Origin of the sequence: Halomonas sp. YLB-10, assembly GCF_003856855.1 — a bacterium.
Lineage (GTDB): Bacteria > Pseudomonadota > Gammaproteobacteria > Pseudomonadales > Halomonadaceae > Halomonas > Halomonas litopenaei.
Genome location: NZ_RRCU01000003.1, coordinates 451,798 through 560,878, shown reverse-complemented (window position 1 = coordinate 560,878; position 109,081 = coordinate 451,798). Strand labels below are relative to the sequence as shown.

87 protein-coding genes, 2 tRNA genes and 1 pseudogene (1 of these 90 cut by a window edge) are annotated in these 109,081 nt (G+C 64.0%); 45 read left to right on the top strand and 45 right to left on the bottom strand.

Features of this window, described 5'->3' with window-relative positions:
- The first annotated feature begins 816 nt into the window (after positions 1-816).
- From EBB56_RS09970 to rlmM, 3 genes are all read left to right on the top strand, one after another.
- The gene (locus EBB56_RS09970; protein ID WP_124804209.1) at positions 817-2,376 is read left to right on the top strand and encodes a BCCT family transporter; all 1,560 of its coding nucleotides are present in this window, start codon (positions 817-819) and stop codon (positions 2,374-2,376) included.
- Between the two features lie 309 nt (positions 2,377-2,685).
- Positions 2,686-3,123 carry a DUF2721 domain-containing protein gene (locus EBB56_RS09965; protein WP_108449027.1) on the top strand — a complete coding sequence of 146 codons (438 nt, stop codon included), beginning with the start codon at positions 2,686-2,688 and terminating at the stop codon, positions 3,121-3,123.
- On the top strand, positions 3,113-4,186 hold the full coding sequence (gene rlmM, locus EBB56_RS09960) for a 23S rRNA (cytidine(2498)-2'-O)-methyltransferase RlmM (RefSeq protein WP_124804207.1): 1,074 nt from the start codon (positions 3,113-3,115) through the stop codon (positions 4,184-4,186). Before EBB56_RS09965 ends, rlmM begins: the two co-directional genes overlap by 11 nt.
- Before the next feature lie 31 nt (positions 4,187-4,217).
- On the opposite strand, the gene EBB56_RS09955 is transcribed toward rlmM, so the two are convergent.
- Entirely contained in the window at positions 4,218-4,505 is a 288-nt protein-coding gene (locus EBB56_RS09955) for an antibiotic biosynthesis monooxygenase (protein ID WP_045992977.1), read from the bottom strand.
- Positions 4,506-4,531: 26 nt separating this feature from the next.
- On the opposite strand from EBB56_RS09955, the gene tusA reads away from it, so the two are divergent.
- Positions 4,532-4,786, top strand: coding sequence for a sulfurtransferase TusA (gene tusA / locus EBB56_RS09950; RefSeq protein WP_045992976.1), 255 nt, complete (start codon positions 4,532-4,534; stop codon positions 4,784-4,786).
- Positions 4,787-4,897: 111 nt separating this feature from the next.
- Here the strand turns inward: tusA and EBB56_RS09945 are convergent, their stop codons facing one another.
- From EBB56_RS09945 to EBB56_RS09935, 3 genes are all read right to left on the bottom strand, one after another.
- Positions 4,898-5,611 (bottom strand): hypothetical protein, encoded by a 714-nt coding sequence (locus EBB56_RS09945; RefSeq protein ID WP_045992975.1) that lies wholly within the window; start codon positions 5,609-5,611, stop codon positions 4,898-4,900.
- Positions 5,612-5,713: 102 nt separating this feature from the next.
- A complete protein-coding gene (locus EBB56_RS09940; protein WP_260425326.1) occupies positions 5,714-6,784 on the bottom strand; it encodes a DUF3080 domain-containing protein in 1,071 nt (356 codons plus the stop codon).
- 2 nt (positions 6,785-6,786) lie between these two features.
- Complete coding sequence (locus tag EBB56_RS09935; protein ID WP_231498674.1) at positions 6,787-8,226, bottom strand: MATE family efflux transporter; 1,440 nt, start codon at positions 8,224-8,226, stop codon at positions 6,787-6,789.
- A gap of 449 nt (positions 8,227-8,675) precedes the next feature.
- Here EBB56_RS09935 and EBB56_RS09930 point away from each other — a divergent pair, with 449 nt between their 5' ends.
- Complete coding sequence (locus EBB56_RS09930) at positions 8,676-9,230, top strand: elongation factor P hydroxylase (protein WP_124804205.1); 555 nt, start codon at positions 8,676-8,678, stop codon at positions 9,228-9,230.
- A gap of 9 nt (positions 9,231-9,239) precedes the next feature.
- On the opposite strand, the gene EBB56_RS09925 is transcribed toward EBB56_RS09930, so the two are convergent.
- The 3 genes from EBB56_RS09925 to EBB56_RS09915 all read right to left on the bottom strand — a co-directional run bounded on the left by EBB56_RS09925 (position 9,240) and on the right by EBB56_RS09915 (position 11,928).
- A complete protein-coding gene (locus tag EBB56_RS09925; RefSeq protein WP_124804203.1) occupies positions 9,240-10,250 on the bottom strand; it encodes an MBL fold metallo-hydrolase in 1,011 nt (336 codons plus the stop codon).
- Positions 10,251-10,577: 327 nt separating this feature from the next.
- Entirely contained in the window at positions 10,578-11,057 is a 480-nt protein-coding gene (locus EBB56_RS09920; protein WP_108133207.1) for a hypothetical protein, read from the bottom strand.
- Between the two features lies 1 nt (position 11,058).
- Entirely contained in the window at positions 11,059-11,928 is an 870-nt protein-coding gene (locus tag EBB56_RS09915) for a TatD family hydrolase (RefSeq protein WP_231498675.1), read from the bottom strand.
- Positions 11,929-12,128: 200 nt separating this feature from the next.
- Here EBB56_RS09915 and EBB56_RS09910 point away from each other — a divergent pair, with 200 nt between their 5' ends.
- Positions 12,129-14,072: an ATP-binding cassette domain-containing protein gene (locus tag EBB56_RS09910; RefSeq protein ID WP_045992969.1), complete on the top strand. Its 1,944-nt coding sequence runs from the start codon at positions 12,129-12,131 to the stop codon at positions 14,070-14,072.
- 178 nt (positions 14,073-14,250) lie between these two features.
- Here EBB56_RS09910 and EBB56_RS09905 read toward each other — a convergent pair whose 3' ends face one another.
- Positions 14,251-14,697 carry a universal stress protein gene (locus EBB56_RS09905; protein ID WP_045992968.1) on the bottom strand — a complete coding sequence of 149 codons (447 nt, stop codon included), beginning with the start codon at positions 14,695-14,697 and terminating at the stop codon, positions 14,251-14,253.
- 111 nt (positions 14,698-14,808) lie between these two features.
- On the opposite strand from EBB56_RS09905, the gene EBB56_RS09900 reads away from it, so the two are divergent.
- Positions 14,809-15,339 carry a hypothetical protein gene (locus EBB56_RS09900; RefSeq protein WP_045992967.1) on the top strand — a complete coding sequence of 177 codons (531 nt, stop codon included), beginning with the start codon at positions 14,809-14,811 and terminating at the stop codon, positions 15,337-15,339.
- 145 nt (positions 15,340-15,484) lie between these two features.
- Here EBB56_RS09900 and slyA read toward each other — a convergent pair whose 3' ends face one another.
- Together slyA and EBB56_RS09890 are read right to left on the bottom strand one after the other, a co-directional pair.
- Positions 15,485-15,931 (bottom strand): transcriptional regulator SlyA, encoded by a 447-nt coding sequence (gene slyA / locus EBB56_RS09895; protein WP_045992966.1) that lies wholly within the window; start codon positions 15,929-15,931, stop codon positions 15,485-15,487.
- Between the two features lie 148 nt (positions 15,932-16,079).
- Positions 16,080-17,471, bottom strand: coding sequence for a DUF5924 family protein (locus EBB56_RS09890; protein WP_124804201.1), 1,392 nt, complete (start codon positions 17,469-17,471; stop codon positions 16,080-16,082).
- Positions 17,472-17,703: 232 nt separating this feature from the next.
- On the opposite strand from EBB56_RS09890, the gene fadB reads away from it, so the two are divergent.
- A complete protein-coding gene (gene fadB / locus EBB56_RS09885) occupies positions 17,704-19,863 on the top strand; it encodes a fatty acid oxidation complex subunit alpha FadB (RefSeq protein ID WP_124804199.1) in 2,160 nt (719 codons plus the stop codon).
- A gap of 23 nt (positions 19,864-19,886) precedes the next feature.
- Positions 19,887-21,065, top strand: a complete 1,179-nt coding sequence (gene fadA / locus EBB56_RS09880) for an acetyl-CoA C-acyltransferase FadA (protein WP_124804197.1) — start codon at positions 19,887-19,889, stop codon at positions 21,063-21,065.
- Positions 21,066-21,162: 97 nt separating this feature from the next.
- Here fadA and EBB56_RS09875 read toward each other — a convergent pair whose 3' ends face one another.
- Together EBB56_RS09875 and EBB56_RS09870 are read right to left on the bottom strand one after the other, a co-directional pair.
- Positions 21,163-21,693: a hypothetical protein gene (locus EBB56_RS09875; protein ID WP_124804195.1), complete on the bottom strand. Its 531-nt coding sequence runs from the start codon at positions 21,691-21,693 to the stop codon at positions 21,163-21,165.
- A 474-nt stretch (positions 21,694-22,167) separates the two neighbouring features.
- Entirely contained in the window at positions 22,168-22,629 is a 462-nt protein-coding gene (locus EBB56_RS09870) for a flavodoxin family protein (protein WP_124804193.1), read from the bottom strand.
- A 257-nt stretch (positions 22,630-22,886) separates the two neighbouring features.
- Here EBB56_RS09870 and EBB56_RS09865 point away from each other — a divergent pair, with 257 nt between their 5' ends.
- The 3 genes from EBB56_RS09865 (at position 22,887) to EBB56_RS09855 (ending at position 24,574) form a co-directional block, all read left to right on the top strand.
- Positions 22,887-23,366: a YbhB/YbcL family Raf kinase inhibitor-like protein gene (locus EBB56_RS09865; RefSeq protein ID WP_124804191.1), complete on the top strand. Its 480-nt coding sequence runs from the start codon at positions 22,887-22,889 to the stop codon at positions 23,364-23,366.
- A gap of 75 nt (positions 23,367-23,441) precedes the next feature.
- Positions 23,442-24,131: a hypothetical protein gene (locus EBB56_RS09860; protein WP_124804189.1), complete on the top strand. Its 690-nt coding sequence runs from the start codon at positions 23,442-23,444 to the stop codon at positions 24,129-24,131.
- A 107-nt stretch (positions 24,132-24,238) separates the two neighbouring features.
- A complete protein-coding gene (locus EBB56_RS09855) occupies positions 24,239-24,574 on the top strand; it encodes a zinc ribbon domain-containing protein YjdM (RefSeq protein ID WP_108133227.1) in 336 nt (111 codons plus the stop codon).
- A 103-nt stretch (positions 24,575-24,677) separates the two neighbouring features.
- Here EBB56_RS09855 and EBB56_RS09850 read toward each other — a convergent pair whose 3' ends face one another.
- From EBB56_RS09850 to EBB56_RS09840, 3 genes are all read right to left on the bottom strand, one after another.
- Complete coding sequence (locus EBB56_RS09850; RefSeq protein WP_124804187.1) at positions 24,678-26,162, bottom strand: YfcC family protein; 1,485 nt, start codon at positions 26,160-26,162, stop codon at positions 24,678-24,680.
- 461 nt (positions 26,163-26,623) lie between these two features.
- A complete protein-coding gene (locus EBB56_RS09845; RefSeq protein WP_124804185.1) occupies positions 26,624-28,384 on the bottom strand; it encodes a ShlB/FhaC/HecB family hemolysin secretion/activation protein in 1,761 nt (586 codons plus the stop codon).
- 153 nt (positions 28,385-28,537) lie between these two features.
- Positions 28,538-30,850: a collagen-like triple helix repeat-containing protein gene (locus EBB56_RS09840; protein ID WP_124804183.1), complete on the bottom strand. Its 2,313-nt coding sequence runs from the start codon at positions 30,848-30,850 to the stop codon at positions 28,538-28,540.
- A 291-nt stretch (positions 30,851-31,141) separates the two neighbouring features.
- Between EBB56_RS09840 and EBB56_RS21885 the strand changes: the two genes are divergently transcribed.
- On the top strand, positions 31,142-31,765 hold the full coding sequence (locus EBB56_RS21885) for a hypothetical protein (RefSeq protein ID WP_185696411.1): 624 nt from the start codon (positions 31,142-31,144) through the stop codon (positions 31,763-31,765).
- A 703-nt stretch (positions 31,766-32,468) separates the two neighbouring features.
- On the opposite strand, the gene EBB56_RS09830 is transcribed toward EBB56_RS21885, so the two are convergent.
- Together EBB56_RS09830 and EBB56_RS09825 are read right to left on the bottom strand one after the other, a co-directional pair.
- A complete protein-coding gene (locus EBB56_RS09830) occupies positions 32,469-33,059 on the bottom strand; it encodes a helix-turn-helix domain-containing protein (RefSeq protein ID WP_162816469.1) in 591 nt (196 codons plus the stop codon).
- A gap of 103 nt (positions 33,060-33,162) precedes the next feature.
- Positions 33,163-33,915 carry an SDR family NAD(P)-dependent oxidoreductase gene (locus EBB56_RS09825; protein ID WP_124804181.1) on the bottom strand — a complete coding sequence of 251 codons (753 nt, stop codon included), beginning with the start codon at positions 33,913-33,915 and terminating at the stop codon, positions 33,163-33,165.
- 166 nt (positions 33,916-34,081) lie between these two features.
- Between EBB56_RS09825 and gltX the strand changes: the two genes are divergently transcribed.
- The 3 genes from gltX to EBB56_RS09810 all read left to right on the top strand — a co-directional run bounded on the left by gltX (position 34,082) and on the right by EBB56_RS09810 (position 36,255).
- A complete protein-coding gene (gltX, locus tag EBB56_RS09820) occupies positions 34,082-35,569 on the top strand; it encodes a glutamate--tRNA ligase (RefSeq protein WP_124804179.1) in 1,488 nt (495 codons plus the stop codon).
- A 517-nt stretch (positions 35,570-36,086) separates the two neighbouring features.
- Positions 36,087-36,162: transfer RNA gene (locus tag EBB56_RS09815), tRNA-Ala, on the top strand.
- A gap of 17 nt (positions 36,163-36,179) precedes the next feature.
- A tRNA-Glu gene (locus EBB56_RS09810) sits at positions 36,180-36,255 on the top strand.
- Between the two features lie 511 nt (positions 36,256-36,766).
- Here EBB56_RS09810 and EBB56_RS09805 read toward each other — a convergent pair.
- Together EBB56_RS09805 and gltA are read right to left on the bottom strand one after the other, a co-directional pair.
- Positions 36,767-37,663, bottom strand: a complete 897-nt coding sequence (locus tag EBB56_RS09805; protein ID WP_124804177.1) for an NAD(P)-dependent oxidoreductase — start codon at positions 37,661-37,663, stop codon at positions 36,767-36,769.
- Positions 37,664-37,878: 215 nt separating this feature from the next.
- A complete protein-coding gene (gltA, locus tag EBB56_RS09800) occupies positions 37,879-39,165 on the bottom strand; it encodes a citrate synthase (protein WP_045992953.1) in 1,287 nt (428 codons plus the stop codon).
- A gap of 477 nt (positions 39,166-39,642) precedes the next feature.
- Here gltA and sdhC point away from each other — a divergent pair, with 477 nt between their 5' ends.
- The 9 genes from sdhC to sucD all read left to right on the top strand — a co-directional run bounded on the left by sdhC (position 39,643) and on the right by sucD (position 51,351).
- Positions 39,643-40,020, top strand: a complete 378-nt coding sequence (gene sdhC / locus EBB56_RS09795; protein WP_045992952.1) for a succinate dehydrogenase, cytochrome b556 subunit — start codon at positions 39,643-39,645, stop codon at positions 40,018-40,020.
- A complete protein-coding gene (gene sdhD / locus EBB56_RS09790; RefSeq protein WP_045992951.1) occupies positions 40,014-40,361 on the top strand; it encodes a succinate dehydrogenase, hydrophobic membrane anchor protein in 348 nt (115 codons plus the stop codon). The genes sdhC and sdhD overlap by 7 nt, the downstream gene beginning before the upstream one ends.
- Before the next feature lie 3 nt (positions 40,362-40,364).
- Positions 40,365-42,137, top strand: coding sequence for a succinate dehydrogenase flavoprotein subunit (gene sdhA / locus EBB56_RS09785; RefSeq protein WP_124804175.1), 1,773 nt, complete (start codon positions 40,365-40,367; stop codon positions 42,135-42,137).
- Between the two features lie 12 nt (positions 42,138-42,149).
- Entirely contained in the window at positions 42,150-42,860 is a 711-nt protein-coding gene (locus tag EBB56_RS09780; RefSeq protein WP_045992949.1) for a succinate dehydrogenase iron-sulfur subunit, read from the top strand.
- A 300-nt stretch (positions 42,861-43,160) separates the two neighbouring features.
- Positions 43,161-45,998 (top strand): 2-oxoglutarate dehydrogenase E1 component, encoded by a 2,838-nt coding sequence (locus EBB56_RS09775; RefSeq protein WP_045992948.1) that lies wholly within the window; start codon positions 43,161-43,163, stop codon positions 45,996-45,998.
- Positions 45,999-46,037: 39 nt separating this feature from the next.
- A complete protein-coding gene (odhB, locus tag EBB56_RS09770) occupies positions 46,038-47,624 on the top strand; it encodes a 2-oxoglutarate dehydrogenase complex dihydrolipoyllysine-residue succinyltransferase (protein WP_108449047.1) in 1,587 nt (528 codons plus the stop codon).
- Between the two features lie 66 nt (positions 47,625-47,690).
- Positions 47,691-49,127, top strand: a complete 1,437-nt coding sequence (lpdA, locus tag EBB56_RS09765) for a dihydrolipoyl dehydrogenase (protein WP_124804173.1) — start codon at positions 47,691-47,693, stop codon at positions 49,125-49,127.
- A gap of 185 nt (positions 49,128-49,312) precedes the next feature.
- Positions 49,313-50,479 carry an ADP-forming succinate--CoA ligase subunit beta gene (gene sucC / locus EBB56_RS09760; protein WP_045992945.1) on the top strand — a complete coding sequence of 389 codons (1,167 nt, stop codon included), beginning with the start codon at positions 49,313-49,315 and terminating at the stop codon, positions 50,477-50,479.
- Positions 50,479-51,351, top strand: coding sequence for a succinate--CoA ligase subunit alpha (sucD, locus tag EBB56_RS09755; RefSeq protein WP_045992944.1), 873 nt, complete (start codon positions 50,479-50,481; stop codon positions 51,349-51,351). The genes sucC and sucD overlap by 1 nt, the downstream gene beginning before the upstream one ends.
- Before the next feature lie 121 nt (positions 51,352-51,472).
- Here the strand turns inward: sucD and EBB56_RS09750 are convergent, their stop codons facing one another.
- Positions 51,473-52,534: a lysylphosphatidylglycerol synthase transmembrane domain-containing protein gene (locus EBB56_RS09750; protein ID WP_260425325.1), complete on the bottom strand. Its 1,062-nt coding sequence runs from the start codon at positions 52,532-52,534 to the stop codon at positions 51,473-51,475.
- The gene (locus EBB56_RS09745) at positions 52,527-53,642 is read right to left on the bottom strand and encodes a glycosyltransferase (RefSeq protein WP_108133238.1); all 1,116 of its coding nucleotides are present in this window, start codon (positions 53,640-53,642) and stop codon (positions 52,527-52,529) included. The genes EBB56_RS09750 and EBB56_RS09745 overlap by 8 nt, the downstream gene beginning before the upstream one ends.
- A gap of 347 nt (positions 53,643-53,989) precedes the next feature.
- Between EBB56_RS09745 and EBB56_RS09740 the strand changes: the two genes are divergently transcribed.
- Together EBB56_RS09740 and EBB56_RS09735 are read left to right on the top strand one after the other, a co-directional pair.
- Positions 53,990-56,665, top strand: coding sequence for a T6SS effector BTH_I2691 family protein (locus tag EBB56_RS09740; protein ID WP_124804171.1), 2,676 nt, complete (start codon positions 53,990-53,992; stop codon positions 56,663-56,665).
- A 12-nt stretch (positions 56,666-56,677) separates the two neighbouring features.
- On the top strand, positions 56,678-57,613 hold the full coding sequence (locus EBB56_RS09735; RefSeq protein ID WP_124804169.1) for a DUF6708 domain-containing protein: 936 nt from the start codon (positions 56,678-56,680) through the stop codon (positions 57,611-57,613).
- 161 nt (positions 57,614-57,774) lie between these two features.
- Here the strand turns inward: EBB56_RS09735 and EBB56_RS09730 are convergent, their stop codons facing one another.
- The gene (locus EBB56_RS09730) at positions 57,775-59,715 is read right to left on the bottom strand and encodes an exoribonuclease II (RefSeq protein ID WP_108449052.1); all 1,941 of its coding nucleotides are present in this window, start codon (positions 59,713-59,715) and stop codon (positions 57,775-57,777) included.
- A gap of 317 nt (positions 59,716-60,032) precedes the next feature.
- Between EBB56_RS09730 and EBB56_RS09725 the strand changes: the two genes are divergently transcribed.
- The 7 genes from EBB56_RS09725 (at position 60,033) to EBB56_RS09695 (ending at position 69,511) form a co-directional block, all read left to right on the top strand.
- Positions 60,033-60,767, top strand: coding sequence for a GntR family transcriptional regulator (locus EBB56_RS09725; protein ID WP_108133240.1), 735 nt, complete (start codon positions 60,033-60,035; stop codon positions 60,765-60,767).
- 9 nt (positions 60,768-60,776) lie between these two features.
- Positions 60,777-61,913 (top strand): N-acetylglucosamine-6-phosphate deacetylase, encoded by a 1,137-nt coding sequence (locus tag EBB56_RS09720; RefSeq protein ID WP_124804167.1) that lies wholly within the window; start codon positions 60,777-60,779, stop codon positions 61,911-61,913.
- Positions 61,897-62,916: an SIS domain-containing protein gene (locus tag EBB56_RS09715; RefSeq protein WP_124804165.1), complete on the top strand. Its 1,020-nt coding sequence runs from the start codon at positions 61,897-61,899 to the stop codon at positions 62,914-62,916. The genes EBB56_RS09720 and EBB56_RS09715 overlap by 17 nt, the downstream gene beginning before the upstream one ends.
- Before the next feature lie 28 nt (positions 62,917-62,944).
- Positions 62,945-65,518, top strand: a complete 2,574-nt coding sequence (gene ptsP / locus EBB56_RS09710) for a phosphoenolpyruvate--protein phosphotransferase (RefSeq protein ID WP_124804163.1) — start codon at positions 62,945-62,947, stop codon at positions 65,516-65,518.
- Positions 65,515-67,227: an N-acetylglucosamine-specific PTS transporter subunit IIBC gene (gene nagE / locus EBB56_RS09705; RefSeq protein ID WP_124804161.1), complete on the top strand. Its 1,713-nt coding sequence runs from the start codon at positions 65,515-65,517 to the stop codon at positions 67,225-67,227. The genes ptsP and nagE overlap by 4 nt, the downstream gene beginning before the upstream one ends.
- Before the next feature lie 181 nt (positions 67,228-67,408).
- Positions 67,409-68,212 (top strand): Cof-type HAD-IIB family hydrolase, encoded by an 804-nt coding sequence (locus tag EBB56_RS09700; RefSeq protein WP_124804159.1) that lies wholly within the window; start codon positions 67,409-67,411, stop codon positions 68,210-68,212.
- A 117-nt stretch (positions 68,213-68,329) separates the two neighbouring features.
- A complete protein-coding gene (locus tag EBB56_RS09695) occupies positions 68,330-69,511 on the top strand; it encodes an AGE family epimerase/isomerase (protein WP_108449058.1) in 1,182 nt (393 codons plus the stop codon).
- Between the two features lie 63 nt (positions 69,512-69,574).
- Here the strand turns inward: EBB56_RS09695 and EBB56_RS09690 are convergent, their stop codons facing one another.
- The 6 genes from EBB56_RS09690 to EBB56_RS09665 form a co-directional block, all read right to left on the bottom strand.
- Positions 69,575-70,645 (bottom strand): YcjF family protein, encoded by a 1,071-nt coding sequence (locus tag EBB56_RS09690; RefSeq protein ID WP_124804157.1) that lies wholly within the window; start codon positions 70,643-70,645, stop codon positions 69,575-69,577.
- Complete coding sequence (locus EBB56_RS09685) at positions 70,642-72,033, bottom strand: YcjX family protein (RefSeq protein ID WP_124804155.1); 1,392 nt, start codon at positions 72,031-72,033, stop codon at positions 70,642-70,644. Before EBB56_RS09685 ends, EBB56_RS09690 begins: the two co-directional genes overlap by 4 nt.
- A gap of 20 nt (positions 72,034-72,053) precedes the next feature.
- Entirely contained in the window at positions 72,054-73,256 is a 1,203-nt protein-coding gene (locus EBB56_RS09680) for an MFS transporter (RefSeq protein ID WP_124804153.1), read from the bottom strand.
- A 52-nt stretch (positions 73,257-73,308) separates the two neighbouring features.
- On the bottom strand, positions 73,309-74,328 hold the full coding sequence (locus EBB56_RS09675) for a GlxA family transcriptional regulator (RefSeq protein ID WP_260425324.1): 1,020 nt from the start codon (positions 74,326-74,328) through the stop codon (positions 73,309-73,311).
- Positions 74,329-74,545: 217 nt separating this feature from the next.
- A complete protein-coding gene (locus EBB56_RS09670; RefSeq protein ID WP_045992933.1) occupies positions 74,546-76,141 on the bottom strand; it encodes a solute:sodium symporter family transporter in 1,596 nt (531 codons plus the stop codon).
- A 379-nt stretch (positions 76,142-76,520) separates the two neighbouring features.
- On the bottom strand, positions 76,521-76,739 hold the full coding sequence (locus EBB56_RS09665; RefSeq protein ID WP_045992932.1) for a hypothetical protein: 219 nt from the start codon (positions 76,737-76,739) through the stop codon (positions 76,521-76,523).
- Between the two features lie 102 nt (positions 76,740-76,841).
- Between EBB56_RS09665 and EBB56_RS09660 the strand changes: the two are divergent.
- Together EBB56_RS09660 and EBB56_RS09655 are read left to right on the top strand one after the other, a co-directional pair.
- A pseudogene (locus EBB56_RS09660) lies at positions 76,842-77,397 on the top strand (DUF924 family protein).
- A 244-nt stretch (positions 77,398-77,641) separates the two neighbouring features.
- On the top strand, positions 77,642-77,881 hold the full coding sequence (locus EBB56_RS09655) for a GlsB/YeaQ/YmgE family stress response membrane protein (RefSeq protein ID WP_045992930.1): 240 nt from the start codon (positions 77,642-77,644) through the stop codon (positions 77,879-77,881).
- 112 nt (positions 77,882-77,993) lie between these two features.
- Here EBB56_RS09655 and EBB56_RS09650 read toward each other — a convergent pair whose 3' ends face one another.
- The 3 genes from EBB56_RS09650 to EBB56_RS09640 form a co-directional block, all read right to left on the bottom strand.
- Positions 77,994-79,412 carry an amidase gene (locus EBB56_RS09650; protein WP_124804151.1) on the bottom strand — a complete coding sequence of 473 codons (1,419 nt, stop codon included), beginning with the start codon at positions 79,410-79,412 and terminating at the stop codon, positions 77,994-77,996.
- Positions 79,413-79,552: 140 nt separating this feature from the next.
- Positions 79,553-80,845 carry a 4-aminobutyrate--2-oxoglutarate transaminase gene (gene gabT / locus EBB56_RS09645; protein WP_108133251.1) on the bottom strand — a complete coding sequence of 431 codons (1,293 nt, stop codon included), beginning with the start codon at positions 80,843-80,845 and terminating at the stop codon, positions 79,553-79,555.
- An 89-nt stretch (positions 80,846-80,934) separates the two neighbouring features.
- Positions 80,935-82,374 carry an NAD-dependent succinate-semialdehyde dehydrogenase gene (locus EBB56_RS09640; RefSeq protein WP_124804149.1) on the bottom strand — a complete coding sequence of 480 codons (1,440 nt, stop codon included), beginning with the start codon at positions 82,372-82,374 and terminating at the stop codon, positions 80,935-80,937.
- A 310-nt stretch (positions 82,375-82,684) separates the two neighbouring features.
- Between EBB56_RS09640 and EBB56_RS09635 the strand changes: the two genes are divergently transcribed.
- Positions 82,685-85,141 (top strand): DUF1266 domain-containing protein, encoded by a 2,457-nt coding sequence (locus EBB56_RS09635; protein WP_124804147.1) that lies wholly within the window; start codon positions 82,685-82,687, stop codon positions 85,139-85,141.
- A gap of 240 nt (positions 85,142-85,381) precedes the next feature.
- Positions 85,382-86,008, top strand: a complete 627-nt coding sequence (locus tag EBB56_RS09630) for a C40 family peptidase (RefSeq protein WP_231498679.1) — start codon at positions 85,382-85,384, stop codon at positions 86,006-86,008.
- 139 nt (positions 86,009-86,147) lie between these two features.
- Here the strand turns inward: EBB56_RS09630 and EBB56_RS09625 are convergent, their stop codons facing one another.
- Positions 86,148-87,035: a LysR family transcriptional regulator gene (locus tag EBB56_RS09625; protein ID WP_124804145.1), complete on the bottom strand. Its 888-nt coding sequence runs from the start codon at positions 87,033-87,035 to the stop codon at positions 86,148-86,150.
- 88 nt (positions 87,036-87,123) lie between these two features.
- On the opposite strand from EBB56_RS09625, the gene EBB56_RS09620 reads away from it, so the two are divergent.
- The gene (locus tag EBB56_RS09620) at positions 87,124-88,344 is read left to right on the top strand and encodes an MFS transporter (protein ID WP_045992994.1); all 1,221 of its coding nucleotides are present in this window, start codon (positions 87,124-87,126) and stop codon (positions 88,342-88,344) included.
- Positions 88,345-88,459: 115 nt separating this feature from the next.
- On the opposite strand, the gene msrA is transcribed toward EBB56_RS09620, so the two are convergent.
- Entirely contained in the window at positions 88,460-89,101 is a 642-nt protein-coding gene (gene msrA / locus EBB56_RS09615; protein WP_045992924.1) for a peptide-methionine (S)-S-oxide reductase MsrA, read from the bottom strand.
- A gap of 330 nt (positions 89,102-89,431) precedes the next feature.
- Between msrA and EBB56_RS09610 the strand changes: the two genes are divergently transcribed.
- Both EBB56_RS09610 and EBB56_RS09605 read left to right on the top strand, forming a co-directional pair.
- A complete protein-coding gene (locus EBB56_RS09610; protein WP_124804143.1) occupies positions 89,432-91,690 on the top strand; it encodes an FAD-dependent oxidoreductase in 2,259 nt (752 codons plus the stop codon).
- A 110-nt stretch (positions 91,691-91,800) separates the two neighbouring features.
- Entirely contained in the window at positions 91,801-92,445 is a 645-nt protein-coding gene (locus tag EBB56_RS09605) for a CDP-alcohol phosphatidyltransferase family protein (protein ID WP_124804141.1), read from the top strand.
- A 195-nt stretch (positions 92,446-92,640) separates the two neighbouring features.
- Here the strand turns inward: EBB56_RS09605 and EBB56_RS09600 are convergent, their stop codons facing one another.
- Positions 92,641-93,123, bottom strand: a complete 483-nt coding sequence (locus tag EBB56_RS09600; protein WP_045992921.1) for a peptidylprolyl isomerase — start codon at positions 93,121-93,123, stop codon at positions 92,641-92,643.
- Positions 93,124-93,343: 220 nt separating this feature from the next.
- Between EBB56_RS09600 and EBB56_RS09595 the strand changes: the two genes are divergently transcribed.
- On the top strand, positions 93,344-93,619 hold the full coding sequence (locus EBB56_RS09595) for a hypothetical protein (protein ID WP_045992920.1): 276 nt from the start codon (positions 93,344-93,346) through the stop codon (positions 93,617-93,619).
- Between the two features lie 186 nt (positions 93,620-93,805).
- Here the strand turns inward: EBB56_RS09595 and EBB56_RS09590 are convergent, their stop codons facing one another.
- From EBB56_RS09590 to EBB56_RS09550, 9 genes are all read right to left on the bottom strand, one after another.
- Entirely contained in the window at positions 93,806-94,276 is a 471-nt protein-coding gene (locus EBB56_RS09590; RefSeq protein WP_045992919.1) for a glycine zipper 2TM domain-containing protein, read from the bottom strand.
- A gap of 505 nt (positions 94,277-94,781) precedes the next feature.
- Positions 94,782-96,377 carry an isocitrate lyase gene (locus tag EBB56_RS09585; RefSeq protein ID WP_124804139.1) on the bottom strand — a complete coding sequence of 532 codons (1,596 nt, stop codon included), beginning with the start codon at positions 96,375-96,377 and terminating at the stop codon, positions 94,782-94,784.
- Between the two features lie 460 nt (positions 96,378-96,837).
- On the bottom strand, positions 96,838-97,266 hold the full coding sequence (locus tag EBB56_RS09580; protein WP_124804137.1) for a GNAT family N-acetyltransferase: 429 nt from the start codon (positions 97,264-97,266) through the stop codon (positions 96,838-96,840).
- A complete protein-coding gene (locus EBB56_RS09575; protein ID WP_124804135.1) occupies positions 97,259-98,446 on the bottom strand; it encodes a cupin domain-containing protein in 1,188 nt (395 codons plus the stop codon). The genes EBB56_RS09580 and EBB56_RS09575 overlap by 8 nt, the downstream gene beginning before the upstream one ends.
- 126 nt (positions 98,447-98,572) lie before the next feature.
- Positions 98,573-99,946, bottom strand: coding sequence for an adenylosuccinate lyase (gene purB, locus EBB56_RS09570; protein WP_124804133.1), 1,374 nt, complete (start codon positions 99,944-99,946; stop codon positions 98,573-98,575).
- Positions 99,947-99,986: 40 nt separating this feature from the next.
- Entirely contained in the window at positions 99,987-100,625 is a 639-nt protein-coding gene (gene hflD / locus EBB56_RS09565) for a high frequency lysogenization protein HflD (protein WP_045992914.1), read from the bottom strand.
- Positions 100,622-101,734 (bottom strand): tRNA 2-thiouridine(34) synthase MnmA, encoded by a 1,113-nt coding sequence (gene mnmA, locus EBB56_RS09560; protein WP_045992913.1) that lies wholly within the window; start codon positions 101,732-101,734, stop codon positions 100,622-100,624. The genes hflD and mnmA overlap by 4 nt, the downstream gene beginning before the upstream one ends.
- Positions 101,735-101,802: 68 nt before the next feature.
- Positions 101,803-102,252, bottom strand: a complete 450-nt coding sequence (locus EBB56_RS09555) for an NUDIX domain-containing protein (protein ID WP_045992993.1) — start codon at positions 102,250-102,252, stop codon at positions 101,803-101,805.
- Positions 102,249-102,839, bottom strand: a complete 591-nt coding sequence (locus EBB56_RS09550) for a pseudouridine synthase (RefSeq protein WP_108133262.1) — start codon at positions 102,837-102,839, stop codon at positions 102,249-102,251. Before EBB56_RS09550 ends, EBB56_RS09555 begins: the two co-directional genes overlap by 4 nt.
- A gap of 145 nt (positions 102,840-102,984) precedes the next feature.
- Here EBB56_RS09550 and icd point away from each other — a divergent pair, with 145 nt between their 5' ends.
- From icd to clpA, 3 genes are all read left to right on the top strand, one after another.
- The gene (gene icd / locus EBB56_RS09545; protein ID WP_045992911.1) at positions 102,985-104,241 is read left to right on the top strand and encodes an NADP-dependent isocitrate dehydrogenase; all 1,257 of its coding nucleotides are present in this window, start codon (positions 102,985-102,987) and stop codon (positions 104,239-104,241) included.
- Between the two features lie 249 nt (positions 104,242-104,490).
- The gene (gene clpS, locus EBB56_RS09540) at positions 104,491-104,877 is read left to right on the top strand and encodes an ATP-dependent Clp protease adapter ClpS (RefSeq protein ID WP_083970414.1); all 387 of its coding nucleotides are present in this window, start codon (positions 104,491-104,493) and stop codon (positions 104,875-104,877) included.
- 204 nt (positions 104,878-105,081) lie between these two features.
- Positions 105,082-107,358, top strand: a complete 2,277-nt coding sequence (gene clpA, locus EBB56_RS09535; RefSeq protein ID WP_124804131.1) for an ATP-dependent Clp protease ATP-binding subunit ClpA — start codon at positions 105,082-105,084, stop codon at positions 107,356-107,358.
- A 380-nt stretch (positions 107,359-107,738) separates the two neighbouring features.
- Here clpA and infA read toward each other — a convergent pair whose 3' ends face one another.
- The gene (infA, locus tag EBB56_RS09530) at positions 107,739-107,957 is read right to left on the bottom strand and encodes a translation initiation factor IF-1 (RefSeq protein ID WP_013332816.1); all 219 of its coding nucleotides are present in this window, start codon (positions 107,955-107,957) and stop codon (positions 107,739-107,741) included.
- A gap of 528 nt (positions 107,958-108,485) precedes the next feature.
- A protein-coding gene (locus EBB56_RS09525) for an arginyltransferase (RefSeq protein WP_045992908.1) crosses the window boundary here: on the bottom strand, positions 108,486-109,081 show its 3' portion. The gene runs 151 nt beyond the window's last position; the window shows 596 of its 747 coding nt (coding positions 152-747); the start codon falls outside the window, past its right edge — the gene reads right to left on this strand; its stop codon occupies positions 108,486-108,488.

The following is a 109,081-nucleotide window of genomic DNA, read 5'->3' as shown; positions in this document are numbered from 1 at the left end:
GAACTCAGAAGTGAAACCGCTCAGCGCCGATGGTAGTGTGGGGTCTCCCCATGCGAGAGTAGGTCATCGTCAGGCATTTATTCAGAAGAAGCCCAATTCCGAGAGGAGTTGGGCTTTTTCGTACGCATGGGGAAGCCCCCTCTCTTTATATGTGGGGCCGCGCCGATAACCCCCTCGGCGCGGTCCGGCCGCTCGCAAGCTCGCGTCGTTCGTCACCCCTTGCAGCTTCGCTGCAAAAGCTCGGGGTGACTCACCCCCATGCGAGAGATAAGCTGCCTTGTTTCTAGTACAACTCCGGATACCGGAATTTCCACAAGGTTAAGCTCGCTTTCTATAAGCGGGCGCGGGACGATAACCCCCTCGGCGCGGTCCGGCCTGGCTCTTCTCAAGGAGAAGCTCGCGTCGTTCGTCACCCCTTGCAGCTTCGCAGCAGCCCTTGTAAAGAGCTTCGGGGTGACTCACCCCCATGCGAGGGCGCTGGTGTTTGTGTGACGCCCGGAGGTCGTATACCCCTCCAGTGGCATGCTGGCATGACCGGAAAAAGACTCAAGCGTTGAACCATCGCGCTGTTCAGGGGGTGGTCACGCGGCGTCGACATTGTCATGCTTTTTTTACGATAAGCCTGGAACGGGTTCCAGGCGCGTCGCCGGGTTCGATTCGCGCATGAGGCGCGGTGAATCCTTTCCCTTCAGCCACAGAGCTGTCATGAAATCGCGGAATCCTCCGTGCTTCCTTCATGCCCATCAGGGCGCCATTCATCTTTCCCAAAAGGAGAGTCCGACAGCCTGACCCTAGTCTGCTGTCGCTACCCACCACATGAGTCATACCACCGCTTCCTCCGACTCGCGGGCTTCTTCGGCCGGTTCTCGACTGGGTGATCCCATCGTGCTCATCTTGAGCATCGGCTTCATCATGGGCTTCGTCGCCCTGTCTGTGTACGACATCGAGATGGTTGCCAACGGCATCTCGGCAGGCTTCGCCTGGACCGCCAAGACCCTGGGCAGCTATTTCCAGCTGTTGTTGCTGGCGACCTTCTTCATCGCCATGGGCATCGCCGTGTCTCCCAGCGCCAAGGCGCGTATCGGCAATCTCGAGACGCCAGAGATCAGTACCTTCAAGTGGCTGTCGATGATCATGTGCACGCTGCTCGCGGGCGGCGGTGTGTTCTTCGCCGCCGGTGAGCCGGTCTATCACTTCGTGGTGACGCCGCCGGCCTTCAACAGCGAAGCCGGGACGGCCGAGGCCATTTCAGGGGCTCTGGCCCAGTCGTTCATGCACTGGGGGCTGCTGGCCTGGGCCGTGCTGGGTACGCTGGCGTCGGTGGTGCTGGCTCATGCCCACTACGTCAAGGGACAGCCGCTGCAGCCGCGGACCCTGCTGTATCCGGTGCTGGGCGAAAAGGTCATGAAGGGGCCCTTCGGTGGCCTGGTCGACGCTCTGTGCGTGATCGCCGTGGTGGCGGGTACCGTCGGCCCCATCGGTTTCCTGGCGACTCAGGTCAGCTTCGGTTTTCATGAGCTGTTCGGTGTCAGTGAAGGCTACAGCACCCAATTGATGGTGCTTGCTGCTCTGGGGGTGGTGTACGTGACCTCGGCGGTCACCGGAATCCACAAGGGGATCCAGATCCTCAGCCGCTTCAACGTGTTTCTGGCTCTGGCGATCGCTGCCACGATCTTTATCCTGGGACCGACGCTGTTTCTGACCGATGCCTTTACCCAGGGGGCGGGCGCCTATCTGAGCTCGTTCTTCGAGATGGCGACCATGACCACCCAGACCGCACCGGACTGGTGGATGCAGTGGTGGACGGTGTTCTTCTTTGCCTGGTTTATCGGTTACGGCCCGCTGATGGCGATCTTCGTCGCTCGGATTTCTCGTGGACGCTCCATCCGGCAGATGATTCTGGCGGTGGCGGTGATGGCGCCTGTGGCTACCATGATCTGGTTCACCCTGCTGGGCGGTTCCGGCATCTACTATCAACTGAGTGGTGCCATCGATCTGACCGAGGCGCTGAACAACTTCCAGTTTGATGTCGCGACCCTGACCGTGGCCCAGGCGCTGCCCGGCGGAAGCCTGATGGCCATGGCCATCCTGCTGTTGACCACCATCTTCGTGGCGACGACCGGTGACTCCATGAGCTACGCCATTTCCGTGGTCGGTGCCGGTCACGACGAGCCCAATGCTCTGGTTCGTGCCTTCTGGGGCATCGCCATGGCGCTGATGGCCGCCATTCTGCTGAGAATGGGTGCAGGCCAGATCAGTGCCCTGCAGCAGTTTATCGTGATCACCGCCATCCCGGTGTCGCTGGTGCTGCTGCCGACATTGTGGACGGCCCCTCGGGCGGCTCGTCAGATGGCCAAGGAGCAGGGCATCCTGTAATCGGGACATCGCCTCTGTTGGCCGCGGCCTGATGGCTCTGCAGGTTGAGTCCTGATTGCGGCCTCCGCTCCATTGTCTGCCCCCGACGCTTGCGTCGGGGGCAGTTTCGTATAAGGCACAGCGGTCCGGCGGTCGCTACCGGATCGGCAAGTTGTGCGTCTTCCTGCGCGAGCTTGGCTCAGCGTACCGGGTGTGTCGCACCCGGTGCGTCAAGCTGACCTCCGAGGCCGGGGAAGGGCCGCGCGACTCGTCGCCAGGCGCCGTGACTGCTACCATGATCGACTTTCGTCGATCCTCTGGAGTGCCCCCGTGAACTTGACCACGCCGGCCCTGCTGTTTCCCGCCATTTCATTGCTGTTGCTGGCCTATACCAATCGCTTCCTGACCCTGGCCGGACTGATCCGCAAGCTGGCGGAGCAGGTAAAGGAGGGGGAAGAGGATCACGTCACCCAGATCCGACTATTGCGACGGCGCATCTCGCTGACCAAGCGAATGCAGATCGCCGGGGTTTTCGCTTTTCTGCTGTGTACCCTGTCGATGTTTGCGCTGTTCCTGTCATGGACACCGCTGGGTATGCTGCTGTTCGGCATCAGCCTGGCATCGCTGTCGATATCCCTGGTGTTTTCGCTGTGGGAGGTGGTGATCTCCACCAACGCCCTGAACGTTCAGTTGAAGGATATCGAACTGACCGCCGAGGGACGCGCCGGACTCGACTGGAGAAAGAGAACCTTTACCCATGACGCCTGATCAAATCCTTCTGTTCTGTCGCCGGGGGTTCGAGCCGGACCTGGCCGCCGAGCTGACCGACCGCCTGCACGCTGAGTTCCTGGCCGAAGGCGAGGGCGCCAGCGTCGAGCCCCTGATGGAGGAGGGGCTGGTCAGGGTCAGCATGGACGGCGAGCACCCGGCCAATGACTTGCATCGTCGCCTGCGTCTCGACGAGCTGGTATTTGCCCGCCAGTCGTTGCTGGCCCTGCCGGAGCTCTCGCTGTCCCGGGACGATCGACTCTCGCCCATCTTCGAGCAGCTCAAGGCCTGTGGCTGGAGCTTCGAGTCGATCTGGCAGGAGACCCCGGATACCAACGAGGCCAAGGCGCTGAGTAGCCTGTTGAAGGCGTTGGAACGCCCGCTCAATTCCCAGCTCAAGAAGCGTGGTGCCTTGCGCCGCAAGGCGGGAGGACGACGGCTGCACCTGGTCTGGCGTGACGGTGACCGGGTCCAGCTGGCGATGAGCTTTCCCGGCAATCGCAGTGAATTCCCCGGCGGCATTCGACGTCTGCGCTTCCCCCACGCCGCGCCAAGCCGCTCGACCTTGAAGCTCGAGGAGGCCTGGCATGAATTCGTGCCACGTGACGAGTGGGACGAGCGGCTCGGGGAGGGCATGCAGGCCGCGGATCTTGGCGCGGCTCCGGGGGGCTGGACCTGGCAGCTGGTGCAGCGGGGGATGCAGGTCTACGCCATCGACAATGGCCCCATGGACAAGGCCCTGATGGCCAGCGGCATGGTCGAGCACCTGCGTGAGGATGGCTTCGTGTGGGAGCCGCCGATGCGCCTGGACTGGCTGGTCTGCGACATCGTCGACAAGCCCTCGCGCGTCATCACCATGATGGAGCGTTGGCTGTTGCAGCGCTGGTGTCGCGAGGCGGTGTTCAACCTGAAGCTGCCGATGAAGAAGCGCTGGGAGGAGGTATCGCTGTGTCTTTCCGGCCTCGCGTCACGCTTGCAGGAGGCCGGGGTTCGGGCTGAGATACGCTGTCGTCACCTCTATCACGACAGAGAAGAGGTCACCGTGCACGTTCGCCTCGATTGAGGCGGCGACACGGGCAGCAGATCGGCGTGGGTCAGTAGGCCGGTTCGAAGATCCGGACGTTTTCGGCCTCGGTCAGCAACGGCTGGACGTGCTGCATCACTCTTTCTCGGGCCTCGCTGTTGTACCATGCCTTCCAGGCGCGCAGATCGCGCCACTTGGTGATCATCAGACGGCGGTCGGAGCGTCCTTGTTCGACCAGGCTCTCGCCGCCGAAGAAGCCATCGGCGCCCAGCGACTGGCGCATGGCCTCTCGTGCGGCCTGCTCGTATTCTTCTTCCAGGCCCGGCATGATGCGGCGCTCGATGATGATCTTGATCATGCTTTCACTCCAACTCCGAGGTATTGATGGTGGATTCTTCCGATGCGCTGCCCGCAAGCGACAAGGAACTGGATACCAGCGGTCTGTTCTGCCCTGAACCGATCATGATGATGCACAACGCGGTGCGGGACATGAGTCCTGGCCAGGTGCTCAAGGTCACGGCGACAGATCCGGCGACCACCCGAGATGTGCCCAAATTCTGCCAGTTTCTCGGGCACGAGCTGGTGGAGCATCGCAGTCTTGAAGATGGCTCGCACTTCTACTTTATCCGGCTGGGATGATATTGCCGAGGGAGGGGACTCAACGCTTGAGCCCCCTCCCTGGTGGTGACGCTGATCCTGACGCTCCTTCCGACGCTCCTTCTGACGCTCCTTCCGACGCTCCTTCTTACGTTATGGCGCGGCTTCCTCATCGTCGTCAGGCATGACCATCATGGCCAGGGCTTCCAGCGTCGCCGGGTCTTCCTGGCGAATACGATTGGCGATCTGGCGCTGGAAGAAGTACACCACCCGGTGTCGGCTGTGGCCCGGGTAGAGGCAGGCGTCGCCGGGCAGTACCGGGACGGTTTCGATCAGGTTCTCGTCGGCCAGCAGGGACTCGATGGTGCCATCGCTGTACAGGCGCCAGCCGAAGACCTGCTTGAGCTGCCAGGGCGCGCCTTCCTCGTCCATGCACAGGGCGTGGGTACCCTGATGATCCGGCAGGCTCTGGATCAGGGTGGTTTCGCGGGTATCCTCGTATTCGAAGTAGGCCGCCGCGTGGGCCAGTTCCATTTCCTTGTGTTCCGGGGGCTGGTCGAACAGCTCCTCGGTTTCCGGATCACGGTAGCCGACGAAGTGACCGTGGTCCGGATCGTCGAGCTGCTCGCATGGCGTCAGCGACTCCATCCACGGGACCAGCCCGACAATATCGCCGTTCTCACGCATCCCCCAGGCCAGTATCGGCATGCCGTACAGGGTATCCGGGTGCGCGTCGAGTCGGTACACCATCTCCAGTCCATCGAGCTCCGGGGCCAGGCGAACCAGGCGTCTGCGGGCCAGTTGGCGTTGGCGCATGCTCTCCAGGTCGATGACCCGAGCGGGGCGGGGTGACAGTGGAATGCCCATGATCTCCCTCCAGCGGCTGCTTGCTTACGGCATCGCATCTCGGCCCGGGGCCGGACGCTGCGCTCTACGTCCCTGTTCTCATCAATAGCACAGACTCATCAACTAGCGTAAGTCCTCGTGGGTATCACAGCGTTGATGCCATTGCTGACGCAACCACAGGTGATCGTCTCGTACGCGCACGAAACTTGCCAGTGGCGTGGTTTCGCTGTCCAGGTCGAGCCATTGCCGGCGGTAGTCCTTAAAGGCCTGGCTGCCCGCCACATGGGCGTCCAGCAGTCGGTCCATGCCAGCGAACCAGCGTAGCGCCTGCGTCTCGAGGCGCTCAAGTGACGCTAGGGTGTCGCCTTCCTCGGGCAGCGTCGTCGCCTGTGAACATGCCGCATCAGCGCCGGTCCGGTCGTTGTCTGGGCCATGGCGGGAGGCGAGGGCGCGCTCAAGCAGTCGACTGGCTTCCTCGAGGCGTTGGCTTGCCAGCATCAGGGCGCGCATCAGCTCGGCACTCAGTGGACGATCCCGCAGGGTGGCAAGCGCCTGTTCCAGTGGCCCGGACTCTGGCGTCCACTGGCGGTCGAACTGGTGGATGACCGCTTCGTTCAGATAGCCAAGCGCCGCAAGCTGCTCGTCGACCGCCGAGAGTTCGTCGAGAGGCAGGGGAGAGCTTGCCCGCGAGAAGCTGCCGGTCCACTCCTCGGAGGAGACCAGGGCGTTGTAGCTGGCCAGCGGCAGCTGGCGTGTCTTGATGTCGGTCAGGCGAGCCAGGCGCTGGCGGTCACCCTCGGCCAGGGCGTCGGCGGCCTCGGCGTTCCAGCAGGCGCTGAGGCGGCGCCACAGACGCAGCTCGTAGAGCCAGCGTTGGCTGGGGGCGGCGGTCTTGCCAAGCTGGTTGTTGCGCTCGGCGACCAGGTTGGCGATATGGCAGCCGCGCAGGGCAAAGACGTCGAGCATGCCTTCCCTGATCGGCGGGATCTCGAGCGTCAACTGACGGCGTTCGGGGAAGTCGCCGATGTTGGCCACCGGCGCGGGCTCCGGTGGTGGCTGGTCGAGTGCCTCGGCTAGCCGCTGTTGATAGGCCAGCAGATCACGTTCCAGCGCCGAGTCGCCACAGCCCACCAGCAGCGACAGGCAGGAGGCGAGCAGCAGCGGTCGCCACCGGCCAGGACGAAAGCCGTTCATGCTCAGCCGTCCTCCGCACGCCTGGCAACGCTTCGGGCCTTGCGCCGGAAGCGCTCACCGAGCAGCAGCGCGGCGACGGTCAGCCCCGCGATCAGCCCGATCCAGTAGCCGTGTACCCCCATCGGCTCGATCCAGTCGCCAACCCCGTAGCGTCCCAGCAGGTGGCCGCCGCCGAGGCCGACCAGCCAGTACGCCAGCAGGGTGATGAACATGATCACCCGGGTATCCTTGTAGCCGCGCAGGGCGCCGGCGAGGGCCACCTGCAGGGAATCCGATACCTGATAGAGCATCGCCAGCCCCACCAGCGACAGGGTCAGTGCCTGGACCTCGACGTTATGGGTGTAGAGTCCGACGATGGTCTCCGCCGTCAGCCACAGCAGCAGGCTGTTGAACAGCGCCACCAACAGCGCGATCAGGATACCGTTCCAGGCCACCAGTCGCGCCAGCCGAGGGTCGCCACCGCCGAGTGTGTTGCCGACCCGCACCGTCAAGGCCATACCCAATGACAGCGGCAGCATGAACAGTACCGAGGTGTAGTTGAGCGCCACCTGGTGAGCGGCCACCACGATCTCGCCGAGGCTTGCGATAAACAGCGCGATCAGGGTGAACAGGGTGACCTCGACAAAGATCGCCACACCGATGGGAACGCCCACGTAGAGCAGTTCGGCGATCATCCGCGGGTTCGGACGGGTGGGCGAGTGCCACAGCTCGATACTGCCATAGGCGCGGCTCTTCTGGGTGTAACGGACCATCGCCAGGGTCATCACCCACATGGCGATGGCGGTGGCGATGCCGCAGCCATAGGCGCCCAGTGCCGGCAGGTCGGCCAACCAGCCGGGGGTGGCGTCGCCCAGCAGGCGAGTAAAACCGTCGCCACCGTAGATCAGCACATAGTTGCTGGGAATATTCACGGCAAGCCCGATCAGGCTGATCCACAGCGCCGGTCGGGTATGATTGACCCCGTCGGAGAACGCTCGCAGTGCCAGAAAGATGGCGACGCCGGGCATTCCGAAGGCCACTGCGCCAACATAGTCACGCGCGCGTTCGGCCACCTCCGGCGGCACCTCCATCCAGGCGAATACCGGCGCTACCGCCAGGCGCAGCAACAGCGCCGAGACCAGCCCCAGCACCAGGCCCACCCACAGCGCCTGGTGCACGTTGGGGCGAATGCCCGCCTGGCGCCCGCCCCCCAGCAGCTGGGCGACGATCGGCGTCAGCCCCATCAGGGTACCGGTCATGAACAGCATCAAGGGCATCCACAGACTTGCACCGACGGAGACCGCGGCGAGGTCGGTGGCGCTCTGGCGGCCAGTCATCATGATATCGACGACGCTCATGCCGGCCTGGGCCAGCTGGGCGCCACAGATGGGCAATGCCAGACGGATCAAGGGCCAGCTCTCGCGGCGGCTGGTGGCGCCGAGGCCGGTGGGGAAAGGACGCACGTTCGTGGGCTCCATGCAGAGAATACGGGCTTCTTGCCCTGGTGCCTTGAGTCAGCGGGCCGCTGTCGGGACAGACGGCCAAGAGGTGATCGCCGGGCAAGCGCGGACTCGGGGCACGGGGTACCGTGAGAGTGTACCAGCGATGCACCATCTTGGCGCCGCGCGGCCAGTTGCCAGTGCGCCAAGGCGGAGCGCCGTCATCGGTGTCTGGTCAATCAAACCAGCGATGTCGCCAGAATCGAACGCTTCGAGAGTTTGGCTGTGCGCCAAGCCTTGGTATCCTTGCCGGCTCGCGCCAACCGGCATCGGCCACTGTTCTCGCCAGGCGGGTTCGGCCATCGTTGTCGGCAGGCGCCCTTGGCAAGCGCCCTCGCCAACATCGCTCGGTAGTGGCGTTGGTCAACAACCCGCCGCCGCTTTAGACAAACGCCCGACGTGAAGGAGCCCTCGTGGAGCACCGCCTGGAAGACGTGATCGAACTGTTCGATGGGCTGTTTCTGGGCCCCTGCAATACCCGTCTGGTGCGTGGCGGTGATGAGCCCCTGTATCTGCCCGCCGACGATCAGGTGCCCTGGCATCGGGTGATCTTCGCACGGGGCTTTTTTGCCAGCGTTCTGCACGAGGTCAGCCACTGGTGTATCGCCGGGTCGCGCCGGCGACTGCTGGAAGACTACGGCTACTGGTACGAGCCTGACGGTCGCAGCGAGATGCAGCAGCAGGCCTTCGAGAAGGTCGAGGTGGCGCCCCAGGCGCTGGAGCGCATCTTCAGCGAGGCGGCCGGGCTGACCTTTCACGTCAGCGTCGACAACCTCGGCGAGGTGGAGGTCGATCGCGAAGGCTTCGCCCGACGGGTGGCCGAGCGTGCCCGCCGTTACCGTGACGAAGGATTGCCGCGCCGTGCGGCAGCCTTCGAAGCGGCGCTGCGCGGCTTCTATCGGCAAGGGCTGGCGTTGAGCGAGGCGATCGAGCTCGGACGAGAGCAGCTCGAGCCTGCCATTGCCTGATGGTGTCGGTCACTCGATGACGTCAAGATCATCGGGTAGCAGCACCCTGCCATCATAGTCGGCGCGAACCTCGTCAAGCACGCTCTCCCGCGGGGCCGAGTAGTGCAGAACATGGGTCAGCACCAGGGTGCCGGGACGCGCTTCCCGGGCCAACTCTGCCAGTTCATCGCTCAGCGTGTGGGCGTATTGATGGTAGGCCTGCCACTGCGGTGACAGTTGTTCCCACCCCTGACGGCTGATCACCTCGTGGATCAGTACGTCTGCGCCGCTTGCCTGGCGACGCACTTCCTCGGAAAGCGACGTGTCGCCAGAGATCACCAGGGTCAGGTCATCGGTGACGACCTTGTAGCCGTAGGCCTGCTCCCAGTCTCCATGAGTTACCCCGAAGGCGTGGATGCTGATGCCGGGTGACTCGTGGACCAGCCCCTCCTTCTCGATTTCGGTCACCAGGGCCCTGGCCGCCGCTGGATTGGTGACAGGGCTCTTGTCGGCCAGGCGCGTATTGGTGTCCTCGGCCAGCATGGTGTAGACCCCTTGGCTCATGGCCTCGGTACCCACCGGGCCGACCACCGAGATGGGCTGTTCGCGGCGCCACCAGTAGGTGCCGAGCAGTTCCGGGTAATCCAGTACATGGTCGCTGTGGAGGTGGGTCAGAAACAGCCGCTCGATGTTCACCGGGGCAAGCGCTTCGAAGCCCATTCGCTCCTGAGCCTGGCTGGCGCGCTCGACGACGCCGGGGCCAACATCGAAGAGATAGGCCTCGCCATCATGGATGACCGCGACCCCCGAACCGGCCCGCTCCCCGTCGGGTACCGGGGTGCCGGTGCCCAGCATCACGATACTGGTGTCGGCCTGGGCGGAGGTGGACAGGGTTGCGCTGAAAAGGGCTGCGCTGGCCAGGGCAAGGAAGGTGGCGATGGCGCGGGGGGCAGGTCGGGGGCTGGCAAGACGACGGGGCTGGGCAAAAGACGTGGCAATGGTCGTCGTAATGGTCGTGGCAATGTTCGTGGCAATGGGCATGGGCTCACTCTCTCGAAGCTTGTTGTTCGTATGGCGCACTTAAGTTCGATTTTTTGGGAAGAACAAGCCTGGCCCGAGAGGAGGGAGGAGACCAGTCGACCAAGGTATACCGCGACCACCACGCGGGGGTGACGCCAGCCGCTGCTTTGCTTCGCGCCGGGAGGGGCGGTACTGCTTCGTGACCAAGCGATAGTTCGCGAGAACGCCTGAAGCCCTGGTAACAGGGTATGGAGCTATGGGAGGTCTGGCGGGAGGGCTGACGGGAGGACTGGCGGGAGGGCTGACGGTCCGAGTCGCACCGTCAGCGGTTGCATTTCGTTTGCGGACTCAGTCGCTGTCGCTGAGTCGCTTGTGCAGATGCAACATTACCTCTACCTCCTGCTCCGGACGCATGGGCTCGAGGCCCAGTTCGGCAAACAGCTCGTTGCGGGCGCGCGCCCACTCGCCAGGATCCAGGTCGGGATAGAGGGATTCTGCCGGGGCCAGCTCGACGAAGGGGTCGAGACCGTAGGTGTCGAACAGCCGTGAGATGGCCGCCTCGTCGTCGAATACGCCGGCGGTCAGCAGGGTGGCATTGAAGTGATCGGTTTCCAGTTCACGGATCACGTCCAGCGGACTCACGCCGATGCTGGCCAGTTCCTCGCGGCTGTAGTCGCCGAGGGACACCGTCTCGGCATCGAGCCAGTCCTCGTCGGGCTGGATCAGGGTGTGCTTGATGCGGCCATCGTCGAGGCTCCAGGCGATGGCCAGGGGCAGATCGCCGTCGCCGCCGGTCTCCACGGCGATAAAGGCAGGCATGTCGCCCATGTCAGGACTCCTTGATATCGAAGAAGGCGCGGGCCGTCGCGGTGCTGCTGGCGGCAAGCTCAGCTTCGCTTTCGCCGCGCCAGTGGGCGATCTCTCGCACGATCCAGGGCAGCAGCGCCGGCTCGTGGCGGCGGCCCTTGAGCTTGGCCGGCAGATTACGCGGCAACAGGTAGGGACAGTCGGTCTCCACCATCAGTCGATTGGCGGCGATGTCGCCTACCAGATCACGTAGATGATGGCCCCTGCGCTCGTCGCAGATCCAGCCGGTCAGGCCAATGTGCAGGTCAAGATCCAGGTAGCCGTGGAGCGTCTCGCGATCCGCGGTGAAGCAATGTATCACCGCCCGTGAAATATCATCTCGCCAGGCGCCGAGGATGTCACGCATTCGGGCACCGGCGTCGCGCTCGTGCAGGAACAATGGCAGCCCCGACTCGGCAGCCAGGGCGAGTTGCGCCTCGAAGGCGCGTTCCTGTTCGGCCGGGGTCGAGAAGTTGCGATTGAAGTCGAGGCCACATTCTCCCACCGCGACCACTTGGGGCTTTTGGTGTAGCTCGGCCATGGCGGCTTCGAGCTCCGGACCCCATTCGCTGGCCTGGTGCGGGTGAATGCCGGCGGTGGCGTAAAGGCCTTCGTGGGCCTGGCACAGGGCCACCGCCTGTTCGGCATGCTCACGATCGGTACCGGTGAGAATCAGCGTCTCGACGCCGGCCGCGCGGGCACGGGCGAGGGTGGCATCGATATCGTGGGTAAAGCTCTCGTGGGTCAGGTTGGCGCCGATGTCGACCAGAGGGGCAGGCGAGTGAAAGCGCAGCGGCTCCGGCAGCGGGTTCGGCAGCGTCTCGTCTGGGGCTGGCTTGTCTGGGACGGACAACGCGGTCTCCTTGGGGCGGCTATATCGATGGAGGCGCATTGTACCTGTGTGTCGGCGGCACAACCACGTGGTGCGGTGCTCGAGGTGGCCGTGTCGCTGATCGCGTGGTCTCTGATTTTGACTCTCAGGTGGGATCGGTCATGCCAGCAGGAGGGGGGCATGAGGTACACTGTCGCGATGATCAAGCGAAGAGGTGAAGCGTGACCCTGCTACGATTGGAGCAGTTGCAACTGGCCTATGGCCACCATGTGTTGCTCGACGGTGCCGACCTGGTGCTCGAGCGGGGAGAGCGGCTGGCGCTGGTGGGCCGCAATGGCACCGGCAAGTCCACGCTGCTGAGACTGGTGGCGGGCGAGAATCAGGCCGACAGCGGCACCATCTGGCGCGCCCCAGGGCTCAAGATCGGGGTGCTCGAGCAGGACCTGCCGGAGGCCAGCGGCGAGACCATCTTTGATGTGGTGGCCCAGGGCCTGCCCGAGGCCGGCGATCTGCTGTCCGAGTATCACCATCTGGTGCAGTCCGAGGATCCGGACATGAACCGCATGGCGACGCTGCAGACGCGGCTGGAGGCCATCGACGGCTGGTCGTTCCACCAGCGGATCGATGTGGTGCTGACCCGCCTGGGGCTGCCCGAAGACGCCGAGATGTCGTCGCTGTCGGGCGGCTGGCGCCGGCGGGTGGCGCTGGCTCGGGCGCTGGTCGCCGAACCTGATCTGCTGCTGCTCGATGAGCCGACCAACCACCTGGACCTGGACACCATCGCCTGGCTCGAGGAACAGCTTGCCGCCTTTGCCGGCGCGGTGCTGTTCATCACCCACGACCGCGCCTTTCTGTCGCGTCTGGCTACCGGCATCCTCGAGCTGGATCGTGGCAAGCTCGGGCGCTATCCCGGTGACTACGCCACCTACCAGGCCCAGAAGCAGCACGAGCTTGAGGTCGAGGCCCGGGAGAACGCCGAGTTCGACAAGAAACTGGCCCAGGAAGAAGCCTGGATTCGTCAGGGGATCAAGGCCCGGCGTACGCGCAACGAAGGACGGGTGAGGGCGCTCGAGCAGTTGCGCCGCGAACGCAGCCAGCGGCGCGAGCGCCAGGGCAATGCTTCGCTGACGGTAGATACCGGCGAACGCAGCGGCAAGCGGGTGGTGGAGCTGTCTCACGTCACCCAGCACTTCGAGGACGCGACGGTCATCCGTGACCTGAATATCGAGATTCAGCGTGGGGATCGTATCGGCCTGATCGGGCGCAATGGCGCCGGCAAGACCACCCTGTTGAAGATCCTGCTGGGCGAACTCGAGCCGAGCGAAGGCACGGTGCGGCTGGGGACAAAGCTTCAGGTCGCCTACTTCGACCAGCTCCGGGCCGGGCTTGAGCCTGAGCGCACCGTCTACGACAACGTGGCCCAGGGCAGTGATCGGGTCACGGTGGGTGGCAAGGACCGCCACGTGATGAGCTACCTGCAGGACTTTCTGTTCTCGCCGGAGCGTGCGCGTCAGCCGGTCAAGGCACTGTCCGGGGGCGAGTCCAACCGCCTGCTGCTGGCCAAGCTGTTCACCCAGCCGGCCAACGTGCTGGTGCTCGATGAGCCGACCAATGACCTGGACGTCGAGACACTGGAGCTGCTCGAGGAATTGTTGCTCAACTTCGACGGCACCCTGTTGCTGGTATCACACGACCGCGCCTTCATGGACAACGTGGTGACCAGCGTGCTGGCCTTCGAAGGCAGGGGGCAGGTACGCGAGTACGTCGGTGGCTACAGCGACTGGGTCCGCCAGGGCGGCAAGTTGCCGCCGGCGCCCTGGGAGGGTGCGGCGCGCCAGCGGGTGGAGCCGACCGCGGATGACGCGGCACCGGCGCCGGCATCCAGCAAGACGGATACGGTGGACACGGCCGCAGCGCCAGCCAAGGCCAAGCCGGTCAAGCTATCCTACAAGCTGCAGCGCGAGCTCGATGGCCTTCCGGCGGAGATCGAGCGGCTGGAGTCTGAGGTGGCCGAGCTCGAGGCGGAGGCGGGCAAGCCCGACTTCTACCAGCAGCCATCTGGTGTGGTCACCGAGCGTCTGGCGTTGCTGCAGGAGACTCAGGAACGCCTCGACGCGGTCATGGAGCGCTGGATGGAACTCGAGGCCATGGCCGCCGGCGAGTAGACCCGGACGCGCTCTGGCCCCTTTGCGTGGTACCGAGGAGTCGCTCGATAGGCGCCTTGCGAAAGGAGCCTCGCCCGTCCACCGCTTGGGTGGACGGGCGAGGGCAAGCTCCCGGGAATGAACGGGGCAGCGGGCGCGATGCGGTTGCCGCGAGGTGCGATCCGGTCAACCGCTGGGGTTACTCTTCGCTTTCCTTGCCGACGCGCACGGCCAGTACGTCGCACTGAGCACCATGGAGCACGCCGGTGGAGGTGGAGCCGAGCAGCAGGGCGAAGCCATGACGGCCGTGGGAGCCGACCACAATCAGGTCGACGTCGTGCTCATCGGCGAAGCGATGGATCTCGGTATCGGGCATGCCGACGACCACGTGCTGGTCGTCGCGCGCCACGTGGGCATCGGCGATCTCGGCCAGGCGCTGCTTGGCATGGTCGTCCAACTGGTCCTGGATGCTGGTCAGGTCCATGGGGATGTCGCCCCCGTAGGCAAAGCCGAGGGGCTCCAGCGTATGCATGATCGACAGCTTCGCGTGGTTGCGATCGGCGATCTGCAGGGCGCGTTCGAGGATCTTGTGGGAGTCCTTGGTGAGGTCCACGGCCACCAGCACATGACGATATTCATTGCTCACGGGACTACGCCTCCAGCGGCGGTCGGTTGAGAAAAGGTCTGTGCTTCCACTCTAGGCCGCCAGTCCCGTCAAAACAATGCTGATGATCAACGATTTTTCTGAGGAAACCGTATGTTGTGGCTGCTGATCCTGGGGGTGGTAGGAATGGTCTTTGCCCCGGCCATGTGGCTGCGCCCCACCGCCCGAGAGCGTCGTCAGGGGTCGCTGCGCCAGGTGGCGATCGAGGCGGGGGCCAGCGTCAAGCTGGAGACGCCACCGCTGCACGGCGAGACCGACAAGATGGCGGCCTATCGCTGGGTCTATCCGAGCCAGCGGCCTGGCCCACGTTTTGTGCTGGTACGCACAGAACGTGCCAGCGAGGCGCTCAAGTCGTTCGACTACGACAATGGCTGGCGCTGGCGGATTCAGCCGCTGGAGCCGTTGCCATCGGTGATCAATGCGCGACTGTCGCGTCTGCTGACCCAGTTGCCCGAGGACGCCTGCGTGGTCGAATCCAGCGACAAGGCCTTGACGCTGTGGTGGGAAGAGTCGCTGGAGGCCGACGCCTTCGGCAGCCTGGCGGCGCCTGCGACGGCGCTACGCGACGCCCTGCAGGGACGTCCGGATCGTCCCGCCGCCAATTTGCCGAACTCGCCGCCCTGATATTGGCGGCTCTAACTTGGACGATGGCGATCGACCACCCAGGATCGAACAGGGCTGCGGCATGCTGGGTATCCGGCCCAGGTGTCAGGGCGGGCTTTGAAGGCGATCTCGGCGAGGCTCTTGCTGGGCTCTTCGAGCTCAGGTGTCAGCGCTGGCAATCATCCGGCGTCAGCAAGGCCTGACCGTTGGCCTCGATGCGGCTGAGCATGTCGCTGAGTCTTTCCTGTTCCTGCTCGTCCAGCCCCTTGAGCATCTCTTCCCTGGCCTGTTGCACGATGGCATCGATCTTCTCGAGCAGAGGCGTCGCCTGCTTGGTCAGGTGCACGCGTTTGGTGCGGCGATCCTGGTCACACGGACAGCGCTCGACCAGGCCCTGCTCGCAAAGCTGATCCAGCGTCCTGACCAGCGACGGCGCCTCGACGCCGATGGCCCGCGCCAGGTCGCACTGGGGCTGCCCGTCCGGCATGCGCCACAGGTGATAGAGCGTCACCCACCGCGTCTGGGTCAGTCCCAACGGTGCGAGGCGCTGATCGAGCACCGCACGCCAGATGCGTGGTGCCCGAGACAGTTGAAATCCGATGTTCTCGTTCATAGTGATCAAGATCGCAAGGCTGCAAATGATTTGATTGTCCGAACGCAGCGGCGGTAATGCAAGCCAACTCCCTCCTTTGCTTCGAAACTGCGCCTATTCTTCACCCTTCGGGGGTACAGCCGCTCCCTGGCTGTCGCTTGTTCGCGACTCACGACTCACGCCCTGTCTCACCGTTGTCGTGTTCCCCTTCATCGTCTGCTTGCGACGCTTGCTCCTCCTTGCCCTCGCGATCACCTTTCTGTTCAGCCGGCTGCTCGCCTGCCGAATCGCTCTCCCTCGTCTCGCCGCTTTGTCCCGTGTCATCTTTCGGCTCACCCGCATCCTCTTCAGCAGGGGCTGGCTCCTCGTGATTCGGCGGCTCTTGCTGGCGTGCCTTGTCGGATGCCATGTCCGGTGTCTCCTGCTGTCCCTCGGGACGGGCGGTCAACCAGCGCAGCCTGAGGCCGGGAATGCCCGCCTGGGTATCGATGCTGGCGTCGGCGGTGGTCGCCGCCCCAGGGTCTTCGGCAACCTCGAAGCGCAGTACGCCGATACGTTGGCCGCCGGCGGTCATCACATCGATGCGCCAGCTGCCGCTGCTGGCCTCGGGGAAGTTCTGCTTGCGGGTCCAGGCGCGATAGCCCTCGGCGCGTCCGCCGTAGATATTCAGCGCGATGCGGTCGACGAGTTCTCCCTCGTGGCGCCACTCGTGTACCACCTCTTCCTTCAAGCCGCGTGGCGCATGGATTGCGGTGTAGGCATAGAGCCCTCGGGACGACAGCGCCTCCGGTGTCAGCGCCATGGAGCCCTGCGGCGTGCGTGCGGCCTCGTCGAAGGCCGGCGACAGGGCGCTGCCGGACAACCACAGGGTCGCCGGCGGCACCCACACCCGGCCCAGCCAGGCGACCCCGGCCAATAGCGGTAGCAGCGCGAACATCGCCAGCCAGCGGGCGGGACTCATGGGGCGCAGCAGATGCAACAGACTCGGCAGGCTGAATACCACCATGGCCACGGCGGCCGCCAGCATGCTCTGACCGGTACTCAGGTGCAGTACCAGCGGCAGGGTCACCAGCACCACCAGGAACACGCACTGGGCGTGGAACACAAAGTAGAGCCAGCGCTTGCGTTCGGCCAGTCGGTAGTAGAGCGGATCAACGATGGACAGCACCGCCATGCCAAGCATGAACAGGGTGAACAGCGCCTGACCGCTGCTCCACACCGTGGTGGCGACCAGAAAGGGCAAGGCGAAGAACAGCGTCTCCTGGTGGATCATCTGGGCGATGAAGGTGGTGACGCCACGGGGCAGGGCAGGATAGCCGCGGCGCACCATCAGACGTCCGATCAGACTCTCCGACAGCAGCAGGGTCCAGGCCAGCAACATGCCCCCGGCCAGCAGCACGCCGAGCCACTGCTGGCGCTCGACCAGAAAGAAGCTGGCGACGCCGGCAGCAAAGGCCAGCGGTGGCCACAGCCAGTGCCAGGGCCGCAGACGCGCTACCCAGGTCTCGATGAATCGCTGCGTCGCGTTGAGGGTGGTGCGCTGAGGGGGCGAGGAGGGCATGGCGTGGTCCGCGGCGGCTGGGAGGAGCATGCTATCAGTATGCTTAAACGCTGGCGAAGCGCCGCTGCATGCTTCAACGCCTCGCAAGCCCTCTAAGGTATTGGTAGGGGTTGACGGAAGTGAATCTTTGCACCAAGCTGGCGAAATCAAACGGGCGTATGAATGTCGCCTGGCCCTTCGATTGTCGGGCCCTTTCCGGATGACACGGCATGACTTCAGTGGAGATGCGTGGATGATCTATCAAGGCAATGCCATTTCGGTGGCTCGCAATGGCGACGATATCGCCACTCTGACCTTCGACTTGAAGGATGAATCGGTCAACAAGCTCTCTGGCGCGGTGATCAAGGAGCTGGGCGAAGCGCTGGACGCGGTACGCGGCGAGAGCGGCGTCAAGGGCCTGATGCTGAAAAGTGCCAAGGACGCCTTCATCGTCGGTGCCGACATCACCGAGTTTCACGCCATGTTCGGCAAGGACGAGGCGGAGATCCAGGGTATGCTCGAGCAGGTCCACGGCATCTTCAATGGCCTCGAGGACCTGCCCTTCCCGACGGTCAGCGCGATCAACGGTCTGGCCCTCGGTGGCGGCTGTGAGGTGGTGCTGTCCACCGACTTCCGCGTGATGACGCCTGACGCCAAGATCGGCCTGCCCGAGACCAAGCTCGGTATCGTCCCCGGCTGGGGCGGCTGCGTGCGTCTGCCCAGGGTGATCGGCGCCGACAACGCCATCGAGTGGATCGCCGGCGGCACCGAGAACCGTGCCGACGCCTGCCTCAAGGTCGGCGCCGTGGATGCGGTGGTGCCCGCCGATGACCTCGAGGCAGCGGCGCTCGACATGCTGGCGCGAGCCAACGCCGGCGAACTCGACTTCAAGGCCCGGCGCGAGGAAAAGAACAGCGCGCTGAACCTCAATCCGGTCGAGCAGATGATGGTGTTCGAGACCTCCAAGGGATATGTCGCCGGCAAGGCCGGGCCGCACTATCCGGCGCCGGTGGAAGCGATCAAGGTGATCCAGAAGGGCGCCGGTGAAGGTCGTGCGCGGGCCCAGGCGATCGAAGCCAAGGCCTTCTGCAAGATGGCCAAGACCGACGTCTGCTACAACCTGGTCGGGCTGTTCCTCAACGACCAGGTGGTCAAGAAGAAGGGCGGCAAGTACGCCAGCAAGGCGCAACCGGTGCGCCAGGCGGCGGTGCTCGGTGCCGGCATCATGGGCGGCGGAATCGCCTACCAGAGCGCCTCCAAGGGCACCCCGATCCTGATGAAGGATATCAAGGAAGACGCCATCGAGCTGGGCCTCAAGGAGGCGCGCAAGCTGTTCGGCAAGCAGGCCTCCCGCGGCAAGCTGTCCGTCGAAGGCGTGGCCGAGAAGCTCGCCAACATTCGTCCGACGCTGTCCTACGGTGATTTCGACAATGTCGACCTGGTGGTCGAGGCGGTGGTCGAGAACCCCAAGGTCAAGGGTGCGGTGCTCAGCGAGGTCGAGCAGCAGGTAGGCGATAACACCATCCTGGCGTCCAACACCTCGACCATCTCGATCACCCGGCTGGCCGAGAACCTGAAGCGTCCCGAGAACTTCTGCGGCATGCACTTCTTCAACCCGGTGCACCGCATGCCGCTGGTCGAGGTCATCCGTGGCGAGAAGACCAGCGACGCAGCCGTGGCCGCCACCGTGGCCTACGCCAAGGCCATGGGCAAGACGCCGATCGTGGTCAACGACTGCCCGGGCTTCCTGGTCAATCGCGTGCTGTTCCCCTATTTCGGTGGTTTCAGCCTGCTGGTCGAGAAGGGTGCCGACTACCAGCGCGTCGACAAGGTGATGGAGAAGTTCGGCTGGCCGATGGGCCCGGCCTATCTGCTCGACGTGGTCGGCATGGATACCGCGGTGCACGCCAATGCGGTGATGGCCGAGGGCTTCCCCGACCGCATGGCGCGTGACGCCAAGACCGCCATTCAGGTGATGTTCGACAACGATCGCCTGGGGCAGAAGAACGCCAAGGGCTTCTACGCCTACGAAGAGGATCGCAAGGGCAAGCCCAGGAAGGTCAGCGACGAGGCCGCCATCGAGCTGGTCAAGCAGGTGGTCAGCGAGAACCGAGAGTTCTCCGACGAAGAGATCATCGCGCGGATGATGGTGCCGCTGTGCATGGAGACCGTGCGCTGTCTCGAAGATGACATCGTCGGCACCCCGGCCGAGGCCGACATGGCGCTGATCTACGGCATCGGCTTCCCTCCCTTCCGAGGTGGTGCACTGCGCTATATCGATGCCATGGGCGTGGCCGAATTCGTCGCCCTGGCCGACAGCCTGGCCGAGGAGCTCGGGCCGCTTTATGCGCCCACCGATGGCCTGCGTGAGATGGCCAACAGTGGCAAGACCTTCTACGCCGACGCCAAGTGACCCCACCAGACAGGAGAAGACAGATGAGCTTGAACCCGAGAGATGTGGTGGTGGTCGATGGTGCCCGTACCGCCATGGCCAAGGCCAAGAACGGTGGCTTCCGCCACGTGCGTGCCGAGAACCTGTCGGCGGCGGTGATGAATGCGCTGCTCGAGCGCAACGCCGCCGTTGATCCCGGCGAGGTGGATGACGTCATCTGGGGCTGCGTCAACCAGACCCTGGAGCAGGGCTTCAACGTCGCACGCAACGCCCAGATCATGACCGCCATGCCGCGCAGCGTGCCGGCCCAGACGGTCAACCGCCTGTGTGGCTCGTCGATGAGCGCACTGCACATCGCCACCGCCAACATCAAGGCCGGCATGGGTGACGTCTACCTGGTCGGTGGCGTCGAGCATATGGAGCACATCCCGCTGACCCACGGCATCGACGTCAACCCCAGCGCCAGCAAGCACGCCGCCAAGGCAGCGATGATGATGGGCATGACCGCCGAATTGCTGGGCAAGCTGCACAGCATCTCCCGCGAGCAGCAGGACAGCTTCGGCGTACGCTCCCATCAGCGTGCCTACGAGGCCCAGCAGAGCGGCGCCTTTGACCGCGAGATCATCGGTGTGGAAGGCCATGACGCCGACGGCCGCCGGATTCTGGTCAAGCGTGACGAGGTGATTCGTCCCGAGGCCAGCCTGGACAGCATGGCGGGCCTCAAGCCGGTGTTCGATCCGCGTGGCGGTACCGTCACCGCCGGCACCTCCTCGGCACTGTCGGTGGGCTCAAGTGGCATGCTGGTGATGAGCTACGAACGCGCCCAGGCCCTTGGTCTTTCGCCGATTGCTCGGGTGCTTTCCACCGGAGTGTCCGGCTGCGACGCCTCGATCATGGGCTATGGCCCGGTACCGGCGTCCCAGAAGGCGCTCAAGGCGGCGGGACTGAGCATCGATGACATCGACACGGTGGAGCTCAACGAAGCCTTTGCCGCCCAGGCGTTGCCGGTACTCAAGGACCTGGGGCTGCTCGACGTGATGGACGAGAAGGTCAACCTGCACGGCGGCGCCATCGCCCTGGGTCACCCGCTGGGCTGCTCCGGCACCCGTATCAGCAACAGCCTGCTGAACGTGATGCGGCGCCAGGACACCCGCCTGGGTCTCGCCACCATGTGTATCGGCATGGGGCAGGGCGTGGCGACCGTGTTCGAACGCCTCGACTGAACTCTTGCCGCCTTCGGGCGGAGCAGAGCGGAAAACGCCGGCACTGTCTGACAGTGCCGGCGTTGTTGCGAGAGTGCAGTGTACACGCGCAAGTCATTCAACCGCTTGATGCTGCCGTGGCCATCATCTGATCGTGGCAGATGCGCACCATGGCGCCTCCTCGTCCCAGTGGCACGATCTGACCGACGTTGTCCGGCGGGTTCTGCTGGTCCGATGGTTCGACCACTTCCTCGAGTTCCACCCTGTAGCGATGTCCGGCGAGGTGGGTCAACACGAACCGATGACCCTCGGGCATCTCGGCGGAGGCCGGGAGGAGCCGGCGTACACGATCCAAGACCTCCTCTGACAATACCTCATCCTGCTTTTTGACCAACATCCAGCCAAGCTGCGTCACGATCCCCGCGACGGTAGCGATGGGGCCCGGGTAGAGCTGCCAGAACTGGGTGAAGGTGGGGCCGCGGGCGATCGATACGCTGACGTACTCGGGGCCGAACATGATGATGAGAACAGCGATGATCAAGACAATCAGCGACACCGCAATGACTAGATAGCCAAAGACGGTATCACCGGTGTAGGAGGGACCTTCGAATTCGATCGGTAGGTCCTCCAGCGTCTGCTGTGCATCCATGCGCATCTCCTGTGGCTCCGTTGGCCGGAGCCGTTGTACTTCCCTGTAGACCCCGACCTCGCCGTGATTTACCGCATCCCTTGAACGGACGAGTATCGAGTGAGTGACGCACAGTCCGGGCGACATCAGGCATCTTGCCAAAGGCCCATCTGTACGTTGGTGAGAGTGTCTCCAGAGGGACCGTGGCCTGGCAATGCCGAGGCTTTATGCGACCTATCTAATACGCTATTGGCGATTTGATGGTGCATAGTTGTGAGGTCTTGGCGACATCTCCGTTCGCTGCGGCAAGCAAGGGGGCGGCGAGTCGATCGCGACGTCAGGCCTATTCGAACGTCTCCTCCGGCAGAGCATAGCGCCAAGGCGCTGACCAGACGGCGGCTCGGTAGCGGGGCTTCTCGGCTCTGGGTGGTGATACACGCTACCTGAACTAGCGCTGCTTCTGGAGATGGAAGCTTCATGCTTCCCGCCCGCGGATTACACGATCCCCGCATCAAGTCCCGCCGCCAGGGTCATGGCGAGCTCCTCCACCTGGTCGGTGAAGTCATCCTGCCATTCACCCCGCAGCACCAGTGGCGTCTGGACCCATTTCCAGCGCAGACCGGTGACGATGCCTTCCACCGCCCGCTGCGTGCCGGTGCCGTCGTGACCCGCGCGGATGTACAGTACGCAGGGCAACCCCTGGGTGTGTTCCAGCACGGGGTAGTAGCTACGATCGAAGAAGTCCTTGAGGGCACCGCTCATGTAGCCGAGGTTCTCGGTGGTGCCAAGCAGGATGGCGTCGGCTTTCCTGACATCCTCGGGGCCAGCATCAAGCGGCGCCAGTACCTGGACGTCCACGCCGTCGATGTCCGGATGGCGGGCGCCACGCTCGGCCGCTTCCCTTAGTGCCAGGGTGTTGGGCGAGGGTGCATGGGCGACGATCAGCAGACGTTTCATGCGGGGCTCCGGCAAGGCTGGTGCGAGGATGGTGGCTAGAGCGGCGAGCGACGGTTCGGTGCGTCGATCTTCCGGCTGCCCCCTTGAAGCCATGGGGGATCATCATCATGTCAAAGACATGCGGGTTTGACAGCCCGGGGCGACTCGTCAAGGCTGGACATGGCTGCCGCGGTGAAATATCGCCTAGCGGTTGCATGAACATCACGCAGACGCCCTTTGCAGATTGTGAACCATTTCGATCCAGGGAGGATATCACCATGCCCTTTGCGCTTTCTTCGCTAAGAGTGACCAGCACCGCCTTCGACAATGATGGCGCCATCCCCGCACGGCACTCCCAGGAGGCAGAAGATCTGTCTCCGGCGCTGGCCTGGGACGGCCTGCCCGAGGGTACCAAGTCGGTGGCGGTCATCTGTCACGACCCCGACGCGCCGCTGGTCCAGAAGGGATGCTACGGCTTTGTTCACTGGCTGCTCTACAACCTGCCGGCGTCCCTCTCCTCGCTGGAGGAGGCCACCGATGAAGGCACCCGAGGAATCAACGACGCCGGCAACCTCGGTTTCAATGGTCCGATGCCGCCGGAAGGGCATGGCGTGCACCGCTACTACTTCTGGGTACTGGCGCTGGACACCGAGACGAACCTGCCGGAGGGCCTCGGCATGAATGAACTGCTGTCCGAGGTCGAGCCGCACCTGCTCGGCATGAATCGGCTGGTGGGGAGCTATCAGCGCGACGCCTGAGGCGCCTCGGCCACCATCAGAACATGACGTACTGAAGCCCGTTTTTAACGGGCTTCTCGTTCAAGGATGACGCCCATGTACGAATGGATTTCTGCCCACAAGGACGTATTGCAGACGCTGGCCAGCGTAGGCTCCTTCATGATCTGGCTGATCTACGCGCAGCTTCTGTACTTTGGCTTTCGCCGCCAGCGTCGACCCCGGCTGATCATCAATCGCGGCAAGCGAAAGAATCTGGATGCGCTGTGTGTGATCAGCAACATGAGCGCCGAACCCATCTACTTGCAACATATCATGATGACGCTGGAGACCTCGGAAGGGGACTGGACGCTGGATGTCAGTGACCACGAGGCGGATCTTGACGATGATGAAGACCAGCAGGAAGCGGGCCACAACGCCAGTCATTGTACCCACCAGGGTCCGCTGGACAGCGGTGGCTTCGTTCATATCGGTTCGTTCAATGCCTTGAAGGAACGTATCACCACCATCGCCGACATCGACGAGTCACGGGATGGGCTGGTATTCAAGGCCGTCTGTGTACGGGTGATCGGCACCTACTGTTCGGAGAACCTGCCGATCGGTGCCGAGCGGCGTTTCGTGTTTCACCAGAGCGAGGATTCCTGCACCCTGGTGCCCGAAACCTGGGACACTCTGCAGTTCAGTACACGCCGTCAGCGGCGGGCCCTGAAGGCCGATATCAAGCGCATTCACGAGCGCCAGGCCCAAGGCGAGGGCGAAAAGGCGGAAAAGGAAGATAGGGAGGAATAGGGAGCAATAGGAAGACAGCGCCTGACAAGGCTCTCCTTCCATTGGACGACTGGCAATCCGGCGGGGGGCGGAGTACCGTCTTCGCTTTTCCCACCTGCGAGAGTGTCATGAGCGACCTGCCCCCCTGTCCCGCCTGTGAGTCCCCATACGGCTACGAGGATGGCCATTCCCTGGTCTGTCCCGAGTGCGGCCACGAATGGTCGTTGAACGCCGAGCCCGATGAGAGCGGTGACCAGGTGCGGGACGCCCACGGCAATGTGCTGAGCGACGGCGACAGCGTCACCGTGATCAAGGATCTGAAGGTCAAGGGCTCTTCTTCGGTGGTCAAGGTCGGCACCAAGGTGAAGAACATCCGCCTGGTCGATGGTGACCATGACATCGACTGCAAGATCGATGGCATCGGCGCCATGAAGCTCAAGTCGATGTACGTCAAGAAGGCCTGAATGCGGCCCTTGAGGCGTCATGCAAGGGCAAACGCCAGCGCTTGGAAAGCGCTGGCGTTTTTTTATGCTCGACTTGCGTTGGTTGCCCTGACGCGACCTGTGCTCAGGTGAGGCTGGCGCCCACGAACAATGTCACGGTGGTGACTCCCAGGGTCATCAGGATATAAGGCAGCGCCCACTTGACGAAGCGCTCGTAGGGTATCTTGGCAAGCGCCAGTCCGGCGACCAGATGGGCGGCGGTGGGAGCGAACATGTTGATCCAGCCGCTGGCGGACTGGAAGGCGGTGACCACCAGTTCGCGATCCACGCCCGAGAAGTCGGCCAGTGGCGCCATCAGCGGCATGGACACCGTGGCCAGCCCTGAAGTCGATGGGATGAAGAAGCTCAGCACGATGTGGACCACGTAGGCCACCACCACGAACAGGCCCGAGGACAGGCCGGCTACCGCGCCTTCGGCCCAATTGAGGATGGTGTCGATGATCACGCCGTTGTCCATCACCACATAGATGCCGCGTGCCACGGCCACCACCAGGGCCACGCCGATCAGGTCCTTGGCACCATCGAGGAAGGTCTCGATGAAGTCGGATTCGGACTGTCGATTGATCAGGGCGATCAGGATGGCAGCGCTCAGGAACAGGGTGGAGAGTTCATCGAACCACCACCACAGGGTCGGAAAAGCCGTGATGCCCATGTCTTCCCAGGGCACGACGCCGTAGACCATGATCCCGAAGGTCATGAAAAACACCGTCATGGTCAGCTTGTGGCGCAGGGTAAACGCCTGGGTCGAGGCGGCCTCCTTGGCCTGAGGGTCGGCTGTCAGCTGCAGGTCCGCCAGCACCGAGCGCTGCGGGTCGCGCTTGATCCGCGCGGCGTAGCGCATCACGAACCAGATAGCCAGTGACACCAGGATCACGAACTGCACCAGCCTGAGCGTGATACCGGCGCCGATCGGCAGGCCGGCGAAGCCCGAGGCGATGCCGGTGGCGAAGGGGTTGACGGTGGAGGCCAGCACTCCGGTGCCGGAGCCGAGCAGGATGATGCCTGCGGCCACCATGCGGTCGTAGCCGGCGGCGGTGATCACCGGCAGGATGATGGCCCAGAAGGCGACCGTTTCCTCGGCCATGCCGTAGGTGGACCCGCCGAGGGCAAACAGCACCATCAGTACGGGAATCAGGTACTGCTCGCGCCCGCCAAAGCGCTCGACCACCGCGCCGATCCCGGCATCCAGGGCGCCCGAGCGCATCGTCACCGCCAGAAAGCCGCCGATGACCAGCACGAACAGGGCAACGTCCACGGCCTTGTGGAATCCCTGGATCGGGGCCACCAGCACATCCAAAGGCCCTTGGGGGGAGCTTTCCAGCACCTGGTAGGTGCCGGGAATCGGCAACAGGCGGCCGTCACCCTGATAGTCGAGCACGTCGCTGGCAGCAATGACCTGATCGCTGCCTTCCACATGGTAGTCGTACTTGCCGGCGGGCATGACCCAGGTCAGCACCGCCACTAGCGCGGTGATCACAAAGAGCAGGGTATAGACCGTGGGCATGCGCAGGCCGGAGCGCCGTTTGGAGGAGGTCGCTTGCGTTTCCATCTCGGTTTCCTCGTTTCAGAAGGTCATGGTGTAGGCTCTTTTGTTGTCGGTGTGATCAGGGACAGACGGCCCTTGTGTGACCGCCTGTCTTCGAGTCTACGGGCCTCGACAGTCTGTCGGGACTTGGGTCGGCACAATGCTTGATCCGCTGCAAGGACGGCGACGATGCGGCGAGATGAGAGATAAATTTGCTGGCCTGGCTCAAGAAATGAGGCGACGCCAATGTTTCACCACACGCGGTCTCGCTGCACGACGAGACACGCGCAGGGTTGTCGTGTGCAGGGCAATAGGAAGTGGCGCTGGGGGCGGCTGACAGGGCGGCTGAAAGGGCGGCTGAAAGGGCGGCCGGGAGGCCGACTGAGCGAGCGGCCGGCCCTGCCGCAAATGAGGGCCTTGGGTCAGGTGATATGGCCAGGGGCCCGGTGTGGCGGCCCCTGGCGAGTTCATCCATAGCCCAGAGATCAGCCTTCGAAGTTCCAGGTCAGGCGGGCGTTGATGCGACCCTCGCGGCTATCGGTCTCGAGGTCACGATCGCCGATGGGCTCAGCGTATTCCAGGGTGAGGCCGTACAGACGTCCTTTGCCCAGGCTGACGCCGGCCGCCGCCGAAGCCAGGTGGCTATCCGCGTCGCGCTCCTGAAACTCGGTGCGGGCGCCATCCAGCACCAGGTAGGGCTCGACGCGCGAAAGCCAGGCGCTATTCACAGGCTGCAGATAGCGTAGTTCCAGCGCCCCGGCGAAACCGTAGTCGCCCTCCGCCTGGCCGGCGTCATAGCCGCGCCCGAAGCGTTGGCCACCGTAGTTGCCGCGCTCGGGTTCCGGCAGCGCATCGTCGGAGTAGAAACCGTTGGCGCTGGCGGTAAGGCGCCAGTGATCGCCATACAGGCGTCTGTACTGGGCGTCCAGCTGCCAGCGGGTGAAGTGCAGATCTCCGTTGTCGGCAAGCGGTGTACCGTTGAGCCGACGCTGCTGCTCGTTGGCCCCCAGATCCATGCCCTGGCGCAGGGCCAGCGAGGCCAGCCAGAACTGCCGTCCACGCTGGGTGCGATAGTTCAGGTCCAGATCGGCGGCCGAATACTCGGACTCCTCGACCAGTTGGTTGAGGGTCTGTTCCTCGAAGCTGAGTGATGTGGTCTTGGTCTCGTCGTGATGACGCAAGGCACCGCCCAGGGTCAGGCTCGAGGAGCGTGACAGCAGCAAGGGGTAGGACAGCCCCAGGCGATAGCGTCTACGGTCGGTATCCTGATCCTGGCGCAGATCGAAGCGCTGTCCGTCGAGCAGGTAGATCAGATTCTCCTCGTCCTCACCGTCATAGCTGTCGGCGGAGGCGGTCAGGGTCAGGCCGTCGTTGCCGATATCGGTACGATAGTCCAACGCGTAGAGCTCGTTGTCGTTGTCGATGGGCCACAGCCAGGAGAAGCCCAGGCTGTCGCCCCAGGTAGTCAGGCTCTGGGTCGAGACCCGGTTGATGAAGACGGCGTCCTGCTCATCGCCGCCGCTGAGGTTGCCCGAATAGTCAAAATGATCGATACGACGTTCTTCGACACGCAGGGTAGTGGCACCGCTGGGTGTGCGCGGCACCGGTGCCTTCAGGGTCAGGCTGGCACCGGGAATTCGCTCGATCAGCCCGCTGACACGCTCAAAGGTGCTGCGCGTCAGAGGGCGTTCTTCCAGCAATGGCTGGACCAGTTTCTCCACTCGGCCCGCCACGGGGTCATCGTCCACCACGATCTCGGTACGGGCGATATGCCCCTCCACCAGTACGATGCGCACGTTGCCGTCACGAAAGTTGTTGGTTGGCAGGTAGGCGAAGGACAGCGGATAGCCGCCGTCCTGGTAGGCGTCGGTGATCGCCTGGACTTCGGCCTCGATGGCCTCTCGGCTCACACTCTGCCCGATCATGGCCTGAAGTCCCTGACTTAATTCGGCCAGATCCAGCACGCTGTCGCCGATGAAGCGCACGTGACGCACGGTGACGCGGGCAGGGATGCCGGCGCTGGCGTCGCTGGGCAGGTCAACCTCGGTTTCCACGCTGCGCTGTTGTGGCGCCAGCCGGCGATTTTCGATGATGTCGTCGACGGTCTCCAGCGTCTGCTGGGCCTGGAGGGGGGACACGGCCAGCAGGCTGCCGGCGGCCATCACTAGTGGAAGGGGACTGTATCGCGAACGTGGCGGGGTAGGCGGCTTGGTGTAGGGCGTTGGTTGCGGCGTAGTGCTTGGCATAGGCTTCCTTGTCGATCCCTGGTAGAGGCCCCTCAAGGGGTCTCGAATATTGTTATGAACAGCGTCTGGACTGGTGTTGGGTATGACCTCAAGAAAAGGCCCGATACCCGCGGGGGTATCGGGCCTGCGTCTGGCATGGCTGGTCAGGCGAGATCAGTTTCTGCCCAGCAGTCCTCCCAGAACGTTGCTGACCAGGCCGTCATTGCTGCTGGCGTCGTTACTGCTGCCGTCCTGGCTGCTTCCCATGTCACCGGTAAGCTTCTCGGTCACGCCACCGACGGCGTCCAGGGTGCCGCCGACCAGGCCACCGCCGCTGTCGCTGTCGCCACCGCCGAGGGTGCTGGTCAGGGTGTCGGAGACGCCGGAGACCAGGCCGCCGCCACTGTCGCCACCGCCGAGGGTGCTGGTCAGGGTATCGGAGACGCCAGAGACCAGGCCGCCGCCACTGTCGCCACCGAGGGTGTCGCCAAGCCCTGCGGTCAAGCCGCTGCCGCCGCCCAGCGTATCGTTGAGTCCGGCGATGAGGTTGCTGTCACCACCAAGCTGGTCGCCAAGCCCTGCCTCGAGTCCGCCCCCGAGGCCGCCTTGCTGGCTTCCTCCGAGATCCGAGAGCAGAGCCCCTTGGCCCAGCAGCCCGGCAGATTCCAGTTGACTGAGTCCCTGACCATCGAGGCGTGAAAGCAGTCGAGCCTCATCACCGCCCAGCAGTCTGCCGGTGTTGGCGGCGATGCCTCCGACACCGCTGACAGCACCACCCACGCCAGCGGCGAGGTCATTGCCCTGACCCAGGCGGCCACCCAGTCCATCTACCGCTACGCCGGCCTGGATCAGCACGTTGCCTACCTCGGGGCCGACCACCAGGGCCTGGCTGAGCTGGGTAACGCCGCTATCCGTCTGGATGACAACGGGGCGCAATACCGCCGACACTTCGCGGGTCAGGCCACCAAGGTGCGAGCCATCGTCGTTGAAGTTCAGGGTCAGCACGTTACCGGCCTGGGTCACGCCGCCACCAAGGGCCGCGACGCTGCTGCCGAGCTGGGTGATGGCGCCGCTGCGGTTGTCGAGCTGCATGACCAGGGGGAGCTGGTTCAGGTTGCCGACGGTGGCGCCGAGGCTGGATACCACCTCTCCGGTTTCGGAGACCGCTACACCGCCGCCGGCCAAGGTGGTTCCCACAGCGTTGGGGTTATTCGAGAAGTTGCCCAGACCATTGTCGAGTCCGTTGCTGAGCCCGGATACGGCTTGGCCGCCATTGCTGATGACATTGCCCAGCCCGTCGGTGACGAACTCTCCACGTCCTCCCAGACTTTGTTGCGAAATGCCATCGCCCAGGGCGGTGACCGCGTCTCCAGCACCGGCGCCGGTCTGTCCTGCGCTGGCGACGGTGCGCTCCAGGTCGGTGCGGCCGTCTTCAGGCGCGCTGGTATCGCCATCGAGCAGTCCGCCGAGGCCGCCGCCTGAGCCATTGTCGCCTTCACCCCCGCCGAGCAGCTCGCCGGTCGCGATGACGATATTACCGCTGCCGGTCACGCTATCGCCGGCGCCGCCAAGCAGAGAGTAGCGTTCACCGATACGCTGACCGAGGTCGGCCAGGGTGCCACCGGTGCGTAGCAGCAGGTTGCCGGCCTGGGCCGGCAACACCAGCGCTTGACCGACGCGTGTGACCTTGCCGTCGGTGCCCAGCAGCACAGGACGAAGGGCAACACCAAGCTTGGTAGTGGTGGCCCCGAGCACCTCGCTGGAATCCTCGAAATTAACGCTGAGTGCGTCGCCTGCGCGCTCCACCTTGCCGCCGAGCCCATTGACGGTGGTACCGAGCTTGGTCACCAGTCCTGTTCGGGCGTCGAGTTCCATCACTACGGGCAGTTCGCCCAGGCCGGCAACGGTGTCTCCTGTCGCCGAAACTGCCTGTCCAAGCTCGCCGACACCGTTGGTCACGCCTGCGGCGGTGGTGCCCAGATAGTTGTCATTGGTACTGAGGCTGCCGACACCATCGCGTATGCCGCTCGAGATGTCGCCGACCGCATCGCCCGTTTCGGAGACGATCGTACCTGCAGGTTCGGTGACGCTGGCCAATTGAGGGACGGCGCTCTGCTGGGAGATGCCGTTCCCGATGTCAGTAAGCGTGGTGTCTACACCGTCGCTGGTATCGGCGGTCGCCAGGAAGACACCTTCCAGCGATGAGCGGGCAATGCCATCGCCGCCATCACCACCGTCGGATCCATCACCACCGGAGCCATCACCACCGGAGCCATCACCACCGGAGCCATCGCCACCGGAGCCGCCATCGCCACCTGAGCCGCCATCGCCACCGGCGCCACCGGAGCCATCGTCGCCACCGCTGGTAATCGGGTCCTGGCTGTTACTGGCCAGGGTGCGAGAGTTGCTGGAATCACCAGAGCAGGCGGTCAGGGTCGCCATCGCGCTGGCGAGAGCAATAACGAGCAGTTTTCGTTGCAAAGTCATCGGTTTATACCTCACCTAGTCCGGATGTAATGGTTGTCTTGGTGGAAAGGCAATGAAGCCTGTATGGGCTTTCTAAAACTCTTGTCGTTGAATATTTAGCGTAGATGCATCTTTACGCATAATTCCTTTTTATTAGCTTTTTATGGGTTTTAATTGGTGTTTAAGTGTTATCAAACGTAATGAAAGGTGTTATGAAGTGATTGTGCTGAAGATTGTTTTGAAAAGGGCGGGGCGCTCGGGCGTACACTGAACTAGCACCGTGCTAGGCTCATGTAGCAGCAAGGAGAGGTGATGATGAGCCCTTGGCGTTTTGTAGTAATGTTGGTCGCAGGAGCCATGGTTGCCGGGGTACTGGCGGCCTGTGATGGAGATTCAACAGTGAGTCAGCCTTCGGAGACGAGCGGTGAGCGAGACATCGCGTCCGGTCCTGTCGAAAGGGTGACGTCCCGAGTTGATGAACCTGAACCTGAACCGATGACGGTAGCGGCGCTGGACGAGCCGGTGACGGTTTCGCTGGATATCCGGCTGGCGTCGGATCGGCGAATGCATGTGGCGGCCACGACCAACTTGCCGGAAGGCACTAAAGTCCAGCTTCGGGTGGTGCGCGAGGCCAGCAATGTGCGTTGGCAGTCACGCACCGAGGTGCGTGAGGGCAGTGTGGCAGCCGGGCCCTACGGTCCCGGTAGCGGGTTGCCCGATGGCTACTATCGTATCGAACTGGTCACCGCGCCTGCTGACGTGCAGCCCGCCGAGGTCAAGGAGCGGATCGGGCCGAGCGGCGAGCACCTTGATGGGCCGCTGGTTGCCACGTCGGAGCATGGACTGGGCAAGATCATCAAGGCTAGCCAGCGGTTTCTGGTAGGACAGGAAGTGCGACGAACGCTGGACGATGTCGAAGTGCAGCAAAGCCCCTGAATCAACCCTTGAAAGCAGCCCTTGATAAGTGTCCCTAAGACGCGAACGCAGCAGGAAGTTGTTACAGGCCGCCCGTGGAAGTCGCTTTTGGAAATCGTTTTTGGAAATCGTTCCGGAAACGTGTTCTTGAGAAGTGTTCCTGGCAAAGTTCTTGCGAAAAGTTGTTGAGAAGATGTATCTGAAAAGGCTTTGAGAAGTGTTCTCGGAAAACATGCTCGAGAAAAGTTCTTGGGAAGAGTTCTCGGGGCAACGTTCTTGAGAAGAGTTCTTGGGAAGGGTTCTCGGGGCAACGTTCTTGAGAAGAGTTCTTGGAAAAGACTGAGAACAGTTCTGGAGAAGTGTTCCAGAAAAGCGTCCTGGAAGATGGCTGGAAGCGGACGTCATGTGTCGAACACGCCTGGACGCCATCGCCGACTTATAAGTAAGAGGGATAAACGGCGCCAGGGGTAAGAAGCTCAAGAGATAAGAAACGCAAGTGATAAGAAGCGCAGGGGATAAGAAGGGCAAGGCACAGAGAGCGGTGGCGACAAGACAGCCGGGCAGGGCTGAGGCGGCAAGGGACAGTAAGGCCGGATTGACCGACCTGACCCGTCGGGCTCGCTCCCGGGGGTTGGGCGCCTGGTTGGATGATCTGGGTAGGCGAGAGATGAAACGTCAGGCCCGGCCGACTGCTTTTGGTTTCATCTCTGCTTTTCGTCTCACCTCAGGTCGCTGACTCGCTACGCCATAGCGCTACCACCTTGGCCTTGAGGCGCATGCCGCTGTGATAAGGCATGGTGGTGGTCTGGCCCTGGCGCTGAAAGGTCAGTTGCCCGTTGTTGTCCTGTGCGACTCGGCGCAGGTACAGGGTGTCTTCCTCCGCCACAAGATAGAGTCCCGGCTGCCGGAATATCTCGGTCGGAGCCACGGCGGCCAGATCCAGCGGTCCCAGAAAATCGAAGTGCTCATCCGGCGCTGGCGTCACCAGGTGGCAGTCACCGTCCCAACGCTGCTCCGGGATCAGCTCCAGTGGCAGATCGATCCCCTTGTGGGCGACTTCCTGCCAGGGCAGCGGCAGGGTCGATCTCAGGTAGAGGGGAGATGGTCGGCTCGGTTCTCCTTCCAGCAGGTGTGCCAGGGGGCAGTTAAGGGCCTGTGACAGCGCCACCAGGCGTTCATGCCCGATCTGCTTGATGGTGCCGGACTCCCAGTAGGAAATGGTGACGTCAGAGACCCCGACCTGGCGAGCCAGCGCCGCCTTGTTCAAGCCGGCTGCCAACCTCAAAGATTTGATGCGCGGACCCAGCGCGTCCATGGAACCTTCCTGTCGACACATAAAGAGAATTTAGAATACTCATTCATAAGCACCTCTTGTGCAATATCAGGCGTCAACGATATTCGACGGTTCCTATGCCGCACTACCAGGTGATCGGCTCGTTGGCCCAGTCGAAGAAGCCGCCGCTGTCGTCGGGGCCACGCTGCTGCACCATGGTCATCAGTCGGTCGGCGACAAAGTCGGCGGTGAACAGCTTGTGCTCAGGGACTCGGGCCTGAAAGGGGCGTGACAGCAAGCTGTCGGTGGTACCCGGGTGGAAGCTCAGCACGCAGGACCGGGGATTCAATCGCTTGAGTTCGATGGCAGCGGTTTTCATCAGCATGTTGTGGGCGGCCTTGCTGGCGCGGTAGGCGTACCAGCCGCCCAGGCCGTTATCGCCGATCGAGCCGACCCGTGCCGATAGGCTGACCACGGTGGTGGGATGGGAGCCCTTGAGGTGGGGAAGCAGCGTCTGGAGCATCAAGCCCGGCGTGGCGGCGTTGACCTGAAAAAGGGTCGTCAGGGCGGCTTCGTCGAGGTCCTCCAGGCGTTTCTCGGGCTGAATGTTGCTTGCTTCGTCGTGCAGCAGGCCAATGGCGTTGACCACAAGGTGAAGAGGAACGGCTTGGCCAGCAGGGCCGTGAAGGGCTCGACCCAGGTCAGCGCGGCCCTGTGCAGTGGTGACATCGCCTTGGATCGCTTCCAGGCGAGAAGAGGAGGCCTGAAAGGAGGTTCGGCTGACGACGGTCGCCTGCCCCAGCCGTGGGTCGGCGAGCAGTCGATCGACGACGGCGCGACCTATGCCTCCATTGCCGCCGATGACGAGGGCGCGATAGCCGTCGGGAAGTCTGTCCATGTCGCTCTCCTGGCCTGGGTGGGGTGGCAACCTGTTCGAGTCCCGCACGGGGTGACGATTTCAGAGTTTCGCGAATCCCGCCGGGTCCTGCGCAATTGCTTCGTCGGTGCGTATAATGCGCCCACGCCGCCAGCTTGGCTTCAACGACTTCAGGATGCAGGACGTTATGACTGTTCGCACGCGTATCGCCCCGTCGCCCACCGGGGACCCCCACGTAGGAACCGCCTACATTGCCTTGTTCAACCTGTGCTTTGCTCGACAGCATGGGGGAGAGTTCATCCTTCGCATCGAGGACACCGATCGTGTTCGTTCCACCGCCGAGTCGGAGCAGATGATCCTCGATTCGTTGCGCTGGTTGGGGCTCGAATGGGACGAAGGACCCGATGTAGGCGGCCCGCATGGTCCCTATCGTCAGAGCGAGCGAGGAGACATCTATGCCGAGCACGCCCAGCGATTGATCGATGCCGGCCATGCCTTCAAGTGTTACCGCACCAGCGAGGAGCTCGACGAGCTGCGTGAGGCGCGCAAGGCCCAGGGGCTGCACCTGGCGCTGAAGCCGGCCGATCTGGCGCTTGATCCCGATGAACAGGCCCGTCGCGAGCAAGAGGGCATGCCCTATGTGGTGCGCATGCAGGTGCCGGAAAGCGGCCCCTGCGTCGTTCAGGACATGCTGCGTGGCGCCATCGAGGTGGACTGGGCCCAGGTGGATGCGCAGATCCTGCTCAAGTCCGACGGCATGCCGACCTATCACCTGGCCAATGTGGTGGATGATCACCTGATGGGGATCACCCACGTGCTGCGTGGCGAGGAGTGGATCAATTCGGCGCCCAAGCACCAGTTGCTGTATGAGTACTTTGGCTGGGACATGCCTGAGCTGTGCCATATGCCGCTGCTGCGCAATCCCGACAAGTCCAAGCTGTCCAAGCGCAAGAACCCTACCTCGATCAACTATTATCGGCGTATGGGATTCCTGCCCCAGGCGGTAACCAACTATCTCGGACGTATGGGCTGGTCCATGCCGGACGAACGAGAGAAGTTCTCCCTCGCCGAGATGATGGAAAACTTCGACATTCAGCGGGTATCGCTGGGTGGCCCGGTGTTCGATCTCGAGAAGCTGACCTGGCTCAACGGTGTCTACCTGCGCGAGGACCTGGACGACCGCGCCTTTCTCCAGGCCTTGATGACCTGGGCGTTCAATGAAGACTATGTGGCGCAGATCCTGCCCCAGGTGCGCACCCGGGTCGATACCTTGTCCGACGTGGCGCCTCTGGCGGGGCACTTCTTCTCCGGGTTGCCCGCCATCAGTGAAGCGAGCTTCGACGGGATCAACCTGGAGCGTGAAGATCTCGTCAAGCTGCTGCAGTTACTGGTCTGGCGGCTCGAAGGTGTGTCCAGCTGGAACAAGGACGCGCTGCTGGCCGAGATCAAGCTGTTGGGCAGCCACTTCGATCTGAAGATGAAGGTACTGCTGGCACCGGTCTTTATCGCCATCACCGGCTCGTCATCGAGCACCTCGGTGATGGACGCCATGGCGATTCTTGGCTCCGACATGACCCGCGCCCGCCTGCGTCACGCCATCGGCGTGCTGGGTGGCGTCTCCAAGAAGCAGGCCAAGCGCTTCGAGAAGGAATATCGCGAGCTGCCGGCTGAATAGTGACAAGTGATGGCGGTGGGGGAGAGGCGTTATTGCGAGCCCCCCATCGCCATGGCGCTTGATACGTTCAGCTCCCCCGCGCCCGCCTGCGTCACGCCATCGGCGTGCTGGGTGGCGTCTCCAGGAGGCAGGCCAAGCGCTTCGAGAAGGCGCGCCGCGAGCTTTCCGGAGAAAAAGCGCGAGTTGCCGGCGGAATAGTGACAAGTGATGGCGGTGGGGGAGAGGCTTTATCGCGAGCCCCCATCGCCATGGCGCTTGTTGCGTTCAGCTCCCCCGCGCCCGCCTGCGTCACGCCATTGGCGTGCTGGGTGGCGTCTCCAAGAAGCAGGCCAAGCGCTTCGAGAAGGAATATCGCGAGTTGCCGGCGGAATAGTGACAAGTGATGGCGGTGGGGGAGGCTTGATTGGCTCGATTGCCATGAGGTCTTCGCAATGGCCGGGACACCGAAAAATTTTGGCGCTTCCGGGGTTGACCAAATCTTATGATATCCGTAAGATACGTCTCGTCTTCACGAGATGGGGCCTTAGCTCAGCTGGGAGAGCGCGACACTGGCAGTGTCGAGGTCAGCGGTTCGATCCCGCTAGGCTCCACCAATCTCGTTTCAGGCTGCGTCCCATTCGTCTAGTGGTCCAGGACACCGCCCTTTCACGGCGGGAACAGGGGTTCGAACCCCCTATGGGACGCCACTTCCTGTGCGTAGCGTCTGCTCCGCATGGATTCATGCTTTCGCATGAATCGTTGTGAACTCCGTGGTCTCTCCTCTTGTTATCACCATTCGCTTTGTGAGCTCTTCGTGATTTGCACGAAGCCTCAGTTTGCTTGTGGATGGTTTGCAAAAACTGTCTTGTACGGCTTGACAGAACCTTCCTCTTGTCCACCAGTGACGCATTTTTCCCCCGGTCAGCCTCTGCTACGGGGATAACGCCCGTGGTTACGCGATTTATATTTTTTCCTTTCAAAATCAATGTGTTGCGACAGGTTAAAAATTAACCAATCTAAGTCCAAAGCCCAGTTCATGGCGATTCGAGGGCGGTTTCGATAGGTTGTGAACAGGGTTATCCACAGAAAGTGTGGAAAACGCTGGGCGGGGTGTAAGGGGCTTGAGAAGAGAGGGGGATGTTGGCCCATGAGCGCATGCCGGCGCCGCGGGAAGGTCGGGCCAGCAGGAGGGCGCTGGCCCGGCAGGTATGGAAAATGTCAGTCCTTGCTGTCAGACCTTTCGCGCAGGCGTCGCAGCAATGAGGACGTGTCCCAGCGCCCACCCCCCATTGCCTGCACGTCGGCGTAGAACTGGTCCACCAGGGCGGTCACCGGCAGGCGAGCCTCCAGCTGACGCGCCTGGTTCAGACAGATATCCAGATCCTTGCGCATCCAGTTGACGGCGAAGCCATGCTCGTATTCGTCACGGATCATGGTCGCGTGACGGTTCTCCATCTGCCACGATCCGGCGGCTCCCTGGCTGATGACCTCGACCACCCGCTCCTGGTCGAGACCCGCTTGCTCGGCGAAATGAAGGCCTTCAGCGAGGCCCTGGACAAGGCCCGCGATGCAGATCTGGTTGACCATCTTGGTCAGCTGTCCAGCGCCGACGCCGCCCATCAAGGTCACGGCTCTGCCATAGTGCTCGAGTACCGGCCTTGCCCTGGAGAAGTGTTCCTCCTGGCCGCCGCACATGATGGTCAGGGCGCCGTTCTCTGCTCCTTGCTGGCCGCCAGAGACCGGCGCATCGATGAAGCCCACATCCTGCTTCTGGCAGGCCTGGTCGAGCTCCTCGGCGAGGCTCGAGGAGGCGGTGGTATGGTCCACCAGGATGGCGCCCTGGGAGAGCGTCGACAGTACCCCGTCGGGCCCGGTGGTGACCTCGCGAACGTCGTCGTCATTGCCCACGCACACCAGTACCAGATCGGCGCCGCTGGCGGCCTCGGCGGGTGTCGCATGATGGCTGCCGTCGAAGCGCTCGCACCACTGTTCGGCCTTGCTTTGGGTGCGATTGTAGACCCGTACCGTCAGTCCGGCTTCGGCGAGATGGCCTGCCATGGGGTAGCCCATGACCCCAAGGCCGATAAAGGCGACGGTGGAGATGTCTCGACTCATGAAAGCGCTCCTTTGTTGTTTCGCTAGAGGGGGTCAGCATAGCGCCGGTAGGCGTGTCCGTTCATCCGTTGGGCAAAAAAGTTGAACAAAAAAAGGGCCGCCCCGGAGGGCGGCCCTTTTCATGGCAATGCGACGCGGGATGTTGCGTCTTCTGGCGTGACGGCGATTGCCTTGCCTGGGGCAGCGGGCGTCACGCGAATTACCTGGTCGGCGAATTACTTGGACGGGTAGTCGCGTTTGGGATGCCCGGTGTAGAGCTGGCGCGGACGACCGATCTTGTAGCTTTCGCTGATCATCTCGTTCCAGTGCGAGATCCAGCCGATGGTACGGGATACCGCGAAGATGACCGTGAACATGTTGGTCGGGATGCCCATCGCCTTGAGGATGATGCCGGAATAGAAGTCGACGTTCGGATAGAGCTTGCGCTCGACGAAGTACTCGTCTTCCAGGGCGATCTGCTCCAGGCGCTTGGCGATCTTGAGTTGCGGATCGTCGGCCTTGCCCAGTTCTTCCAGGACCTCGTCGCAGGTCTCTTTCATGACCTTGGCGCGCGGGTCGAAGTTGCGATAGACGCGGTGACCGAAGCCCATCAGCTTGAACGGGTCATCCTTGTCCTTGGCCTTGTCGATGAAGCGCTGGATGTTCTCTTCGGAGTCGTCGCCGATCTCGTCGAGCATGTTGAGCACTGCTTCGTTGGCGCCACCGTGGGCTGGACCCCACAGGGCCGCGATGCCGGCGCTGATGCAGGCAAACGGGTTGGCGCCGGTGGAGCCTGCCAGGCGCACCGTGGAGGTGGAGGCGTTCTGCTCGTGGTCCGCGTGCAGCATGAAGATGCGGTCCATGGCCTTGGCGTAGACCGGATTGATCTCGTAGGGCTCGCACGGATTGCTGAACATCATGTAGAGGAAGTTCTCTGCATAGTTCAGGTCGTTGCGCGGGTAGTTGAAAGGCTGGCCGATGTTGTACTTGTAGGACATGGCCGCGATGGTCGGCATCTTGGCGATCAGGCGAATGGCGCTGATCTCGCGGTCCTTGGCCTGGGTGATGTCCAGGTGGTCATGATAGAACGCCGCCAGGCCGCCAATCACGCCGCACATGATCGACATGGGGTGGGCGTCGCGACGGAACCCCTTGAAGAAGTTGGCGATCTGCTCGTGGACCATGGTGTGGTTGCGCACCCGGTGCTCGAAGTCCTTGTACTGCTCTTCGTCCGGCAGTTCACCGAACAGCAGGGTGTAGCAGAGTTCGACGAAGTTGGAATGCTTGGCCAGCTGCTCGATCGGGTAGCCGCGATGCAGCAGCACGCCGTTGGCGCCATCGATGTAGGTGATGCCGGATTCGCAGGAAGAGGTGGCCAGGAAGCCGGGGTCGAAGGTAAAGAGGCCTTCCGCTCCGAGTCCGCGCACGTCAACGACGTCGGGGCCGAGGGTGCCTGAATGGACGGGAAGTTCGACAGGTTTCTCCAGACCATCCACCGTCAGGGTCGCTTTTCTCTCAGCCATGTCAGGCCTCCTTCGTGTTCGATATGGAGCGATACGTTGTCATTTCTCACTAACGTGCCGACGAATAGGGGGTCGCCCGGCAAAAAAGGTTCGCCCACTATAGAAGCGTTCAGGATATTGTCAATTCTCCCATTGAACGCTTGCTGTTGTACTATGCTCATTTAGCAGTATAGGTGTTGTATAGGTTATGGTGCTTTGCACCATAGGCTGTCCTTTTGCGGTGCAGCAACTTGACGAAGTCGCATTTTTATGCAGCTTTGCCGCATTTTCCGACGAAGCGTTCGCCAAATTGCATGGTCATGCCATTTGTCATGGTGGGGGCATGTCCCTATAATTCAGGCCGCGACTGGCAGGAACAGGAGGTCGTGTCCAACTTGTCGCAGGTTGGGTCACGACAGCGCCCTTCCCAAAACCACCGCCCGCTCGGGCCTCTGGCCCGTATGTCGTAGAGTGGGCCAAGAGAGTGTGTAGAGAGCCGTGAATAGCAAACGACCCGTAAATCTGGATCTATCCACGATCCACTTCCCCCTTCCCGCCTTGACGTCGATTACCCACCGGGTCACTGGCGTCATTCTCTTCGTCGGTCTGATCTTCGGCTTCTGGGCGTTGGACGCCTCGTTGTCCTCGCCGGCCGGTTTCGATGCCGTACGCGATGCGCTGGCGCACAACTTCTTCGCCAAGCTGGTGGCCTGGGGACTGTTGTCCGCTCTGGCCTTCCACTTCGTCGCCGGCTGCAAGCACTTCATTATGGACGCCAACATCGGCGTGTCATTGGAAGGTGCGGTGAAAAAGGCGCAGATCACCATCGTGGCGAGCGTTGTCCTGATCATTCTGGCGGGAGTCTGGGTATGGTAACCAACATCACGAGCTTCAGCCGCAGCGGCCTGTCCGACTGGATCATCCAGCGGGCCAGTGCGGTTGTCATGGCGCTCTACACGGTCTTTCTGGTGGTCTATCTGCTGGCTCATCCGCAGCTCGACTATGCCACCTGGAGCGGTCTGTTCGAGCAGACCTGGATGCGAATCTTCTCGTTGCTGGCCTTCGTCTCGCTGGCCGCCCATGCCTGGGTGGGCCTGTGGACCGTGACCACCGACTACATCAAGCCGACCGCCATTCGTGTCGGCACCCAGTCCGTCATCATCATTGCCATCTTCGTGTTCCTGGTCTGGGGCATCCAAGTGCTGTGGGGAGCCTGATACATGTCAACCATGCGTAGTTTGACCTTTGACGCCATCATCATCGGTGGCGGTGGTGCCGGCCTTCGTGCGGCGCTGGAGCTGGCCAAGTCCGGCAAGAAGACCGCGGTGCTGTCCAAGGTCTTCCCGACGCGTTCGCACACCGTGTCCGCCCAGGGCGGCATTACCTGTGCCATCGCTTCCTCCGACCCCAACGACGACTGGCGCTGGCACATGTACGACACCGTCAAGGGCGGTGACTACATCACCGACCAGGACGCTGCGGAATACATGTGTTCCGAGGGGCCGAAGGCGGTGTTCGAACTCGAGCACATGGGCCTGCCGTTTTCCCGTTTCGACAATGGGCGGATCTATCAGCGCCCGTTCGGTGGTCAGTCCAAGAACTTTGGCGAAGGCGGCCAGGCGGCCCGTACCTGCGCCGCGGCCGACCGTACCGGACACGCTCTGCTGCACACGCTGTACCAGAACAATCTGAAAAATAACACCACCTTTCTCAATGAATGGTACGCCGTCGACCTGGTGAAGAACGCCAACGGTGACGTGGTCGGCTGTATCGCCATGGATATCGAGACCGGTGAAGTGGTGCACGTAAAGTCCAAGGCTACCGTGCTGGCCACCGGCGGTTCCGGTCGCATCTATGCCTCCACCACCAATGCCCTGATCAACACCGGTGACGGTATCGGCATGGCGCTGCGTGCCGGTGTGCCGATGCAGGACATGGAAATGTGGCAGTTCCACCCGACCGGTATCCACGGTGCCGGTGTGCTGGTGACAGAAGGTTGTCGCGGTGAAGGCGGCTACCTGGTCAACAAGGACGGCGAGCGCTTCATGGAGCGCTATGCGCCGAACGCCAAGGACCTCGCCGGCCGCGATGTGGTTGCGCGCTCCATGGTCATGGAAATCCTCGAAGGCCGTGGTTGCGGCGAAGACGGCGATCACGTCTTCCTCAAGCTCGACCACCTGGGCGAGGAGGTGCTGTCCAAGCGTCTGCCGGGTATCGTCGAGCTGGCCAAGACCTTCGCCCACGTGGATCCGGCCAAGGAGCCGATCCCGGTGGTACCGACCTGCCACTACATGATGGGTGGTATCGCCACCAACGTGCATGGTCAGGCGATCGCCCAGGATGCCGACGGCAACGACCAGATCATCAACGGCCTGTATGCCTGTGGCGAGGCGGCTTGTGTCTCGGTGCACGGCGCCAACCGTCTGGGCGGCAACTCGCTGCTGGACCTGGTGGTGTTCGGGCGTGCCGCCGGCATGTACATCGAGAGCGCGCTCAACGAAGGTATCGAGTATCTGGACGCCCGCGAGTCCGACATCGAGATCGCGATGAAGCGCATCACTCGCTGGAACGAGTCCGAGGGTGGCGAGAGCGTGCCTGAGCTCAAGCGCGAGCTGCAGAGCATCATGCAGAACTCCTTCGGCGTGTTCCGCGAAGAGAAGAACATGGTCGAAGGCGTCGAGAAGCTGGCCGAACTGCGTGGACGGATCGCCAACGCCCATCTGGCCGACAAGTCCCATGCGTTCAACACTGCCCGGGTCGAGGCGCTCGAGCTCGACAACCTGATGGAAGTGGCCGAGGCCACCGCCATCGCTGCACTGGAGCGCAAGGAGAGTCGCGGTGCGCACTCCCGCTACGACTATCCGGATCGTGACGACGCCAACTGGCTGAAGCACTCCATGTTCTTCCCCGGCGAGAAGCGGGTCGGTCAGCGCGATGTCAATTTCGCGCCGAAGACCGTCGACAAGTTCGAGCCGAAAATCCGTACCTATTAAGGGGGAGTCAGCATGTCCAAGCTTCAGGTATCCCTGTACCGCTACAACCCGGAAACCGACTCCGCGCCTTATATGCAGGAGTTCGAGGTCGACACCCAGGGTCGCGACCTGATGGTGCTGAACCTGCTTGAGATGATCAAGGAGGACGACAGCTCCGTGGCCTTCCGTCGCAGCTGCCGTGAAGGCGTCTGCGGTAGTGACGGCATGAACATGAACGGCAAGAACGGCCTGGCTTGCATCACCCCGCTGTCCGAGGTGGTCAAGAACAACAAGCTGGTGCTGCGTCCTTTGCCCGGCCTGCCGGTCATTCGTGATCTGGTGGTCGACATGGCGCTGTTCTACAAGCAGTACGAGAAGATCCAGCCGTACCTGCAGAATGACACGCCGGCGCCGGCCATCGAGCGCCTGCAGTCTCCGGAAGAGCGCGACAAGCTCGACGGTCTGTACGAGTGCATCCTGTGCGCCTGCTGTTCGACCTCGTGCCCGTCGTTCTGGTGGAACCCGGAGAAGTTCGTCGGTCCCGCCGGCCTGCTGCAGTCCTATCGCTTCCTCGCGGATTCCCGCGATACGGCGACCCAGGAGCGTCTGTCGGAGCTGGAGGATCCGTTCTCCGTATTCCGTTGCCGCGGCATCATGAACTGTGTGGCGGTCTGCCCCAAGGGGCTTAACCCGACTCGGGCGATCGGCAAGATCCGTGAGATGTTGCTGGCGAATGCCACTTAAATCGTGGCGCCGGGCTTGTTATCATGGGCTCGGTCCGGGGCGCGGCATCCTGTCGCGCCCCCGGATGACAGCGTCAGGAGCCGGTGCCATGGGCACCGGCTTTTGAGCATGATGCAAGACCGCTAGGCAGATCGACCGCGGCCCCGATGACCGCGGCAGAACCACCAGGGCGCTCGATGATGGTCAGTGCCAAGGGTGACGATGGGCAGGACGCCTTCCACTGAGGGGCCTGCGCCACGCCCGCGGTAGATCACGAGCATCGAGCCCACTACCACCCCATCAGTGCAGGGTGACCGAGAGATGCAACAAGGCATAATGGAGTTGATGTGGCGCTCCTCTCACGTGACGGGCAGCAACGTCCACTACGTGGAAGCGCTCTATGAGCAGTACCTCGACGACCCTAGCGCCGTCTCCGATGAATGGCGCGATTACTTCGACGAGTTGTCACGCCAGGAAGGCGCCCCGTCCGACGAGACCCCCCTCTCACCGATCCGTGATCAGTTCTATCAGCTTGGCCGCGAACGTCGCACCGCCGTTGCCGGCGCCGCGACCGTCGACAGCGAAGAGAGCCGCAAGCAGGTCAAGGTCCTGCAGCTGATCAACGCCTATCGCTTCCGGGGCCACCAGAAGGCCGACATCGACCCGCTGGGGCTGCGTGATCCGAAGCCGGTGCCTGATCTTGATCTGGCGTTCCACCAGCTGTCCAAGGCCGACCTCGATACCGAGTTCCAGACCGGTTCTTTCTTCCTGGGCAAGGACCAGGCGCCGCTCAAGGAAATCGTCGATGCGCTGGATCGCACCTATTGCCGTTCGATTGGTTGCGAGTTCATGCATATCGTCGACACCGAAGAGAAGCGCTGGCTGCAGCAGCGTTTCGAGTCGGTGCGCTCGGCTCCGGACCATGGTGATGATCGCCGCAAGCAGCTGTTCGAGCGGTTGTCCGCGGCCGAAGGGCTGGAAAGCTACCTGGCCTCCAAGTACCCGGGCACCAAGCGCTTCGGCCTTGAGGGTGGCGAGACCTTCATTCCGATGATGGACGAGCTGATCCAGCGCGCGGGCAGCTACGGCACCAAGGAAGTGGTCATCGGCATGGCCCACCGCGGTCGCCTCAACGTGCTGGTCAACATCCTCGGCAAGAACCCCGGCGAGCTGATCGACGAGTTCGACGGCAAGAAGCTGATCGAGCGCGGTTCCGGTGACGTCAAGTATCACCAGGGCTTCAGCTCCAACGTGATGACGCCGGGCGGTGAGGTTCACCTGGCGATGTCCTTCAACCCCTCGCACCTCGAAATCGTGGCGCCGGTGGTGGAAGGCTCGGTGCGCGCTCGCCAGGATCGCCGCGACGATGTCGATGGCGGCAAGGTGCTGCCGATCAACGTCCATGGCGATGCCGCCTTCGCTGGTCAGGGCGTGGTCATGGAGACGTTCCAGATGTCCCAGACCCGTGCCTACAAGACCGGTGGCACGGTGCACATCGTCATCAACAACCAGGTCGGCTTCACCACCTCGCATCCCGAGGACGCGCGTTCCACCGAGTACTGCACCGACATCGCCAAGATGGTGCAGGCGCCGATCCTGCACGTGAACGGTGACGATCCCGACGCGGTGCTCCACGTGACCCAGGTGGCCCTGGACTATCGTCAGCAGTTCAAGAAGGACGTGGTCATCGATCTGGTGTGCTACCGCCGCCGCGGCCACAACGAGGCGGACGAGCCCTCCGGCACCCAGCCGATGATGTACCGCAAGATCAAGGACCATCCGTCCTCTCGTGCGATCTACGCCGAGCGCCTGGTCAAGCAGGGCGTGCTGAGCGAAGACGAAGCCAAGGCGGTGGTCGAGAAGTATCGCGATGATCTGGTCGCCGGCAATCACGTGGCCAATGCCCTGGTGCAGGAACCCAACACCTCACTGTTCGTCGACTGGAAGCCGTACCTCGGTCACGAGTGGACCGGGCATGCCGATACCACCTTCGACATGAAGCGGCTCAAGCAGCTCGCCGCCAAGATGTGCGAGATCCCTGACGGGGTGAAGGTGCAGCGTCAGGTCGCCAAGATCTATGATGATCGCCGCAAGATGCAGGGCGGTGGGCTGGCGATGAACTGGGGCTTCGCCGAAACCCTGGCCTACGCCACCTTGCTCGAGCAGGGGCACCCGATTCGCCTGACCGGTCAGGATGTCGGACGCGGTACCTTCTCGCACCGCCATGCGGTGATCCACAACCAGGCCGACGGTTCCACCTACGTGCCGCTTCAGCACATGGCGGACGGTCAGCCGCGCTTCACCATCCATGACTCCTTCCTCTCCGAGGAGGCGGTGCTGGCGTTCGAGTACGGCTACTCGACCACCATGCCCAACGCGCTGGTGATCTGGGAAGCGCAGTTCGGTGACTTCTTCAACGGCGCCCAGGTGGTGGTGGACCAGTTCATCTCCTCCGGCGAGACCAAGTGGGGCCGTCTGTGTGGCCTGACCATGCTGCTGCCCCACGGTTTCGAAGGGCAGGGCCCCGAGCACTCCTCGGCGCGTCTCGAGCGCTTCCTGCAGCTGTGCGCCGAGCACAACATGCAGGTGTGCGTGCCGACCACCCCGGCGCAGATCTATCACCTGCTGCGCCGTCAGGTGATTCGCCCGCTGCGCAAGCCGCTGGTGGTGATGTCGCCGAAGAGCCTGCTGCGCCACAAGGAAGCCACCTCGAGCCTCGAGGACCTCGCCAACGGCAGCTTCAACATGGTGCTGCCCGACCAGGGACAGCGTGATGCGTCCAAGGTCGAGCGGATCATCATGTGCTCGGGCAAGGTCTACTACGATCTGGCCAACTGGCGCGAGGAGAACCTGCGTGACGATGTAGCGATCGTGCGCGTCGAACAGCTCTATCCGTTCCCCAAGGAAGAGCTGATCGAGACGCTCAAGGACTACAGCGGCGTCACCGACATCGTCTGGTGTCAGGAAGAGCCTCTGAACCAGGGCGCCTGGTATTCCATGCAGCACAATCTGCGCATCGTCGCCGATTCGCTCAAGGACGGCCTGGGCGGTCAGCTGAAGTTTGCCGGACGTCCGGCATCGGCGGCTCCCGCGGCGGGCTACATGTCCGTTCACACCGAACAGCAGCGCCAACTGGTGGAAGACGCCTTCAATCTCTAAGGCGACCATCGGGAAGAGAGAGAACACTAAGGATACGACATGGCTACCGAGATCAAGGCACCATCCTTTCCGGAATCCGTTGCCGAAGGCACCGTAGGTACCTGGCACAAGAAGCCGGGTGACAGCGTCGAGCGTGACGAACTGATCGTCGAGATCGAGACCGACAAGGTCGTGCTCGAGGTGGTGGCGGTGGAAGCCGGCACCCTGTCAGAGGTGCTGGTGGAAGAAGGCGACACCGTGGAGTCCGAGCAGGTCCTGGGCCGCATCGGTGAAGGCGGCGGCGAGTCCAAGGAGGCGTCCGAGGAGTCGTCCGAGAAAGACGAGGACGACGCCAAGGAAGACGCTTCCGAAGCGTCCGACGACAAGGCCGAGAAGAAGCCGGCCGAAGCGCCCAAGGGCGGCGGCGAGAAGCGCGACGTCAAGGCGCCGAGCTTCCCCGAGTCGGTGCAGGAAGGGACCGTCGCCAGCTGGACCAAGAAGGTCGGCGAAGCGGTCAAGCGTGACGAAGTGCTGGCCGAGATCGAGACCGACAAGGTCGTGCTCGAGGTGGTCGCACCGGAAGATGGCGCCCTGGCCGAGATCAAGATCGAGGAAGGCGACACCGTGGAGTCCGAGGCCGTGCTGGCGGTGTTCGAGGTGGGTGCAGGCGGTGGCTCTGCCGATACCGCCGACCAGGAAGCGCCCAAGGCCAGCGCCGACGATGGCGACAGCGACGAGCAGGTCGGTGACAAGATCGTGGCGCCTGCCGCGCGCAAGCTGATCGCCGAGCACGACCTCGACGTCAGTGCCATCAAGGGCACCGGCAAGGATGGTCGCGTGCTCAAGGAAGACGTGCTCAAGGCGGTCAAGGACGGCGGCGCCAAGAAGTCCGCGCCGGCCAAGAAGGCCAGCTCCGGCGCCACCGCAGCCCCGGCCGTGGAAGGCGAGCGTCCCGAGAAGCGCGTGCCGATGACCCGTCTGCGCAAGACCATCGCCAAGCGTCTGGTCCAGGCTCAGCAGACCGCTGCCATGCTGACCACCTACAATGAGGTGGACATGGGTGCGGTGATGGAGCTGCGCTCCCAGTACAAGGACACCTTCCTGAAGGCCCACGACGTCAAGCTCGGTTTCATGGGCTTCTTCGTCAAGGCGGCTTCCGAGGCGCTCAAGCGCTTCCCTGACGTCAACGCCTCCATCGACGGTGACGACATCGTCTACCACGGTTATCAGGACATCGGCGTGGCCGTATCCACCGACCGTGGCCTGGTGGTGCCGGTGCTGCGCGATACCGACAGCATGAAGATCGCCGACGTCGAGAAGGGCATCGTCGACTTCGGCAAGCGCGGACGCGAAGGCAAGCTGGGCATCGAGGACATGCAGGGCGGTACCTTCACCATCACCAACGGCGGCATCTTCGGCTCGCTGATGTCGACCCCGATCCTGAATCCGCCGCAGACCGCGATCCTCGGCATGCACAAGATCCAGGAGCGTCCGATGGCGGTCAACGGCAAGGTCGAGATTCGCCCGATGATGTATCTGGCGCTGTCCTACGACCACCGCATGATCGATGGCAAGGATGCGGTACAGTTCCTGGTCACCATCAAGGAGCTGCTCGAGGATCCGGCGCGTCTGCTGCTGGAAATCTGAGCCTGACCGTGGCAGCGACAGGGATTTACTGCAGAGCCTCTGCACACAGAACGAACAGGAGCCAACATGGCCGACAAGTATGATGTGATCGTCATTGGCGCGGGCCCGGGTGGCTACGTGGCCGCCATCCGTGCTGCTCAGCTGGGTCTGAAGACCGCCTGCGTCGAGAAGTGGATCGGCAAGGAAGGCAAGGTGGTACACGGCGGTACCTGCCTGAACGTGGGCTGTATCCCGTCCAAGGCACTGCTCGAGGCCTCCCACAAGTACGTCGAGGCCCAGCACGACTTCGACGACATGGGCATCCAGGCCGGCGACGTCAGCATGGACGTGTCCAAGATGATGGCGCGCAAGGACAAGATCGTTAAGCAGCTGACCGGCGGCATCTCCGGGCTGTTCAAGGCCAATGGCGTCACCGCCATCGAAGGTACCGGCAAGGTCGTGGCCAAGAACAAGGTCGAGGTCACCGACAAGGACGGCGAGTCCAGCACGGTCGAGGCGGACAACATCGTCATCGCCGCCGGCTCGGTGCCGGTGGAGATCCCGCCGACCCCGCTGACCGAGGGTCTGATCGTCGATTCCACCGGCGCCCTCGAGTTCCAGGAGACGCCCAAGCGTCTGGGCGTCATCGGCGCCGGCGTCATCGGCCTCGAGCTTGGCAGCGTGTGGAGCCGCCTCGGCAGCGAAGTGACCGTGCTCGAGGCGCTGGACAGCTTCCTGCCGATGGTCGACTCGGCCATCGCCAAGGAGACCCAGAAGCTGCTCAAGAAGCAGGGTCTGGACATCAAGCTCAACGCCCGCGTGACCGGTTCCGAGGTCAAGGGTGAGGAAGTCGTCGTCAAGTACGAGGACAACGAGGGCGAGAAGGAACTGACCTTCGACAAGCTGATCGTCTGTGTCGGCCGTCGTCCCTACACCAAGGGCGTGGTAGCCGACGGCCTGGGCGTCGAGCTGGATCAGCGCGGCTTCATCCACGTCGATGACCAGTGCCGCACCAGCGTGCCGGGCGTCTACGCCATCGGCGACTGCGTGCGTGGCCCGATGCTGGCCCACAAGGCATCCGAAGAGGGCGTGATGGTGGCCGACATCATCGCAGGCCACAAGGCGCAGATGAACTACGACGCCATTCCCAGCGTGATCTACACCCACCCCGAGGTGGCCTGGGTCGGCATGAACGAGCAGGACGCCAAGTCCGCCGGTATCAAGGTCAAGACCGGTAGTTTCCCGTTCGCCGCCAGTGGCCGTGCCATGGCCAACAATGCCACCGAAGGCCAGGCCAAGATCATCGCCGACGCCGAGACCGATCGCATCCTGGGGATGCACATCGTCGGTCAGCACGCCGGTGAGCTGATCGCCCAGGGCGTCATCGCCATGGAATTCGGCTCCAGCGCCGAAGATCTGGCGCTGACCTGCTACGCGCACCCGAGCCTGTCCGAGGCGGTGCACGAGGCAGCGCTGGCGGTGGAAGGGCACGCCATCCACGTGGCCAACCGCAAGAAGCGCTAGCAAGACAACAAGCGCCCGGTAATCCTAGGCAAGCCTGTGCAGTTTTGGCAGGCTTGCCGGTGTTTTCCGCGAGCGCATCGCCGCCGACCATGTATCGGTGGCGGTCGGTGGCGACCCGATGACTTTCGTCCCTCGGGGCAGGGTGGGTCGCCGTTCGAGTCACATGCAACCAATGGCATGAATCGATGAACCTTCACGAGTATCAAGGCAAGCAGCTGTTTGCCGACTATGGTCTGCCCGTTTCCAAGGGCTTCGCCTGCGACACCCCCGAAGAAGCCTATGAGGCTTGCAAGAAGATCGGCGGCGACATGTGGGTCGTCAAGGCCCAGGTCCACGCCGGTGGCCGCGGCAAGGCCGGTGGTGTCAAGCTGATCAAGAGCCCGGACGAGGCCAAGGCCTTCGCCGAGCAGTGGCTGGGCAAGAACCTGGTGACCTTCCAGACCGACGAGAACGGTCAGCCGGTCGCCAAGATCCTGGTCGAGAACTGCACCGACATCGCCAACGAGCTGTACCTTGGCGCGGTGGTCGACCGTGGCACCCAGCGTGTGGTCTTCATGGCCTCCACCGAAGGTGGTGTCGAGATCGAGAAGGTCGCCGAAGAGACGCCCGAGAAGATCCTCAAGGCCGAGATCGACCCGCTGGTCGGCGCTCAGCCCTACCAGGCGCGTGAGCTGGCCTTCGCCCTCGGCCTGGAAGGCGCGCAGGTGAAGCAATTCACCAAGATCTTCCTGGGTCTGTCCAAGATGTTCCACGACAAGGACCTGGCGCTTTTGGAGATCAACCCGCTGGTGATCACCGACGAAGGCAACCTCCACTGCCTCGACGCCAAGATCAACCTGGACGGCAACGCCCTGTACCGTCACCCGGACCTGCAGGAAATGCGTGATCCGTCCCAGGAAGACGAGCGTGAAGCCAACGCTGCCCAGTGGGACCTGAACTACGTCGCCCTGGAAGGCAACATCGGCTGCATGGTCAACGGCGCAGGCCTGGCCATGGGCACCATGGACATCATCAAGCTCCACGGTGGCCAGCCGGCCAACTTCCTTGACGTCGGCGGCGGCGCCACCAAGGAGCGCGTGGCTGAGGCGTTCAAGATCATCCTGTCCGACGACAGCGTGCAGGCCGTGCTGGTCAACATCTTCGGCGGCATCGTTCGTTGCGACATGATCGCCGAAGGCATCATCGGTGCCGTCGAGCAGGTCGGCGTCAATGTGCCGGTCGTGGTGCGTCTGGAAGGTAACAACGCCGAGCTGGGTGCCGAGAAACTGGCCTCCAGCGGTCTGAACATCATCGCTGCCAAGAGCCTCACCGATGCGGCTCAGCAGGTCGTCAAGGCAGCGGAGGGCAAGTAATGAGCATCCTGATCGACAAGAACACCAAGGTCATCTGCCAGGGCTTCACTGGCGGACAGGGGACCTTCCACTCCGAACAGGCCATCGAGTACGGCACCCAGATGGTCGGCGGCGTGACCCCGGGCAAGGGCGGCCAGGAGCACCTGGGCCTGCCGGTGTTCAACACCGTCAAGGAAGCCGTCGAGCAGACCGGCGCCGAGGCCAGCGTGATCTACGTGCCTGCCCCGTTCTGCAAGGATTCCATCCTGGAAGCCGCCAACGCCGGCATCAAGCTGATCGTGTGCATCACAGAAGGCATCCCGACCCTCGACATGCTGGACGTCAAGGTCAAGTGCGATGAGCTGGGCGTGCGTCTGATCGGTCCGAACTGCCCCGGTGTCATCACCCCGGGCGAGACCAAGATCGGCATCATGCCGGGTCACATCCACAAGCCGGGCAAGGTCGGTATCGTGTCGCGTTCCGGCACCCTGACCTACGAAGCGGTCAAGCAGACCACCGACCACGGCTTCGGCCAGTCCACCTGTGTGGGCATCGGCGGTGACCCGATCCCGGGCTCCAACTTCATCGACATCCTCGAGATGTTCGAGAAGGACCCGGCGACCGAGGCCATCGTCATGATCGGTGAGATCGGCGGTACCGCCGAGGAAGAGGCTGCTGCCTACATCAAGGAGCACGTCTCCAAGCCGGTGGTGTCCTACATCGCCGGTGTCACCGCTCCTCCCGGCAAGCGCATGGGCCACGCCGGCGCCATCATCGCCGGTGGCAAGGGCACCGCGGACGAGAAGTTCGCCGCCCTGGAAGCCGCGGGCGTCAAGACCGTGCGCTCCCTGGCCGAGATCGGCGACGCCCTGAAGGAAGCGACCGGCTGGTAAGCGGTCCTACCGTCAGAATAAGCGTCAGAATAAAGGCCACCTCCGGGTGGCCTTTTTTGTGGCTGGAACTCCACCAGATGCGACGAAGGGGCGGGTCGAAGGGGGAAGTACGCGGAAGGCGTTAGGGACGAGGCGACGATTGATTGGCCCGCGTGCGCCACCAGCCGACCACCTGTGCCACGAACACCGGCGCGCCCGCCACCAGATAGAGGTGGTAGCTGACCAGGCGCCAGACGATCACCGCCGCCGCGGCCTGCTCTCGGGCCATCAGCGGCAGCAGCAGGGCGCCTACGCTGACCTCCGCGGCGCCGGCGCCGCCCGGCAGCACGCTCAACTGGCTGGCGGCCATGGCCAGCATCTGCACCAGAAAGGTCCAGGCCCAGTCGGCGCCGCCGCCCACCCCCAGCACCGCCAGATACAGGAGGCTATAGCGCGCAAGCCAGTGCAGGCAGCACAGCGCGAAGATCGCCATCAGCACGCCCTTGGGCAGCGCAAGCGTACTCGCCAGGGTCCGGCGACAGCGCAGCAGGCGTCGGGTCATCCAGCGCCTGGGCCCCGAGCCGACAAAGGGAGGGGGAGGGACATGGCGCAGCAGCCAGGGTAGCCACACGATCACCACCGCAAACACCACAAGCGCCAGCAGCAGCGCCGCCAGGGAGGCCTCGACCAGGGTCTGGTGAGGCCAGCTGGCCAGTCCGCTCATCGACAGCGACACCAGTACGCCCAGCATCAGGCTGAAGAACAGCATGTCGGCGAGCTGATCGACCAGAAAGATGGCCGAGGCCTGGGCCGGCGGATAGCCCCGGCGTGCCAGCAGCCACAGCAGGGTGGCGACGCCTCCGCCCCCGGCCGGGGTGGCACATAGCGCGAACTTCGACGACATCTCGATCGCCAGGGCACCGCCCTGACCGAGGCGGCCGGCTCGTCCGTCGAGCATCAGCCGCAGGCGCGCCGCGTTGAGGTTCCAGCAGATCACCGCCAGGGCTACCATCAGCGCCAGCAGGGGCAGCGGGAAGGCGATAACCGCAGTGAAGGTGCCGGCGCCCCCCAGCCACCACGGCAGCAGCAGGGTGATGGCCAGGGTCAGGATCAGCAGGGCGGCCTTCCACCACAGGCGTGATCGCATCCCGGCAGGGGCACGCAGGCGCCTGTCCAGCGATGGTGTTGGCCCAAACCTAGCCATGGCGCCGATCGCGCGGGCAGACCGGATCGATGACGGCTTCGTAATGGTTGAGCAGCGAAATCATCACCTTGTCCCAGTCGAACTGGCGCTCGACGAAGCGCCGAGCGTGGCGCCCGGCCGATTGCGGATCATTGGCGAACAGCGCCTCGGTGGCCTCGGCCATGGCGGCTGCCGAATGTGGCTGACATAGCACGCCGCCGCCCAATGGCACGTTCTCGATCAGCGCACCGGCCCTGGCGCCGATCACCGGGATGCCGCTGGCCATGGCTTCCTGGGCGATCAGCCCGAAGGTCTCGCGGGTGCCCGCGTGCAGCAGGGCATCACTGGAGGCGAGCGCACGGGCGACCTCATGCACGCCGACGCAGCGATTGATGACGCTGACGTTGGCGGGCACCTCGGTGGGCATGCCGGGGCCCATCAACAGCAGGTGGTAGGGAGGCCCAAGGCGCCTGGCGGTGTCCAGCAACACCTCGATGTTCTTCTCTCGTGAGTAGCGCCCGACGAACACCAATAGACGGCTGTCGTTGCCGAGCCCCAGCTTGCGCCTGAGCTCGGGATCGCGCCTGTCCGGGTGAAAGGTCGCCAGATCGACGCCAAGGGGCTGCACCCGCACCCGTTTGACGCCCCAGGACGTCAGACGGTCGGCCATCGCCTGGCAGGGCGCCAGTACGCTGTCGAAGCGGCGGTAAAGGTCGACCACGTAGCGCTCCAGCCGTCGCTGCACCATCGGCCCGAAGCGATCCCCCATCAACCGAGGAAGGTCCGAGTGGTAGAAGCCCACCACCGGCACGCCGAGACGCTGGCCGGCGTCCAGTGCCGCCCAGGCGGTGACGTAGGGGTCGCCGGCTTCGATCAGATCCGGCGATAGCTCCACCAGGGCGTCGCGCCAGGGCCGGCGGCGCAGCGGAAAGCGGTAGCTCTGGCCCAGCGGGATGCGCAGTGCAGGCAACTGGTGATGGTCGCCGAGGCTGTCTCGCTCGGCCCCCGGCACCAGCAGACTGGTGCGCAACTGCGGGAAGCGTGAAAACACCCGGTGTTTGGCTTGAAGGTAGGTGCGTACGCCGCCGCTGGCGGGGGCGTGAAACATGGTGACGTCGGCGAGATGCAAAAGGGGCCTCCATGGCGAGCGCGTCATTGCCATGAGCCTACGAGGGAAATAAGTCAGTTCAGCGACAGGGGTGGGCAGTACGTCATCATCCTCGACATGAGCTGGGCAAGAAGTAAGCGAGGTGGACTGACCCCTGCATCGGATGTGCCTTCCGTCGCTGGCGCCTTGATCTCGATACGCTCCGGAAGCGCGCTTGTCGAACCGGAGTAGTGGTTAGGTGTTCTCGTACAGAAGTTGGAGGTGGCGACCCCTTATGCTGAGAGAAACAGCGGCGGCAAGGTCCAAGCCGCGTTTCATCGCCACCAGCACATGGAGCGGGAAGGCGACTTCAGGGAAGGGGGAGAAGTATGGCGGACGTCAGGATCAGCGAGATTGCCGACTGGCTCGAGGCACTGGACGACAACAGCCCGCTGCCAAGAACGAAGCAGCAGGGCTGCCCTTGCTGCGACAGGGTGGGACTACCCATCCTGCCGGTGCGCTACGCGGTATCGGACCGTCACGTCAGCGACTGGTCGCAAGACCTTCCCAGGTCGATGGCGGTGCACGCCAATCGCCACTTTCCTGCCCCGCGTGAGACGCGCTATGTCCTGCGCCTGATGCGCGAGGGCTATCTCTACCTGTTCGACGAGAAGCGCCAGCGCTGGCAAGCCTGGCGCATCACTCACGACTCCCGTTTCGAAGAATTTGACCCCTATGGGCGCGGGCCGAGAGAGGCGGCCTACGGGGACTCGCACATCGACGCGCCTTGCAATATTCCCGAGAATAACCTCTCGGCGCGCCTGATTTCTCTACCGAAGGCTCAGGAAGCTGGCATCGTTCACGTTGGCTATAGTGACCATCCCTTCACGCAGGCGATGCTGGGGCGGCTGGAGCGCAACGACAGCGGTCTGCGTGATCGCCTGCTTAGCCCTTTCGATGTGGCTGCCTGGCTCGGTAAGGGAGAGGCCGCTGGCGTGATTCCCTCTACGCAACTCGGCACGCATGTCATGGAGTTCAATGACGCCTGTCCCGAGGAACTACTGGAAAACGATGGTTTTCCTCTTGTTGGCGTCTGCGAGCGATTGCCGTCGACGGTGCGCCAGCTTCGCGATCGGATGAACTGGATGGTCCAGGACGCCCCTCAGTGGATCGACAGGACCCCGGTACTAGCGGTGGCTGACCCTATCGGTATGTGCATCTCCGTCAATCATTTTCGTAACCAGGCCAAGGCTCGCCTCGATCGCTATGCCCGCCGCAAGGATGTGGTGGAAAAGAAGGTGACGTCGGAATTGATCGAGGGCATACGAGAAGCGGTGAAAAGCAAGGCCGAGCACCAGGCTGAGAAACATATTGAACGGGCACGTCGAGCCGAGGTATTTGGTGACCAGAGGCTCGCTCAGGAGTTCGATGCGCTGACGGACGCATCAGAAAAGGCAAGGCGCTGGGCGCTGATGGGCGATATCGACAGGCGAAGAGTCGAGCGGGGGCGCCGCGAGCTCGAATTGCTGCGCGCTCAGCAGGCTGATAACGCGCTAGCCTATCAGCGTCGTGCCATCGAGCAGAGCTGGGAAAAGTATCAGGCCTGCTACGACGAGCAGCGGCGTCTGGAGTTCGAGTCGCGCTATAGCGCCCATCTTGAACGTGACAGCCAAGCGGTGGTGAAGCTGGCCGAGATTCACCGTGACTGGTTGATGTCCGATCTGGTCCGTGACGCCATGCTGGGCTACGACGACCAGGATCTGGACAATGGGGCGGCCTATGAGGTGGCAGTGGCCGCCATGACGGTGGGCATGACCACGACAGAGACGGGGCAGGAAACCGTCGCCGAGTTGATCGAACGATCGATCGACGAGGTGGATTCCTACCTGTGGCGTGCCACCTTCGCCAATCACGCCCCGGCCATCGACATGGTCAAGGATCTGGTCTACGAAAGTGCCTTCTGGGGCAGCAAGATTCTGGGCCCCTTGAGGCGGGTGCTGGGGGCTGACATGGACAACCGCTCCCAGACCGAGCAACTGCTGGCCACCATGGCCAGTCAGATCGCGCAAAAGCTCGGGCTGGTCAGCTACACCAATATCGCCAACGACTCGCTGGCACGACTGTGGCAGGCGGTTGGCTGGGTGCGCTATGGGTTCAAGACGTCCTTGATGGTGTTCGATGCCACCCCCAGACAGCTGTTGTCCATGTACGACCAGGTGCTCTGGCGTGATGAACTGGCCTTCCGCAATATTCGGCATGACCTGCGCCACTTCTTCCCACCCTTGCCGGAAGGGCCTCCTGATGTGCCGATACGTCTGTGGGCCTTTGTTCCCACCTCCGTGGACCCGCTGCAGCGCCCGATCATCCAGGCGGAACTTGCCCAGTCGATCGAGATGCGGCGAATAGCCGTCGCATCGGCAATGACGCCCGGCTCCTGGTTGGGCGTCTTCGCCGCCAGCCTGGAGCTGATCAATTCGGTGTATCTGGGCGAAGCCGTGTTTGACGAGAACTCCGCCAGGAGTCAGGCGGAGCGAAACTGGATGTTTGGCGGTGGGCTGCTGTATCTGGCCAGTAGTCTGGTCGGGGTGACCAATCAGATGATCCACCCGGTGGCGGCGCCGGAGAGCCGTCTTTACAGAGGGCTGGCCTGGGGCGGAGGAATTTCCGCAGCGCTGGGGGCCTGGATTTTTGGCGTATGGCATGCAGTTAAGGCAGTCAAGGCATATCAAAGCGGGGACTTGGTTCTATTTGCGTTGTACGCATCTTCCTCACTTGTCTTTTTGGGCTCTGGAGCCTCCGCGCTGGCTGCTGTGGCTCAACAGGTAGGCAAGATATCGGCAACGGAAGCGGCGATGGGTTCCTTGATCATCAGTCGCTCTGGCTGGTCGTTGGTGGCTGCCAGGCTGGGTTGGATTGGCCTGGCGGTGGCGCTGTTGATCGTGGCGTTGGAGAAGAACCAGCTCGAGACCTGGCTGACCCGCTGCGTCTTTGGCAATGGAGATGCTGACGTTCGTTACCGGGATCTTCAGGCGGCGCTCGATGCGCTGGACGATATGACGCGCTAGAGGATGGCCGCGATGATCAACGAGTACTTTACCCAGCTGTTGTATCGCGACCGGGGGCTCGACTGGTTTGCCGAGCCGCTGGATATTCCTGTGGACGACGATATCCCCTTTGACCTAAAGACTCGAGCAACCGATGAGCCCTATGACGCCGAGTTTATCTACACAAAGAAAGATGTTTTTCTGGAAACCGTCAATGCCGATGAGTTTTGTCGGCGGGGCATGTACACAGCAATGTTTGGTTTTCTTTTTGGTGGGTTGATTCCCTTTGCTGTATTGTTTTTTCTTGAGGTTGCCTGGGATTTTTATACTGATGGTATAAGCGTTCTGAGATGTGTGGCGCTATTTTTTTGTTCTGTTTTCATTTTTTTTCTTTCCTACGTAGTCTGCAACGCCCACTCCGCCTGGGACTGCTTTACCTATCGCCATGCGGCGATTCGCTTTAACCGTCGAACCCGTCAGGTGCATGTGTTCTATACGCCCAAGCTGGGCGGTCCACGCAGCTATGACTGGGACGATATCCTGGCGACCATCACCCCCTTCGACAACGGCGGCTACTTTGTGCTGAACATCATGGCGGCAACGCCGGACGGAACCCGCTACTACGACAGCTTTCCGGTGGGGGGGGAGTTAGTGAAGCACGAGGAGTGCCTGGGCTGGTGGGAGTATATCCGCCGCTATATGGAAGAAGGGCCCGATGAAGTGCCGGAGCCCGGCTGGTACCACACCGACAGGCTCTCTCTGAAGGAGTCCTTTCTGCGCTGGTTCCCGCTGCGGGAGATGAAGCGTGACAAGGCGCGGGGCCATGATATTCGTTACTCCCAATGGCGCATGGTGCTGATGTCGCCGATGCTGGCGCTGTTCTCGCTGGGGCACTTTGTCTCGATGCTGACCAGCCGCAGGGTGGCCTGGACGAAGGAGATCCTTGAGGCCTGTGGGGAAGGCGGATGATGGCGTGAAACACCGGGAGCCTTGCCAGTCTTGCCTGGTCTTGCCGCCGTTGGGCCGCAGCAATTGAAGCCATCTAAGAAAACGGCGACCCGAAGGTCGCCGTTTTCTGTACTTCCAGGTCGATCGCGGTGTTACCGCCGCGACCGAGCAGGAAGGATCGCTCAGGCGGCGGGCTGGGCCACCAGTGAGCGAGTCTCTTCCTTGGCTTCGGTCAGGGCGACGCGTACCGCGTCGCCGAGCTTGAAGCGCTCCTCGCCCTCGATCTGGATGCGGCCTTCCTTGTCGTCGACCACCACCTTGTCGCGATCTGCGTGCATCAGCGGTGCCGGCACGAAGGCGGTGGCGCCGTTGGCGGTCAGGCGCACCCGCATGCCGCCGCGGTTGATGGCGATGATCTCGGCATCGAACACGTCCTGCTGCTTGGCCGCCGGGGTCAGGTAGCGCACGTAGAGCCAGTCCTTGACGTCGCGCTCGGCCAGGCGGTTGAGGCGACGACGCTCGGTGAGCTGCTCTGTCAACTCGACGCTGGCCTCCTTCGGCGCCTGCTCGCCCTTGAGCACACGCTTGATCAGGCGGTGGTTGACCATGTCGCCGTACTTGCGGATCGGCGAGGTCCAGGTGGCGTAGGCGGCCAGTCCCAGGCCAAAGTGCGGGCCCGGCTGGGCGGACATGGCGGTAAAGCCCTGGAACTTGCGCAGGCGGGCGTCGAGCCAGGCATCGTCGCGGCTTTCCAGCGCACGCTTGAGTTCCTTGTAGCGCGACAGGTCGGTCAGCGCCTCACGCTCGACGGCGATGTCCTGTGTCGCCAGGAAGCTCTGGGCGGCCTCGGCCTTGTCGTCCTCGAAGGCACGATGGACGTTGAAGATGCCGTGACCGACCTTGTCGGCCAGCAACGCCGCACAGCAGGCATTGGCGGCGATCATCGACTCTTCGATCATGCGGTTGGCGATGCGCCGCTCTTCGGTGCGGATCGCCAGCACGTTGCCGGCCTCGTCCAGGTCGAAGACATAGTCGGGACGGTCCTTGAACACCAGGGCGTGCTCCTGACGCCAGGCGGTGCGTGCCTCGGTCAGATCGCGGAGGGCCTTGAGCTGTTCACCGATGGTGTCGTCGGGTGCCCAGTCGCCCTGGCCCTCGAGCCAGTCAGAGACGTTGTCGTAGACCAGGCGAGCCTGTGAACGCGCGGTGGCCGCGAAGAACTGATAGTCACCGAGGCTGCCATCGGCGTTGACGTCCAGGCGACAGGCCAGCACCGGGCGCTCCTGGCCCTCGTGCAGCGAGCACAGATCGTCGGCCAGCTGCTCGGGCAGCATGGTGACGTTCTGGCCCGGCAGGTAGACGGTGAAGGCGCGGGTGCGGGCCTCGAGGTCGGCGGCGTGGCCTTCCTCGACGTAGGCGGTGGGGTCGGCGATGGCCACCGACAGGCGCCAGCCGCCGTCCTCGCGGACCTCGACGCGCAAGGCGTCGTCCATGTCCCGGGTCTTCTCGCCATCGATGGTGAAGAAGGGCTCGGCGGTCAGGTCCTCTCGCTCCAGGCCTTCGTCGCGCAGCGGCCAGTCGTTGCCGGCGTCGGGGCATTCCTGCTCGAGGGCGTGGCGGGCCAGGGTAACGCGCCAGGGCACTGCGGGATCATCGGTCTTGGCCACCAGCTCGTCGATCTGGGTAAAGAAGGCGCGATCGTCGGGCTTGAGCGGGTGGCGCACCAGACGTGCCACTACCCAGTCGCCGTCACCGATGGCGTCTTCCTCGAGGCTGCGCTTGATGCGTGCCTTCATGGCGGTCTTGATCGATGGGTGATCAGGCACCACCGCCAGGCGTCCATCACGCTTCTGCACCCGGGCAACGAAGCGCTGCATGTTGCTCTCGATCAGGGTGTCGGGTTCCACCGACTTGCGCTCGCCTTCCTCGTGCAGCACTGCCTCGACGCGGTCGCCGTGCAGCACCTTCTTCATGGCGGGGGGCGGCACGAAATAGGACGCACCGTCCTCGCACTCGAGGAAGCCGAAGCCCTTTTCGGTGGCTTTGATGACACCCGTGACGCGGGGGGTGTTATCGCGGATCTGTTGCTTGAGCTGAGCCAGCAAGGCGTTGTTCTGCAGCATGGTCACGATCGAGTGGCGGGAATAAGGGGGCCACTATACGGATTGTTGCAGCCCCGGCCAAACCCCGTGGAGCCCGAGGCCACAAATCAAGGGGTTGGAAACGGTATCCGGCAAAATTTCACCGCTTCCTGTGCGGCATCCTTGCCACGCCTCCTTTCGCTCCCGTGGGAATACCTCGGTAGAGGAGTTGAGGGGGCGTGCGGGGCGCCGTGAAATGCACAGTCAGGGTTCGACCAATGTGGTATTGGATTGGTATTCAATTGGTCTCTATGTGGAGCTATAGTGGTTATCACCAAGCTCCCAGGGACCACGCCGCCATGGATTCACGATTCGAGCACCTGCACCTCGACGCCTCGCTTGCCACGCCACTGTACCGCCAGCTGGCCAACGGCCTGGAGGCGGCCATTCGCAGTGGCAGCTGGCGCGCCGGAGAGGCGCTGCCGTCGGAACGCAACCTGGCCGAGGCGTTGGCGGTGTCACGCATCACGGCGCGCAAGGCCCTCGACCAGCTGGAGGAAAGCGGCCTGATCCGACGCGACCGCGGCTCCGGCACTTTTATTCGCCCCAGCATGGATCAACCGCTGACCCGACTGGCGAGTTTCAGCGACATGCTGATCCAGCGGGGGTTTTCGCCGCGCTCCGAGTGGCTGAGGCGCGAGCGCTGCCAGCCGAGCTCCGAGGAGAATCTACGCCTGGGATTGTCGAGCAATGCCCAGGTGTCGCGACTCAAGCGTCTGCGTCTGGCCGATGACGTGGTGATGGCGGTGGAGGAGAGCTGCCTGCCGGTCACGGTGCTGCCGGACCCCATGGCGGTCGACGTCTCGCTGTATCAATGGCTCGAGCAGGCTGGTCGCCCCATCGTGCGTGCCCGTCAGCAGGTCACCGCGGTCAATGCCGACGCCGAACTCGCCGGGCTTGCCCAGGTGGCCGAAGGCCAGGCTCTGCTCAAGGTGACGCGGCTGGGCTACCTGGCCGACGACACCCCGGCGGAGCTGACCATCACCTACTGCCGTACCGACTACTACGACTTCACCGTCGAACTCGCCCGCTAGGAGACCGCCATGAGTACCGCTCCCACCCGCCTTGCCGGCAACGTGCTGACCCCTGAGGGCTGGCGCCTGGGTGAGATTCGGCTGGAACAGTGCCGGATCGCCGCCATCAAGGGCTCCCCCGTGGACCCCTCTACCAATGATGCCCCTCGGCTGATCCCCGGCTTCGTCGACCTGCACGTACATGGTGGTGGCGGAGCCGACGCCATGGAGGGGCGCGAGGCCGTTTCGACGCTCGCCCGCACTCACCTGCGGTTTGGCACCACCAGCCTGCTGGCGACCACCATGACCGCGCGCCCGGAAGAGGTGCGTGCGGTGCTGGGCGAGATCTCAGGCTATATGGAAGCCCCGGACCCCGCGGCTTCCCGGGTGCTAGGCGTACACCTCGAAGGGCCCTTCATCAATTCTGGCAAGCTCGGCGCCCAGCCGGCCCACGCCCAGGTCGCCAGCGTCGCCGAAATGGATGAACTGATGGCGTTGGCGCCCATCCTGCTGATCACCCTGGCACCGGAAATCAGCGGGCATGGCGAGGTGATCCGTCACCTCACCGACAAGGGCGTGCGCGTCCAGCTGGGCCATACCCTGGGTAGCTACGAAGAAGGTGTCGAGGCGCTGTCCCACGGCGCCTGCGGCTTTACCCACCTGTTCAACGCCATGACCGCGCTGCACCACCGCAAGCCGGGCATGGTCGGGGCGGCGCTGGCCCACGCCGAGTACGCCGAGATCATTCCCGATCTGCTGCATGTACATCCCGGCGCCATTCTCACCGCGCTGCGCTGCATTCCGCGGCTCTATGCGGTGACCGATTCCACCGCGGCGGCTGGCATGCCCGACGGTGACTACCGCCTTGGCGAGCAGAAGGTGACCAAGTGCCTGGGCGGCGTGCGTCTGGCCGACGGCACCCTGGCCGGCAGCACCCTGACCATGGACCAGGCGCTGCGCAACTTCGTCAGTGTCGGGCTCAGTCTGGCCGAGGCCTCGGATCGGCTGTCGCGCTTTCCCGCGGACTTCCTCGGGCGCCGTGACATCGGCCGCCTGGAGGCCGGGGCCCGCGCCGATATCGTGACCCTCGACCCCGAACTCACCCTTACCTCTGTCCATCTGGACGGTCGTCTTGTCTCTGGAGAATCCCATGTCACTCATGCTTGAAGAGGCGCTGAACGCGCCGGAACGCCTGCGCGGTCAGTTGACGCGTAACCAGACAGTGCTGCGGGAACTGGGTGATCGCCTGCGTGCCGAGCCGCCGACAGGCGCCGTCACCGTGGCCAGGGGCAGCTCTGATCACGCCGCCAGCTATCTCGCCTACCTGTGCATGCAGAATCGCGGCATTCCGGTGGCTTCGCTGCCGCCGTCACTGTCGACCCTGTCGCGTACGCACTGGCGATTGGCCGGCCAGCTGTCCATCGCCATCTCCCAGTCGGGCCAGAGTCCCGACCTGGTGGCGAGCCAGGAGGCGCTGAAGCAGGGTGGCGCCACCACCATCGCGCTGGTCAATACGCCGGAGTCACCACTGGGCCGGGCGAGCGATCTGGAAGTGCCGCTGTTTGCCGGTGAAGAGAAGAGTGTGGCGGCCACCAAGAGCTTCCTGGCGACCCTGTCCGCCGGTGCCCAGCTGATGGCCCACTGGAACGAGAGCGCCATGCTGCTGGGGGCGCTCAATGAGCTGCCCGACCGCCTCACCGATGCCGCCGCCCAGGACTGGAGCCCGGCAGTAGAAGCGCTCAAGGACGCCGATCGGCTGATGGTCATCGGCCGCGGTACCGGGCTTGGCATCGCCCAGGAGGCGGCGCTCAAGTTCAAGGAAACCTGCGCCATTCAGGCAGAGCCCTTCAGTGGCGCCGAGGTCAAGCACGGCCCCATGGCGCTGATCGAGCCTGGCTACCCGGTACTGGTGTTCGCCCCCCCCGGCGCCGAACAGCAGGGCTTGCTGGAGCTGGCCGAGTGGCTCGAGAGCGTGGGTGCCAAGGTGCTGCTGGCCGCCGACGACCGTGTGGCCAAGCGCCATCTGACGTTGACCTCGGCGGGTCACGAGGCGCTGGAACCGGTGTCGGTGATCCAGAGCTTCTATCCGATGGTGGCCCGCCTGGCCGAGGCTCGCGGTATCGATCCGGATCAACCGAGGCACCTGCGCAAGGTGACCTGCACGCTCTAATCACTACGACAATCATACGGAGCCGATCATGACTTCCAGCAATGTCACTCTGGTGGCGCCGGTCAAGGGGGTGGTAGTCCCCCTGGCCGACGTGCCAGACCCGGTCTTTGCCGAGGGTACCCTCGGCCAGGGCATCGCCCTGGATCCCCTGGGCGGTTGCCTGCACGCGCCCTGCGCAGGCGAGGTGATTCAGTGTGCCCGTACCCATCACGCCTTCACCATCAAGAGCGACGAGGGCGTCGAGGTACTGGTTCATCTTGGCCTCGACACCGTCGCCCTCGAAGGCAAGGGTATCGAGCCCTGCGTCAGCCTGGGCCAGCGCATCGAGGCGGGCGAGCCGCTGTGCTACTTCGATGTAGATCAACTGGTATGCGAGGCGGTATCGCTGGTGACACCACTGGTGGTGCTGGATGCCGGAGGTCGTGAGTGGGTGTCGCTGGACCTGCGTGCCGGCGATATCGTCCAGCGCGGTGATCCGCTGGTGGTGTTGGGCCCCGAAAGGCTTGCCGAAGATGTCATCGATGAAGAAGGCGGCGATGGCCAGGCGCTGGAGCGCTCTCTGGTACTGGCGATCGAGTCAGGGTTGCACGCCCGGCCGGCGGCACGCCTGCGTGCCATCGCGCGTGATCACCAGGTGAGCCTGAGCCTGCTGCGCGACGCTCGCACGGCCAATTCGGATAGTGTCAGCGCCCTGATGAACCTGGGCCTCGAGTGCGGCGACGAGGTGGTCATCAGAGTAAAGGGGCGTCAGGCCGAAGCGGCCCTGGCGGCAGCGATGGCGCTGTTGACCACGCCGGAAGGGCATGGCCCAGGGCAGGCGGAGGCCGCCACATCATCGGCAGCGCCCAGCGTCGATCTGCCCGCCGGACAGCTCGCAGGTCTTGTGGCCAGCGCCGGGATCGCGACCGGTCCGCTGGCGACACTGTCGGTCAAGTTACCCGAGGTACCGCTGGAAGGGCTGGGGCGCAAGCTGGAAAGTCCGCGTCTGAAAGAGGCGCTCGAGCGCGTCGGGCGTCAACTGGAGGCTGCCCGAGAGCGCGCCGAGCGCAGCGGCCAGACCGCTGAGGCGGAGGTGTTCGAGGCGCACCAGGCGTGGCTTGAAGACCCTGACCTGGTGGCCTCGTCGATCAGCCGCCTGGAAGAGGGACTAAGCCCTGGCCAGGCCTGGCGCGAGGCGCTGGACGCCGAGGCCGATCGGCTGCGGGCCACTGGTAACCCCATCTTGATCGGGCGGATCGCCGACCTGCGTGATCTGCAACGCCAGGTGATGCTGGAATTCAGCGAAGGCGAGGGCAGCGGGTTCGGTGATATCCCCCCCGGCGCCATCGTCGTCGCAGAGGATCTGACACCGTCCACCTTCGTCGATCTCTGCGCCCTGGCGCCGGCAGGGATATGCCTGGCCGCCGGAGGCACCACCTCCCACGTGGCCATCATGGCCAGGGCCAGGGGATTGCCGTGCCTGGTCGCCATGGGCGGCGGCCTGATGGAAGCGACCGAGTCGTGTCTGGATCGGGCAGTGGTGCTGGATGCCGACTACGGCCGGCTGGAACTCGAGCCCGACCAGGCGCGTCGCGATCAGGTGGTGGCGGACATCGCAGCCCGCCAGGCGCGTGCCGAGGAAGAACGCGCCGAGGCTCACCTGGAGGTGGTCACCCGGGACAACCGCATGATCGAGGTGGCGGCCAATATCGGCAGCGCCGAGGAAGCCCGCCAGGCAAGCGACTGTGGCGCCGATGGCGTCGGCCTGATGCGCTCCGAGTTTCTTTTTCTGGGGCGTGACGCAGCGCCGGACGAGGACGCCCAGCGTCAGGAGTACCAGGCCAGCGTCGATGCGCTGGGTTCCAGGCCGGTGATCATCCGTACTCTGGATATCGGTGCCGACAAGCAGTTGCCGTACCTCACCCTGCCCACCGTCCCCAACCCGGCGCTGGGCGTGCGCGGCATGCGTTTGTGGCAGACCCAGCCGGCCCTGCTGGATACCCAGTTGAAGGCCTTGCTCGGGGTCAAGCCGTTGCGTCATCTGCGCATCATGGTGCCGATGGTCAGCGATGCCAGCGAACTCGAGTGGGTGCGCGAACGCATGGAGGCGCTGGCCGCCGAGATGCGGCTGACCGAACTGCCGCTGCTCGGCGCCATGATCGAGGTGCCCAGCGCAGCGCTGTGCTCCGCCGCCATGGCCAAGGTCGCGGATTTCCTGTCGATCGGCACCAATGACCTGACCCAGTATGGCCTGGCCATGGACCGCGAGGATCCTCAGCTGGCGGCCCAGGCCGACGTGCTGCATCCCGGAGTGCTGCGGCTGATCCAGGCCACCCTGTCGGGCACCGCCAACCGCTGCCCGGTGGGGGTGTGTGGCGCCGCGGCGGGAGACGACCTGGCCGGCCCGCTGCTGGTGGCCATGGGCGTGTCGGAATTGTCGGTGGAGCCGTCGCGTATCGCTTCGGTCAAGGCCCGCCTGCGCAGGCTTGATGCCGCCGTGATCGCGCGTGAAATCGACACCCTGCTGGCGATGCCCGATGCGGCCTCGGTGCGCAAGGCTCTGGCACCGCTGGTGGACGCCGCCCTCGACGTCGAACCCACACCCGAGAGGATCCTGACATGACCACCTCCTTTGGTTCACGCCTGATGGCGGCGCTTCAGCTGCTCGGGCGCTCCTTGATGCTGCCGATCGCGGTACTGCCGGTGGCCGGCCTGCTGCTGCGCCTGGGCCAGCCGGACCTGCTGGACATCGCCTTCGTCGCCAGCGCCGGTCAGGCGATCTTCGCCAACCTGGCGTTGATCTTCGCCATCGGCCTCGCCGTTGGCTTTGCCGACGACAGCAACGGCGCGGCGGGGCTCGCCGGGGTGATCGGCTATCTGGTGCTGGACGCGGTGCTGCAAAGCCTCAGCCCCGAGATCGACATGGGGGTGCTGGCCGGCATCATCATGGGTACCGTAGCCGGGCTTCTGTACAACCGCTTCAAGGCGATAAAACTGCCCGACTATCTGGCCTTCTTCGGCGGACGGCGCTTCGTGCCCATCGCCACCGGCCTTGCCGGGGTGGTGCTGGGGATCGCCTTCGGCTGGGGCTGGCCGCCGATTCAGCACGCCATCGACACCCTGGGACACTGGCTGATCGACGCCGGCGCCTTTGGCAAGTTCGTCTACGGTGCTCTCAATCGACTGCTGATCGTCACCGGCCTGCACCACGTGCTCAACAGCTTTGTGTGGTTCGTGTTCGGCAGCTTCGGTGACGCCACCGGTGACCTCAATCGCTTCTTCGCCGGTGACCCGGCGGCGGGTGGTTTCATGGCCGGCTTCTTCCCGGTGATGATGTTCGGTCTGCCGGCGGCGGCACTGGCCATGTATCACACCGCAGACAAGGGCCGTCGCGCCCAGGTCGGCGGGCTCTTGATGTCGCTGGCGCTGACCGCCTTCCTGACCGGGGTGACCGAACCGATCGAGTTCACCTTCATGTTCCTGGCGCCGCTGTTGTACGCCTTCCATGCGCTGATGACCGGGCTGAGCATGGCGATCATGCAGTGGCTCGACGTCAAGCTTGGCTTCACCTTCTCGGCCGGCGCCTTCGACTACGCCCTGTCCTACGGTCTGTCCACCAACGGCTGGCTGATGCTGCCGGTGGGGCTGGCGATCGGTAGCGTCTACTACGTGCTGTTCCGTTGGGCGATCGTGCGCTTCGATCTGCCGACGCCAGGGCGTGAGCCGATGGACGAGGGCGCCAAGGTACAGGCCGAGGACCTGGGCGAGCGGGGGCCGGCCTTCGTCACGGCACTCGGCGGTGCCGCCAACCTCGAGGCCGTCGGTGCCTGCACCACACGCCTGCGGCTGGTGCTCAAGGAGCCGGAGCAGATCGACGAGCCGGCACTCAAGGCGCTGGGCTCGCGTGGCATCATGCGCCTCGGCGGAGGTGGCATCCAGGTCATCCTGGGCCCCATCGCCGACAGCGTGTCCGATGAGATCCGCGCCGCCATGGCCGCCGAGGGCCAGACCCCGCCGGTGGGCGCCGACCCCGCACCCATCGCCACCGGCGTCCCCAAGGTGGTGAGCGCCAAGAGTCTGAATGATGAGCAGATAGACGCCTGGACCAAGGCGCTGGGTGGCTCGGACAACGTTCGCGCGCTGGAAGCCCGGGCGGCGACCCGTCTGCGCCTGGAGGTCGGCAGCGACGGTGCGCTGGACGAGCAGGCGCTGGCGCAGCTGGGTTGTCACGGCGTGATGCGAGTAGCCGATGGCGTCTGGCACCTGGTGGTGGGCAAGGACGCCGAGGCCCTGGCCGGTGGTCTGCACCAGGCTGGGCTGGCAGCCCGCTGAGTGGTAGCCCGCTGAGTGGCAGCCCGCTGGGTGGCAGGTGGCGAGTGTGATGCGCCCGCCACCTGCGGTCATCTCGCCTTACCGCCAGCGGCGGCACACTTCAGGGTGTGCCGCCGCTGGCGTTCTACGCCTGGCCATCTGGTGTAGACTTCCCCGTTCCCCCTGAAGACCCGGAGTCGCCATGCTGCCTCACCTGATCGTGTCCGACCTCGACGGTACCCTGCTGGGTGCCAACCATGACCTGGCCGAGCTGACCGTCGAGACCCTGCGTCGACTGGCCACCGATGGCCACTGCATCGCCCTGGCCTCGGGCCGTCATCATCGCGACATGATCGGCTTTCGCGATCGCCTGGGGGTGGACGCCCATATCATCTCCAGCAACGGCGCCTGGACGCTGGACCCGAGCGACCGCTGCGTGCGGTCGGCACACCTCGCCCCGGAGCTGGTCGAGGCGCTGATCCAGCTGCCGCGTCATCCCGACGTACGCCTCAACATGTACCGCGACGAGGCCTGGGTGATCGATGATCACGCCCCGGGTCTGTTGTCGCTGCACGAGGCCACCGGCTTTGGCTACCGGGTGGAGGGACCGGGAGAGATGGACGTCCAGGGGGTCGGCAAGGTGCTCTATATCGGTGACCCCAGTCTGCTCGCCGACATCGAAGCCGGCGCCCGGGAGGCGGCAGGCGAGGCGCTTCACATCACCTACTCGATGAGTCATTCGCTGGAGATCATGGCCGCCGGGGTCAACAAGGGCACCGCCGTCTCGGCACTGCTTGACGACCTCGGCATCCCCGCCACCCGTTGCCTGGCCTTCGGCGACAACCTCAATGATCTGGAGATGCTGGCGCTGGCCGGCGAGGCCCAGGTGATGGCCAACGCCCATCCCAGGCTGGCCGAGGACCTGCCCGAGGCCCGCGTGATCGGTCACCACGCCGAGGCAGCGGTGGCCCAGCACCTGCGGCAGCGGTTTGGACTGGACGGCTGACGGGGCGGCCGAGGCAAAGGCAGCGCGCTACACTGAGGCCACACTTGGGGCAGTGGTGGGGCGGCGGGCTAGCGCCGTCATACCGAGGTCTTGCATCCCCTGTAACAGGAGGCAGTGATGAACGGATTTGACCCGATGTTTCTCGATCGCCATGTGCGCGACACCATGGCGTTCTATCATCCGCGGGCGATCGATCCGCACGGCGGTTTCTTCCAGTATTTTCGTGACGATGGCCACATCGTCGACGCAGGACATCGGCATCTGGTCTCCAGTACGCGTTTCGTGGTGACCTACGCTCGCTTTGCTCGCCAGACCGGCAATCCCGAGTATCTGCACTGGGCCCGCCATGGTCTGGCCTATCTCGAAAAGGCCCACTTCCAGACGCGCCATCAGGGCTACGCCTGGACCCTGCGCGATGGAAAGGTCGAAGACCCCACCCATCACTGTTACGGCCTGGCCTTCGTGTTGCTGGCCTACGCCGAGGCCTATCGCGCCGGCATCGATGAAGCCTACGAGGGCATCGGTCGGGTACATGCCATGCTCGACAAGCGCTTCTGGGAACCCCAGTGGCAGCGCTTCGCCGATGAGGCAGATGAGCACTGGAATCTCAGCGACTATCGCGGCCAGAACGCCAACATGCATGGCTGTGAGGCGCTGATCGCCGCCTTCGAGGCCACCGGCGAGACCCCTTATCTGGACCAGGCCATGGCCATCGCCCGCGCGATCACCAAGGCCAGCGATGACCATCCCCATGGCTGGATCTGGGAGCACTACAACCGCCAGTGGCAGCGCGACTTCGACTACAACCGCGACGATCCCAAGCACCTGTTCCGCCCCTGGGGCTATCAGGTGGGCCACCAGACCGAATGGGCCAAGCTGCTGGTGCTGCTGGCACGCTATCGCGATGATGCCTGGTTGATTCCCACCGCCGAGCGGTTGTTCTCGAGCGCCTGCGAAGCGGGCTGGGACAGGACCCATGGCGGCCTGGTCTATGGCCTGGATCTCGACGGGCAGGTATGTGACGGCGACAAGTACTTCTGGGTCCAGGCGGAGAGCTTCGCCGCGGCCGCCGTGCTCTGGGAGGTCACCGGCAAGGCCAGCTATCGACGCTGGTACCAGCGGCTGTGGGACTACAGTTGGCAGCACATGATCGACCACCATCATGGCGCCTGGGTGCGTATCCTGACGCCGGACAATCGTCGTTATGACAACCTGAAGAGCCCTGCCGGCAAGGTCGACTACCACACCATGGGCGCCTGTCAGGAAGTCATGGAAGTGCTCGAGCGGCTGGATCGCTAGGCATCTGTCATCGGCGCCGGCCGATGCCCTGCCACGGCCGGCGCTCCACACCGTCCTGGGCCGTCAGGCGTCCTTCTTCGGTGCCTCCATGCGCCTGAGCTGGCGCCACAGATCGCGGCGCAGGTCCGCCACTCGGGGGCGCTCGTCAGGGGCGAAGGCCAGCGGGCGCACCAGACGCTGGGTGCGCAGCCCCAGACGTGCCCCCAGCAGCCCCACGCCGAGGCCCTGGGCGGCGCGGGTGGACAGCCGCCCGGCCAGGTCCAGCGACAGCATCTGCATGCTGGCGTCGGCGGCAAGCTCGGTGGCGCCGGCGAAGGCCATCTGATAGAGCACGCTGCGCAGCAGGCGTACCCGGGCGGCGTAGCCCAGCTCCAATCCGTAGAGTCGGCACAGGCGATCGATCATCGCCAGGTGGCGCCAGGCCACCAGTGCCATGTCGACCAGGGTCAGCGGGCTGACCGCCACCATCACGGCGGTTTCTCCGCTCATGCGCGAGATCAGCCGGCGCGCCTCTCGGTCACGGGGGGCGAGCAGATGGTGGGCCACCAGCGCCTGCAGGTCACGGCCGTCATGGTGGTCTTCACGGGCCGCCTCGAAGGCCAGCCAATGGGGATCGTCGTCGCCGAGGGCCAGCTGATGCTTGAGCCGTCTGACCATGGACAGTGCGTCCCTGGGGGAGCGCGACGGCAATTCGGCCAGGGATTCACGCAACTGGTCGTGGCGCTTGAGGCGCCTGAGGCGAAACAGCTCCCGGCTCAGGGCGAGCCCGCCAAGGCCGATGGTGGCAAGTCCCAGCAGTTGCCAGCCGGTGGCGATCAGGTCACCGCCTGCCAGGGTAGCGGGGACCCCGGTCACCAGTTCGGCGCCGCCGAGTCCCACCGCCGCTCCCAGTACTGCGATCAGGCCCCAGCGGCGCTTGCGTGGGCGTCCCAGAGAGCCCTCCAGATCTACCTTGGTATCGGTTTCCGGCGCCTCGGCTGGGGTCAGCGCTCGGCTATCCAGGTGATCGTCGAAGCGCAGGCCCGGACGCGGGTCACTGAAGGTGGTGTTGTCGACGCCGGCAGCGGAGGGCGCATCGTCGTCATCGGCAAAGCGTACCGCAGGGCGCGGGTCGTCACGGCTATCTCGAGTCATGCGAGCTTGTCTCCAATCAGCCAGTCCAGCGCCAGGTCCATGCGAATATGGGGCAGCGCACCGGTGGTCGAGGGCTGAGGGCGGAAGGCGGTGAAATCGAACCCCTGGCGATCCCAGAAGGCCGGGTCAGGCAGGCGGCTGGGCACCTCGCCGGGGAAGGCCAGCAAGGGCTCGCCTTCCAGGGTGACGCCCTTGAGCGCAGGGGATTTCCTGCCCTGGTGGGTGACCTCGCGGGCCTCGGTGGCGCGAATGGCCGCCAGCGACATGGCCTTGACCGGAATATTGGCGTACTTGAGGTTCTTCAGCGGCTCGGCCAGCAGCGCCTCGAGCAGCCCGACCAGGCGGGCATGCTGTTCCGGGGTCACATGGTCGGCCTTGGTGGCGGCGATGGCGAGGCGGTCGATGCGTGGCGTGAACAGCCGCGAGAACAGGCTGCGCTGGCCGTAGTTGAAGCTCTGCATCAGACGATGGAGCGCCTTGGACAGATCCTCGAAGCGTTCCGGCCCGGCGTTCAGTGCCCCCAGCACGTCCACCAGCACGATCTGGCGGTCGAAGCGCCGGAAGTGCTCGCGGTAGAACGGCTTGACGATATGTTGCTGGTAGTAGCTGAAACGCCGGGCCAGGGTACGGTAGACGCTGGTCTCGGGCAGCCTTTCGAGGTCGTCGGACGATGCCTGCTCCAGCCCCGGCAGGGGGAAGAACTGCAGCACCGGGGCGCCGGACAGCTCCCCCGGCAGCAGAAAACGGCCGGGCTGAAGGTCGGAGAAGCCGGCCTCCCTGGCGGCGCGCAGGCCTTCGGCGTAGCGCTCGCTGATCTCCGCCAGGCGGGCCTCGTCGGCCTCGTCGTCGAGCCGAAGTTCACGCACCGCGCTTTCCCAGTCGGCCAGCATGGCGCGCCTTGCTGGCCCCGCCGCGTCCCACTGGGCGAGGCTCCAGCTCAGGAAGTCGTGGTCCAGCAGCGGCAGGTCGAGCAGCCACTCGCCAGGATAATCGAACAGGTCCAGGGTCAACTCGGCGGTATCGGGTCGCAACCACTGCTGGCGACCAGGGCGATAGCGAATCTTCAGGCGCAACTCGCTGATGCCACGGGTGGGCTGGGGCCACTCGGGAGGCGTGCTCTCGAGGCTGGCGCGGGCTCGGTCGAAGGGAAACCTGGGGACCGCGAGATCCTGCTGGGAAACCCGCTGGGCGCCCAGCAGGCGCCCCTCGCGGCTGGCCGTGAGCAGGTCGAGCCGCGCCTCGAGCCCGGCGTGACGCAACTGGTCCACCAGGGAGGTCAAGAATGCCGTCTTGCCGGCCCGAGATAGCCCGGTCACCGCCAGACGCAACTGGCGGTCTCGGCCGCGCTCGATCAGGTCCATCAGATCACGGGTCAGGTCCGTTGGCATTGCCACTCCGTCGGTGAAAGTTATTCCTTAATCTGGGGGCGACCGGCGTCAAAGGCAAGACGCTGCGCCGCGATCAGTATCAGCGGCAGGGCAGCCATCGGCAACAGCCACAGATTGAGCGTCTGCCAGCCAAGCCACTGGATCAGCGGGCCGGCCGCCAGGGCGGTGATCGCCGCAGTGGAAAACACCAGGAACTCATTGGCGGCCTGAACACGAGCCTTTTCTGCGGGCAGGTGACACTCGGTCAGAAGGCCAGTGGCCGGCAGAAAGGTAAAGTTCCAGCCCAGTCCCAGCAGGATCAAAGTGACATTGAAGCCCGCCAGGCTGGAGGGTGCCAGGGCGCTGAGGGCACTGGCGCAAAGCAGCACACAACCCAGCGCGATCATGCGTGTCGTGCCGAACTGCTGGGTCAGTTGGCCGGTGAAGAACGAGGGCGCGAACATCGCCAGCACATGCCACTGAATCGTCATCGATACGTGGTGAAAGGCGTGGCCATCGGAGGCCATGGCCAGGGGGGGAGCGGTCATGGCCAGGTTCATCACGCCGTAGCCGATCATGGCGGCGAGTACCGCAAGCCAAAGCTTGGGCTGTGCCAGCAGCTCCCCGAGCGGACGTCTCCTGCCATGACGGGTGCTCGGGTCCAGCGGGGGCAAAGGTACCACCAGCAACAGGGCCAGAGCGATGAGGTAGAGCGCTCCCAGGCCGACAAAGCTTCCGAGAAAGGGCGTCGTGACAGCATCCTGACTGATACGTGCAAGCCAGGGGCCGAAGAAGGCGGCCAGCACACCACCGCCCATGACCAGACCGATAGCCCTGTCCCTGGCGCCGCTCGGGGCCAGCTCGATCGCCGCGAAGCGATAGAGCTGACCGAAGCCGATGCCCACGCCGATCGCCATGGTCGCCACGGCGAAGGCGGCGAAGTGATTGGCCAGCAGCGCCAGGTAGGCGGCCACCGTGCCGGCGAAGCCGATCAGGTTGCCGATCACGAAGCCTCGCTTGCGCCCCAGTCGGCCCATGATCAAGGAGGCCGGCAGGGTGGCGAGCATCAACCCCAGCCACTGAGTCGCCACCGGCAGGGTGGACAGCCAGGGCGAGGGCGCCAGGCTCTGGCCGATCAGCGGCGAGACGGCGATCAACAGAATGTTGCCGCTCACCAGCAGCGCCTGACACAGCGACAGCAGAAGCACACCGCCGGGGAGGCGGGATGAAGTCACAGGGGGCATGGCGGAGTCTCCGGTAATGAAGGTCGTGGATAAAAAAGACTGAGGCGGTAGCTCAGCGATGGTTCGCTGAATCGGCGCCGAAGCGCGCGCGGTAGATCGACGGCGAAACGCCATAGTGGCGATGGAACTGGCGTCTCAATTGTTCGCTGGTGCCCAGGCGCCAGCGTGCAGCGAGGCGTTCCAGCGAGGTTTCTCCACGCACCAGCTCGCGCCGAGCCGCCTCCAGGCGCAGTCCGGTGAGATACTCGCCGGGACTGGTGTCCAGGTGGTGGCGAAACAGCCGGGTCAGGTGGCGTGGGGTGATCTTCAGGCTGTCGGCCATGCTCTCCAGGTCGAAGGCGCCGCCGGGGTCGGCGTGCAGTCGATCGATCAAGGGGCGCAGGCGGGGGCCGCAACGATGCTGGCGAGACAGCAGTTCGCTGAACTGGGACTGGCCGCCGGGGCGATGGAGGAACATCACCAGTTCGCGGGCCACCGCTGCGGCGGCTTCTGCGCCCAGATCACTCTCGACCAGCGACAGTGCCAGGTCGATGCCGGCGGTGACCCCGGCGCTGGTGTAGCGCCCGGCGTCATGGACGTAGAGCGCATCGGCCTGGACCCTTACCTGTGGAAAGTCGTCGGCAAGCCGTCGACAGTGACGCCAGTGGGTGGTGGCGCTGCGTCCGTTAAGCAGGCCCGCATCGGCCAGCAGGAAGGCGCCAGTGCAGACGGCGCCCAGGCGCCCGAGGTGCGGCGCCACCCGCGTCAGTCGTTCGCGCCAGCGCTGTTGCTGGCACTGGACGAAGACGCCGTGGCCTCCGGCGATGAGCAGGGTGGTCAGGTCGCGGCCGTTGCCGCCAGCATCGGGGGGCTTGTCGAGTTCGCTCTCCCACTCTTCCCAGTCAAGATCCGGCAGGAGTCGCAGACCGCCGTTGGTGACCAGTTCGCTCGCACTTCGGCCGATCAGACGTAGCCGGTAGGCAGGCTTGCCCAGCACGTCGTTGGCGCTGGCGAAGACCTGCCAGGGGCCGCTGACGTCGAGCATCTGACAGTCGGGGTAGGCCAGCAGGGCGACGTCTCGAGTCGTGGTCACGATGGGGCTCCAGAGAAGGGGGGGCGCACCTGACAACGGCGCGACAGCGAATCTCTGGAGTCTGGGGGAGGTCAGGAATGTCGGCAAGGACCATTACCCCACCGATATGGACATGTGGTGTCCACAACGACGACGCCCCGCCTTGACAGGGCGGGGCGTCGCGGTCAGAGCAGACCGTGGTGACGGTCAGGTTCTGGTCCGTCGGAGATCGGGAGCATCAGCCGGCAAAGGCCAGGTAGATGGCGATGACCAGGATCACCAGCACGATGCCCGCCGGCACGGCGCCCTTCCAGGGCGTCAGGTCGACGGCGCCCACGTCCTCCTGCTTCCAGGCCTCAGCGCGCGGGCGCAGCTTGCCGATCACCAGCATCAATGCCACCAGCAGCACGAACACCAGGGCGACGAAGTGGAACTCGTGCATGATCACCGGCAGCTTGTTGAAAGGCGGGATGAAGTAGCCACAGAAGATGGCCAGACAGCCACCCACCAGGGCGATCTTGGCCGCCATGGGGGGCACCCGCCGGGTCAGCAGGCCGACCACCACCACCGCCAGGATGGGGATGAAGTAGATGGCGTTCATCTTCTGCAGATAACCGAACAGGCTTTCCTGACCGGCCAGCAGTGGCGCGATGATCATCGCGGAGATGGCCATGATCCAGCCGAACACCTGGCTCGACTTGACCACCTGGGCCTCGGTGGCGTCCTTCTTCAGTACCGCCTTGTAGAGGCCCAGACTGAACAGGGTGGTGGTGGAGTTCAGCGCCGAGTTGAAGGAAGACAGGATGGCGCCGACCATCACCGCGGCGAAGAAGCCGGTGAGCGGCGCCGGCAGCACGTTGAACACCAGGTGGCCGTAGGCCGCGTCAGCCTTGACGCCCTGATCGGCGTACAGGTGGTAGGCGATGATGCCCGGCAGGACAAGGTACAGGGGCCCCAGCAGCTTGAAGAAGCCGGTCAGCAGCACGCCCTTCTGGCCCTCGGCCAGGTTCTTGGCGGCGAAGGTCCGCTGGATGATCTGCTGGTTGGTGGTCCAGTAGAAGACGTTGATCAGGAAGACGCCGGTGAACAGGGTGAAGAAGGGGACGCTCTGCTCGCTGCCACCGATGGAGTTCATCTTGTCGGGGTTGGATTCCTTGAGGATCTCCCAGCCGGCGAGCACACCGCCGCTGTCGCTGACCGCCTGAAGGCCGAAGTAGACGATCACAAAGCCACCGATCAGCAGGCCGACGCCATTGAGGGTATCCGACACGGCAACGGTGCGCAGGCCCCCGAACAGGGCATAGATGGAGCCGATGATGCCGACGATCCACACCGTCAGCCACAGCAGGGTGGTGCTGGATTCGATGCCGGTGAGCCCGGACAGGTCGAGCATGCCCTGCAGGCCGATGGCGCCGGAGTAGAGGATGATCGGCAGCAGTACCACCGCGTAGGCGATCAGGAAGATCACGTTGGTGATCAGCTGGGTGCCCTTGTCGAAGCGAATCTCGAGCAACTGGGGCAGGGTGGCGATGCCGCTTTTCAGAAAGCGCGGCAGGAAGAACAGCGCCAGCGCCACCAGCGCCATGACCGCCACCACCTCCCAGGCCATCACGCTGAGGCCATCGGTGAAGGCGGAGCCGTTGAGGCCGACCATCTGCTCGGTGGACAGGTTGGTCATCAACAGCGAGCCGGCGATCAGCGGGAAGGTCAGGCTGCGGCCCGCCAGGAAGAAGCCGCTGGTGCTTGAATGGTCGTCACGGCGGGTGATGCGCCAGGTGATGAAGGCGACCAGTCCTGTAAAGAACAGGAAGGACGCGAAGGTGAGTAGGGGCATGGTGTCATCCTTGCGGTCGTTGTCCGGTGCGGCGTGGTCGTGAGCCACCTCCCAAAGGGGGCATGGCGATTACCGCACTTGGGTCGATGTCCGTGCCGAGCGCCAGCTGGCAGACCAGTGGCGCCGACACCCAGGAAGTATCTTTGCAGCGCTTGCGTCATCCTGCCCGCTGCAGTGCATCTTTTGGCGCTGAAGCAGCGCGGGTTCGCGCAGTGTCGCATTGACGTCAAGTCGGTGGAAATTCCGAAAGTCTTCGTCTTTTTCCAGAAAGACGTCGAACTTAAAGGATTAAGTTAACGGACGGTTGCGTATTCCAACTACGTGATCGCAAGTCTAATCGGCTCTCCGTGGCGAGCCATACGTCTTTTGTCGCAGCGGGTCAGTTTGGTGGAGCTGCTGAAATCGGCACAGGCTCGATGATGCCGAACAGTTGCAGCAGTGTCGGCGTTGCCGCGATGATAAAGCCGCACAGGGCCAGTGCACGACCGGGCCATCGGCGCTGCGGGTGGCGTGCCAGGTGAAGGCCGAGCAGGCAGACCAGCAAGCCCGTGAGATGAAACACCACGGCGAGCGATCGAAGCAGTTCAAACGAGGTCATGGGCTGTCCCTGGGCATCCTGTGGCAGAGGGGCGACGTGGCGGAATCCGCGAGCGAAAGGGCGCGGCCGCCTGGGTCACAAGCGAGCGAAGGGGAGTCTGCCATGACCGACAGGGTGGTGCGAGCCGACGAAGTGATCGAGTTCTGGTTTCAGACGCTGACACCAAAACAGTGGTTTGCCAAGGATGATGCGCTGGATGGCCGTATCCGCCATGACTTCGGTGCGACCCTGGCGGCGGCGGCCGCCGGCGAGACCTGGCAGTGGCGTACCTCGGCCCGCGGGCGGCTGGCGGAAATCCTGGTGCTCGATCAGTTCTCTCGCAACATCTACCGCGGCGAGCCGCGAGCCTTCGCCTGTGACGGTCAGGCCCTGGTACTGGCCCAGGAGGGGGTGTCCCAGCGCGCAGATCGGGTGCTCGATCCTCCCTGGCGAGCCTTCCTGTACATGCCCTATATGCACAGCGAGTCGTTGCGTGTGCACGACGAGGCGCTGCGCCTGTTCGACCAACCGGGACTCGAGCACAACCTGCACCACGAACATCGCCACCGCGAGGTACTGGTGCGTTTTTGGTCGTTATCCTCAGCGCAATGAGGCGCTGGGACGAGCGTCCACCGCCGAGGAGCTGGCCTTTCTTGCCCAGCCCGGCAACCGATTCTAGTCGCGACGAAGGGCCTGTCATCGGCGCTGACCCAGCGTCACCGGACGGTATTCGTGCTGTCGCGTCTCACATTACGTGACATATCCCTACTTTCGTATGCATTGATGTAATGGTATAGCTGTGAACGGTGAAGATCGTCCCCGGGCGATCGACGCGGCACCTCGCGCCCTGGTCAAGGGATTTGGTCGAAGGAGCGAGGGTGAATGATTCGCAAGTTTCCATTCAGTGACGAAAGGAGAACGCAATGAGCTTTATCGCGTGGTTGATCATCGGTGGTCTGGCGGGCTGGATCGCGGGCAACATCATGCGTGGCGGCGGCTTCGGCCTGCTCGGCAACATCGGCGTCGGCGTGGTGGGTGCCCTGATTGGCGGCCTGCTGTTCAGCCTGGTGGGGCTGTCCAGCGGCGGCTTTATTGGTTCACTGGTCACAGCGGTGGTGGGTGCCGTGGTGCTGCTGTGGGGTGTGGGCAAGCTACGCGGTTAGCGCGCTCTGATCAGCGACCGAATGGCGTCGACTCGCCGTCATCGCAAGGGGCCCGGTGCACTGCACCGGGCCCTTGTCGTAGCTGGCCCCTGCCAGGGGCCTGATGCACTGCTCAGCCGGCGCGCTGGGCCGGGTCCGGCAGGGTCGGGAAGCGCGGCGGATGCGCCTCGAGAAAGGCGTGGCAGGCGCGCAGTACCCGGGCGTCGTCGAACTTGCCGCCGGCCAGCTGGAAACCCACCGGCAGGCCACGGTCGGTGAAACCACAGGGCACCGAGGCGGCCGGCTGCTGGCTCAGGTTGAAGGGGTAGGAGAACGGCGCCCACTCCTCCCAGTCGCGCATCTGGCTACCCGGCGGCACCTGGTGGTTGATCTCGAAGGGGCTGATCGGCACCGAGGGCGTCATCAGCAGGTGGTAGTCCTGGTTGAACTGCTCAAGACGCATGGTCAGCTCGGCTCGGGCCGCCTGGGCGCGAAACAGCTCCACGGCCTTCCACTCTTCTGCGCGCAGGGCGTTCTCGTAGAGGCCGGGATCCAGCTTGGCGCGTTCGCTGTCGCTGAGCTGCGAGACCATCTCCAGCGAGGCGGTGAACCACAGCCGCTGAAAGATCCATAGCGGCGAGGGCAGCTCTGGATCCACCTCGCAGATCTCCGCGCCCAGATCCCGCATGCGATCCGCCGCTTCTCTGACCCGTGTAGCGACCTGAGGGTCCACCTCGGCGAAGCCCAGATCGGTGGAAAAGGCGATGCGCAGTCCCTCGAGCCCCTTGCCGATATCCTGGCCCCAGTCCTCCGGCTGGCCCCGGGTGGCGTAGGGATCGACATAGTCGTAGCGGCCAATGACATTGAGCATCGCCACGGCGTCGTCGACGCTGCGGGCGATGGGCCCGATATGGGACAGCGTCGGTTCTTCCGCCGGCGGCCACTGGGGCGTCCAGCCGAAGGTCGGCTTGAAGCCGAACACCCCGCAGAAGGCGGCAGGAATGCGGATCGAGCCGCCGGAGTCGCCGCCCTGGTGCAACACCCCCATGTTTAGGGCCGCTGCGGCGGCAGCACCGCCGGACGAGCCTCCCGCGGTCAGGCGGGTATCCCAGGGGTTGCAGGTGGCGCCGAACACCCGATTGTCGGTGACCGCCTTCCAGCCGTCTTCCGGGGTGTTGGTCTTGCCCAGCAGGATGGCGCCGGCCTCCCTCAGGCGTTTCGCCGGTGGCGCGTCGGCATCGCAGGGCTCGCTTGAACCCAGCAGCGAGCCGTTGGACGTCGGCATGCCGGCCACGTTGGTCAGATCCTTGAGCGAGACCGGAACACCGTCGATCGGACTCAGCGGCTTGCCCTGGCCCCAGCGACGTGCCGACGCCTTGGCCGCCTTTTCGGCACCCTCGGCGTCGACGTAGGTGTAGGCATTGACGGCGTCGTTGAAGCACTCGATGCGCGCAAGCGCCGCCCGGGTGGCTTCCAGGGGGGAGGCGTCGCCACTGCGATAGTGCTCCGTCAGCGCGGCAACGCCCAGAATGCCCAGTTCGTCCTCTTGCATGGTCGGGTCCCTCGCGTCCATGGATGGACCCTTACCCTAGCTTGATTCGGCATAGTGTTGCCAACCCCCACACACGACGACGCCACCGGCGGGACCGGTGGCGTCATCGGCTGACGGCTCAGGCCGTCAAGGCTTCACGATCAGGCGGTGGCGGCGGCTTCGCTGCCGACCAGGGCCTTGAGGTTCTGCTCGACGATGTCCAGGCCTTCCTCGAGTACCTTGTCCTCGATGGTGACCGGCATCAAGAAGCGGATGGTGTTGCCGAACATGCCGCAGGACAGCAGGATCAGGCCCTGCTCCCGGGCACGCTTGCACAGGGCGGCGGCGAGATCCGGAGCCGGCTGACCGTCCTTGCCGTTGAGTTCGAAGGCGGCCATGGAACCCAGGTTGCGCGGGTGGACCACGGCGTCGAAGTCGCTCGCCCACTGGGCAAAACGCTTGGCCAGCTTGTCGCCCAGCGCCTGGCTCTTGGCCAGGATGTCCTCTTCCTCGAACACCTCCATCACCGCCAGGGTGGCGGCGCAGGACACCGGGCTGCCGGAGTAGGTGCCGCCCAGCGAGTTGCCGCCAGAGGCGTCCATGTGCTCGGCGGTGCCGACCACGGCGGAGATCGGCATGCCGGCGGCCATGCTCTTGGCCATGGTCATCAGGTCCGGCTTCACGCCGCTGTGCTCGATGGCGAACATCTTGCCGGTACGACCGAAGCCGCTCTGGACCTCGTCGACGATCATCAGGATGCCGTGTTCGTCACAGATCTCGCGGATCTTCTCGAGGAAGCTCTGCGGCGCGGGGTAGAAGCCGCCTTCACCCAGTACCGGCTCGAGCACGATGGCGGCGGTGTCCTTGGGGTTGGCGTCGGTCTTCAGCACCATCTTGAGGCGACGCACCGCCTCTTCCTCGCTGATGCCGTGCTCGGCCACCGGGTAGCCGGCGCGGAACACACAACCCGGCATGGTGCCGAAGTCGCTGGCGTAGGGGGCAACCTTGCCGTTCATCGCCATGGTCATGAAGGTACGGCCGTGGTAGCCGCCGTCGAAGCAGATGACGTTGTTGCGACCGGTGGCGGCGCGGGCGATCTTGACCGCGTTTTCCAGCGCCTCGGCGCCGGAGTTGGCCAGCATCACCTTGGCCTCACCGCGCACCGGGGTGATCGCAGCAAGCTTTTCGGCGACCTTCACGTAGCCCTCGTAGGGCATCACGGTCTGGCAGGTGTGCATCACCTTGTCGAGCTGGTCCTTGACCGCCTGCACCACCTTGGGGTGGCAGTGACCGATGTTGAGCACGCCGATACCGCCGGCGAAGTCGATGAAGCGGTTGCCATCGGCATCCCACAGTTCAGCGTTCTTGGCGCGATCGGCGAAGGCGGTGGCGGGGCTGGCCGCGCCCTTGGCGACGTACTTGTCCTTGAGTTCGTTCAGCTGAGCGTTATTCATGTCGTGACTCCTTTGAGGGCACTGAATGTATAGGGTAGACGCTAGGTCCGGGACACGCAGGGCGTGCCCCGGGGAGACGGGGCTGGCCCTTAGAGGCCGCCGACACAGGCGTACTTCAGCTCTGTGTACTCATCGAGGCCATGGCGTGAACCTTCGCGACCGAGACCCGATTCCTTGACGCCGCCGAAGGGGGCGAGCTCGGTAGAGAGGATGCCCTCATTGATGGCGACCATGCCGTACTCGAGTTGTTCCATGGTGCGCCAGATACGGCGATAGTCGGTGGCATAGAAGTAGGCGGCCAGACCGAATTCGGTGTCGTTGGCCATGGCGATGGCTTCGTCGTCGCTGGAGAAGCGGAACACCGGGGCCAGCGGCCCGAAGGTCTCTTCCCGGGCGACACGCATGTCGGTGGTCACGTCGGCCAGTACCGTGGGCTGGAAGAAGGTGCCCTTCAGGGCCTCACCGCCGGCGACCAGGCGGGCACCGTTGTCGAGGGCGTCAGCGATGTGCGACTGCACCTTGTCCACCGCTGCCGAGTTGATCAGGGGACCCTGAACCACACCGTCCTCGAGGCCGTTGCCGACCTTCAGCTCGCCCACGCGCTTGGCCAGCTTCTCGACAAAGGCATCGTAGACGCCGTCCTGAACCAGGAAGCGGTTGGTGCATACGCAGGTCTGGCCGGAGTTGCGGTACTTGGAGGCGATGGCTCCCTCGACGGCGGCGTCCAGGTCGGCGTCATCGAAGACGATAAAGGGCGCGTTGCCGCCAAGCTCCATGGAGGCCTTCTTCACGGTGTCGGCGCACTGGGCCAGCAGGATCTTGCCCACCGGTGTGGAGCCGGTGAAGGACACCTTGCGCACTCGGGCATCGCCGGTCAGTACCGGGCCGACTTCGCGCGGGGAGCTCGAGGTCACCACGTTGAGCACGCCGGCGGGGATGCCCACGTCTTCAGCGAGCTTGGCCAGTGCCAGGGCGGTCAGCGGGGTGGCCTCGGCCGGCTTGACCACCACGGTGCAGCCGGCGGCCATGGCCGGAGCGCACTTGCGGGTGATCATCGCCAGCGGGAAGTTCCAGGGGGTGATGGCGGCGACCACACCGACCGGCTCGCGGAACACCAGGATACGCTTGTCGGGTCCGTGGCCCGGCAGGGTCTCGCCAGCCACACGCTTGGCTTCCTCGGCGTAGAACTCGACGAAGGCAGCGCCGTAGGCGACCTCGCCACGGGACTCGGCCAGCGGCTTGCCCTGTTCACGGGTCATGAGTTCGGCCAGGGCTTCCTGGTGGTCCATGATGCTGTTGAACCAGGCGCGCAGCAGGGCCGAGCGTTCCTTGGCGGTCTTGCGCTTCCAGCCGGCCCAGGCCGCATCGGCGGCACCGATGGCTTCGCGGACTTCCTCGGCGTTCAAGTCCGGCACCTCGGCCAGGGTCTCGCCGGTGGCGGGATTGGTGACGCTGAAGTGGCGATCGGCGTCACGCCACTGGCCGCCGATGTACGCCTTGTCGATGATCAGGTCCTGAACGTGGGACATGCGGGAGCTCCGGAAAGGGTCAGAGAAGAGGGGTGTTATGTCATGATTGACGAGTGTGCATTATTTGAAACATCTCGCCAAGGGCTGTGATCGGAATTTTTTACGCCCGTTCGAAGAATGCATCGATGAGGCTTGCCGGGCCCTCGAGGCCCAGGTCTGGAAGATCTATCGGCAACAATCGCCATCGGCGTGGCGAACAGTTTCCGGTACACTGTGTCGCCGACTTCTAGCTGCCCGAAGCGATGGTCCTTGGCGCCTTGTGTCAGGCCGGACCGGGCTGGCCTGACTCCGTGTTTCTGCGAGGTGAGACTTGGTTGATCCGCTCAATGCCTGGTGGGCTCAGCAACTGGTGCTGTGCGACTGGGCCTTTATGCCTGACCCCTTGATGCTGCCTGAAGAGGCGGCACGTGAGCGATTGGCCGCCCTCGAGATCCCCGACCGGGGCGAACTGGGGTGGCGCCTGCTCGAGCTCAATGCGTCGAACACGCTGCCTGCCTCCCATCTGCTGGGAGCGCTTGAGCTGGTGGCCCTGGCAGGGGCGTCGGGATGGATGTCGGCCGAGGTGAGTCGTGGCTGGGCAGCACGCCTGTGCAGCGACATCCACCATCGTCACGCAAGCCTGGATGAATGGCTGGAGGCACTCTGCGCCTCCCGCAGCGGCGAAGGCTGGCTTCGCGGCGATGAGGGCTTGCTCGATACCTGCCGGGCACTGTCGAAGCTGGAAGGCGAGGGCGTCGGCATCACCTGGCCGTTGCTCGGCACTGCGCTGAGTCGCGAGCCTGCCGCCGCCCTCTGGCCCGACAGCCCGGAAGATCGCGTCTGGCGATTGCGGGCGGCCTTCTCGCCGGTACTGATGACGCCGGCCAGCATCGATGACTGGGACGGGGTCGAGGCCTGGCTGGGGGAAGTCTGGCAGATTCACGGCGCCGAGGATCTCAAGCGCGCCTTGCTGTGGCTGACCAGTCAGGGCGATCGCCAGGGCTGGGATATCGACGCTGCGCGGTTGATGGCGGTCAGTGCCGGCGAACGCCAGGCCTGGTGTGAGGGGCTGGCGCCTCAGGAGCGCCCATACGGCCGCCTGCTGTGTCGCTACGTGGATCAGGGGGAGCCGCTGGAGTGGGCCGCCTGGGACTGGCTGAGGGCGGTGGATCTGGCCTGGGCCGGCAGCTGCATCGGCTGGCTGACACCCCAGGAAGCGTCGCTGCTGGCGCATCACGCAGGCGATCTGGTCCAGCGTCGCTACAGTGACTGGAGCGCCCTGGCGCGCTCCTATCAGCGCGGCCGTGGTCTGTTCGAAGGTCAGGACCGGCTGCCGACCCTGGCAGCCGACTGGCAGTTGCTGATGGGCTCGCCGGTGAGCCCTTGGCATGGCTCGTTGCAGGAGTTGCTCGGCCAGGAGCAGGTCGAGGCATCACGTCAGGCGGCCAGGCAGTGGCGCGCCTCGCCTCGCCACTGGGTGCTGGCGCTGGCCTCGGTGCGTGAACCCGAGCTGGCGGCACGTCAGGGGCCGATTCCGCCGCTGCCCCAGGCGCGTCGTGACGAGGCGCGCAAGTACCTGGCGGAGACCCTCGATCTGCACCCCGACGAGGGCGCCCGCTCACTGGTGCGCTACTGGCTGCCGGCCCAGGCCCATCATCTCAATCAGCTGGCGGCTGACGCGTCGCATCGAGCGCTGCCTTCGGCCAGAACCCCCTTTGGTGATGCGCCCCAGGCGGATCTGGCAGGTCGTGATGGCCTGGCCAGGGCGACCCGCCATTCGGCGACCATCCATATGGCCGAGAAGTACGCCTTCTACTTGCTGATGAGCATGGACAGTGAGCAGTTCGACGAGGACAGCCTGACCGATATGGCGGCGTCCCTGCGCGATGTGCTGTGTCGGTTCTACAGCACCCCCAAGCGCCTGCTCGAGGCCTGGGCGACCTGGGATGCGCTGTTGCCGGAACCGGATCAGCCTTCCTTGACCTACGAGATTCGCTGGCACCTGGACGATCCGGGTAGCCTGTTCCACTGGCTCGAATGGCGCAGCGGCGATTGGCGCGAGCCTGGCGAGCGTCCGAGCCTGATGCACTTTACCGCGCTGTCGCTGGTGGGGCCCTTGAACACCGCCGCCTGGAGCCTGCCGCAGCCGGAAAGCGACCGGGAAGGGGCTTCGATCCTGGAGTGGATCGATGGACACTACGGCCTGCACTCTGCCACCGAGCTGATCGACTTCGTGCGCTTTCTGCTGGACGCCGGTGATCGCCAGGAATATCAGATCAACTACGCGCCCTATACCCTCAACAGCGCGCGCCTGAATTCCGAGATTGCGACCCTGGAGTCCGGTGAGTGCAACGAGGAAGAGCGCAATCACCTGGAGCGCCTGCTGCGGGTACGTGACAACGCCGACCAGTGCAATGACGTCGACATGTGCGCCTGGGACCTGGCCCAGGCGGTCGACCTGGCGATCGCCGGTCGCCAGCTGGGCTGGCTGGCTCAGCAGGACTTCCTGGCACTGCTCGAGCGTGCGCACCAGTTGGCGTCGGAGCACTACGCCGGTTGGCAGGAGTATGCCCGGGGTCTCTATGCAGGATTTTCGTTCTTCATGGGGGAAACCCCTGAGCGCGAAGCGTTTCTGGCCAGCTTCCGCCAGGCGCTGGTGGCCTGGCTGTCGGGCGCTCCGCCCCTCGCCGGCACCTGGGCCAGCCTGGATTTCCCGGGTGCGCGTCCCCGCCATTGGGCACCGCTTCACATCGATACCTTGCCGGGAGATGGACGAACCCTGCACTGATCGTCGCGAAACAGCAGAAAAAAACGCCAAAAAATTGTCCTGATCTATCGTCAGATCGGATAATTTTGGCTAGTATCGTATTGATCTTTCGTCAGGCCTCCCATCAAGAAGGAGGCCGAATTGTCAAACTTGCAGCTGAGGGGCGTTATGGTAGTGACACGAGTGCGTCACTTCCACAGCGGCTCTTGGGCGCCGGCAGGCCGTCAGCCAGGCCGGTTCAGGGAATGAGGTGTGTGTCGCATGAGCGTCGCCCAGACAAGCCGCGTGACAGCGGCGATGGTGTTGCTTGGCCTGCTGTCAGGCTGTGCGGCATCGAACTACCAGAATACCGCCGATAACGACTACTTTTCCCGCGATATGCCGAGCCTGGCCGAACGCGCCGCCTCGCGGATGTCCCCGCTGGAGGACCCCGCGGCAGGGGGCAGCTTCCTTGAAGATCCCGCCGCTGCCATCCGCGAGGCGCTGATGGCGGAGCACGATCGCTGGGCGGGTACGCCCTATCGTTTCGGCGGCACCGGCATGAGCGGCATCGACTGCTCGGCGCTGGTGCAGAACATCTTCAGCGACGCCTTCCAGGTGCAGCTGCCGCGCACCACCGGCAGCCAGGTGCATACCGGCGAACCGATCACGCGTGATCAGCTGTCACCCGGCGATCTGGTGTTCTTTCGTCCTCCGGGCAACCGCCACGTCGGCATCTACGTCGGCCAGGGGCGCTTTCTGCACGCCTCATCGTCGCGCGGTGTGATGATCTCCAAGCTGGATAACAGCTACTGGCGCCGCTACTACTGGCAGGCGCGTCGACCGCTGGAACCCACCCGGTTGAGCATGCGCCAGTTCGCCTACAGCCCGGCTGGCATGGGCGGCTGAAGCGTCCTCGGCGCCATCGACGTCGCCACCACAACGGGGCGAGCCTTTCACTGGGCTCGCCCCGTTTGCGTTGGGTCGCCTTGGTGCTTGGCTGGCGAGGCTTCGGCCAGTCCTTGGCCAGCCCTCGGCGCCTCCAGGGCTACAACGAGTCGCGTTGCGACAGGGCGTAGTCGATAAAGGCGCGCTCGGCGCGTGACAGGTAGCCCTGGGGCTGCCAGGCCAGCGACAGGGTCAGCCAGGCGGCGGGGTCAAAGGACACCGCCGACAGGTCATCTTCCTCGATCACCCGACGCAGAAAGGTGGTGATACCGAAGCCCTGGCGGACGATGGCCTTGGTCAGCGGGATCAGGTTCGACTGGAACGTCAGGCGGGGCTGGATATCCAGCCGTCTGGCCATGGCGTCGACGAACTCGCGGTGAAAGTAGCCGTCCTGGAACAGCACCAGCGGCTCGTTCAGAAAGGCTTCCGGGGTCACGCTGTGGCGTGCCGTGAAGGGGTGGTCCCGGGGCGTGCAGACCACCATCTCCGCGCGCAGCAGGGCCTCGGTTTCCAGTTCGCAGGTACTGCCATCTTCGACCACGATCCCCAGGTCCAGCTCGCGTGCCTTGATCATTGCCTGCAGTCGCCGGGCGCCCGCCTCGATCACCGTCATGCGGATACCGGGGTGGCGTGCGGCAAAGCCCATCAGCAGCGGCGGCAGATAGTAGGAGCCCAGCATCGAGGGGATGCCGATGCGCACTTCGCCCTTTACCAGGCCGTTGAGTTCCTTCAGCGCCAGTTCGGTGGCACTGGCGTCGGCGAGTAGCCGTCGGGCATGTTCCAGTAGCACCTCACCTTCTGGTGTCAGTCGAACACGCCGATCATGGCGTTCGAACAGACGAGTGTCGAGGCGTCGCTCCAGGCCTGCGATGGTCTGGCTGACGGCGGACTGGGCGATGTGACGGGCGCGGGCGGCGGCGCTGAAGCCGCCGTGGTCCACCACCGCGACAAACAGCGACAGCGAGCGCAGGTCAAAGGGTAGCGACATAAGGGAATGTGATGGATAGCATCATGTTCTTCTGTTGGTGTGATGGTAGTGAAGCATGGAAGATGGGCGAGGCCAACCGGAGACCGCCATGATTCACGCCAATACCCCTGCCTGGCGCAGGGCGACCCTCGCTCTGTGTCTGGGCTCGATGCTGGTATTCATCAACCTCTACGCCCCCCAGCCATTGCTGCCGCTGCTGCGCGATACCCATGAGGCTTCGACCCTGAAGGTGGGCCTGGTGATGTCGCTTGCCACCCTGACCCTGGCGCTCTCGTTGCTGGTCTATGGGCCCTTGTCCGACGCCATCGGGCGGGGCGGTATCATGCGTGCGAGCCTGTCGGTGGCAGCTGTCGCGACACTGTTGGCGGCATTTGCGCCTGGGCTCGACTGGCTGCTGGTCGCTCGCGTGCTGCAGGGGGTCGCCCTGGGAGGGCTGCCGGCGGTGGCGATCGCCTGGATGGGCGACGAGTTCTCGCCGGAGGCGATGAGTCGAGCCGTGGGGCTCTATATCGCGGCCAATACCCTGGGCGGTATCGGTGGTCGCGTGCTGGGAGGCGTCATCGGTGAATGGTATGGCGTCCAGGCGAGTTTCGTGGCGATTGGCGGTTTGACCCTGGTGGGCGTGGCGGTGTTCTGGTGGCTGCTGCCGGCGGCCCGTGCCTTTGCGCCTCAACCCTTTCGAGTGGGGCACGCCTGCCGCCAGATGCGTGGCCACCTGGCCAACCCATGGCTGCTGTCGGCCTATCTGATCGGTGGTCTCAACTTCCTGGTGTTCATCAACCAGTACAGCTACATGACCTTTCGTCTGGCCGAGGCACCCTTTGCTCTCGGGCCCCGCTGGCTGGGCCTGCTGTTTCTGACCTACCTGGGCGGCACTCTGGGCTCGACGCTATCTGCCAGGGTCGTCGCCAGAGCGGGAGCGCCCGCCACCATGGGGTTGGGCGTTGTCATCATGATGCTGGCGCTGGGTCTGTCCCTGATACCGATGCTCGCCGTCATCATTGCCGCCTTGACCCTCAGCGCCTTCGGCTTCTTTCTGTGCCACGCCACCGCCTCGGGCTGGGTCGGTCGCCAGGCCCGCGAAGGACGAGGCGGCGCATCGGCGCTCTATCTGGTGTTCTACTACCTGGGGGCGAGTCTCGGGCCGCTGTGGCTCGAGCCGTTCTGGCTGTGGCGGGGCTGGCCTGGGGTGGTGGCGGCCAGCTGGCTGGTGCTGGCGACCACGGGCTGGCTGTCCTGGCGGCTAGGAAAGCGGCTGCAGCGTGCACAACACCAGTGCGTCGTCGAGCGTCGACTCGAACACGTATGAGTCCGCTACTGCGACGCGGTTGCCGATAGGTTGCAGATGCGTTGCAGAGACCGATCGACCTTGGCTCGCACCAGGGTCGATCGGTGTGGCATGACGTTGCTGTCAGCGCCGCGCCCTAGGACGCTGCGGACTGCTCTGGCGCCTCGTGGGGCATGGCTTCGTCTCCCCAGATTTCCTTTAGCCGGTCAGGGCGGCCGCAGGAGTTCTTGTAGAAGGTGTAGCGCACCTTGTTCTTCTGGTAGTAGTCCTGGTGTTCATCCTTGGTGGCATAGAAGGTGCCAGGATCTTCGATGGTGGTCTCGATCGGCTGGTCGAAGCGCTCGGCGATGTCCGCCTTGCTGGCCTCGGCCAGTTCACGCTGCTCGTCGTTCAAGGGCAGCAGGGCGGAGCGATAGGAATCTCCCACATCGCAGAATTGGCGGTTGGCGACGAAGGGATCGATATTGCGCCAGAAGACGTAGAGCAGATCCTGGTAGCTCACTTTGTCGCTGTCGTAGGTAATCTCGACGGCTTCGGCGTGCCCGGTTCCACCGGCGCCCACCTGTTCATAGGTCGGGTTTTCCGTGTTACCTGCTGCAAAGCCGGATATGGTGGCCTCGACACCATCGATCTTGTCGAAGGCTTCCTCGACACACCAGTAGCAGCCGCCAGCGAAGATGGCCTTCTCTTCGGCGGCGAGGGCGGGGGTCGTGGAAAGCACGGCACCAGTCAGCAGGCCGGCCAGCAGGAAGGTACGCTGATTGAAGGGATATCGCATTCGTAGGCTCCGTCAGGATGGCGTCATTGTAAGGTTCGAGTAGGGCAGTTCCCGGTTGGTTCAGTCATTGTGGCAGGCGCATCCTTACATGCGCTGTCGATAAGGGGATGATTTTTTGCATTTTCGGTCGTAAGGCTCGGTCGCCTGTGCGCGACTCAGGCAGACTGCTAATCTCGATTGCATCCCGATAGCCGGCCGCACAGCTCCTGGTAACGTCATCGTCTCGTCGCAGGACGGGCGCAGGACAACGGGTGCCGCTGCTGCTGGCCACGGCTACCTATCGATCATCGACCCGATCATCGACACCAGTTGACCTAGAAGGAGACGCGGGTGACCCGTAACAAATGGATCTTGCTGGCACTGATTGCCGTCGCCGTGGTGGCGTTCTTTGTCACCGGCGCCAACGAGGCCTTTACGCTGGACGCGATCAAGGCCCAACAGGCGCAATTTCAACAGTGGTTCCACGAGGACCCCTGGACCGTGGCCGGTGGCTTCTTCGCGGTCTATATCCTGATGGCGGCGCTGTCGCTGCCTGGGGCGGGGTTGCTGACGCTGCTGGCGGGGGCCTTGTTCGGCTTCTGGATCGGTCTGGTGCTGGTGTCCTTTGCCAGTTCGCTGGGCGCGACCCTTGCCGCGGTGATCGCCCGGACCCTGCTGCGTGAGACGCTGGAGACGCGTTTTTCGCGCCAGCTGGCGCGAATCAACGGCGGCATCGAGCGCGAAGGCGCCTTCTACCTGTTCACGCTGCGGCTGATTCCGATCTTCCCCTTCTTCGTGATCAACCTGGTGGTCGGCCTGACCCGCATGCGTCTGTCCACCTTCTATTGGGTCAGCCAGCTCGGCATGCTGCCGGGTACCATGGTGTTCGTGAATGCTGGCCGGGAACTGGGTGAACTCGAGTCGCTGGCGGGCATCCTGTCGCCAGGGCTGATCCTGTCCTTTGTGTTGATCGGCTTGTTTCCCTGGATCGCCAAGGCCGTGGTGGCGGTGCTCAAGCGTCGCCGGCTCGCCGCCGAATACCAGCGCCCGTCGCGTTTTGACCGGGATATCGTCGTGATCGGTGCGGGCTCGGCGGGCCTGGTGGCAAGCTATATTGCTGCGGCGGTGAAGGCTAAGGTAACCCTGGTGGAGCGCCACCGCATGGGCGGCGACTGCCTCAATACCGGCTGTGTGCCGTCCAAGGCATTGATTCGCGCCGCTCGCGCCGCCGAGGACATTCGTCGGGCGCCGTCCTATGGTGTCAGCGCCGGTGAGCCAAGCGTCGACTTCGCCGCTGTGATGGGCCACGTCCACGGCGCCATCGCCGAGGTCGAGCCCCATGATAGTCCGGAACGTTATCGGGGCCTGGGCGTCGATGTGGTCGAAGGAGAAGCCAGGCTGCTCGATCCCTGGCGGGTGCAGGTTGGCGAACAGGTGCTGACCACCCGTCACGTGATCATCGCCAGCGGTGCCCGCCCCAGAGTCCCGCCGTTGCCGGGGATCGATGATATCGAGGTGCTGACCTCCGACAACCTGTGGGAGCTAAAGGCATTGCCGAAGCGCCTGGTAGTGCTTGGTGGTGGTCCGATCGGCAGTGAACTGGGACAGAGCTTCGCCCGGCTGGGTAGCCAGGTCACCCTGGTGGAGATGGGCCCGCAACTCTTGCCACGCGAAGACGAGGACGTCGCCAGGGAGGCGGCTCAGGGGCTCGAGGCCAGCGGCGTGACGCTGTGCCTGTCGACTCGGGCGCTCAAGGTGGTGGCCGGTGACGGCGATCTCCATCGACTCGAGATCGAGGTCAACGAGGCAGGCGAGACACGTATCGAGCAACTGGAGTTCGATCAGTTGCTGGTGGCGGTGGGTCGACAGGCCAACGTCGAGGGGCTCGGGCTTGAAGAACTGGGCGTGGGCACTCGCGACAACGGCACCCTGGACGTGGATGGCGGGCTGCAGTCAGTGCTGCCTAATGTCTGGGCCTGTGGCGATGTGGTCGGGCCCTTCCAGCTGACCCATGCCAGCGCCCACCAGGCCTGGCACGCCACCGTCAATGCCCTGTTTGGCGAGTTCAAGCGCTTCAATGTGAGCTATCGGGCGCTGCCGGCGGTCACCTTCTGTGACCCGGAGGTGGCGCGAGTGGGGCTCAACGAGCGCGAGGCCAAGGAGCAAAAGGTGCCCTTCGAGGTCACCCGCTACTCACTGTCCGAGCTCGACCGGGCCATCGCCGAGGGCGATACCACCGGATTCGTCAAGGTGCTGACCGTACCGGGCAAGGATCGCATTCTCGGTGCCACCATTGTCGGTGCTGGCGCTGGCGAGATGCTGGCGGAGTTCACCCTGGCAATGACCCGCGGTATCGGACTGAACAAGCTGTTGGGGACCATCCACCCGTACCCGACCCACTCGGAAGCCGTAAAGGCCGCCGCCGGGGTGTGGAAGAACGCGAACAAGCCCGAGCGGGTCCTGGGGTATCTGGAGCGTTACTTCAATTGGCGGCGAGGCGGGGGAGGCGACGCCGATTCCTCAAGCCAGCCGGTGACGGGAGACAGAGCCAGTGCGAGCTCCGAGCGACACGAAGCATCGTCGCTGTCCTCTGCCCAGTCCAACGACTGAGCGAACCGCCCAGGCAGTAGCCTGGACCTGAAGACACAAGCGGTGGGCCCTGGCCCGCCGCTTGTGCTTTCCTTCTGCCGAATCGACGTTTTACTGCTGACGAGACTTTTATGCTGGATCGCTGGACCATGCCCAGAACCCAGGCGCCCCTGGCGCCTCTGGTCAAGATGCTGGAGCGCTGCAAGGTAACGCCTGATCAGGTGACTCTAGTGGGATTTCTTATCGGCTTGCTGGCACTGCCGCTGCTGGCCGTTCAGGCCTATGGATGGGCGCTGGCGGCTATCCTCCTCAATCGACTCGCCGATGGCCTGGACGGGGCGCTGGCGCGCCGTCGGGGTACGCCCAGCGATGCCGGGGGATTTCTCGATATCGGGCTGGACTTCGTCTTCTACGCCGCCGTGGTGCTCGGTTTTGCCCTGGCCGACAGCGAGCGCAATGCCTTGCCGGCAGCGCTGCTGCTGTTTGCCTTTATCGGCACCGGGACGTCCTTTCTGGCCTTCGCCATCATGGCGGCGCGCCATGATCTCGAGCGCCCACGCTTCCAGCGCAAGGCCTTCTACTATCTGCACGGCCTGACCGAAGGTACCGAGACCGTGCTGGCGCTGGTGGCCTTTTGTCTGTGGCCGGCGCACTTTCCTGTGCTGGCAGGGCTGTTCGCCGCGGCCTGTCTGCTGACCACCGCCACTCGGCTATGGGGCGGCTATCATACCCTCAGGGCAATCGAGCGAGGCGCTGGCGTCGAGGACAGAAGCTGATCCCCGGTCGTGGCTCGCGAGGTGAGGGGCCTTTCATCAGACGTGATACTCAGACACGCGAAAGGGCAGCCTGGGCTGCCCTTTCTCTTGACCATGCCGGCTGTTGATCCTGCTGGCGCTTGATCCTGCTGGCACCTGATCTTGCCGGCACTTGATCATGCATGCTCGTGGTGCTTCCGACGAGCGTAGCGCTGATCAGTGCTCGTGGCCGCCTTCGCCGTGCACGTGGCCGTGCTCGATTTCTTCCTGGCTGGCTTCACGGACTTCGGCGATCTCGACGTCGAAGTTCAGGTTCTGGCCGGCCAGCGGGTGGTTGCCGTCGACGGTGACGGTGTCGCCTTCGACCTGGGTCACGGTGACCATCAGCGGACCGCCCTGGGTCTGCGCCTGGAACTGCATGCCCGGCTCGATGCTCTCGACACCCTGGAAGGCGTCACGCGGCACTTCCTGGACCAGCTGCTCCTGTACTTCGCCGTAACCTTCGGCGGGGGCAACCTTGGCGTTGACCTTGTCGCCGGCGGCCTTGCCTTCGAGTTCCTTTTCCAGACCCGGAATGATGTTGCCGGCGCCGTGGAGGTAGGTCAGCGGCTCGCGGCCTTCCGAGCTGTCCAGCACTTCACCTGCATCATTGGTCAGGGTGTAGTGGAACGCGACAACGGAATTTTGCGCAATTTGCATTGATGAACCTTTGGTGAGTGCGTGTGAGGACGCATGGTAACGCGTGGGTGCTGGGGCTGTCAGGGGCGTGGGACATTTTTCACCTTGTGTGGTCATATCCTGAACGGTATTCACGCGCGCCCTCTGCCACCTTCGGGTTGTTGCGCAGTATCGGTGGTGGGGATACCCTCTTGTGAGATTTTTCGATTCTGCCTTTCACGCTTTTCTTGCGGAGCTGAACATGACGCTATTTGTGATCTGGGTGCTGGCCTTTGCGGTACTGCTGGCGGTGATGATCAAGGCCTGGGACAAGGGCCTGAGCTGTGCCCTGGGCAGCCTGCTGCCGGCGGTACTGCGCAGTGACGATGACCAGTGGATCTGGTGCCCCGCCCTTGCCGTGCTGGGGGCCACCTTCATCGTCTTCCCCATCGATATGCTGATGACACTGCTGGTGATCGGCATCATCGCCCTGGTGGGCTGCAAGCTGGGCTGCTGGGTGATGGGCAAGGTCCACTAGTTCGGTGACGACGTGAATCACCTGGCCTTCTCCAGGTGATCACCGAAAGGGCCCTGAGGCGGATACGCCTCAGGGCCCTTTGTATATAACGCAGAGAGTATGTAACGCAGAGATGTTTGCGGGGGAGCGAAGCGCTGTTGTCGCTTACAAGGACAAGCCCCTTTCTCGAGCGCTTTCGTCAAGCCCTCAGTAGGGGGCAACACTCTGACGTGAACCGCTGCCGATCAGGCGAACACGCTGCCCCACCTGGAAGGCCTGGTCTGCCTTCTGCACGACGACCACGGTCTGGCCGCTGTCCTTGCGAATCTCCATCTCCCAGGCGTCGGTGCGGTTGACGCCTTTCTCGATCTGGTTGCCGGCCACGGCGCCACCGATGGCACCTGCGGCGGTGGCGATGGTGCGACCGGAGCCGCCGCCGACCTGGTTGCCGAGCAGGCCACCGATCACCGCGCCACCACCGGTGCCGAGGATGCCGCCGGCGGAGCTTTCACCCTGGATCTGGACGCGACGCAGGGCGGTGATGGTGCCGAACTGCACGTTCTGGGCGGTCTGTGCCTGGTTGCCAGAATAGACGTTACCCGAGTACTGGTTGGTGGCGGTGCAGCCGCCAAGCACCACGACGCTCAGCGCCAGGACAGGAAGGATGGATGTTTTCATGGCGATTCTCCTTGAATGTCTTCTGCGCCGAATTCTGAACGCATCGGTTCGGGTCACATTTGCTTTTGGTAGTACCGCACCAAAGTTCGCAAACGCTGTTCGAAAATAGTGTAACGCCTGTTTGGAGGCTTTGACAGGGCGATGGTTCCCCGGATCCAACGATGATCGGGTCTCGTCCGTCTCATGGTAGCCGTCCGCCTGTCTCCCTTGTCGCCCCGCGACTGCCACTAAGTCGCGCCGACAGCGCTTTCCTGACATTCATCATATGCCGAACCGGACCTGCCAGGCCAATGGGCATCGGAGGGGGTCGCATGGCTGCAGTTGTCGGCCTCGCTGGAGCCAGACGTGTTAGTTCGAGAGTAGGCCCTTGCCAGGGAAGAAGGAAAGGCTGGCTTGGCAGAGCAAGATCACGGACAGCAAAAAGGGAGGCCGACGGCCTCCCTTGCTTACAGTCACAGGGCTCAGTGTCTGGGCTCAGTGACTGGGTGCCGCTGGCCCGCGATCCTTAGCCGAACTGGTTCATGGTGTTGTCCTTGCCGCCGGCCTTGAGTGCCGCGTCGCCGTGGAAGAACTCCTTGTGGTCGTCACCGATATTGGAGCCGGCCATGTCCTGGTGGCGAACGGTGGCGATACCCTCGCGGATCTCGCGGCGCTGCACACCCGCCACGTAGGCCAGCATGCCCTCGTCGCCGAAGTAGCCCTTGGCCAAGTTGTCGGTAGACAGGGCGGCCGTGTGGTAGGTCGGCAGGGTGATCAGGTGGTGGAAGATACCTGCCTCGCGGGCGGCGTCACGCTGGAAGTTGCGCGTCCACTCGTCGGCCAGTTGGCCAAGCTCAGTGTCGTCGTAGCGTGCATTCATCAGGTCGGCACGCTCGTAGGCGGAGACGTCCTTGCCTTCGGCTTCCCAGGCGTCGAACACCTGCTGGCGGAAGTTCAGCGTCCAGTTGAACGACGGCGAGTTGTTGTAGACCAGCTTGGCGTTGGGCACCGCCTCGCGGATGCGGTTGACCATGCCGGCGATCTGGCCGACGTGGGGCTTTTCGGTCTCGATCCACAAAAGATCGGCACCGTTCTGCAGGCTGGTGATGCAGTCCAGCACCACCCGGTCTTCGCCGGTGCCAGGCTTGAACTGATAGAGGCCGGAGGCGAGACGCTTGACCTTGACCAGCTTGCCGTTCTGCTTGATCACCACGTCGCCGTTGTCGATATCGGAGGCCGAGGAAATCTCTTCACCGTCGAGGAAGCTGTTGTACTGATCGCCCAGGTCGCCTGGCTCGTTGGTGACCGCGATCTTCTGGGTCAGGCCGGCACCCAGGGAATCGGTACGGGCCACGATCACCCCATCATCCACGCCCAGTTCAAGGAAGGCGTAGCGTACGGCGTTGATCTTGGCGATGAAGTCCTCGTGGGGCACGGTGACCTTGCCGTCCTGGTGGCCGCACTGCTTCTCGTCGGACACCTGGTTCTCGAGCTGGATACAGCAGGCACCGGCCTCGATCATCTTCTTGGCCAGCAGGTAGGTGGCCTCGGCGTTGCCGAAACCGGCGTCGATGTCGGCGATGATCGGCACGATGTGCGTTTCGTGGTTGTCGATCTGGTTGGTCAGATCGTCGACCTTGGCGCTGTCACCGGCTTCCTTGGCTTCTTCTCGGGCACGGAACAGGTGGTTGAGCTCCCAGGTGTCGGCCTGGCGCAGGAAGGTGTAGAGCTCTTCGATCAGCGATGCCACGCTGGTCTTCTCGTGCATGGACTGGTCGGGCAGCGGACCGAACTCGCTGCGCAGGGCGGCGACCATCCAGCCGGACAGGTAGAGGTAGCGGCGCTTTGTGTTGCCAAAGTGCTTCTTGATGGAAATCAGCTTCTGCTGACCGATGAAGCCGTGCCAGCAGCCCAGTGACTGGGTGTAGTTGGCGGTGTCGGCGTCGTAGGCGGCCATGTCCTCGCGCATGATGGCGGCGGTGTAGCGAGCGATGTCGAGACCAGTGCGGAAACGGTTCTGCACGCGCATGCGGGCGGCGCTTTCCGGATCGATGTTGTCCCACTTGCCGCGCTGGGCTTCACGAAGCTGGGTCAGGGTCTTCAGTTCTTCACGAAAGGTCATGATCGGGCCGTCCTGATGTTGAATCGACTGTTTGGTTCGACGTTCTGATACGACTTGCCTGGCATCCATGGTGAGGGGCGGTGTCGGGGCGGTCGCTTTCGACCGGCCTTTGGCTCCAGTGGCTTGCAGGCTCTTGCGGTTGGCGTCATTGCAAGAGGATCGACTGCTCGCCATGCCATGCTGCACCTGCGAAGTGTAGTCAGGTTCCTGCACCTTGGCCGAGAAGTCTTTACGGCCTTGGTCGAATCTTGGCGGAACGGTAGAGGTCGACTACAAAGTGAGCGATCTGACTCGCCATCGAGGTCTGTCCGCTGCGCCATGGTAGTGACTATGGCCCACAGTGGCGGGGGTTCGCCATTGGTACTTGGGGGGACAAGGCGTTGTAGTCCGACTACAGGAAAGCGCCGCAGAGGCACATTCCTGTAGTCGAGTTTCCTGAACGGAGGAGTTGACGGAGAGGTCAGTCGTTCAGGGAGAGGGTCATATTGCGATGCGGAATGCCGGCGTCGAGGAAGATATCTCCCTCGGCGCGGAAGCCCAGGGCTTCGTAGAAACCGAGCGCATGGGTCTGGGCGGCGAGCTCGACGCTCGAGTGACCACGCTGTCGCGCAGCCTCGATGGTGGCGCGCATCAGCGCCACGCCGACGCCGAGTCCCCGGGCTTCGGCAAGCACCGCGACGCGACCGATATGGCCATCGGGCAGCAGTCTCGCCGTACCCAGTACACGCTCGTCCTGGCGCGCCAGGAAATGCAGGCAGTCGGGGTCGAGGCCATCCCACTCTTCCTCGATCGGCACCTGTTGTTCGATGACGAAGACGCGATAGCGAATGTCACCGGCCGCTTCGCCCAATTGTTCCCAGCTTCCCTGTTCGATCACCACCTCAGGCATCGTCGTCCTCCATGTCGTCAACCGGCCAGCCAAGGCTGCCGGCGTCGAACAGCCGTGTCAGCACCTCGGCGGCGCCGGGGTAGTCGAGCAGCGAGGCGTCGAACTCGCCGCGGTTGGCGATCTCGCGGGCCAGCGCCAGATCGCAGTCGATGCCGTCGCCGTCGGCAAACAGGGTGGCCCGGTCGTCCGCCAGGGCGTGCCAGGCGAAGCGAGAGCCCGGCGCGGCCACCAGCACCTCGCCTTCCTGTAGTGCAGCAACAAGCTCGTCTGGCGCTGTCGGTGTCTCGCTGGGCTCGAGCTGGTCCACGTACTTGGGCTGGGTCATCACCCGGCCGAACCACTGGGCCATCTGGGCCGGATCGTCCAGGGTCTCGAGGATCAACTGGCGCATGCGTGACAGCGCCGCCCGATCGAGTTCGCCCGGGTCCTCGGCCGGGGTCATTCCGGCATCGCCGTAGCGGCGAGAGGGGGGTTGCTGCTCACCCAGGTAGTCGGCGAAGGAGGTGATCGCCTCGTCCGCCGAGGGGGCGCGAAAGCCCACCGAGTAGGTCATGCAGTCATCGCTCTGACTGACCCCATGGTGCGCCCAGCCGGGGGGCAGGTAGAGCATGTCTCCGGGCTCCAGCACCCAGTCCTGTTCGGCGTTGACCTCGAAGGTCTCGAGGATACGCAGGTCGATGCCGCGCACGATGGGTGCGTCATCGGCCACCTTGCCGCCAAGCTGCCAGCGGCGCTGACCGCTGCCCTGGAGCAGGAAGACATCGTACTGGTCCAGGTGCGGGCCGACACTGCCGCCCGGAGGCGCGTAGCTGACCATGATGTCATCCAGGCGCCAGCGCGGCAGGAAGGTGAAGTCCTCCAGCAGGGCGGCGACCTCCGGCACATAGTGATCCACCGCCTGTACCAGCAGGGTCCAGTCGCGCTCCGGCAGGCGGGCGAAGGTGGCCTCGTCGAAGGGGCCGTGGCTGACCTGCCAGGGTCCGTCGGGGCCCTGTTCCTCGACCAGGCGTGCCTCGATATTGTCCTCGCAGGCGAGCCCGGCCAGTTCGTCTGGCGTCAGCGGGTTGTCGAAGTCGGGGAAGGCGCCACGGATCAGCAGCGGTTGCTGTTGCCAGACATCGCGCAGGAACTCTGCCGATGTCAGGCCGCCCAGCAGGGTGAGGGGGGTATCAGTTGACATGAGGAATCCTGATGGTGATTGGGAGTAGCGGGCTAGGTATCGGCCCCGGCCCCGAAGAGAGGGCTCCAGAAACGCCTCACCCCACCGATTGGCGGGGTGAAGCGGGGTTCTGTCAGCGGCTCCGGCTCAGTGCTGCGGCAGGGCGCGAGCCTGCTCGACGGCATTGCCGATGTAGTTGCCGGGGGTCAGCTGCTTGAGCTCTGCCTTGACCTCGTCGGGCAGTTCCAGGCCATCGATGAAGGCGGCGAAACCGGCCTGGTCGATGCGCTTGCCGCGGGTCAGCTCCTTCAACTTTTCGTAGGGCTTCTCGATGCCGTAGCGACGCATCACCGTCTGGATTGGCTCGGCCAGCACTTCCCAGCTTGCGTCCAGGTCCTCGGCCAGACGCTGGGGGTTGGCCTCGAGCTTGCCGATGCCTTTCAGCGAGGCCTGGTAGGCGATCAGGCCGTAGGCCAGACCGACGCCCAGGTTGCGCAGCACGGTGGAGTCGGTCAGGTCACGCTGCCAACGGGAGATCGGCAGCTTCTGGGCCAGGTGGGCGAGGATGGCATTGGCCAGGCCCAGATTACCCTCGGAGTTCTCGAAGTCGATCGGGTTGACCTTGTGCGGCATGGTCGAGGAGCCGATCTCGCCGGCCACGGTGCGCTGCTTGAAGTAACCCAGCGAGATGTAGCCCCAGACGTCGCGATCGAAGTCGATCAGGATGGTGTTGAAGCGACAGACCGCGTCGAACAGCTCGGCGATATAGTCGTGGGGTTCGATCTGGGTGGTATAGGGATTGAAGGTCAGGCCCAGTCCTTCGACGAAGGTGCGGGCGTTGGCCTCCCAGTCGATGTTCGGGTAGGTGGCCAGGTGGGCGTTGTAGTTGCCCACGGCCCCGTTGATCTTGCCCAGTACCTCGGCGCTTTCGATCTGCTTGAGCTGACGGCGCAGACGGTAGGCCACGTTGGCCATTTCCTTGCCCAAGGTGGTGGGGCTGGCGGTCTGGCCATGGGTGCGCGACAGCATCGGCACGGCGGCGTGCTCTTCGGCCAGACGGGCGATCTCGTCGGCCACCTGGCGCATGGTCGGCAGCAGGCTGTCGAGGCCATCGCGCAGCATCACGCCGTAGGACAGGTTGTTGATGTCCTCGCTGGTGCAGGCGAAGTGCACGAACTCGGTGACGGCATGCAGCTCGGCATTGTCGGCGATGGCTTCCTTGATCCAGTACTCGACCGCCTTGACGTCGTGGTTGGTGGTGCGCTCGATGTCCTTGATGCGCGCCGCGTCGGCTTCGCTGAAGTTCTTGACCAGGCCATCCAGGAAGGCCGTGGCGGTGGCCGACAGTTCCGGCACCTCGGTGATCTGCGGGTGCGCGGCCAGGCGCTCCAGCCAGCGGATCTCGACGATGACGCGGGCGCGGATCAGGCCAAATTCGCTGAAGTGTTCGCGCAGTGATTCGGCCTTGCTGCCGTAGCGACCGTCGACGGGAGAGAGGGCGGTGAGAGCGGAGAGTTGCATGGCGGTTTTCCGGTACGGGTAGGAAAGGAAGATCGAGCGATCAGAGGGTGTCCAGGGCGCGCTTGAGGCTGCCCCGCTGGAAGATCAGCTTCCAGCGACGTCCGCCCTGCTGGTGCCACAGCAGGCCGAAGCGAATGCCGGAGAGCAGGCAGGCGCGGACCCGCTCCGGCATCATCCGGCTTTGCAGCAGCGAAGGGTCGCCCTGGACCACGATTCGGTTCTTGAAGGTGGAAAGCGTCTGCTGGTAGGCCTCGCCGAGGCTCGCCACGACGTTCTCGTGGGTCGGGCCGAAGTGTTCGGCCTGGCCCTGGATGCGGGTCAGGTGGGTGCCGAGCGCGTCCATCATGTCGGGCTGGGTGCGCAGCTTGTTCATCAGCAGCATCAGGCTGAAGCCGTAGCGCATCACCACCGGGTTGGCCTGGCGTCGGCCGAGCACTGCCTCCAGGGTCTCGAGCCCCAGGCGCAGATTGTTGGGATGCCCGCCATAGATGGATTCGAAGGTTGGCGGGTTGGTTTCCAGGGTGGCGGTGATCTGGGTGTCCCAGGCGCGGCTGTCGACCTGGCCGGTGCGCGCCAGCTCGTCGACCAGATGGGCGGCCTGAAATACGCCGGCCAGGGCGATCGCCTGGCGAGCCGCCGGGGACTCGGGGGCGCGGTGGATAGGTACCGAATCGGTCATGCCGCTCGCTCCTCGGCGTTCCAGGTGGACCGGATGACGCCGCCGCCGAGGCAGACGTCACCGTCGTAGATGACCAGCGATTGGCCCGGTGTCACGGCCCGCTGTGGGTCGTCGAAGTGTACCGCGACGCCGCCATCGGCCCGGGTCGTCAGCGTGCATGGCACGTCGTCCTGACGATAGCGGGTCTTGGCGCTGAAGCGCCCCTCGGCGCAAGGCGGCTCACCGGCGACCCAATCCATCGCCTCGGTGGCCAGGCTGTCGGTGTACAACAGAGGGTGATGCTTGCCTTGAACCGCGATCAGCACGTTGCGCTCGAGGTCCTTGCCGGCCACGTACCAGGGGTCTTCCGAATAGTTGGCGAGACCGCCGATGCCGAGGCCCTGGCGCTGGCCCAGGGTGTAGTACATCAGGCCCATGTGATCGCCGATGACGTCGCCGTCCGGTGTCTCGATGGTCCCCGGCTGGGCCGGCAGGTACTGCTTGAGAAAGTCGCTGAAGCGGCGCTCGCCGATGAAGCAGATACCGGTGGAGTCCTTCTTCTTTGCGGTAACCAGATCGTGCTGTTCGGCGATGGCGCGAACCTCGGGCTTTTCGATCTCGCCCACCGGGAACAGGGTGCGCGCGATGGCGGCTTCCGGCACGGCGTGCAGGAAGTAGCTCTGGTCCTTGTTGCCGTCGAGTCCCTTGAGCAGTCGCGGGCGGCCGTCGCGCTCGCCGCGGCGAACATAGTGACCGGTGGCGATCATCTCGGCGCCGAGCATCTCCGCGTAGTCGAGGAACACCTTGAACTTGATTTCGCGGTTGCAAAGGATATCGGGATTCGGTGTGCGTCCGGCCTTGTACTCGGCGAGGAAGTGCTCGAACACATTGTCCCAGTACTCGGCGGCAAAGTTGGCCGTGTGCAGGGGGATGTCGAGCTTCTTGCACACCGCTTCGGCGTCCGCCAGGTCTTCCATGGCGGTGCAGTATTCGGTGCCGTCGTCCTCATCCCAGTTCTTCATGAACAGCCCTTCCACCTGATAGCCCTGTTGGATCAGGCGGAGGGCGGAAACGGAGGAATCGACGCCGCCGGACATGCCGACGATGACTTTGCCGGTGGACGCTGACATAACGACTCTCGGAGTGGTGGGGCAAATGGGCGGTGATTATACACGAATTGCACCCGTCAACCGAAGCCTCAGCGTTCGTGCAGCACCTCCATCGGGAAGGTCTTGCCGGCCAGGGCGTCGCGGATGCGCTTGATCACCAGTGGGCTGCGCAGGCGGCCCTCGCGCTCCAGCGCCTCGACGTCCTCCAGGGTCAGCCAATGGATGGCCATGATATCCCGGTCCAGTTCGGTGCCCAGGTGGGCCAGCGCCATGCCGAAGAAGGCGTGGCTGTGGAAGGTCTTGCCGTCCGGGGCCTCGTACACGTACATGCCCAGGTAGTCGGTGATGCCGACCCGCCAGGCGGTCTCTTCGGCGACCTCGCGCAGGGCGCCGTCGCGGATGCGCTCACCGGGTTCCAGGTGGCCGGCGGGCTGGTTGAACAGGGTATGGGGGCCGCCACGGTCTTCTTCCACCAGCAGGAAACGACCGGCTCGTTCGACCACCGTGGCCACGGTCACGTAGGGGGTCCAGCGCATTATCGGCGTCTCCTTGTTGTAGGGGCTGAGCCCCGGGGGCGCTTTGGCGCGTGCAGCGTCTGGCGCTGCCATTGTCCCGGGGCCAGGCCGTCGAGCCGCCAGGGGCCGATGGCGACGCGTACCAGCCTCAGCGTCGGGTGGCCCACATGGGCGGTCATCCTGCGCACCTGGCGGTTGCGCCCCTCGCTGATGGTCAGCTCCAGCCAGCAGGTAACGGGATGGCGCTTCGGGTCCAGGGGCGGCGTGCGCTCGGGCAGCCCGCTGGTCGTCAGTCGCCGGACCTTGGCCGGCCGGGTGGGTCCATCCTTGAGAGTGACCCCTTCGGCGAGCGCCTTCAAGGCCCGATCGTCCGGCTGTCCCTCGACGAGCACTCGATACGTCTTCGGCTGCTTGTGGCGCGGGTGGCTGATACGATGAATCAACTCGCCATCGTCACTGAGCAACAACAGGCCTTCGGAATCGTAGTCGAGGCGGCCGGCCGGATAGATGTCCGGTACGTCGATCAGCGAGGCCAGGGTATTGCGTCCCTGGTCATCGGTGAACTGGGACAGCACCCGATAGGGCTTGTGCAGCAGATAAAGTTGACTCATGGGCGGGCTCGATGATCTGGCTCGGAAGGCGTGGCGGCGGGCCGTTTAGGCCTTTTCCAGAGATTGTCGACAAAGCCTACTCCGGGCGCGGGGGGTAATGCTATACTCCGCGCTCCACTGAATAGACCTGACAGGGGAGTTCTCAATGGGTTTCCAGAAAATTGTCGTCCCTGAGGGCGGCGAAAAGATCACCGCCAACGCCGACAACAGCCTGAACGTACCGAATAATCCGATCATTCCCTTCATCGAGGGTGACGGTATCGGTGTCGACGTGACCCCGGCGATGAAGATCGCCATCGACGCCGCTGTGCAGAAGGCTTACAACGGCGAGCGCAAGATCCACTGGATGGAAGTCTACGCCGGCGAGAAGGCCACCCACGTCTATGACGCGGACACCTGGCTGCCGGAAGAGACCCTGGAAGCGGTCAAGGACTACATCGTTTCCATCAAGGGCCCGCTGACCACGCCGGTCGGTGGCGGCATCCGTTCACTGAACGTGGCGCTGCGCCAGAAGCTGGACCTGTACGTCTGTCAGCGCCCGGTGCGCTGGTTCGAAGGCGTGCCGAGCCCGGTCAAGAAGCCTGCCGACGTCGACATGGTCATCTTTCGCGAGAACTCCGAAGATATCTACGCCGGCATCGAATGGAAGGCCGGTACCGCGGAAGCCGACAAGGTCATCAAGTTCCTGCGTGAAGAGATGGGTGTCACCAACATCCGCTTCCCCGAGAACTGTGGCATCGGCGTCAAGCCGGTCTCCATCGAAGGCACCAAGCGTCTGGTCCGTCAGGCCCTGCAGTACACCATCGACAACGACCGCGAGTCGCTGACCCTGGTGCACAAGGGCAACATCATGAAGTTCACCGAAGGCTCCTTCAAGGATTGGGGCTACGAGCTGGCCAAGGAAGAGTTCGGCGCCGAACTCCTCGATGGCGGCCCCTGGATGACCTTCAAGAACCCGAAGACCGGCAAGGACATCGTGGTCAAGGACGTCATCGCCGACGCCATGCTGCAGCAGATCCTGCTGCGTCCGGCCGAATACGACGTCATCGCCACCCTGAACCTGAACGGTGACTACCTGTCCGACGCCCTGGCGGCGGAAGTGGGCGGCATCGGCATCGCGCCGGGCGCCAACATCTCCGACACCACCGCCATGTTCGAGGCGACCCACGGCACCGCGCCGAAGTACGCCGGCCAGGACAAGGTCAACCCGGGCTCGCTGATCCTCTCCGCCGAGATGATGCTGCGCCACATGGGTTGGGTCGAGGCCGCCGATCTGGTGCTCAAGGGCGTGGAGAAGGCCATCAGCAAGGGCGAGGTCACCTACGACTTCCATCGCCTGATGGAAAACGCCACGCTGTTCAAGTGCTCCGAGTTCGGTCAGGCCGTCGCCGACAACATGTAAGCGACGTACCGATCGTCCGATGACAGCGTCTGGTGCCGGTGATCGCTATCGCCCGTACCGGCTGTTCATCGCGGCGCTCTGAAAAGGCCCTCGCCCGCTCGGGCGGGGGCTTTTTGCTTTGTACGTTTTTTGCGTGAAAGCGTCCGTCGGATTTCCGATAATGGGAGACGGAACGGAACCCTGCCGCGCCGCCGACGTCCAATGCTCGACGCGGGTGGGCGCAGGCACCCGATTGACAGTGTGAGGCCTATGTTCAACGCAAGAGAGGAGGATCCTGTCTGGATCCGCGCCCCCTTCGCCGGAATGACCCGTCCGCCCAGTGAGCCGGGCGAGCAGGATGACGGTGATCTGGCGACCCAGGAGGCTGACCCCGAGGTGGCCAGGCCACCCATGTATAAGGTTGTCTTGCATAACGACGACTTCACCCCCATGGAGTTTGTGGTGGAGGTGCTGCAGACCTTCTTCCATCTGGACAGCGAGACCGCCGTGCAGATCATGCTGACGGTCCACAGCCACGGAAAGGCAACCTGCGGTGTCTTTACCCATGACATCGCCGAGACCAAGAGCCATCAGGTCAACGAGTATGCGAGAGAGTGCCAGCATCCGCTGTTGAGCGATATCGAGGCAGCGGACTGAGACGGGTCGATATCGGATCGCCCTGACAGTGCTGCCGCTGGCGGCGACGAGTGGTCACAGATCCGCACAAGCCGGCCCCGCGTTAACGAGAGACGGCTGCTGCGTTGACGAAGAACTTGCAACGGCGCCATTTGTACCCGATGTTGATGGTGCCGGACCACAAAAGATCCGATGCAAGCCCTATGCGGCGAGAAGGGGACTGCCATGCTGAGCAAAGAACTTGAACTGACCCTGAACACGGCCTTCACCGTGGCGCGTTCCAAGCGCCATGAGTTCATGACCGTGGAGCACTTGTTGCTGGCGCTTCTGGATAATGCTTCAGCATCAGATGTGCTGCGTGCCTGTGGGGCCAATCTCGACAAGCTGCGGTCCGACCTGCAGGATTTCATCAATTCCACCACCCCGCTGATTCCGGAAGACCAGACCGAGCGCGAGACCCAGCCGACGCTGGGCTTCCAGCGAGTGCTTCAGCGGGCCGTGTTCCACGTGCAGTCTTCTGGCAAGAGCGAAGTGACCGGTGCCAACGTACTGGTTGCGATCTTCTCCGAGCAGGAGAGCCAGGCGGTCTACTTCCTCAAGCAGCAGAACGTGGCACGGGTCGATGCGGTCAACTACATCGCCCACGGTATCTCCAAGGTCACCGGCCACGGCCAGAGCCCGTCTTCGGCGGCTCCCGAGGCCGAGGACGCCGAGGAAGCCGGCAGCGAGGCCGGCGGCAATCCGTTGACCGGTTTTGCCACCAACCTCAACGAGCAGGCCCGCATGGGCAAGATCGACCCCCTGATCGGGCGTGATCACGAGCTCGAGCGGGTGGTGCAGATTCTGGCACGGCGGCGCAAGAACAACCCCTTGCTGGTCGGTGAGGCCGGCGTCGGCAAGACTGCCATCGCCGAGGGCCTGGCCAAGCGCATCGTCGAGGAAGACGTGCCCGATGTGATCGGCGACGCCGTGGTGTACTCGCTGGACATGGGCGCGCTGCTGGCGGGTACCAAGTATCGTGGTGACTTCGAGAAGCGCTTGAAGAGCCTGCTGGCGGAACTGCGCAAGCTGCCCAACGCCATCCTGTTCATCGATGAGATCCATACGGTGATCGGCGCCGGTGCGGCGTCCGGTGGAGTGATGGACGCATCGAACCTGCTCAAGCCGCTGCTGTCCTCCGGCGAGCTGCGCTGTATCGGCTCCACCACCTTCCAGGAATTCCGCGGTATCTTCGAGAAGGATCGTGCCCTGGCACGTCGTTTCCAGAAGGTCGATGTGATGGCGCCCTCGGTCGAGGACTCCATCAAGATCCTCAAGGGGCTGCGTTCGCGCTTCGAGGAGCACCACCAGCTCAAGTACACCGACGCCGCGCTGGACAGCGCCGCGCGGCTGGCGGATCGCTACATCAACGACCGCTTCCTGCCGGACAAGGCCATTGATGTCATCGATGAGGCCGGTGCCCACCAGCGCCTGCTTCCGCCGGAAATGCGCGTGGACACCATCGACGTCGATCAGGTCGAGGCGGTGGTCGCTTCCATCGCGCGGATTCCGCCGAAGAGCGTATCCAGCTCCGATCGCAAGCTGCTCGAGAATCTGGACCGCGATCTCAAGATGCTGGTGTTCGGTCAGGATGAGGCCATCGACAGCCTGGCGGCGGCGATCAAGCTGTCCCGCGCCGGGCTCAAGTCGCCGGACAAGCCGGTCGGCAGCTTCCTGTTCGCCGGCCCCACCGGCGTCGGCAAGACCGAGGTGGCGCGTCAGCTGGCCCATATCATGGGGGTCGAACTGCTGCGCTTCGACATGTCCGAGTACATGGAACGGCACACGGTATCGCGGCTGATCGGCGCACCTCCTGGCTATGTCGGCTATGACCAGGGTGGTCTGCTGACCGAGGCGGTCACCAAGCAGCCCCATTGCGTGCTGCTGCTCGACGAGATCGAGAAGGCGCACCCCGAGGTCTTCAACCTGCTGCTGCAGGTCATGGACCACGGCCGTCTGACCGACAACAACGGGCGCGAGGCGGATTTCCGTCACGTCATCCTGATCATGACCTCCAACGCCGGGGTCGAGATCGCGACGCGTCGCTCGATCGGTTTCCAGACCCAGGACCACTCCACCGATGCCATGGAGGCGATTCGCAAGACCTTTACGCCGGAGTTCCGCAACCGTCTGGATGGCATCATCCAGTTCGCGTCGCTGGCCAAGCCTGTCGTACGCAATGTGGTCGACAAGTTCCTGGTGGAACTGCAGGCCCAGCTCGACGAGAAACGGGTGCAGCTCGAGGTGGACGACGACGCGCGCGACTGGCTGGCGACCATGGGTTACGACCCGGACATGGGCGCCCGCCCCATGGCTCGACTGATCCAGGAAAAGCTGAAGAAGCCCCTGGCGGAGATGATCCTGTTCGGCGATCTGGCCGAGCACGGTGGTCTGGTGCACGTCAGTCTGGAGGACGGAGAGCTTCACCTGTCCACCGACGTGGAGATGGCCGACGCGCCTTGAGTGTCGAGGCAGGCTTTGTGGGGTGTGGCCAAGCATGAAGCCTGCCTGTTGAGCCTGCCTGTTGAGACTATCAGCAAGTCGGTTGCTTCGACTGGTCAGGATGTGAAACTACGCGACGCCCCGTCAACGACGGGGCGTCGTCGTTTGTTTCCAGCAGGGTCTGGACGGCAACAGCCGTGCGAGTCCCCGGCAGCGGGTCGTTGCCCGGCTTTTGGACGAGGCGGTGCCGCCCTGCTGCGTCAGGCAAAGCAGGGCTGGTGCTGCACCAGAGTCTTGCTGTCTTGCGAAAGGGGGCTGCGCTTGCCGGTGGGGTGGGGCGCGCCGCTAAGGCGCGTTACCGGCAAGTAGCGTCGGCGCTGAAGCGCTGACGCCGGCCGTTCTCAACGGGAACGGTAGACGATGCGACCCTTGGACAGGTCGTAGGGAGTCAGCTCTACCTTGACCTTGTCACCGGTCAGGATGCGGATGTAGTTCTTGCGCATCTTGCCCGAGATGTGGGCGGTCACCACGTGGCCGTTTTCCAGTTCGACCCGGAACATGGTGTTGGGAAGGGTGTCGACGACCACGCCTTCCATTTCGATATGGTCTTCGCGTGCCATATAGGCGAATCCTCGCTGGTGAAATCGAAAAGATGCCTGACCTTGAGGCGTCACTGCCGTTACTGTGGTCAGGATAGCGCGATATTCTGCCGGATGCAGAAGCAGATGGCAAAGGCAGATGGCTGATCGGCCCTCAAAGTGCGCGATATTCTGCCGCTTTCCAGTATCCCCGGAAGCAGATGGCAAAGGCAGATGGCAGGTTAGCTCTCAAGGATAAGCAAAGTTCACGATATTCTGCCGCTTTCCAGTATCCTCGGAAGCAGATGGCAAAGGCAGATGGCCATTGATAGCAGGCTAGCCCCTCAAAGTGCGCGATATTCTGCCGCTTTCCAGTATCCCCGGAGCCAGATGGCAAAGGCAGATGGCTGATCGGCCCTCAAGGTGCGCGATATTCTGCTGCTTTCCAGTATCCCCGGAGGCAGATGGCAAAGGCAGATGGCAGGTTAGCTCTCAAGGATAAGCAAAGTTCACGATCTTCTGCCGCTCTCTAGGGAGCAGAGAACGTGCTTGAGCTATCGGGTTGGGCGGTTACTCGCTGTCGATCGGTACCAGTCGTCGCCAGAGCCGGCCATCCAGGCGCTCGAGGGGCGAGAAGCTGCTCTTGTAGCTCATCTTGCGGCACTCCTCGATCCAGTAGCCCAGGTAGACATGGGGAAGCCCCTTCAGGGATGCCATCTGGATCAGCGCCAGCACCGCCTGGGTGCCAAGAGAACGGCGCTCGAGGCTGTGGTCCGGGTCGAAGAAGGTGTAGATGGCGGACAAGCCGTGGCGCAGCTCGTCGAAGGCCGATACCGCTACCAGCTTTCCGTCCAGGCGCATCTCCAGCAGTCTCGCGTAGGGCTGATCGAGGCTCAGGAAGGTACGGTACTGCTCGTGACTCGGTGGGAACATGTCGCCGTCATGGTGGCGCGTGCAGATATAGCGGGCGTAGAGGTCGTAGTGGCGGGAGTCGAACTGCGCCGGCACCACCTCGATGGTCAGGTCGGCATTGCGCCGCATCAGGCGTCGCTGGGTGCGATTGGGGCTAAAGTCCGCTACCGGGATTCGCACTGAGATGCAGGCGTGGCAGCCTTCACAGTGAGGGCGGTAAAGATGCAGACCGCTGCGACGGAAGCCAAGTAGCG

Excerpts from the sequence above, each read along its gene's own strand:
- EBB56_RS09825 (WP_124804181.1), bottom strand. The coding sequence starts at position 33,915 with ATGGACAGACTTCCCGACGGCTATCGCGCCCTCGTCATCGGCGGCAAT.
- EBB56_RS09775 (WP_045992948.1), top strand. The coding sequence starts at position 43,161 with ATGCAACAAGGCATAATGGAGTTGATGTGGCGCTCCTCTCACGTGACG.
- nagE (WP_124804161.1), top strand. The coding sequence starts at position 65,515 with ATGACCACCTCCTTTGGTTCACGCCTGATGGCGGCGCTTCAGCTGCTC.
- EBB56_RS09955 (WP_045992977.1), bottom strand. The coding sequence starts at position 4,505 with ATGATCAAGATCATCATCGAGCGCCGCATCATGCCGGGCCTGGAAGAA.
- EBB56_RS09655 (WP_045992930.1), top strand. The coding sequence starts at position 77,642 with ATGAGCTTTATCGCGTGGTTGATCATCGGTGGTCTGGCGGGCTGGATC.
- EBB56_RS09585 (WP_124804139.1), bottom strand. The coding sequence starts at position 96,377 with ATGACCTTTCGTGAAGAACTGAAGACCCTGACCCAGCTTCGTGAAGCC.
- EBB56_RS09590 (WP_045992919.1), bottom strand. The coding sequence starts at position 94,276 with ATGAAAACATCCATCCTTCCTGTCCTGGCGCTGAGCGTCGTGGTGCTT.
- EBB56_RS09605 (WP_124804141.1), top strand. The coding sequence starts at position 91,801 with ATGCTGGATCGCTGGACCATGCCCAGAACCCAGGCGCCCCTGGCGCCT.
- EBB56_RS09680 (WP_124804153.1), bottom strand. The coding sequence starts at position 73,256 with ATGCCCCCTGTGACTTCATCCCGCCTCCCCGGCGGTGTGCTTCTGCTG.
- EBB56_RS09595 (WP_045992920.1), top strand. The coding sequence starts at position 93,344 with ATGACGCTATTTGTGATCTGGGTGCTGGCCTTTGCGGTACTGCTGGCG.
- EBB56_RS09875 (WP_124804195.1), bottom strand. The coding sequence starts at position 21,693 with ATGGATGCACAGCAGACGCTGGAGGACCTACCGATCGAATTCGAAGGT.
- EBB56_RS09855 (WP_108133227.1), top strand. The coding sequence starts at position 24,239 with ATGAGCGACCTGCCCCCCTGTCCCGCCTGTGAGTCCCCATACGGCTAC.
- EBB56_RS09730 (WP_108449052.1), bottom strand. The coding sequence starts at position 59,715 with ATGCTGCAGAACAACGCCTTGCTGGCTCAGCTCAAGCAACAGATCCGC.
- EBB56_RS09750 (WP_260425325.1), bottom strand. The coding sequence starts at position 52,534 with ATGGCTAGGTTTGGGCCAACACCATCGCTGGACAGGCGCCTGCGTGCC.
- EBB56_RS09550 (WP_108133262.1), bottom strand. The coding sequence starts at position 102,839 with ATGAGTCAACTTTATCTGCTGCACAAGCCCTATCGGGTGCTGTCCCAG.
- mnmA (WP_045992913.1), bottom strand. The coding sequence starts at position 101,734 with ATGTCAGCGTCCACCGGCAAAGTCATCGTCGGCATGTCCGGCGGCGTC.
- EBB56_RS09870 (WP_124804193.1), bottom strand. The coding sequence starts at position 22,629 with ATGAAACGTCTGCTGATCGTCGCCCATGCACCCTCGCCCAACACCCTG.
- EBB56_RS09845 (WP_124804185.1), bottom strand. The coding sequence starts at position 28,384 with ATGCCAAGCACTACGCCGCAACCAACGCCCTACACCAAGCCGCCTACC.
- EBB56_RS09900 (WP_045992967.1), top strand. The coding sequence starts at position 14,809 with ATGTTGTGGCTGCTGATCCTGGGGGTGGTAGGAATGGTCTTTGCCCCG.
- EBB56_RS09665 (WP_045992932.1), bottom strand. The coding sequence starts at position 76,739 with ATGACCTCGTTTGAACTGCTTCGATCGCTCGCCGTGGTGTTTCATCTC.
- EBB56_RS09640 (WP_124804149.1), bottom strand. The coding sequence starts at position 82,374 with ATGTCCCACGTTCAGGACCTGATCATCGACAAGGCGTACATCGGCGGC.
- sdhD (WP_045992951.1), top strand. The coding sequence starts at position 40,014 with ATGGTAACCAACATCACGAGCTTCAGCCGCAGCGGCCTGTCCGACTGG.
- EBB56_RS09625 (WP_124804145.1), bottom strand. The coding sequence starts at position 87,035 with ATGTCGCTACCCTTTGACCTGCGCTCGCTGTCGCTGTTTGTCGCGGTG.
- EBB56_RS09945 (WP_045992975.1), bottom strand. The coding sequence starts at position 5,611 with ATGGGCATTCCACTGTCACCCCGCCCCGCTCGGGTCATCGACCTGGAG.
- EBB56_RS09650 (WP_124804151.1), bottom strand. The coding sequence starts at position 79,412 with ATGCAAGAGGACGAACTGGGCATTCTGGGCGTTGCCGCGCTGACGGAG.
- EBB56_RS09890 (WP_124804201.1), bottom strand. The coding sequence starts at position 17,471 with ATGCCCTCCTCGCCCCCTCAGCGCACCACCCTCAACGCGACGCAGCGA.
- odhB (WP_108449047.1), top strand. The coding sequence starts at position 46,038 with ATGGCTACCGAGATCAAGGCACCATCCTTTCCGGAATCCGTTGCCGAA.
- EBB56_RS21885 (WP_185696411.1), top strand. The coding sequence starts at position 31,142 with ATGATGAGCCCTTGGCGTTTTGTAGTAATGTTGGTCGCAGGAGCCATG.
- EBB56_RS09620 (WP_045992994.1), top strand. The coding sequence starts at position 87,124 with ATGATTCACGCCAATACCCCTGCCTGGCGCAGGGCGACCCTCGCTCTG.
- lpdA (WP_124804173.1), top strand. The coding sequence starts at position 47,691 with ATGGCCGACAAGTATGATGTGATCGTCATTGGCGCGGGCCCGGGTGGC.
- EBB56_RS09925 (WP_124804203.1), bottom strand. The coding sequence starts at position 10,250 with ATGCCCATTGCCACGAACATTGCCACGACCATTACGACGACCATTGCC.
- EBB56_RS09685 (WP_124804155.1), bottom strand. The coding sequence starts at position 72,033 with ATGCCAACGGACCTGACCCGTGATCTGATGGACCTGATCGAGCGCGGC.
- EBB56_RS09600 (WP_045992921.1), bottom strand. The coding sequence starts at position 93,123 with ATGCAAATTGCGCAAAATTCCGTTGTCGCGTTCCACTACACCCTGACC.
- EBB56_RS09840 (WP_124804183.1), bottom strand. The coding sequence starts at position 30,850 with ATGACTTTGCAACGAAAACTGCTCGTTATTGCTCTCGCCAGCGCGATG.
- slyA (WP_045992966.1), bottom strand. The coding sequence starts at position 15,931 with ATGAACGAGAACATCGGATTTCAACTGTCTCGGGCACCACGCATCTGG.
- msrA (WP_045992924.1), bottom strand. The coding sequence starts at position 89,101 with ATGCGATATCCCTTCAATCAGCGTACCTTCCTGCTGGCCGGCCTGCTG.
- infA (WP_013332816.1), bottom strand. The coding sequence starts at position 107,957 with ATGGCACGCGAAGACCATATCGAAATGGAAGGCGTGGTCGTCGACACC.
- hflD (WP_045992914.1), bottom strand. The coding sequence starts at position 100,625 with ATGACCGATTCGGTACCTATCCACCGCGCCCCCGAGTCCCCGGCGGCT.
- ptsP (WP_124804163.1), top strand. The coding sequence starts at position 62,945 with ATGACTTCCAGCAATGTCACTCTGGTGGCGCCGGTCAAGGGGGTGGTA.
- EBB56_RS09695 (WP_108449058.1), top strand. The coding sequence starts at position 68,330 with ATGAACGGATTTGACCCGATGTTTCTCGATCGCCATGTGCGCGACACC.
- icd (WP_045992911.1), top strand. The coding sequence starts at position 102,985 with ATGGGTTTCCAGAAAATTGTCGTCCCTGAGGGCGGCGAAAAGATCACC.
- EBB56_RS09630 (WP_231498679.1), top strand. The coding sequence starts at position 85,382 with ATGAGCGTCGCCCAGACAAGCCGCGTGACAGCGGCGATGGTGTTGCTT.
- EBB56_RS09735 (WP_124804169.1), top strand. The coding sequence starts at position 56,678 with ATGATCAACGAGTACTTTACCCAGCTGTTGTATCGCGACCGGGGGCTC.
- EBB56_RS09920 (WP_108133207.1), bottom strand. The coding sequence starts at position 11,057 with ATGGGCGACATGCCTGCCTTTATCGCCGTGGAGACCGGCGGCGACGGC.
- sdhA (WP_124804175.1), top strand. The coding sequence starts at position 40,365 with ATGTCAACCATGCGTAGTTTGACCTTTGACGCCATCATCATCGGTGGC.
- EBB56_RS09720 (WP_124804167.1), top strand. The coding sequence starts at position 60,777 with ATGAGTACCGCTCCCACCCGCCTTGCCGGCAACGTGCTGACCCCTGAG.
- EBB56_RS09715 (WP_124804165.1), top strand. The coding sequence starts at position 61,897 with ATGTCACTCATGCTTGAAGAGGCGCTGAACGCGCCGGAACGCCTGCGC.
- clpA (WP_124804131.1), top strand. The coding sequence starts at position 105,082 with ATGCTGAGCAAAGAACTTGAACTGACCCTGAACACGGCCTTCACCGTG.
- EBB56_RS09580 (WP_124804137.1), bottom strand. The coding sequence starts at position 97,266 with ATGCCTGAGGTGGTGATCGAACAGGGAAGCTGGGAACAATTGGGCGAA.
- sucD (WP_045992944.1), top strand. The coding sequence starts at position 50,479 with ATGAGCATCCTGATCGACAAGAACACCAAGGTCATCTGCCAGGGCTTC.
- EBB56_RS09865 (WP_124804191.1), top strand. The coding sequence starts at position 22,887 with ATGCCCTTTGCGCTTTCTTCGCTAAGAGTGACCAGCACCGCCTTCGAC.
- tusA (WP_045992976.1), top strand. The coding sequence starts at position 4,532 with ATGGTGGATTCTTCCGATGCGCTGCCCGCAAGCGACAAGGAACTGGAT.
- purB (WP_124804133.1), bottom strand. The coding sequence starts at position 99,946 with ATGCAACTCTCCGCTCTCACCGCCCTCTCTCCCGTCGACGGTCGCTAC.
- EBB56_RS09740 (WP_124804171.1), top strand. The coding sequence starts at position 53,990 with ATGGCGGACGTCAGGATCAGCGAGATTGCCGACTGGCTCGAGGCACTG.
- EBB56_RS09780 (WP_045992949.1), top strand. The coding sequence starts at position 42,150 with ATGTCCAAGCTTCAGGTATCCCTGTACCGCTACAACCCGGAAACCGAC.
- clpS (WP_083970414.1), top strand. The coding sequence starts at position 104,491 with ATGTTCAACGCAAGAGAGGAGGATCCTGTCTGGATCCGCGCCCCCTTC.
- gabT (WP_108133251.1), bottom strand. The coding sequence starts at position 80,845 with ATGAATAACGCTCAGCTGAACGAACTCAAGGACAAGTACGTCGCCAAG.
- gltA (WP_045992953.1), bottom strand. The coding sequence starts at position 39,165 with ATGGCTGAGAGAAAAGCGACCCTGACGGTGGATGGTCTGGAGAAACCT.
- fadB (WP_124804199.1), top strand. The coding sequence starts at position 17,704 with ATGATCTATCAAGGCAATGCCATTTCGGTGGCTCGCAATGGCGACGAT.
- EBB56_RS09725 (WP_108133240.1), top strand. The coding sequence starts at position 60,033 with ATGGATTCACGATTCGAGCACCTGCACCTCGACGCCTCGCTTGCCACG.
- EBB56_RS09670 (WP_045992933.1), bottom strand. The coding sequence starts at position 76,141 with ATGCCCCTACTCACCTTCGCGTCCTTCCTGTTCTTTACAGGACTGGTC.
- fadA (WP_124804197.1), top strand. The coding sequence starts at position 19,887 with ATGAGCTTGAACCCGAGAGATGTGGTGGTGGTCGATGGTGCCCGTACC.
- EBB56_RS09805 (WP_124804177.1), bottom strand. The coding sequence starts at position 37,663 with ATGAGTCGAGACATCTCCACCGTCGCCTTTATCGGCCTTGGGGTCATG.
- EBB56_RS09700 (WP_124804159.1), top strand. The coding sequence starts at position 67,409 with ATGCTGCCTCACCTGATCGTGTCCGACCTCGACGGTACCCTGCTGGGT.
- EBB56_RS09850 (WP_124804187.1), bottom strand. The coding sequence starts at position 26,162 with ATGGAAACGCAAGCGACCTCCTCCAAACGGCGCTCCGGCCTGCGCATG.
- rlmM (WP_124804207.1), top strand. The coding sequence starts at position 3,113 with ATGACGCCTGATCAAATCCTTCTGTTCTGTCGCCGGGGGTTCGAGCCG.
- EBB56_RS09830 (WP_162816469.1), bottom strand. The coding sequence starts at position 33,059 with ATGGACGCGCTGGGTCCGCGCATCAAATCTTTGAGGTTGGCAGCCGGC.
- sucC (WP_045992945.1), top strand. The coding sequence starts at position 49,313 with ATGAACCTTCACGAGTATCAAGGCAAGCAGCTGTTTGCCGACTATGGT.
- EBB56_RS09575 (WP_124804135.1), bottom strand. The coding sequence starts at position 98,446 with ATGTCAACTGATACCCCCCTCACCCTGCTGGGCGGCCTGACATCGGCA.
- EBB56_RS09970 (WP_124804209.1), top strand. The coding sequence starts at position 817 with ATGAGTCATACCACCGCTTCCTCCGACTCGCGGGCTTCTTCGGCCGGT.
- EBB56_RS09860 (WP_124804189.1), top strand. The coding sequence starts at position 23,442 with ATGTACGAATGGATTTCTGCCCACAAGGACGTATTGCAGACGCTGGCC.
- EBB56_RS09940 (WP_260425326.1), bottom strand. The coding sequence starts at position 6,784 with ATGAACGGCTTTCGTCCTGGCCGGTGGCGACCGCTGCTGCTCGCCTCC.
- EBB56_RS09690 (WP_124804157.1), bottom strand. The coding sequence starts at position 70,645 with ATGACTCGAGATAGCCGTGACGACCCGCGCCCTGCGGTACGCTTTGCC.
- gltX (WP_124804179.1), top strand. The coding sequence starts at position 34,082 with ATGACTGTTCGCACGCGTATCGCCCCGTCGCCCACCGGGGACCCCCAC.